The organism is Micromonospora sp. NPDC001898 (assembly GCF_042891255.1).
Classification (GTDB): domain Bacteria; phylum Actinomycetota; class Actinomycetes; order Mycobacteriales; family Micromonosporaceae; genus Micromonospora.
Map to the genome: position 1 here is coordinate 33,558 of NZ_JBIATC010000003.1, position 113,886 is coordinate 147,443.

A 113,886-nucleotide genomic window follows, 5' to 3' on the forward strand; every position below is an offset into this window, starting at 1 on the left:
CGACCGGGGCGACCGGGGCGACCGGGGCGACCGGGGCGACCGGGGCGACCGGGGCGACCGGGGCGACCGGGGCGACCGGGGCGACCGGGGCGACCGGGGCGACCGGGCGATCATGGAGCTACCCCGGTTGCCGCAGGCCGGTCCGCTGTACCGGCGTGCCCTGCTCGGGGCCCTGCCCGGGGCCGGCCGCCGGCGCGGCGACGTGCTGTCCGGGGTCGAGCTGACCGTTGCCGGGGTCTCCGTCGACCGGGCGCACCTGGCCGACTACGACCGGGTCTGCGGGTTCCGGCTGACCGACCGGCTGCCGGCGACGTACCCGCACGTCATGGGCTTCCCGCTGGCGCTGCGGCTGATGACCGCTCCGGAGTTCCCGATGCCGCTGGTCGGCCTGGTGCACGTGGCCAACCGGATCACCGTGCACCGGCCCGTCGGGTCCGGCGAGACGCTGGGCTTCCGGGCGTACGCCGAGGATCTGCGCCCGCACGACCGGGGCCGGCAGGTCGACGTGGTGCTCGTCGGGTCGGTCGGCGGGGAGGAGGTGTGGCGGGGCGTCTCGACGTACCTCGGCAGGGAGCGCACGGCCGGCGGCGGCGAGCGGCGCGACCGGGGCGAGCGGCCCCCGGCGCCGGCCGCCACCGCGCACTGGCGGGTGACGCCCCGGGTGGGCACCGACTACGCCCGGGTCTCCGGCGACCACAACCCGATCCACACCTCCCGGCTCGGGGCGCGGCTGTTCGGCTTCCCGCGCCCGATCGCGCACGGCATGTGGAGCAAGGCGCGCTGCCTGGCCGCCCTGGAGAGCCGGCTGCCGGACGCGTACACGGTCGACGTGGCGTTCAAGCTGCCGGTGCCGCTGCCGTCCACGGTGGCCCTCAGCGCCACCGCCGACGGCGCGGCCTGGGCGTTCGCGCTGCACGACGCGCGTACCGGCCGCCCGCACCTGGCGGGCGCCGTCCGCTGACCGTCCACCCCGGCCGAGCCGGGGGCTTGCTGTTCACTCTTTCGTGGGCTAGGTTGTTCTCACATCGAGTTATTCTCAGAATGAGAGAGAAGACGTGAACGAGCAGGAGTTCCTTGCCGCCTACGACCCGCGGGACCATCCGGCCGTCGCCGTGACCGTGGACGTGGTCGCGCTGACCATTCGCGAGGGCACGCTGCACCTGCTGCTCGTCCGCCGGGGCGCGCCGCCCTTCGAGGGCCACTGGGCGCTGCCCGGCGGCTTCGTCCAACCCGACGAGGACCTGACCGCCGGGGCCCGCCGCGAGCTGACCGAGGAGACCGGGCTCGGCGGCGAGCGGCTGCACCGGATCCACCTGGAGCAGCTCGCCAGCTACGGCGCCCCCGACCGGGACCCCCGGATGCGGGTCGTCTCGGTGGCCCACCTCGCGTTCGCCCCCGACCTGCCGAACCCGGCCGCCGGCAGCGACGTCGACGAGGCGCTCTGGCTGCCGGTCAGCGCGCTGGCCAGCCGGCAGCTCGCCTTCGACCACGCTCGGGTCATCGAGGACGGGCTGGAGCGGGCGCGGTCCAAGCTGGAGTACACCCCGCTGGCCACCCGCTTCCTGGACGCCGAGTTCACCGTCACCGAGCTGCGCGCCGTCTACGAAACGGTCTGGGGGCACCCGCTGCACCCGGGCAACTTCCACCGCAAGGTGCTCTCCGTGCCGGGCTTCGTGGAGAGCACCGGCGCCAGCACCGAGCGCGGCGGCACCCGCGGCGGCCCGCGCGCCAAGCTCTACCGCGCCGGCGACGCCCGGTTGCTGCACCCGGCGCTGCTGCGCCCGGCCCGGGAGGAGACGGTGCGATGAGGACCGACGAGGCCATCCGGCTGGTCGCGACGGCCCGCACCGACGCCGACCTGTTCGGCGCCGACGCGCCGGCACACCGGTACCGCGAACTGGTCGCGGCCCTGCACCCCGATCGGCTGGGCGCGCTCGACGAGGCGGTACGCGCCGAGGCCACCGACGCGTTCGTGCGGGTCACCACCCGCTGGCGGGCCAGCCAGGTGTTCGTCCTCGGGGCGTACCGGCTCGGCCCGCTCGCCCACACCGGCGACCTGGCCGACCTGTACGACGTCGCGGCGGACCAGCTGCTCAAGTTGCCCCGTAACCCCACCGACAACGACCTGATGGCCCGCGAGGCGCACGCGCTGCGCACCGTCGCGGAACGGGGCGACCCGCGCTACCTGCCGTACGTGCCCCGGCTCGTCGACTCCTTCCGGCACCGGGACGCGGCGACCGGCGCGCAGCGGCAGATCAGCGTGCTGGCCACCGCGCCCGGCCTGCACAGCCTGGACGAGGTGCGCCGGGCGTACCCGGACGGGCTGGACGCCCGGGACGCGGCCTGGATGTGGCGGCGGCTACTGGTCGCCCTCGGCCTGGCCCACCGGGCCGGCGTGGTGCACGGCGCGGTGCTGCCCCGGCACGTGCTGATCGATCCCGACGGGCACGGCGTGGTGCTCGTGGACTGGTGCTTCTCGGTGGTCGGCGAGGGCGCGGTCCCGGCGCTGGTGCCCGGCCACGAGGACTGGTACCCGCCCGAGGTCGCCGCGAAGCGGCCCTGCGGGCCGGGCACCGACCTGGCGATGGCCGCCCGCTGCATGACGTGGCTGATGGGCGACCGCGCCCCGCGCGAGCTGCGGGCCTTCGCCGACGGCTGCCGCCGCCCGGCCCTGAACTCCCGGCCCGACGACGCCTGGCGACTGCTCGGCGAGCTGGACGAGGTGCTGGAGCGGCTCTACGGGCCGCGCACCTTCCGACCCTTCACCCTCACCCCCTAAGGAGGCTGCCATGGGCAGTGGAATGTGGTCCACCGACGTGTACGACGCCGCCGACCGGTACCGCCGGACCACCGGCAAGAGCGCGTTCTCCTACAGCGACAGCGGGGCGCGCACCGTGCACCCCGCCCTCGACCCGCGCGGTGCGATGCGGGAGAGCCGCGACTCGGTCGAGCACCCGCAGTCGACGGCCATCTCGGTGCTGTTCGACGTGACCGGCTCGATGGGGCACGTCCCGCGCACCCTCCAGACCAAGCTGCCGCAGCTGCTCGGGCTGCTGCTGCGCCAGGGGTACGCCCGCGACCCGCAGATCATGTTCGGCGCGATCGGTGACGCCACCTGCGACCGGGTGCCGTTGCAGATCGGCCAGTTCGAGTCGGACAACCGGATGGACGACGACCTCGGCCGGATCGTGCTGGAGGGCGGCGGTGGCGGCCAGATGACGGAGTCGTACGAGTTGGCCATGTACTACATGGCCCGGCACACGGTGACCGACTGCTGGGAGAAGCGGGGCCGGCGCGGCTACCTGTTCGTCATCGGCGACGAGCTGGCCTACCCCAGAGTCGACCGGCGGCAGGTGAGCCGCCTGATCGGCGACGACCTGGGCGAGGATGTGCCGCTGCGGCAGATCGTCGACGAGGTGACCCGGTGCTGGGACACGTACTACCTGCTCCCCGCCGGCAGTCACTACGCCGGCAACGCCAAGGTGCTGGACTTCTGGCGCGACCTGCTGGGGCAGAACGCCGTCGTGCTGGACGACCTGGACGCCGTCTGCGAGACCATCGCGCTGACCGTCGGCCTCGGCGAGCAGGCCGTCGACCTGGACCAGGGCCTGGCTGACCTGAAGCGGGCCGGCTCGACGGCCACCGGCACGGTGTCCAAGGCGCTGGCCCGGCTCCGCGGCGGCGCGCGGGACCAGGTGTGCGCGTTGCCGGCCCCGTCGGCGCCGCCGTCGACCCGGGGGGTCACCCGGCTGTGAACCACGTGGCGGTGGTTGACCTCGGCTACGGCGACGCCGGCAAGGGCACCGTCGTGGACTGGCTGTGCGAGACGCGGCCGGTCCACACGGTGGTCCGCTTCAACGGGGGCGCGCAGGCGGCGCACAACGTCGTCCTGCGCGACGGCCGGCACCACACGTTCGCGCAGTTCGGGGCGGGAACGTTCCGCCCCGGGGTGCGGACCCACCTGGCGCGGCACGTGGTGGTGGACCCGCTGGCCCTGGCCGCCGAGGCCGACCACCTCGCCTCGGTGGGGGTGCCCGACGCGCTCGACCGGCTCACGGTCGACGGGGAGGCGCTGCTGGCGACCCCGTACCACCGGGCCGCGAACCGGGCCCGGGAGCTGGCCCGGGGAGCCGACCGGCACGGCTCCTGCGGGCTGGGGGTGGGCGAGACCGTCGCGTACGGCCTCGCCCACCCCGACTCCGCGCCACGGGTGGCGGACTGCCGCGCCCCGGCCGTGCTGCGCCGACGGCTCGCCGCGCTGCGGGACCGGCTGACCGCCGAACTCGGCCCGCTCGACGCCCCACCGGTGGAGGACTGCCTGCCCGCGTTCACCGGGTTCGCCGAACGGGTGGCGATCGTCGACCGGGCGTACCTGGCCGGGGTGCTGCGCGCCGGGACCTGCGTCTTCGAGGGGGCGCAGGGGGTGCTGCTCGACGAGTGGCACGGCTTCCACCCGTACACGACGTGGAGCACCACCACGTTCGCCAACGCCGACGCCCTGCTCGCCGAGGCGGGTCAGCCCGGCGGGGCCGAGCGGCTGGGCGTGCTGCGCATCGCCACCACCCGGCACGGCCCCGGTCCACTGGTCACCGAGGATCCGGCGCTGCCGCTGGCCGACCCGCGCAACCCGACCAACCCGTGGCAGGGTCGGTTCCGGTTCGGCCACTTCGACGCGGTCGCCCACCGGTACGCCCTGGCGGTGGCCGGCGGGGTCGACGGCCTCGCGCTCACCCACCTCGACCTGGCGGACCGGGGGCTGCGGATCTGCCGCCGCTACGACATCGCCGACCGGCTGGAGCCCGGCCCGCCCGGCGACCTGGACCGCCAGGCCGCGCTCACCGCCCGCCTGCTGGCGGCCCGCCCGGTGTACGACGACGGCCCGCCGGCCGACTGGCCCTCGGCGGTGCAGGAGGCGCTCGGCGTGCCGGTGGTGCTCACCTCCCACTCGCCCACCGCCGAGGGAAAGGCGGTAAGGAAGGGCACCTTGTTGACGCCTTTTGTATAGGAAGGGCCCCTTCCTGACGGTGCGGCGGCAGAGCATGAAGGGCATGCAGTCGGTGCTCGACCTGCTCCACGACACGGTCACCTCGCCGTGGGTCTATCTGGTGATCTTCCTGGTCACCGCAGTGGATGCCGTCTTCCCGGCGGTCCCCGGCGAGACGGTCGTGGTCACCGCCGGGGTCTTCGCGGCGAGCGGGCAACCCGACCTGACCGCCGTGATCGTGGTGGCGGCGGTCGGCGCGCTGGCCGGCGACAACCTGTCGTACGCCATCGGCCGGGGCGGCGGCGCGCACCGGCTGGCCCGGCTGCCTGCGGAGAGCCGCCGACGGAGCGGATCGGAGTGGGCCCGCCGGGCGGTGGACCGGCGCGGCGGCGTCATCCTCATGACCGCCCGGTACGTGCCCGGCGGGCGCACGGCCGTGACCCTGACGATGGGCGCCGTGCGGTACCCGCTGCGGTCGTTCCTGCTCTTCGACGCCCTGGCCGCCGGCTCCTGGGCGGTCTACTGCGGGCTGCTCGGCTACTTCGGCGGGCTGGCCTTCGAACGGAATCCCGTCGCGGGTGTGCTGGCGGGCGTCGGGCTGTCGTTCGCGATCACCGGGCTGCTGGAGGCGATCCGCCAGCTGCGGCGCCGCGCCCACCGCCGCGCCGCCGGCCGGAGTTGAACGACAACGGTGGCCCGGTGGTGACGGTCGGCTGACGTGGGTCAGCCGGCCGAGCACGGGTGGCGCCGTAACGGGCCGCAGCCACGAGCGCGCCGCCCGTCGCGGATCTGCGGCGGGCGGCGCGGTTCGCGCGTGACGTCAGGAGACAACCACGTTGCTGTAGTAGTAGTGCAGAATCGCCTGGTAGTTGTTGCCCGCGTTCGCGAGATCACGCGAGCCGTACTGCGACATCCAGTCCCCGGTCACCCAGCCACCGCACGCGGTCGTGGTCGCGCAGTAGTGCGCCCGCAGGATGTTGCCGCTCCGGGTCATCCGGGTCGACCAGGTGCTGTCCACCGCGGAGGACGTCGACGCCTGCGCCGACGACGGCCGGTAGACCTGGTCGGCGGTGTCGTCACGGACGTCGTAGCACTGTCCGCCGGGGGTCTTCCGGGTCGAGTGCAGCGCCCAGTACCAGCCGTAGCTCTTGACGGCTACGGCACCGGCCTGCAGCGAGGCGTTCGGCCAGCTCGTCACCCACTCGTTCGGGAGGACGTTCTTGACGTACGTCTTGAAGTCGACCCGGTCGACTCGCCCGAGACCCACCCGGTAGACGAGGATGGTGCTCGGCAGCGTGCTGTTGGTGCCGTCGGTGGTGCAGCCCGTCGGCCCGCCCGTGCCCAGCAGCTCGTGCGAGGCGTTGTTGTTCTTCAGCGTGGCGTTGAGGTTGCCCTCCGCCCCGGCCGCGAAGTCCTGGCTCGCACCGGCGAAGTTGCTGTTGAAGTAGACCCGCACCGTCTTGCCCGTACGGTTCCACACCGACGCGGCGTTGTTCTTCACGCACACGCCCTGCCCGTTGCCCGCACCCTTGAACTCGTAGCACGACGGCTGGGTCGTGCCGTAGTCCCCGAGCGAATCAGTGAAGTCCGAGATCGAACCAGCCTGGTCGCTGTTGTAGTAGTAGCAGAACTCGCCGCTGTCACAGGCCCCGTCGCGGCCGGCGGCGGACGCCGCGCCCGGTGCCACCGCGATGCCGGCGAGCACCACCACCAGGACGGCCAGAATGCCCGGAACTCTTCTCAGGATGGTCATTCGTCGCCGCCGATCAGACGTGGAGCATGTGCTGGAAGTTGGCCTGGGCGCTGCTCAGGTGCACGTGCGAGCGCATGCCGGGTCACCAGCCGCTCGGGACGTAGGCCCAGCCCAGGTAGTCCGACCGCGACCGGAACGAGTTGGTCTGGTAGACGCTCGGTCCGGTGCTGATGGCGCTGTTGCCGCCGATCGAGAGCATGACGTGCCCGGCATACGTGGTGGACGTGAAGAACACCGCCGCTCCGGCAGGCGGCACCGAGCCGGTGTGGATACGCCCGTTGCTCTTCTGCCAGTTGTAGTGCGTGAGCGCCGTGGCGAACCGGCCGCTGGTGCCGAACGCCCGCTCGACGAACAGCTCGCACTGGTTGTTCCAGTCGGTGTGCCCGAGCCGGGCCCTCGCGAACGCGACAGCCTCGGCCGCGCGCGGGTCGGCCGGGTAGGTGCCGCCGTCGGAGCCGCCGATGTCGTGCGAGGCGTTGTTGTTCTTCAGCGTGGCGTTGAGGTTGCCCTCCGCCCCGGCCGCGAAGTCCTGGCTCGCACCGGCGAAGTTGCTGTTGAAGTAGACCCGCACCGTCTTGCCCGTACGGTTCCACACCGACGCGGCGTTGTTCTTCACGCACACGCCCTGCCCGTTGCCCGCACCCTTGAACTCGTAGCACGACGGCTGGGTCGTGCCGTAGTCCCCGAGCGAATCAGTGAAGTCCGAGATCGAACCAGCCTGGTCGCTGTTGTAGTAGTAGCAGAACTCGCCGCTGTCACAGACCCCGTCCCGGGCCGCCGCCGACGCCGGCGAGGCGACGCTGAGGATGGAGGTGGTCATGGCGAGCGCGGCGCCGACGACGGCGAGACTCTTGCGGATGTTCATGGTGTCCTCTCCTGGACGGTGAGCGATGGTTGGTGGATCGGGTCGGATGCGGGTCACTGCCCGCGCTGGTACTGCTCCCAGGTTCTGATCGGGATCCGGGGGCCGTCGTCCGGGCCACGGTTGGCCAGGCCGTTCATGCCGAGGTAGTAGTCGCCGGCCTGGTGCTGCGCCTGGCTGGACAGGTCCGTGTCGTTGATCGCCACGGCGTGGATGTGCCACGGCCAGTCACCCTGACTCGGGTTACGGACCCAGGCTGCGAAGCCGACCTGGCGTAGAGCCCGGACGACGGCGGTGCGCGTGGCCGCGGTCATGCCGGTGACCGCGATGTCCACCACGCCCCCGCCGTCGTGCGTACCGGCCGAGGTCGGGTCGCCCCCGACGTTGTACGAGCCCTGCTCGAGCACCAGGGTGTGACCGAGCAGACGCTGCGCCTCGGCCAGCATCGCCTGGGTACGGGCGTCGACGACGTACCCGTCTCGCTGGACCCTCGTGCCCGGGCCGATCGTGTTGCCGACGGTGTACCGGTTCTGCCCGAGCTTCGTCAGCGACGTCGTGCCGGGCAGCCCGTTCGCGGCCAGGCCGGTGTAGCCGAGCGAGCGCTGGTAGGCCGCGTACGCCGAGATGGTCTCGGTGCCGAAGTAGCCGTCGACCCACTGCGCGTTCAGCAGGTTCTGGGCTTGGAGCGCCTTCTCGACGGCGAGCACGGAACTCTTCGCGCCCGGCGTCAGTGTGTCGTCGGCACGACGGGGGTCGATCTGGGCGGCCAGGACGGTGGCCTCCATGTCCACGACAGGCCGCCCGGCCGTGGTGACGGTCCGCTGCGCTGTGGCGCCGGATGTCGCGGCCCGCGCATGGGCCGGAACGCCGCTGGCCACGCAGAGGGCGGCGAGCCCGACGGCTAACCAGGGAAGGCGCATGGTCGATCCTCCTCGTAGGTAGTGAGTCGCGTTCGGAACGAACATCACTCTGCGAGAAGGAATCTGCTGTTCGGTACCCCCGCTGTCCTGTCAGATCCGCGGGTACGTCATCGACCTCGGCGAATTCAGTGTTGTCAGCTTGGGTGCCGCCAGGGACTTACATCGAACATGCGCACTCTGACACCGGTCGGGGCGAGCCGGAACGCAGGAAATCGACCGGGTCGGCGGCTCGGCGGGCCTGACCGCGGTTGCCGCCAGCCGCAGTCAGGCGGTGACGTTGACCATGAAGTAGATCGGCCGGCGGGTGGGAAAGTAGGCCTGCCCGTGCTCGTCTACTATCTTCCAGCCGACCCAGCACTTCCCGGGGCGGCTCGGGGCGGTGACCGGAACGCTGATCATCACCTGCTCGCCGGGCGGCGTGTCGCCGATCGCCACCCGATCCGGCACCTGGCAACCGTCATCGTCACCGGTGGGGTTCATCCGCGCCAGGAAGCGGTTGTGCCAAGCGACCGATCCCACGTTCGCGAGCGCCCACACCTTCACGAAGTGGGCGTTCACCTTCACCCGCGTACCGTCGGGAATGGTGACGTCGGCGACGAACTGGCTGGAGTCCCCGGGAATCAACGCGTCCGAGAACGCTGCCGATGACGGCGACGCCGCCACGGCGCCCGAGCCGTCCGGGGACGACAGGCTGCGGACGGTGACGCCCAGGACCGCGACCACCGCCACCGCCACGACGACGGCGAGCCACCGCAACCGGTGTCGTCGCGCGCCCGTGACCTCGTCCTCCGCCGCTGACGGATGCTCTGCGGCCCGCAGCGCGCGTTGGCCCACCGGCACGAGGTCCGAAGACGCGGCGACGCCGGGCACGGCGGGCCTACCGGCCGCCGGAATGTCCACGGCGTGGGACGTCTCGGCGGCCACGACGCCGGACGTCATCGTGTCCAGGGTGCCCCGAGTTTCGACCGCGGCCGAGGAATCGGTGCTGACCGGCATCAGGTCGCCGTCCGGGACGGAGTGTCCCGCCCCCGGGCTCTGCGCGTCCTCCCATCGGCGCCGCCACTGGACCTCGTCCGCCTCGCAAGCCCGGACGAACTCGCGCGTGGTCTCCCACGAGGGAAACCTGGTCCCGGCGGCAGCCTCGTGCAGCGTCGTGTGCGAGATGCGGCCCGACCGCCCAGCCATCTTCCGGAATGACGGGTTGCCCACGCCGGTTCGCAGTGTTCGCAACTGTTCGGCGAATCTCTCGGCGGCCATGCCGTCCTGAATCGACTCGGCGGCAGCACGCTGGTCTTCCATTCATCCCCCATGTCAGACGCCGTCGTCACGTGTTGTCAGAGCGATGCAAGAGGTACCGAACGGGCCTCGACGGCCATCATCATCATGGATGACGATACCGGGCGCGACGGTCCCGGTACATTGAAGGACGTCACGGCTCAATCGCCGCCCACCGAGCCTCGGTCAGGTCGTCCTCGCCGCCTGTCGATCACCGACACGCCGAGGCGGGATCAGACGATCTCCACTTTCTGAAACACGGCCCAGTTCCGTCGAATAACAAACTCGCACTCTGGACGGGCGGAACTCGGCCACCGAAAAGCCGCCCGCCGGGCTACTGCTGGGGCGGACGCCAGGTGCTGCCGCGCAGGAGTTGGTCGGCGCCGAGCCAGGCGACGTTCATCATCCGGGTGGCGGTCTTCTCCGGGTCGGCCTCCGGGTGGTCGGCGAGCCAGTCGGCGAGCGACTCGCTCGCGCCGACCAGGGCGTACGCGACGACCTCCAGGTCCGTTGCGCTCACCTCGCGCCCCCGGGCGCGCAGCGCGTGGTCGAGCATCCCGGCGACCACCTCCACGAGCCGGGCCCGCATGGCGGCCAGTTCCCCGGCGAACGGCTGCGAGCCCCGGGCCTGCCGGTAGAGCACCGCCCAGCCGTCCCGGTACGCCCCGACGAAGCCGAAGAACGCGCGCAGCCCGCGCCAGAGCCGCTCGTCGGCGTCCAGGTCAGGGGCGGCGGCACCGGCGATCGCCTCCGTCATCCGGGTGCCCTCGCGGTGCAGGCAGGCGACGAAGAGCTCCTCCTTGGTGCCGAGGTACGCGTAGACCATGGGCTTGGAGATGCCGGCGGCCTCGGCGATCTCGTCCATGCTGGCCGCGTGGAAGCCGCGCCGGGAGAAGACCCGGACGGCCGCGTCGAGCATCTGCTGCTCGCGTACGGCCCGGGGCAGGCGCTTGAACGTGGGGGTGCTGGACACCTTGCGAGCATACCTACTCGTGCGTAAGGTTACGCTTGAGTAACCATACTTCGGTAACCATCTTCGCCGTCCGAGAGGTGCATCTCCCATGACCGACTTCGACCCGGCCAACTTCGCCAACTACGGCCCGAAGGAGTTCGCCCAACTGGTCAAGTCCACCCCTGACGACAAGATCGCCGAGGTGATGTCCGGCGACCTGCGCGGCAAGGTCCTGAGCGAGGTCTTCGGCCGGATGCCCTCGCTGTTCCGCGCCGACCGGGCCGGCACCACCAACGCGGTGATCCACTGGAACATCACCGGCCGCCCCGACGGTGGCACCGACACGTACGAGATCGCCATCGCCGACGGCGCCTGCGTGGTCAACGAGACCCCGCAGCACGACCCGAAGCTGAGCCTCACCATGGGACCGGTCGAGTTCCTGAAGATCGTCTCCGGCGGGGCCAACCCCGTCATGATGTTCATGACGGGCAAGCTGAAGGCCAAGGGCGACCTGGGCCTGGCCGCCAACATCGCCAACCTGTTCGACATCCCCAAGGGCTGACATGGCCGAGTTCTCGCTCGACCTGAACGAGGAACAGCGGGACCTGCGGGACTGGGTGCACGGCTTCGCCGCCGAGGTCGTGCGCCCGGCCGCCGCCGAGTGGGACGAACGGGAAGAGACCCCCTGGCCCGTCATCCAGGAGGCGGCGAAAGTCGGCCTGTACGGCTTCGAGTTCCTCGCCACCTGCTGGGCCGACCCCACCGGCCTGTCCCTCCCGATCGCCAGCGAAGAGCTCTTCTGGGGCGACGCCGGCATCGGCCTGGGCATCTTCGGCACCTCCCTCGCGGTGGCCGCCATCTACGGCGCGGGCACCCCCGACCAGCTCGTCGAGTGGGTCCCGCAGTGCTTCGGCGACGTCGACTCACCCGCCGTCGCGGCGTTCTGCACCACCGAGCCGGAGGCCGGCTCCGACGTCGGCGCGATGCGCACCCGGGCCGTCTACGACGAGGCCACCGACGAATGGGTGCTGCGCGGGCAGAAGGCGTACGCCACCAACGGCGGGATCGCCGGGGTGCACGTCGTCACCGCCTCGATCGACCCGACGCTCGGCTCACGCGGCCAGGCCGCGTTCGTCGTACCGCCGGGCACCGCCGGGTTGAGCGCCACCCGGAAGCTGCGCAAGCTGGGGCTGCGCGCCTCGCACACGGCGGACGTCTTCCTCGACGACGTCCGGGTGCCGGGCCGCTGCCTGCTCGGCGGGCGGGAGGCCCTGCTGGAACGGCTCGACCGGGCCCGCTCCGGCCGGCGCGCCTCCGGCCAGGCCGCGATGCGCACCTTCGAGCTGTCCCGGCCAACCGTCGGCGCGCAGGCGCTCGGCGTGGCCCGGGCCGCCTACGAGTACGCCCTCGACTACGCGAAGAACCGGGTCCAGTTCGGTCGGCCGATCATCGAGAACCAGGCCGTCGCGTTCGCGCTGGCCGACATGAGGATGGAGATCGACGCGGCCCGGCTGCTGGTCTGGCGGGCGTCCTGGATGGGCCGCAACAACCGCCCGTTCACCGCCGGCGAGGGCTCGATGTCCAAGCTCAAGGCTGGAGAGGTGGCCGTGTCGGTCACCGAGAAGGCGGTCCAGTTGCTCGGCGGGGCCGGCTTCCTGCGGGACCACCCGGTCGAGCGCTGGTACCGGGACGCGAAGATCTACACCATCTTCGAGGGCACCTCGGAGATCCAGCGGCTGGTCATCTCCCGGGCCATCTCCGGCTTGCACATCCGCTGACCAGCCGCCGCAGCGGCCTCGCACCACCACGCGCGACCACCGCGCCGGTGCCCTCTCCGCCGAGGGCGCCGGCGCGGTGGGGACCGGTACCGGAGGGGCCCGCGTGCAGGGCGTGGCCGGCCCCCCAGCAACACCGGCGGCACAGGACCGACCAGACACGCCCGGCGAGGAGCCCCAGGCGGGGCCCCGCACCTCCGAAGGAGGCCGTGCATGGACCTGCCGTTCGTCGTCGCCACGCTGACCCGGCGCGGGCTGCTCACCCCGGGCCGGCCGACCCGGATCGCCTCCCAGCTCGGCGCGCTGCGCAGGTGGGGTTGGGGCCTCGCCGGCGAGCTGCGCCAGGCCGCCGCCCGGGAACCGGGCCGCACCGCCATCGTCGACGAGCTGGGCGCCGAACTGACGTACCGGAACCTGCTGGACCGGGCCGAGCGGCTGGCGAAGTCGCTACGCGGCGTGCTCGGCGTCCAGGCCGGGGACCGGATCGGGCTACTCTGCCGCAACCACCACGGGCTGATCGAGGCCATGGTCGCCACCACCCTGCTCGGCGCGGACGCGGTGCTGGTCAACTCCGGGCTCTCCGCCGCGCAGCTCGCCACCGTCGCCGAGGAGCAGTCGCTCAAGGTCCTGGTGCACGACGCCGAGTTCGCCGACCGGCTCCCCGGCCTCCCCGCCGAGCTGCACCGGGTCGACGAGGCCCGGCTGGAAGAGCTGGTCACGTGGGCGCAGCCCGGCGACCTCCGGCCGCCGCCGCGCGACGGCCGGACCATCGTGCTCACCTCCGGCACCACCGGCGCGCCCAAGGGGGCCCGCCGACCCACCCCGCACGGATTCGGCCCGCTGGTGTCCATCATCGACCGCATCCCGCTGCACGTCCGGCACACCGTGCTGATCGCCGCGCCGCTGTTCCACACCTGGGGGTACGCCGCCCTCCAGGTCTGCTTCGCCCTGCGGGCGACCATCGTGCTGCACCGCCGCTTCGACCCGGCCGCCACGCTGGACGCGCTGGCGGCGCAGCGCTGCGACGCCATGTTCGCGGTGCCGGTGATGGTGCAGCGGCTGATGGAGGTGCCCCCGCCCGGCCGGAAGCCGCCGCTGAAGGTGGTCGCGGTCAGCGGTTCCGCGCTGCCCGGCGGGCTCGCCACGAGTTTCATGGACGCCTACGGCGACGTCCTCTACAACCTGTACGGCTCCACCGAGGTCTCCTGGGCGGCCATCGCGGTCCCCGCCGACCTACGACGGGCCCCCACCACCGCCGGCCGGCCGCCGCACGGCACCCGGCTACGGATCCTCGACGAGCAGGGGCGGCAGGTCCCCGACGGCCAGGTCGGCCGGATCTTCGTGGGCAACGAGATGCTGTTCGAGGGCTACACCTCGGGGGCGGGGCGGGAGAGCCGGGACGGGCTGCTGGACACCGGGGACCTCGGCCGGGTCGGCGTCGACGGGCTCCTCTTCGTCGACGGGCGGGCCGACGACATGATCGTCTCCGGCGGGGAGAACGTCTTCCCGTCCGAGGTGGAGGACCTGATCGCCCGGCTCCCCCAGGTCCGGGAGGCTGCCGTGATCGGCGTGCCGGACCCGGAGTACGGCCAGCAACTGGCCGCGTTCCTCGCCCTGCACCCCGGCGAGACGCTGGACCCGGAGGCGGTCCGCGAGTACGTCCGGCACTACCTGGCCCGGTTCTCCGTGCCCCGGGACGTGGTCTTCGTGAAGTACCTGCCGCGCAACGCCACCGGCAAGGTGCTCGGCCGCGAGCTGCGCCGCTACTACGGCTGACGGGCTCTCCCCCGGCCGCGCCACCAGGGCGGCTCAGGGTCTCTCCCCCGGCCGTCGACCGGGCACACCAGGGGCTCAACCGAGTCGCTGGCCGGGGTGCGCCGGGGGACTGTCCCGGATGCCCCGGGCTCTCCCGGCGGGCAGGCTCGACAGCATGAAGATCACGAATCGCCGGACCGTCCTCGTCGCCACGGCGCTCGGCGCCCTGCTGGCCGTCACCGCCCCCGGCGCGGTCACCGCCGCCCCGCGCACCGCCGCCGCCCCCGGCTCCGGCTCCGCCGCCATGGCTGCCGGCTCCGTGGCCGCCAGCTCCACCGCCGTGACCCCCGCCGCCGTGGCGTCCGGCTCCGTGGCGTCCGGCTCCGTGGCGTCCGGCTCCGTGGCGTCCGGCTCCGTGGCGTCCGGCTCCGTGGCGTCCGGCTCCGTGGGCACCGGGACGGCGGCGCTCGGCCGGGGCGGCGCCGGCTGCCGGCCCGGCACCCTCGACCCCGGACCTCTCCGGGCGGCGATCGCCGGCCTACCGAGCGCCGACGCCACCAGCGCCCAGGTGCGGATCACCACCCCGGAGGGCTGCTGGACGGGCACCAACGGCGTACGGGACCTGCGGGCCCAGGCCCCGGTGCCGCCGCACGCGCGGTTCCGGGTGGGCAGCGCCACCAAGGTCTTCACCGCCGCCCTGGTGCTCCAGCTCGCCGCCGAGGGGCGGGTCGACCTCAACGGGCCGGTGCAGGGGTACCTGCCCGGCCTGCTACCCGCCGACTACCCGACCGTGACCGTCCGCCAGCTGCTCGACCACACCAGCGGCATCCCCAGCCCGACGATGCCGGGCGGCGTCGAGTGGCAGCTCGCCCACCGGTACGACCGGTGGACCCCGGAACAGATCGTCCGGCGTGGGCTGGACAACGGTCGTAGGTTCGAGCCCGGAGAGAAGCAGCACTACACCAACATGGGCTACATCGTCGCCGGCCTGCTGATCGAGAAGGTCACCGGCCACTCGTACGAGGCTGAGCTGGACCGGCGGATCGCCCGGCCGCTCGGCCTGCGGGACACGTACGCGCCGGGCGACGACCCGCGCATCCGCGGCCCGCACGCGCACGGCTACCAGGCCGTGGTGCGCGGCGGGGTGACCGAGCTGGTGGACGCGACCACCTGGAGCCAGACCTTCACCCCGGCCTCCGGGGACGTCATCTCCAGCCTCGCCGACCTGGACACCTTCATCACGGCGCTGTTCACCGGCCGGGTGGTGCCGGAGCCGCAGCTCACCGAGATGTTCACCCTCCCGCAGGTGGACGACGTCGAGGGCGGGCCGGCCCGGTACAGCGCCGGGCTGACCGCCATGCCGCTGCCGAACGGCGAGACCCTGTGGGCCAAGACCGGCTCCCGGTTCGGCTACCTGGCCGCCGTGGCCTCCACCCGGGACGGCCGGTTCCGGGTGGAGTACTCGATCACCGCGACGAACGCCAAGGGCGAGGAGCTGAGCGCCACCGCCCAGGCCGTCATCGGCGCCGCCCTCGGCATGTTCTGACCCACGCCCGCCGATCCGTCCCGACGGCCCCGGCCGACCCGACCCACGGTTCACGGGTACACGGTCAGGCCGGGTGCCCGGGCGATCGCGGCGAGCTGTTCCACGGTGAGCAGGAGCTCGTCGGCGGTCTTCGAGCTCTGCATCTGTTTGCCGACCACTTCATTCCGGAAGTTGTTGGTGACGGCGAGCACCGAGGTGCCGTCCGGCCGCAGCAGCATCACCCACAGCTGCCGCTGACCCGGCCCCTCGACCATGCTGCTGACCACGGCGGCCGAACCGTCCGGGTAGTCGATGACCTCGCAGTTGCCCCGAGCGAACGCGCGCCGGCAGTCCGGCACGGCCGACTCCGTGGCCGTCGGACTCACCTGGAGCAGGAACAAGCCGTGCTCCTTGCCCCGCCGGACCGTCCCGTCCACCGTGTACTGCCGGTAGCTGGGGTGGTACGTGAACTGCGGCTCGGAGCAGCCCTTCAGCGCCGGGGCGATCCGCACCCCGGAGGGCAGCAGGGCCGGCAGCGCGTCCCTGAGCGCCCCGGTCAGTCGGGCGACCCCGTCCCCGGGTGCCTCCGTCGGCCGGGCACGGACCGTGTCGTGCGACTGCAGGGGCGGCAGGGGCCCGCTGGCCTTCGGGGTCACCCCGGCGCACAGTAGCTCGGGGGCCGAAGGGGACGCGGTGGGTAGGCCGAACGCCGGCAGGGTGCTCGCGCGGGGCGGGCCCCCGGCCGCCAGCGCCGGTACCACCGCCACCGCGGCGACGGCAGCCGCGACGCCGATGCCGCTCCACGCCCACGAGCGGTGCCGGCGATGCCGCCGCTCGGCGCTGATCAGGTGCTCCACGTCGATCCGGGTCGCTGGCGCGTCAGCCACGGCGGCGTGCAGTTGGGCCGTGATCTCATCCATCGGCGCGTACCCCCTCGTGGGTGGCCGGCACGCCGACGAGGCGGCCCCGCAGCGCCTCGATGGCCCGCGCGGCCTGACTCTTCACAGTTCCGGTGGTGCAGCCCAGTTCCCGGGCCGTCTCCTCGACCGAGAGGTCGCAGAAATAGCGCAGCACCAGGACGGCCCGCCGGCGGGCCGGCAGCTCGGCCAGCAGGGCGAGGACGGTCAGCCGGTCGGCGGCCCCGTCGGTCGCCGACCGCGCCGCGCCGTCCGGCACGTCCGCCCAGGCGGCCTCCCGCCGCCACGGCCGACGCCGTTCGTCCAGCCAGACCCGCAGCAGGACACGCCGGACGTACGCGTCCGGGTTGTCCATCGCGGAGACCCGTCGCCAGTGTCGCAACAGCCGGACCAGCGCCATCGACACCAGGTCGTCCGCCGTGTGCCAGTCGCCGCAGAGCAGGTACGCCGTGCGGCGCAACGGCTCCAGCCTCGAAGCGACGTACTCGCGGTAGCCCTCGATGTCGGCAGGCAATCCGCCACCCCCTCACCTCACCCGTCAAACGGAGGTGAGAAGGGCGGGGGTTGCCCGGTCAGCGGGGAATTGTGATCCGACCGTCGACCGCCGCGGCGGCGATGTCGGTGCGGTGGTGCGAGCCGGCCAGCCCGATGCCGCCGACCAGCGCGTACGCGGCGTCCCGCGCGGCGGCGAGGGTGGGGCCGGTGGCCGTACCGCAGAGGACCCGGCCGCCCGCGGAGAGCAACGCGCCGTCGGCGGGCCGACGGGCGGTGCCCGCGTGGATCATGCCCGGACGGTCGGCGCCGGTGATCACGTCGCCGGTGCGCGGGGTGCCCGGGTAGTTGTCGGCGGCCACCACCACGGTCACCGCTGCGCCGTCGCGCCAGCGCAGCGGCGGATGGTCGGCCAGGGTGCCGGTGGCGGCGGCGTGCAGCAGGCCGCCGAGTGGTGTCTCCAGCAGAGCGAGGACGACCTGGGTCTCCGGGTCACCGAAACGGGCGTTGAACTCGATCACCCGAGGGCCGGCGGCGGTCATCGCCAGGCCCACGTAGAGCAGCCCGGCGAACGGGGTGCCCCGGCGGCGCATCTCGGCCAGGGTGGGGTGGACGACGTCGGCCATCACCTCGTCGACCAGGCCGGACGGCGTCCAGGGCAGCGGTGCGTACGCCCCCATGCCGCCGGTGTTCGGGCCGGCGTCGCCGTCGCCGACCCGCTTGAAGTCCTGCGCCGGCAACAGCGGCACCGCCGCCTCGCCGTCGGTGACCACGAAGAGGGAGACCTCGGGGCCGGCCAGGTACTCCTCGACGACGACCCGGCCGCACTCGGCGGCGTGCGCCAGCGCGGCGGCCCGGTCGTCGGTGACGACGACCCCCTTGCCTGCGGCCAGCCTGTCGTTCTTCACCACGTACGGCGGGCCGAACTCGTCCAGCGCGGCGGCGGTGGACGCCTCGTCCGCGCAGGTGTACGCCCGGGCGGTCGGCACGCCTGCGGCGGTCATCACGTCCTTGGCGAACGTCTTCGAGCCCTCCAGCCGGGCGGCCTCGGCGGACGGCCCGAACGCGGCGATGCCCTTGGCACGCACGGCGTCGGCAACCCCGGCCACCAGCGGTGCCTCGGGCCCGATCACCACCAGGTCGACGCCGGTCTCCACGGCCAGCGCGGCGACTGCGGCGGGATCGGCGACATCCACCGCCCGCAGCTCGGCAACCCCGGCCACCCCGGCGATCCCGGGATTACCGGGCGCGGCGATCAGCCCTTCGACGGACGGATCCGCGCAAAGTCCGACCGCGAGCGCATGCTCCCGCCCCCCACCACCCAAAAGAAGTACCCGCACGACCCGGAATCCTACCCACCCCCTCTCCCCCTCCCGTTGATCATGAAGTTGTTGTCGGCCGCCCGGCGTGTCGCGGGCGACAACTTCATGATCACCGGAGGGGGGCGCCCCTGAGCGCCTGGCGGACGGCCCAGGGGATGTAGTCGGGACGCAGGGTGTCCGACCAGGTGAAACGCAGGACCCGCCAGCCCGCGTTGATCAGTCGGTTCTGGCGTCGACGGTCGGCGTAGACCGCCTGAGGACCGCTGTGCGGCTCCCGCCCGTCGGCCTCGGCGATCAGACGCCCGGCACGCCAGCCGAGGTCACCGATCCCGAGCAGGTAACCGTCGGCGTCACGCACCTCCAACTGGAGCACCTCGGGCGGCACCCCGCCGTCGACGCAGCGCAGCCTCGTCCGGGTCTCCAGCGGCGACTGCGCCCGACCGTCCGCCTCGGTGAGGTGGAGTCGGGCCGAGACCGCTCCCCGCCTCCCCCGGATCATGGGCGGGATCAGGCGCAACTCCTCGGGCCCGAGGAGTCCTCGGTTCAGCGCGGAGTCGAGCAGGGACACGGCGGCGTAGCGGTCCTCACGGAGGATGAGGTCGGAGACGGTACGCAGGGGCCCGGTCGCCGCGATCCCCCCGACCGAGCCGAGCTGACCCGGCGCGATCACCAACTGGTGGACGACCACCTCGGGATGCGCGGCGCGGGCCGGCCTGGCGACCGCCCCGGGCACGGACAGGTGTATCGCGTCGGACCGGGGCAGCCCCGCGATCCGGTGCAGCTCGGCGGCGGTCCCGAGGACGGCGGCTGCGCCTGGGCCGAAGGACGCCACCGCCGCCCTGATCCGGGCCGCCCGGGGGACGCCGTCGTACAGGTCGGCGTCCACGAGGTAACCGCCTCGCGCGATCGCCCGCCACCGCCCCGAGCGGCACAACCGTTGCACCTCGTGCACGGTGAGACCGGCGGCACGCGCCTGCGCCAACGTCACGACGCCGTCCTGCGCAGCGGCAACCCGCCGCACCACCCCCACCGCATCCACGAAACCAGATTCCCGCCCCGCCCCGGACCCCGAAACCCCCTGTGGAAAACCACCCACCCCGCTGTGGAAAACCCCGCCACCCGCCTGCGTTGATCATGAAGTTATTGCCGCGACACGCCGAGATGTCGGGCAATAACTTCATGATCAACGGGGGTGGTTGGGGGGTGGGGAGGGGGCGGGTGGGGGTTAGGGGAGGAGGGGGTGGCGGGTTACGTTTTCCTCGCGGCCGGGGCCTACGCCTACGACGCTGACTCGGGTGCCGCAGATCTCCTCGATGCGGGCGATGTAGCGTCTCGCGTTCTCCGGGAGGTCGGCCTCGGTCCTCGCCTTGGTGATGTCCTCCCACCAGCCGTCGTGCTCCTCGTAGATCGGCGTGGCGTGGTGGAACTCGGTCTGCGTCATCGGCATGTCGTCGAAGCGCTCGCCGTTGATCTCGTACCCGACGCAGAGCGGGACCTTCGGCAGGCCGGTGAGCACGTCCAGCTTGGTGATCACCAGGTCGGTGACGCCGTTGAGGCGGCAGGCGTATCGGGCAACGACGGCGTCGAACCAGCCGCAGCGGCGCTCCCGGCCGGTGGTCGTGCCGTACTCGTGGCCGACCTTGCGCAGGTGCTGACCGTTGTCGTCGAACAGCTCGGTCGGGAACGGGCCGGAACCCACCCGGGTGGTGTACGCCTTGCTCACCGCGATGACCTTGTTGATCGCGGTCGGCGGGATGCCGGCGCCCACGCACGCCCCGCCCGCCGTCGGGTTCGACGAGGTCACGAAGGGATACGTGCCGTGGTCCATGTCGAGCATGGTGGCCTGGGCGCCCTCCAGCAGGACCGTCTCGCCCCGGTCGAGGGCGTCCCAGAGCATCACCCGGGTCTCGGCGATGTACGGCTTGAGCCGCTCGGCGTACTCCAGGTACTCCTCGACGGTCGCCTCGACGTCGATCGCCTTGCGGTTGTACACCTTGAACAGGATCTGGTTCTTCTCGCGCAGTGCGAGTTCCAGCTTCTTGCGCAGGATGCCCGGGTCGAGCAGGTCCTGAAGCCGGATACCCATCCGGGCGACCTTGTCCCCGTACGCCGGGCCGATGCCCCGGCCGGTGGTGCCGATCCGGGAGCTGCCGAGGTAGCGCTCCACCACCAGGTCCAAGGCCCGGTGGTGCGGCATGATCAGGTGCGCGTCGCCGGAGATCCGAAGCCGGGACACGTCCACCCCGCGCTCGGCGAGGCCGTCGATCTCGGTCAGCAACACCTTCGGGTCGACCACCACACCGTTGCCGATGATGATCATCGCGCTCGGTGAGAGCGCGCCGGACGGCATCAGGTGCAGCGCGTACTTCTGCCCGTCAGGGGTGATCACCGTATGGCCGGCGTTGTTGCCGCCGGAGTAGCGCACTACGTAGTCGACCCGCTCACCCAGCAGGTCGGTAACCTTGCCCTTGCCCTCATCGCCCCATTGAGCACCGAGGAGCACGATCGCTGGCATCTTTTCCGCCTCCAGAAGGCTCGGGTGCCAGGTGGCGACCGGTCGGCGAGCCCGGGGTGTCAGGCTAACAAGAGGTCACGTCGGGTCCGGCAGGGGTTCGTCGAGAGTCAGGAGAATCTTTCGTGTACGACGTGGTGCTGCTCACCCTCGGCTCGGAGCGGGACGCTCCCGGCGGGGGCTGCGGCGGCGGCGGGGCCTGCTGCGGTGACACCACCGGGGACGCCCCCGAGCGGGCCGGGGAACGGTGCGAAACCCCCCGCGTACCGGTGCTGGCCTGCGCGGACGCGCTGACCGCCCGGGGTGCCCGGGTGGAGACAGTCACCGCATGCTCGGACGCGGAGATCGACGAGGTGCTGGCGCGGCTCGACGGCCCACCCCGCCCCGACGGGCTCACCTGGCCGGATCCCGACTCGAAGACCCGGCTGGTCGTCGCCACGGCGAGCGACAGCCAGTTGCGGGCCGTCGTGCGCCGGCTCGTCCGGCGGTACGCCCCACCGCCCAGCCGCCGCCCCGCCGACCTGCCCGGGAACCGTACGGTGCCGGACCTGCCGCCGGTGGGCGTACTCCCGCTCGACCCGGCCAGGGGCGGCGGGCAGCGTGACCTGGCGGCGCAGCTCGGGCTGCCGCGCGACCCGGTGGCCGTGGCCGCCGCGATCCTGGACGGCACCCCCCGCCGGCTCGACCTGCTGCGAAACGACGGCGGCTCGGTGACGCTGGACGGGGCGCTGCTCGGCGCCGCCGACGAGGCCGGCCGGCCGCTGCACTGGCGGGGCCGGATCGAGGTCGACGACGTCGTGCTCTCGGCGGGCGACGACCCCCTCCTGGCCTGCGCCATCGGCAACGCGGGCGGATACGCCCAGCTCGACGGCCTTCCCCTGCTCACCGCCGGGGACCCGACGGACGGCGTGGTCGAGGTGGCGGTGGCCGTTCCCGTGGTGACCCGCTCGACGTTGGGCAGGAAGCGGATGCGGTTCGAGGTACGCCGGGCGCGAGGGCGCGCGGTGGCCGTCATCCCACGCGACGAGCGGGTGCCCTACCTCGACGACGGGGTCGAGGGAGAACTGAGCCGGAAGCGGTCGTGGTGGACCGAGCCGGGCGCCTGGGCGGTCTGGACGGCCTGAAGAGCCGGTGCGGCGTTCCGGCGGCGCCCGCACCGGGTACGGCCACCATGCCGGGTACGGCCACCATGCCGGACGATTCACCGGCACGCTGGGGTGTCCGGGGGGAGTGCCTCCGGGGCGCGGACCGGTGGAGATCCGCGTCGATGGCCGACGGCTCGGTCCCGGGGCCTATCCTCGGCAGGAGGAATGGGGAGGAACCGTCGTGGACGACAACGCCGACCGGGTCCACGTACCCGGCCAGCAGCCAGCTCCGGAGCGGGACATCGAACCGCTCTGGCCGCCGGACCCAACCGATCCCGGGCCGGCCGACTCCGGCCCGACGTGGGCCGTGAGTACACCCCAGCAGCCGACACCCCTTCCACCGGTCCCCGGGCCGGGGTCTGACGCGCAGAGCGCGTACCCGTCGTTGGCTGCCTCGCCGGCCGCGCGGCCCGGGACGGGGCAGCAGGACGCGTACCCGCCCGCCGTCGCGCCACAGGCCGGGTATCCCGAGGCCGGAACGCAGGGCGGGTACCCGGCGACCGCCGGGCCGCAGGGCGGGTACCCGGCGACCGCCGGGCCGCAGGGCGGGTACCCCGTGGTCGGACCGCAGGGCGGGCAGGCCGGGGGTGGCCACGGCCAGGGCCACGGGCACGGGTACGGGCAGAGCGCATCGGGGCCCGACGAGTGGTCAGCGAACGGACCGGACGGGTGGGCGCCGGTGCCGTCAGAGACCGCGTGGGCACCGCCCTCCGTAGGCGGTGTGCCGGCCCCCCGGGCCGGGCAGCCGGTGCCCGGGCCGGTGGATCTCCACCTGCCCTTCACCCTGGACCAGGCGGCCACCGCGCACCCGGCCCCGACCCCGGCCCGTCCGCCGGTGGGCCCGGCCGACCCGTCGACGCCGCCGACGCCCGTGCCCCCGATGCCCGCGACGGTCGGCCCGGCCTTCCCCGAGGTGACCGGCCCGACGGCGGTGCCCGATCCGGGCACGAGCGGTGGAGCAGTGCCCGACCCGGGCCCGAGCGGTGGAGCACCCGACCCGGGCGCGAGCGGTGGATCGGCCGCGAGCGGGGCTGCCGGAAGCGGCGACGGGCGGAACGGAACGGCCGACGGATCGGTGCCGAGCTCGAACGGCGGAGCGCGGGGAACGGCCGAGTCCCCGTGGGCCCTGCCACCGAGGCGCCCCGGCCCGAGCGGACCGGGACAAGAAAGCCCGGGTCCGGACGGGACAGCTCCGGACGGGACAGCTCCGGACGGGACAGCTCCGGACGGGACGACTGCGGACAGGACGGCTCCGGACGGCTGGCCGGGCGGACGGCCCGGCGGGACGGAGCTGAGCGGGACGGAGCCGGAGGGGCCGGAGCCGCATGTCAGTTGGCGTGCGGCCCCCGGTCCGGCGGGAAGCGCAGCGCACCCGCCGGGGCCGTTCCCGCCGGTGATGAACCCGCCCGGGCCGCTGCCCCCGACCCCCTATCCGCCCGCCACCGGCGGCACCCCGGCCGACCCGTACGCGGCCGGCCCCCCGGCGCTCGACCCGTACGCGGCCCCCACCCCGGCGGCCGACCCGAACGCGGCCGGGGGACCGGCGGCCGTGACGGGCCCACCGGCGGGGTGGGGGCCGGAACAGCAGCCCGCCCCGGGGCCCCGCGTCGCGGGGCAGCCGAGCTGGTATCCCCCGGGCTGGCCGCAGCACGGCCAGCAGCCGGCGGCCCCGGTGACGCACCCGCCCTACCAGGAGGCGGACGGGGTGACCCGGGTGCCGCCCGGATACCCGGACGTGGGCTGGACGCCCGACCACGGGACCGCGCCGACCGCCGAGGACTTCACCCGCCGCCGGCAGGTCCGCCCGGCCGACCCGGTGGCCACGATGGGCGTACGGGCCGTGGTGAACAAGACGGGGCTGATCAAGCTCCCGCCGGGGCGGCACGAGCAGGAGTTGCGCCACGACATCGAGATGGTTCGCCGCAACTTCGGCGGGCTGCGCCAGGTGACCGTGGTCAACCCGAAGGGCGGCGCGGGCAAGACCGTGGCGATCCTGCTGCTCGCCATGACGTTCGGGCAGAAGCGCGGCGGGTACGTGTTGGCCTGGGACAACAACGAGACCCAGGGCACCCTCGGGATGCGCGCCCAGCAGGACTTCCACTCCCGCACGGTGCGCGACATGCTGCGCGACCTGGGCCAGTTCCAGGGTGCCCACGGGCGGGTCGGCGACCTGTCGCAGTACGTCCGCTCGCAGGGCGAGGGGATGTTCGACGTGCTCGCCTCGGACGAGTCGGCCACCGGTGGGGAGATGCTCACCGCGTCGGCGTTCGCCGAGATCCGGGAGGTGGTCAGCCGGTTCTACAAGCTGATCTTCGTGGACACCGGCAACAACGTCCGGGCGCAGAACTGGCAGGCCGCAATGGACGCCACCGACCAGCTCGTGGTGACCATGTCGGCGCGCAACGACTCGGCGGAGACCGCCGCCCGGATGCTCGACCACCTGGAGCAGAGCGGCCGGCAGCGACTGGTCCGGCAGGCGGTGACGGTGGTGTCCATGCCGCCGTCACGCAAGGAGATCGACCTGCCGGCCATCCAGGAACACTTCGCGGCCCGGACCCGGGCGGTGCTGCTGGCCCCGTACGAGCGGTTGATCGACACCGGCGAGCCGATCCGGTACGGAGGGCTCTCCTCGGCAACCCGGGACGCCTGGCTGAAGATCGCCGCATCGGTCGCCGAAGGGCTCTGAGCAGCGCGACGGCCGGTCCGGCAGGTGCCGGACCGGCCGTCGCACCGGCTCGCAGGGATCAGGCGCCGGCCAGGGCGTCCCCGGCGGCGGGATCGCAGTCGCGCAGGAACTGGGCGCAGCGGGCCGCCTCGTCGGCCTCGCCGATCTCGCCGGCGGCCCGGGAGAGCACGTACAGGCAGCGCAGGAAGCCCTGGTTCGGCGCGTGCGACCAGGGCACCGGGCCGTGCCCCTTCCAGCCGCTGCGGCGCAGTTGGTCCAGGCCCCGGTGGTACCCGGTCCGGGCGTACGCGTACGCCGAGACGACCTGGCCGGCGGCCAGGGCGCGGCCCGCTAGCGCCGCCCAGCCGGCGCTGTAGGTCGGGAAACGGGCCGCGACTTCGGCGTACGCCTCGTCGGTGCCGGCCTCGGTGGCGGCGGCGAGCGTGGCGTCGGCCTCGTCGTGGACCGGCAGGAGGGTGGCCGGCGGCTCAGGCAACAGGTTCTGCATCGTCCCATTCAACCCGCTTCGCTCTACGCCGCGCGAGCGGGTCGGCAGACCGGGCTGGCTGAACGGTTGAGGCATTGGTCACGCCTGCGGCCCCACGCCTGGGGACCTGCGGCCCATGCCGCCGGGAGATGTTCTCCACTACAACTATTGGTCCGGAGCCTCCCCAGGAACCGGTCACGCAGGAGCCCGGTGGCCTCGCCACCGGGCTCCTGTCGTCCGGAGCCCGGCGAACCGCCGGACCGGCGGGTCGGGCGGGTCAGCGGTGCGTCCCGGCGGCGGGTTTGGCGGGTTGCCCCGGGTGGGCAGGATGGGCTGGTGCCGACCCCACCTCCAGCGGATGTCATCTCCCCGCACGACACCAGCGCCACCGAGATCGAGACCCGCAGCATCTTCGAACAGCGGTTGACCACCGGCACCCTGGCCGGGCTGACCGTCCAGGGCCTACGTCTGGACCTCGACCCGGTCCCCGACCTCACCGGGACGGAGGTGACCGGCACCCTCTTCGTCGGCTGCCGCTTCGCCTCCCGCGAGGTGGGCGCCGACCTGGTCCGGCGCGGTGCGAACGTGGTGCCGCCCTTCTCCGGGCTGCCGTACCCGACCCAGCCGTCGCACCTCTACACCCCCGACGAACTGGCCGCCGGCTTCGCCGAAGGCGGCTTCGCGAACATGTACGACACCCGGGTGTACGAGCACTTCCGGGCGCACGGCGGCGCGCTGCCCGAGGTCAAGGAGGCGCTCGGCCAGCGGCTGCACGATCACGGCGTGGACAACGCGCTGGTCGACGCCACCCGCGCCTGGCTCGCCACGCACGGCCCGCAGTCGGTGGTCGGTGTGATGGGTGGGCACGCCGTCCGGCGGGGCAGCGTGCCGTACCGGATGGCGGCGGTGCTGGGCTGGGAGCTGGCCCGGGCCGACCGGCTGGTGGTGACCGGCGGCGGCCCCGGCGTGATGGAGGCGGCCAACCTGGGCGCCTACCTGTCGAGCCGGCCGGCCGAGGAGCTGACCGCGGCGATCGACCTGCTGACGACCGCGCCGGACTTCACCGACCACGAGCGCTACACCGCCGCCGCGCTGGAGGTCCGGGCCCGGTACGGGGCACCACCGGCCGTGCCGCGGCAGCGCGGCACCGACCTGGACTGGGCGCGCGCCGGCGGGCTCGCCATCCCCACCTGGCTGTACGGGCACGAGCCGGCGAACCTGTTCGCCGGGCGGATCGCCAAGTACTTCTCCAACGCCATCCGGGAGGACACCATCCTGCGGCTGGCCCGGGGCGGGATCGTCTTCGCGCCCGGCCGGGCCGGCACGGTGCAGGAGGTGTTCCAGGCGGCGACGAAGACGTACTACGGCACGGACGGCTCCAGCGGCGCGTACGTCTTCCTGGACCGGAACTACTGGACGACGGAGCTGCCGGTCGAGGCGCTGCTGCGCCCGCTGCTGACCGCATCGCCGTTCGGTGACCTCTCCGGCACCGTGCACCTCACCGACGACGTGCGGGAGGCGGTCCGGGTGCTGACCGCCGGCTGAACCCCGTGACGACGACGGCCGGCCCCTCCCGGGTGCCGGCCGCCGTGTCGTACGGGTGGTGTTACTTCATCCTGGTGCCGGTGGAGCGCAGGTGCTCGCAGGCCTCGACGACGCGGGTGGAGAGCCCGGCCTCGGCGAGCTTGCCCCAGGCCCGCGGGTCGTACAGCTTCTTGTTGCCGACCTCGCCGTCGATCTTCAGCACGCCGTCGTAGTTGCGGAGCATGTGGTCGGCGACGGGCCGGGTGAAGGCGTACTGGGTGTCGGTGTCGATGTTCATCTTCACCACGCCGTAGTCCAGCGCCTCGCGGATCTCCTCCAGCAGCGAGCCGGAGCCGCCGTGGAAGACCAGGCTGAGCGGCTTGTCCTTGCCGTACTTGGCGCCGACCGCCTCCTGGATCTGGTTGAGGATCTCCGGGCGGAGCTTGACGTTGCCCGGCTTGTAGACGCCGTGCACGTTGCCGAAGGTCAGCGCCGCCATGTAGCGGCCCTTCTCGCCCAGGCCGAGGGCCTCGACCATGGCCAGGCCGTCCTCGACGGTGGTGTAGAGCTTGTCGTTGATGGCGTTCTCGACACCGTCCTCCTCGCCACCGACGACGCCGACCTCGATCTCCAGGACGATCTTGGCCTCGGCGGCCCGGTCCAGCAGCTCGGACGCGATCTGCAGGTTCTCCGCCACCGGCACGGCCGAGCCGTCCCACATGTGCGACTGGAACAGCGGCTCCTGGCCGGCGGCGACCCGCTCCTTGGAGATCTGCATCAGGGGCCGGACGAACTTGTCCAGCTTGTCCTTCGGGCAGTGGTCGGTGTGCAGGGCGATGTTGACCGGGTACTTCTTGGCGACCTCGTGGGCGTACGCGGCGAACGCCACGGCACCGGTGACCATGTCCTTCACGGACGGGCCGGACAGGTACTCCGCGCCGCCGGTGGAGACCTGGATGATGCCGTCGCTCTCCGCGTCGGCGAAGCCCTTCAGGGCCGCGTTCAGCGTCTGGGAGGAGGTCACGTTGATCGCGGGGTACGCGTACCGGCCCGCCTTGGCACGGTCCAGCATCTCCGCGTAGGCCTCGGGGGAAGCGATGGGCATATCGAACGCTCCTTACTTACCGCTGTCGGCCTGTACTGGCCGCTGTCTTCCGTGGGTGCGCCGGACCGCGCTGTCCTCCGCCGGAAGTATCCCGTAGAGGGTGACCACGGGCGTAACCGACCCTTGACCCGCCCGAGGTGTGGGCCGGTGACCGGGACACCGGGCACCCCCCTGCGGCACTCACCGACCCTCCCACCGGTCCGGCACGGCGACGCTGATCAGCCAGCTCACCACGGCCATCACGATGGCCCCCCAGAAGGCGGCCCAGAAGCCGTCCACCCGGAACGGCAGGTCCAGCTGGCGGGCGATCCAGTCGGTCAGCAGGAACAGCAGCGCGTTGACCACCAGCGCGAACAGCCCCAGGGTCAGCAGGTAGAAGACGCAGCCCACCACCTTGATCACCGGCTTCAGCACGGCGTTGACCACGCCGAAGATCAGCGCCACCACCACGAGGGTGAGCGCCGTGTTGCCGCCGTGCCGGCCGCCCACTTCGACGCCGGGCACGACCAGGGTGGCGATCCACAACGCGATCGCCGTGATCACCAGCCGGATCAGGAAGCCCACGACACCATCCTGGCACCGCCGGCCGGGCCCGGAGGACCGATTCCGGCGACTCGGCTTTCTCCTCGGCTCCGAGCGCGCACCCGGGTCAGCCCGTACGGTGTGGGTAGCTTTCCACCGGAATCAGGGAGGGACGATGGGTCAGCCCGACGAGGACTTCACTCCGAGCGACCACCTCGCTCCGGAGGAGCGGGACCCGGAGGCGTCCCCGGCCGACGCCGTGGAGCAGGCCACCTCGACCGACCCGGCCGACGGCGAGCAGGAGCCGAGCCGGGGCCTGGAGGTCGACGACTGGGACGCCATCGAGCAGGCCCGGGTCGTCGCGCCCGACGAGGACGACTACCGCTGAGCCCGATCGACGGGCGGTCAGCCGCGAATCGGCGAGCTCCTCGTACGTCACTGCGCCTCCCGGTGTCCTGTTCTGATGACGGGACCGGGCCGGCGGAACGTTGCGGCGGTGGCCAAGCGCGCCGGACCCGCTTCGTCGCCTGATCCACCCGTACCGCCGGCGCCCCGTCGACCTGCCCGGGTCGGCGGGGCGCCGCCGTTGCCAACCGAAAACGGGACGACGCAAGATCGAAGCCCCTGACACCATGGGCGCGTGCTGCTCACCCTGACCACCACCCACCGGCCGGCGACCGACCTCGGGTACCTGCTGGTCAAGCACCCCGACCGGGTGCACTCCTTCGAGCTGCCCGTCGGCACCGCGCACGTGGTCTACCCCGAGGCCGACGAGGGGCGCTGCACCGTGGCCCTGCTGGTCGACGTGGACCCGCTGCGGCTGGCCGGCGGGCGCGGCAAGAGCCGGGGCCAGCCGACCGCCCCGGACGGCTTCACCCTCGGCCAGTACGTCAACGACCGGCCGTACGCCGCGTCGAGCCTGCTCGCCTCGGCGCTGGCCAGGGTGTTCCGGTCCGCCCTGCGCGGCGAGTCCCGGGACCGGCCGGAGCTGGCCGCCGCAGAGATCCCGCTGGATATCCGGGTGCCCGTGCTGCGCTGCCGGGGCGGCGCCGACCTGGCCGCCCGGATGTTCGCGCCGCTGGGCTGGACGGTGACGGCCGGCCCGATCCCGCTCGACGAGACGTACCCGGAGTGGGGCGACAGCCGGTACGTCGACCTGACGCTGACCGGCACGCTGCGGCTCGCCGACGCGCTGAACCACCTGTACGTGCTGCTGCCGGTGCTCGACGACGCGAAGCACTACTGGGTTGCGCCCGACGAGATCGACAAGCTGCTCCGGGCGGGTGCCGGCTGGCTGGCCGGCCACCCGGAGCGGTCCACCATCACCCGCCGCTACCTGGCCCACCGCCGTGCCCTGGCCGGGGAGGCCATGGCCCGCCTCGCCGAGCAGCGGCTGGCCGAGGAGCCGCCCGCCGACAGCGTGGCCGAGGCCGACGGCGGGGAGGCCGCGCGCCGGCCGTCGCTGGCGGTGCGCCGCCGGGAGGCGGTGCTCGCCGCCCTCGCGGCCAGCGGAGCGACCCGGGTGGTGGATCTCGGCTGCGGCGGCGGGGCGCTGCTGTCCGCCCTGGTGGGCGACCGCCGGTACACCGAGATCGTCGGCACCGACGTTTCCGCCCAAGCGCTGACGCTGGCCGAGCGCCGGCTGCGGCTGGACCGGCTACCGGAGCGGCAGCGCGACCGGATCCGGCTGTGGCAGTCCGCCCTGACCTACCGGGACGACCGGCTGCGCGGGTTCGACGCGGCGGTGCTCATGGAGGTCGTGGAACATCTCGACCCGCCTCGCCTGCCGGCGCTGGAGGACGCCGTGTTCGGTCACGCCCGGCCCGCCACGGTCGTGGTGACCACGCCGAACGCCGAGCACAACGTCCGCTACGAGGGGCTGGGCGCGGGGCGGTTCCGGCACCCGGACCACCGCTTCGAGTGGACCCGCGCGGAGTTCGCCGCCTGGGTCGACCGGGTCACCGCCACGCACGGCTACACCGCGACGATCGGCGGGATCGGCGACGACGATCCTGAGGTCGGCGCCCCCACCCAGCTCGCCGTGTTCACCACGACGCCGACGAATGCCACGGCGCAGTCGAATGCCACGGCGCAGTCGAATGCCAGGACACAGACGACCGCGCCGAAGGAGGCAGGCCGATGATCGACATCCCCGAGCTGGCCCTGGTGGCGCTGGTCGGCGTCTCCGGTTCCGGCAAGTCCACCTTCGCCCGGCAGCACTTCGCCCCGAGCCAGGTGCTCTCCTCCGACGCGTTCCGGGCGCTGGTCGCCGACGACGAGAACGACCAGTCGGCGTCGGCGGACGCGTTCGACGCGCTGCACCACGTCGCCGGGATCCGGCTGCGGCGCGGCCGGCTCACCGTCGTGGACGCCACCAACCTCCAGCCACACGCCCGCGCCGGGCTGGTCCGGGTGGCCCGGGAGCACGACGTGCTCCCGGTGGCGATCGTGCTGGACGTGCCGGAGGCGCTGGCCTGGGAGCGGACGCAGGCCCGCACGGACCGCACCTTCGGCCGGCCGGTGCTGGCCAGGATGCAGCGGGACCTGCGCCGGTCGTACGGGCAGCTGGCCCGGGAGGGCTTCCGCAAGGTGCACGTGCTGCGCGGCGTCGAGGAGATCGACGCGGCGGAGATCCGGTACGAGAAGCTGTTCAACGACCGGCGGGACCTGACCGGGCCGTTCGACATCGTCGGCGACGTGCACGGCTGCCGCGAGGAGTTGGAGGCGCTGCTGCTCCGGCTCGGCTACGGCCTGCGCCGCGACGACGCGGGCCGCCCGGTGGACGCGGCGCATCCAGCTGGTCGTACCGCCGTCTTCGTGGGTGACCTGGTGGACCGCGGCCCGGACTCCCCCGGGGTGCTCCGCCTGGTGATGGGCATGGTGGCGGCCGGGCATGCGATCTGCGTGCCGGGCAACCACGAGCAGAAGCTGCTGCGCAAGCTGCGCGGCGGGAACGTGCGGCTCACCCACGGCCTGCCGGAGACGCTGGCCCAGCTGGCGGCGGAGCCGGACAGCTTCGTGGCCGAGACGGCGGCCTTCATCGACGGCCTGGTCAGTCACTTCGTGCTGGACGGGGGCCGGCTGGTGGTCGCGCACGCCGGGCTGAAGGAGGAGTACCACGGCCGCGCGTCGGGCCGGGTCCGCGCGTTCGCGCTGTACGGGGAGACCACCGGAGAGGTCGACGAGTACGGCCTGCCGGTGCGCTACCCGTGGGCGCGCGACTACCGGGGCTCGGCCATGGTCGTGTACGGGCACACGCCCACGCCGGAGCCGGAATGGGTGAACAACACGATCTGCGTCGACACCGGCTGCGTCTTCGGCGGGAAGTTGACCGCGCTGCGCTACCCGGAGCGGGAGTTGGTCTCCGTCGACGCGGTGCAGGAGTGGTACGCCCCGGCCCGGCCGCTGGTCGCGCCGGCCCCGGCCCGCCCGGACACGGTGCTGGACCTGCGCGACGTCGCCGGCCGACGGCACGTCGAGCACCCGTACGGGACGCTGACCGTGCCGGCGGAGAACGCCGCCGCCGCGCTGGAGGTGATGAGCCGGTTCGCGGTAGACCCGAGCTGGCTGACCTGGCTGCCGCCGACGATGGCGCCGTGCTCGACGTCGACGGTCGAGGGATTCCTGGAGCACCCGGCGCAGGCGTTCGCCGACTACCGGTCGGCCGGCGTCGACCGGGTGGTCTGCGAGGAGAAGCACATGGGCTCGCGTGCCGTGGTGCTGGTCTGCCGCGACCCCGACGGCGGCCCGTTCGGGCCGGGCGGCGGCGTGGTGCACACCCGCACCGGCCGGCCGTTCTTCGGCCCGCCGCTGGACGGCGAGCTGCTGGACCGGGTCCGGGCGGCGGTGACCACGGCGGGGCTGTGGGCGGAGCTGGGCACCGACTGGCTGCTGCTGGACTGCGAGTTGCTGCCCTGGTCGGCGAAGGCGGGCGGGCTGATCCGCGAGCAGTACGCGAGCGTGGGGGCGGCCGGTCGGGCCGCCCTGCCGGCGGTGCTGGCCACTCTGGACGCGGCGGCCGGTCGGGGCCTGCCGGTCGGGGAGCTGCGGGAGCGGATGACCGTCCGGTCCGGGGAGGTCGAGGCGTACTCGGCGGCGTACCGGGCGTACGTGGCGCCCACCGACGGGCTGCGCGGGGTGACCCTCGCCCCGTTCGTGGTGCTCGCCTCCGCCGGGGCCAGCCACGCCGACCGGGACCACGGCTGGCACCTCGACCTGGCCGACCGGCTGTGCGCCGCCGACCCGGGGTTGTTCACCCTCACCCGGCGGCGGGTCGTCGACCTGGCCGACGCCTCGGCCGAGGCCGACGCCACCGACTGGTGGCTGGCGCTGACCGCCGGCGGCGGGGAGGGCATGGTGGTCAAGCCGTACGCCGGGCCGGCCGCCCGGTCCGCGCGGGGGTCGCTGCTCCAGCCGGGGATCAAGTGCCGGGGCCGGGAGTACCTGCGGATCATCTACGGCCCCGGGTACACCGGACCGGAGCAGCTCGCCGCGCTGCGCCGACGGTCGCTGGGCCGCAAGCGAGGGCTGGCCCTGCGGGAGCACGCCCTCGGGCTCGCCGCCCTGGACGCGCTGGCGGCGGGCGCCCCGCTCTGGCGCCGCCACGAGTTGGTCTTCGCCATCCTGGCCTGCGAGTCCGAGCCGGTCGACCCCCGCCTGTGACGGTGGTCGAAGGCTGGCCGAGTGTGTGGCCCGGCACCGTCCCGGGCTGGACCGGGACGGTGCCGGTCGGGAGCGGAACCGGGGTTCGGTACCCTCTGTGGCCGTGGACACAGCAGAGAAGGCACGGGCGGTCGTCGAGACCGTCGCCCTGAATCCGCTCGACCCGAAGGATCTGCTCCACACCTTCGGGCTGATCGGTGTCTGGGTGATCCTGTTCGCCGAGACTGGCCTGCTCGTCGGCTTCTTCTTCCCGGGCGACTCGCTGCTGTTCCTGGCCGGCGTCGCCGCATCGCCGGTTGCGGACGCGATCTTCGGCGACGGCACCCGGCTCTCCCTGGTCGGGCTGTTGATCGGCGGGCCGATCTGCGCGATCGTCGGCGCCCAGCTCGGGCACTGGCTCGGCGCGCGGTACGGCCGGCGGATGTTCGAGCGCCCCAACTCCCGGCTGTTCAAACGGGAGTACGTGGAGAAGGCGGAGTACTACTTCCAGAAGTTCGGCCCGGCCAAGGCCGTGGTGCTGGCCCGGTTCATCCCGATCGTCCGCACGTTCCTCAACCCGGTGGCCGGGACGCTCGGCATGCCGGCCAGGCAGTTCCTACTCTGGAACGTCGTCGGCGCGATCCTCTGGGTGGACGGCATCCTGCTGATCGGGTACCTGCTCGCCGAACAGATCTACGACGCGATCGGTGACAAGATCGACCGGTACATCCTGCCGGTGGTCGCGCTGATCATCCTGATCTCGGTGTTGCCGATCTTCTTCGAGTTCCTCCGTGACCGGCGGGCCCGCAAGCGCGGCGAGGTGATGAGCGTGGTGGCGGCGGCGAGCGCCGCCGGCGCGGTGGAGGCCGTCCGGGAGGCCGTCGAGCACCACCGTCACCACCCCCACGACCGGTCGCCGCAGCAGCCAAACGCGCAGCAGCAGCATCCCCAGTACGGGCAGCAGGAGCCGCACGATGGCGGGCGGTGGCCGGAGCAGGGCAGGGGCCGCTGACGGCGCGATCCGTCACGGCGTACGCCAATGGCCGGCCCCATGCTGCGGGACCGGCCATTGGTCGAGGCCATTACGGATCGACGGCGGACGAATCAACAAGGCAACTGCCGGTGACACGGCCACGCGTCACCGCCCGGTGGTGGCGCCACCCCTGACACGCCACCCGATGCCGACCCGAGGCGGGACGGCCCGGAACAGAGCCTTGTCGTCAGCGAGCCTTCTTGGTGGCCCGCTTACGCGGCGGGGTGAGCAGATCCGCGATCGTCGCGATCGCGGACGGCACCAGCCGGTAGTACGCCCAGACACCGCGCTTCTCCCGCTCCAGCAAGCCGGCCTCGGTGAGGATACGCAGGTGGTGACTGACCGTCGGCTGGGAGAGGCCGAGCGGTGCGGTCAGGTCGCACACGCACGCCTCGCCCTCGGGCGCCGACTGGATCAGGCTGAGCAGCCGCAGCCGAGCGGGGTCCGCGAGGGCCTTGAGGACCCCCGCAAGCCGCTCGGCGTCGGCACGTTCGATCGGCTCGCCGGCAAGCGGCGAGATCTGAGGCATGGTCATTTCAGCCAACGCAGTTCCCACGAATTCCATCCTTCCACCAGCAGCATCGATCCGCCTGCATATCAGCAGATCCGAATCGGCAAACTTTTAGGCCACAAGGCCGAGGTCAGCCAACGTATAGGCCGCCCGATACGGCAGTCCGGCGGCTCGCACCGCGTCGCCGGCGCCACGATCAACAATAACCGCAACACCCACCACTTCGGCCCCGGCCTCGCGCAACGCTTCCACCGCGGTCAGCACGCTGCCACCGGTGGTCGACGTGTCCTCGACCGCCAACACCCGCCGTCCGGCCACGTCCGGTCCCTCGATGCGGCGTTGCAGACCATGAGCCTTACCCGCTTTACGGACGACGAAAGCATCGAGCGACCGGTCGGTCGTCGACGCGGCGTGCAGCATTGCGAGGGCGACAGGGTCGGCGCCCAGGGTCAGGCCGCCGACGGCGTCGTACCCCCAGTCGGAGGTCAGGTCGAGCAGCACTCGACCGACCAGCGGTGCGGCCTGGTGATGGAGCGTGACACGCCGCAGATCGACGTACCAGTCCGCCTCCTGGCCCGAGGAGAGCACCACCCGCCCGTGGACCACGGCTAGGTCGTTGATGAATTTGCGCAGGTCGTCGTGGTCCCCCATGGCGATAGAGGTTACTGCGCAAGTCTGGGAGCCGTGTGTCGGGTCCACCCCGGTCAGCCCTGCGGGCGACCGATGGTTGGCGATGTTCGGCTACTCTGTGCGACCGCTGCCGCCGGGCAGGGCCGGACGCCTGCCGCCGGGCCCGACGGATGGCACTGTGCCGCAGGTCAGCCGGCGCGGCGGTCGTCGCGACCGCGCGTGTCCCGGGCGAACCGGCGCAGCAGGCTCCGCGGCGCGTGCCGGACCCCGGCGACGGCCAGCTTGTAACGCCGCGACGGAACGCTCACGGAGCGGCCTTTCCGCAGGTCACGAAGGGCTTCGTCGACCACCTGTCCGGCCTGGAGCCACATGAAACGGGGGGTCCCGGACATGTCGATCCCGAGCCGTTCGTGCGCGCCGGTGCGGGTGTAGCCGGGACACAGGGCCATCACGCGCACCCCGGACGCGGCGGTGGTCAGGTCGACGGACTCGCTGAACGCGGTGACCCACGCCTTGCTGGCCGGGTACGTCGAGCCGGGCATGACCGGCCCGAAGCCCGCAACCGAAGAGACATTTATCACTGCCCCGTGTCCCCGGCGGGTCATCGGGCCGACCGCGGCGAGGGTCAGCCGCAGCACGGCGTGCACGTTCAGCCGCAGCAAGCGGGACTCGTCGGCGACCGAGGAGCTCAGGAAGGGCTGGTTGAGGCTGATCCCGGCGTTGTTGACCAGCAGCTCGACCGGGCTGCCCTCGGCCAGCCGCAGTTCCACGGCGGCGCAACCGTCGTCGGTGGACAGGTCCGCCGCGATCACCTCGGCCGGGTGGCCGTACCGGCCGGTCAGTTCCGCGGCGACCGCCGCCAGCCGGGCGGCATCGCGGGCCACCAGCACGAGGGCCCAACCGTCGGCGGCAAGCCGGCGCGCGAACTCCGCGCCGATACCGGCGGTCGCGCCGGTGACCAGCGCGCGGCGCTCGGCGGGAACCTGCTCTGCCGTCACGGGTGTCCTCAGCGACTCGGGTACAGGGGCTCGGCCGGCGGGGGACCGGCCGGGGCCGGCACGGGACGGCCTCGGCGGAACCACGCGTTGACGGCCGGCAGGGCCAGCAACGCGGTTACCACAAGGTAACCGAGTATCTGTCCGGCGGAAAGGGCCGCGTTGACCGGAATCCACCAGGACGGGTAGGCGTCGCCGAGCAGCCCGAGCAGCTCGGTGGTGGTGGCCTGGTCCCTTCCGGACAGCCGCAGCGGAACGGCCCGCTGGCCGATCAGCACCGCGAGCCCACAACAGCCGAAGGCCAGGCCCAGCCCGCAGAGCACCCAGGTCGCCATCCGGGCCCCGGACCGGCCGGAGAGCAGGCCGAACGCCAGCCCGACGAGTACGACGCCGACCAGCACGGTCAGCGTCGCCGACACCCCCACCGTCAGCCGCAGCAGAGTGACCAGGCCGCCGGTCTCCCCGGGAACAGCGGTGGTGCCGGCCGCCGCCGCCCGGAACCGGTCGACGGTGCCGCCGAGGGCGACCAGGCCGGCGACCGCGTAGGCAAACGCGCCGACGGCCATCAGCACCAGCACCGCCGCCGCCAGACCCACCGCCGCTGGGCGACGCGGCGGCGCCTGATCGGGGTACGACACGACAGATCCCTCCGGTAGGCGTCCGTGTGGAACCTACTCGGAGGGATCGTCGATGTCGCCGTTATCCGACGCGCCCCGCCCGCCGCGCGGGCTGCGCCGACCGGCGGGCGGGGCGGTGGCCGGTGCTCAGTCCGACGACGACGAACCGCCGCCGGAGGACGATCCGGAGTCGCCGCCGCCACTGGAGGACGGCCCGGAGTCGCCGCCGCCGCTCGTGGACGGTCCCGAGTCGCCCCACTGGCCCGGCCCGGACGGGTCCGGCCGGTCGGACGAGGACGGCCCCGGGGTCGGCTGGTCCGGGTAGGGGGTCGGCTGGTCCGGGGAGGACGTGCCGGGGGCCGCGTGCGGGTAGGTCGACTGGCCGGGCTGGCCCGGGCCGTGCGGGTAGCCGGGGGCCGCCGGGTAGCCGGGGGCCTGCGGGTGGCCCGGGGTCTGCGGGTAGGCCGGGGCACCCGGGTAGCCCGGGTTCTGCGGGTAGGCCGGGTAGGCGGCACCCGGAACCGGGGGCTCCCAGCCCTGCTGCGGCTTACGGAAGAACTCGTTCGCCGCCGGCAGGGCCAGCAGGATCAGGGCGGTCAGCAGGGCCAGCAGGGCGACGACGGCGAGCAGGGTGGTGACCGGGGTCAGCCACGAGGGCAGTTCCTGCTCCAGCCGGCGCTGGATCTCCTCCGGACTCGGCGCGTCGCCGGAGGTCTGGCCGCTGCCGGCGAAGCCGCCGGCGAGTCCGCTGATCAGGCTGCTGCCGGTGCAGCAGACCATGATGCCGCCGACCACCCAGGTGGTGATCCGGGCGCCGTTGCGGCCCCGGTTGTTGAGCATGGCCAGCACCACCAGCCCGATCCCGATGAGCAGGACCAGGATGGCCCCACCGATGCCGACCGCGACGGTGAAGTCCGCCAGCGCGTCGGCGCCGTTGGCGTCAGTGCCCGAGTACGCGTCGTGCAGCACGTCGCGGGTGGTACCGATGGTGATCAGCGTCAGGATCAGCTGGATCACCTGGATCGCGGCGACGAGGATCAGCAGGTAGCTGGAAATGGTGACGACGGCCGGACGTGTCCGGGCCGGCGGTGGGCTGTGGGGGTCGACCACGGCGCTCCTTCCCTGGAGTCGGGTTCACACCGTATCCAGTACGGGCCACCCCGGCACGTCAGACCGTGCGGGGCGCGCCGGACGCGGACGCATGCCGCTCGGCCTCGCGGCGCAACTGCCGGTGCTCGGCGGTCACCACGGCGAGCAGGAACAGGTCGGCACCCACCGCGGTGACCGCGCCGAACTGGTTGACCGTGAAGTTGAAGATCTGCCCGAACAGCAGGTCGACCAGGATCGCCAGCTTGAACAGCCGGAACGCGTCGACCGGGTCCCGGCGCAGCCGGAACGCCGCCGTGACGCTGAGCACGGCGGTGACCAGCGCGGACGCCGAGACGCCGAGCACCGCGCCCCACTCCCGCTCCTGGTCCAGCGCGCCGGTCACCCCGTCCAGCAGCACGCCGATCAGGGTCAGGGCCGGCGCCGCCACCAGGTAGACCACCACGAGGCTGACCAGCCAGCGCTGGGCGGTCAGCCCGATGACGAACCGGCGGAGCCGGGCCAGCCAGGGCTGCCAGAACCGGGGCGGCGGCGGCTCCCGGCGGGGCACCGCGTCGAGCAGCCCGGCCACGGCGGCCTCGGTCAGCGCCCCGGAGCCCCGGGCCAGCCGGAGCACCTCGGCCCGACGCCGGTCGGTGAGACCGTTGATCAGGCCGCCGAGCACGGCGTCGAGGGCGTTCGCGGTGCGCTCGGCGGGGAGCAGCCGGGTACGGCCGCGCACCGCCTGGGTGATGACCACGAGCAGGGCGAAGACGCCGTAGATGATGCCGGCTGCCGGGGCGTAGAAGTAGTCCGTGCCGGTGGTGACGAACTTCCCCACCTCGTCGATGAACAGGCCGAATCCGATGCCGCCGAGGATCGCTCCGGTCATCCGGGCCGCGCCGCCGAGGAAGACCAGCGCCACGCCGAGGCCGGCGGCCATCAGCAGGCCGCCCCAGAGCACGTGCGCGATGTGCAGGCCGCCGCCGCCGAGCTGCGGGTAGTCGGTGGCCTGGAGGTACGCCCGGATGAGCAGCACGGAGGCCACCCCGGACAGGACGAACGCCTGGAGGTACGCCGCAGCAGCCTCCGCCCGGGGCGGCATCCACCGGCGACGCGACGGTCCGCGCACCATGGCAACGACCCTAGTAGCCCCGCCACTCGGCGCGGGCGTACTCCAGCACGCGTGGCCGCAACAGGGTCGAGGCGGGCAGGTCGATCCGGCTCCGGTCGGCGGGGAAGTTCGCGGCCGACGCCAGCGTCCCGGCGGTGAGGAAACGTAGCCCCGACGCGTCGGCCGGCAGCGCCAGCCCCGGCGGAGTGCCCCCCGGCGCGGCAAGCACGAACCCCCAGTCGCCGAAGCTCGGCACGTCGACGTGGTAGGGCACGGTGGCGAAGCCGGCCTCCCGCACCGACGCCTCGATCGACCAGTACGACCGGGGCGCGAAGTACGGCGAGCCGGACTGCACGACCAGCCGCCCGCGCTCGGCGAGCACCGCCCGGACCAGCTCGTAGAACTCGACGGTGTACAGCTTGGCGGTGGCCGTCTCGTCCGGGTCGGGCAGGTCGGCGACCACCACGTCGAACCGCTCGGTGGCGGCACGCAGCCAACCGAACGCGTCGACGTTGACCACCCGCACCCGGGGATCGGCGAACGCGTCGCCGTTGAGCCGGCGTAGCTGCGGCTCGCTGCGGGCGAGCGCCACCACGGCCGGGTCGAGGTCGACCACGGTCACCCGGCGCACGTCGGGGTAGCGCAGGATCTCCCGGACCGCGAGCCCGTCCCCGGCGCCGAGCACCAGCACCTCGCCGCGGGAGCCGTTCAACGCGGGGTGCACCAGCGCCTCGTGGTAGCGGTACTCGTCGATCGAACTGAACTGGAGGTCGCCGTTGAGGAACAGCCGCAGGTCGGTGTCGGCGTGGCCGACCTCCCGCACCGAGCGGGTGAGCACGATCTCCTGGTACCGGCTGCGCTCGGCGTGCACCACCGGGTCCCGGTAGAGCTGCTGCCGGGCGGTCACCTCGAAGTCGTGGGCGGTGATCCACGCGTACCCGAGGCAGAGGGCGACCACGACGGAGCCGGCGCCGACCGCGATCCGCGCCCGGCGGCTCAGCTCGGCGCGGAACACCGTGCAGACCAGCGCGACGCCGGCCACCGCGTTCACCGCGCCGACCACCAGGGCACCCTTGAGCTGGCCGAAGACCGGCATCAGCAGGAACGGGAAGGCGAGCCCGCCGAGCAGCGCGCCGACGTAGTCGGCGGCGAACAGGTCGGCCACCGCGCTGCCGGCGGACTGTTCCCGGATGCGTTGCAGCATGACCATCAGCAGCGGGATCTCCGCACCGATCAGCAGGCCGAGCACGAACGCGGTGCCGACCAGCGCCGGGCCGTACAGGTCCAGCCAGGCGAAGGCGGCGTACAGGCCGAGCACCGACAGCCCGCCGAGCAGGGCCAGGGCCAGCTCGACCAACGCGAACGCGGCGGCGGCCCGGGACTGCAACGGCTTGGCGGCGAGCGCGCCGATGCCCATCGCGAAGACCATCACGCCGAGCACGATCGACGCCTGGCCGACGGTGTCGCCGATCAGGTAGCTGCCGAGCGCGACGAGGGCCAGCTCGTACACCAGGCCGCAGGCGGCACAGACGAAGACCGCGACCAGCACCGCCGCGCGGGACAGCCGCCAGCGCGGCCGGGCGGTGGGGCCGCCGTCGGCCGCCGCCGACGCCTCGGTGGTCATGCCTTCCGCCGGGTACGCCCGGCGGGCGCCTGGGCGCGCTGCCGACTGCGCCCCACGAACCCGACGGTGAACAGCAGCGCGGCGACCAGCAGCAGCCCGGCGGTGGCGAGCAGCCAGCCCCACCGGTCCCGCCAGAAGTCGCTGCCCGCGGCCGGCAGCGGCGACGCCGAGGAGCCCGGCGCGGCGGCCGGGGTGGCGGCGGGCTCGGCCACGCCGGCCTCGGCGACCAGCAGGGGCAACGCCACGGCCGCCCGGCAGACCGCCCAGCCGGGGTCGTCGACGAAGGCGTCGTCGTCCAGCCCGAACCGTTGCAGCCCGTTCTCCACGGCGTACAGGTCGGAGCGGTCGATGTCGGTCGAGCCCGTCACGTCGACGGTCGCCGAGTCACTGCTCTCGCTGCTCTCCGAGGTGTACCTGACCTCGGCGGTCACCTCGACCCAGCGCGGGCAGGCCGGGTTGTCGACCACGGCCACCCCGTCGCCGAGGTTGGAGCCGACGCTGACCGCGGAGCCGTAGTAGCTCTCCAGCCGCCAGCCGTAGCAGATGCCCTGGCTGGTGGCGGCCTGCGCGAGGATCGGCACGGTGTCGGCGCGCTCGTCGGCCGCCGGGGCGGGAACGGTGGTGCCGCCGGAGTCGCCGTTGAGGATGCCGATGCCGATGCAGCCACCGACCACGACGACGGTGACCAGGCCGACGATCCAGCCGGAGGCGGCCGAGGACGACGCCTTCGCCGTCGGCTTGCCCGGCCGGCCGCCGCCCGGGTGGGCTGCGGAGGCCATCAGCTGATCGCGGCGGCGATGATCGCGCCGGTGGCGAGGTGCACCACGGCCGACACCCACACGGCGGGGTGCGGCTCCGGGTCGACGAGCAGCTCGCCGAGCCGGCCCGGGGTCACCGCGTCGAGCAGCAGGAACGCGGCGGCCATGATGACCAGGCCCACGATCCCGTACGCCGCCGCGCCGACCAGGCCGAGGACGAAGTCGTCCTCGCTGGCCACGATCGCCGCGACCACGATGGTGCCGACGCCGAGCAGGTTGGAGGAGAGCAACAGCGCGGCGTTGCGGTTGCGCTCGGTCCAGATCAGCTCGTGGAGCTTGCCGGGGGTGGCCACGTCGACCAGCCCGTAGCCGATGCCCATCAGGACGACGCCGACCACGCCGTAGGCGAGGGTGACCAGCAAATCGATGACGAGGTTCTGCACAGGAGGGCTCCAGGGTGAGGGGGGCGGTCGTCGGGCTACTTGCCGGTGCCGGGGCCGCCGCCCCGGACGGTGCTGCCGCGTCCCCAGCCCCAGTGCGACCCGACGGTCGAGTGGTAGCGGGGGTAGGCGGTGGTCATACGTTCGAGCAGGATCACCGAGCCGGCGGCGATCGGCAGGATCACCACCGAGTCGTCGTCGTAGCGCAGATAGACGCCGCTGCCGTCGAGGTACTGGTCGGCCGGCTTCCAGGCGTCGGTCATCTCGTCGGCGACCTGGCTGGGCGGCTTCGACGAGGTGTACGCGACGGCGTTCCCGCCGATGTCCCGGCTCGCCGCCCGGGTGTACCTGTCCTCCACGTAGCCGCGCGGGGAGAAGTTGCCGTAGAAGATCGCGAAGGCGGCGACCAGCGCACCGACCACAGCGACCGCCGCTCCCACCACGAACCAGGGTCGGTACGTCTTCACAGTGCCACCTCCGTTCGCGACTGCGGGGCTCGCAAACCCCGCTCACTCCTCGCACTCACAAGTGCCACCACCGTCTCGGTCAGGACCAGCTCGTTGGTCTGGGGGTACGCGTGCCAGGTGCGCCAGGAGACCGTCCCGTCCGGTGGATCCGACCGGACCGCGAGGGCGGTCACCGCGTCCGCGTCGCCCGGGAAGACCCCGACCAGGGCGTACGGGTCGCCGGCCAGTTCGGCGCGGAGCGCGGCGACCCGGTCGCTCAGCTCCGTTCCGGCCGGCCGCAGCACCGTGGCGGTGAACCGGTAGCCGTTCGCCTCGTCCAGCCTCGTGGCGGGCAGCTCGGGCGGGCTGCCGGGTAGGCAGGCCACGGTCTCGGTCAGCTCGACGCCCGCCGCGCGGAGCACCACCTGGTGGGAGGCGCCGAGCAGGCGCAGCCGCAGCCGGACACCGGCGGGCAGGTCGAGGTCGAGCACGTGCAGCGCGGGGCGCTCCGCGTCGCCGAGGGCGAGGCTGAGGTCGGCGGCGCTGGTGTCGACGTACGGGGTGTCGAGGGTGACCAGCACGGTCAGCTCACCTTCCCGGTGCCGGCCTGCGGGTAGATCATCACTTCGGAGCGGTGCAGCACCTCGCCCCGCGCCACCTCCCACGCGGCGTTGCCGTACGCCTCGAAGGAGAGCCGGAGGGCACCCGGGCCCCGGTAGTCGTGGTAGCGCATGGCACCGGACGGGTCGAGGCCGGTGGTCCCGGTGCCGGTGAAGAGCGCGTGCCCGGACTCGTTGCTGGTGTACCGGTGGCCGTCGAGGTCGACGGTCGGCGCGCCCGGGGTGAGGGTGAGCGCCGGGTCGGTCGTCCAGAACACCAGCTCCAGGTCCGGGTCCTCCTCGACGGAGAGCCAGAGCTGGCCGCCGCCGGCGTCGTCGAGCAGGTGCTCCGACCAGGTCCAGCTGCCCTCCTTGAGCAGCACCGAGCCGCGCACCGCGTACGACGTCCCGCGGATCTCGACGATGTCGCCGGGGCTCAGCCGGCGCGGGTCGCCCCGCAACGCGTCGGCGTCCCGGTCGCGGAACGGGTCGGTCGGGCCGGGGTGCCGGGGCGGCTTGGTCCGGGTCCGCCGAATCGCCACCACGGCGATGACGATCCCGGCCACCCCGATGAGGCAGCCCGCCGCCGTCACCAGATATGCCACCGATCCGTTCAATCCGATCGCCTCCCCAGTTGCGTCGGCGGAGACGGTAACAACCCCGCGCACGTCAGGGAACCTCGCGATCGCTGAGTAGGGGCTCAGCTACCTGGTGCTGCGGGCGGATCCGTGGCCGGCGGCCCGGCCGGCGCGGGGGCCGAACCGGGCGGCACTGACGCCGGACCGGCCGGGCCGGACGACGTCGGAGGGTGGGCGAGGTGCAGGGCCGGGTCGGGGCAGATCAGGTACCCCGACGGGACCGGGTACCCGGCCGGCACCCAGGCTCCCGCCGGCGCGACCGGCGGGAGCGGGGCGGTGGGCCAGCCGACGTACGGCACCGGACCGGCCTGCGGCCGCGCGGCCCGGGGACGGAAGTACCGGTTGGCGGGCGGCAGGGAGAGCAGCAGGACCACGGTCGCGGTGAGCAGCAGCACGGTCAGCACGCTGACCCCGACGACCGGGAAGATCACCGCCTCGTGGGGCCCCTGCCGGTCGTACAGGGTCTCCATGAATGTCGACTCCTGCCAGAGGTCCTCGTCGGGGAACGGCTCCCCCTCGACGTCCGTCCCGGCGGAGAACCCGAGCGCAAAGATGATCGGAAGCATCAGTGCGCCGGAGCACGCCTGACCGCAACTGAGCAGCAGTTGCCCGCCACCGGAGACGAAGATCAGGATGCGTGCGACATTCCGACCCCGGAGCATCGGCAGCGCGGTGCCGGCGAGCCAGCCGGCGAGCAGCAGGATGGGCACGCCCATGAAGAGGGAGCCGAAGACGTTCCCCTCCCGCTCGCCCCGTACCTCGGTCGGGTCGGCGTCCGACACCAGCCGGGCCACCCGGCTGATCTCGCCGTCGTAGCGCACTGCCTCGAACACGACCAGGGCGATCAGTCCGAGCAGGATCAGCACGGTGGCGATCTGGAGCCAGAAGGCGACGGTGACCGAGGTCGGTCGGGGCGGACGGACCGGGGCGGCCACGGGTGCGGTCATGGCAGGACCGTACGGCCGGCGGCCGGTGGGTGGCAGCCCCGATCGGTCAGCGTCGGGCCGGCTGGTCGATCAACCCTCGGCGAGCCGGGCGGCGGCATACTCGCCGAGCGCGGTCCGGCCCATGACGCAGCCGCCGAAGGTGGTGAACTCGGCCGGCTCGCCGCGCAGTGCCTCCCACGCCGCCCGCCCGCCCGCCGGATCGACCCGGCCGAGCAGCGTCGCCGCGTACGCCCGGCCGGCTGGCGAGCCGTGTTCCAGCAGCCAGTCGACCTTCCGCCGGGCCTGCTCCGGGTGCGCGTCGAGCTGCCGCTCGACCTCCTGGTACGCCTCGGTCACCGGCAACAGCGTGCCGGCGATGCCCACCCCGCCGAATGCGAGGGTGTCGGCCTTCGCCAGTTCCCGCACCGCCGCGTCGAGTTCCTTGTTTCCGCGTCCGAACATGCCCACCTCCATACCCGATCGAGCGGGAAGGCCCCCTGTCAACGCCGAAACGTTGCACAGGGGGCCCCTTGCGACACCTGGGCGGCGGCGTCAGGCGGTGACGGTCAGGCCGTCCCCGCCGTCGGCCAGGTCGACGCTCACCGTGTCGCCGTCGCGGACCGTGCCGGAGAGCAGTGCCCGGGCGAGCTGGTCGCCGATGGCGGACTGCACCAGCCGGCGCAGCGGGCGGGCCCCGTAGATCGGGTCGTACCCGTGCTCGGCGAGCCAGCCGCGGGCCGCCTCGGTGATCTCCAGGCCGAGCCGGCGGTCGGCCAGCCGCCGACGCATCCGCTCAAGCTGGATGTCCACGATGGCCCGCAGGTCGTCCCCGTGCAGCGTGGCGAAGACCACGATGTCGTCGAGCCGGTTGAGGAACTCCGGCTTGAAGTGCGACCGGACCATCGCGAGAACGCCCTCCCGGCGCTGTTCCTCGGCCATCGTCAGGTCGCTGATCACCGACGACCCGAGGTTGGAGGTGAGGATCAGGATCGCGTTGCGGAAGTCCACCGTGCGGCCCTGGCCGTCGGTGAGCCGACCGTCGTCGAGCACCTGGAGCAGCACGTCGAACACGTCGGGGTGGGCCTTCTCCACCTCGTCCAACAGGATCACCGAGTACGGCCGGCGGCGCACCGCCTCGGTGAGCTGGCCGCCCTCCTCGTAGCCCACGTACCCGGGTGGGGCGCCGACGAGGCGGGCGACGGAGTGCTTCTCGCCGTACTCGCTCATGTCGATGCGGACCATGGCCCGCTCGTCGTCGAAGAGGAACTCCGCGAGCGCCTTCGCCAGCTCGGTCTTGCCGACCCCGGTCGGGCCGAGGAAGAGGAAGCTGCCGGTCGGGCGGTCCGGGTCGGCGACTCCGGCCCGGGCCCGGCGGACCGCGTCGGAGACCGCGGCGACGCCCTCGGCCTGGCCGACGACCCGCGAGCCCAGCGACTCCTCCATCCGGAGCAGCTTGGCGGTCTCGCCCTCCAGCAGCCGGCCGGCGGGAATGCCGGTCCAGGAGGCGACCACGGCGGCGATGTCGTCCGCGCCGACCTCCTCCTTGAGCATCGCGCCCTCAGCCTGGAGCCGGGCCAGCTCCTCCTCGGCCTTCGCCAGGTCGGCCTTGAGCTCGGGAATCCGGCCGTAACGCAGCTCGGCGGCGCGCTCCAGCTCGCCGTCGCGCTCGGCCCGCTCGGCCTCGCCGCCGAGCCGCTCCAACTCCTCCTTGGCCGTGGAGAGCCGGGTGATGTGATCCTTCTCCAACTGCCAGCGCTCGGACAGCGCGGTGAGCTGCTCGCGTTTGTCGGCCAACTCCTTGCGCAGCCGCTCCAACCGGTCCGCGGAGGCGGCGTCCGGCTCCTTGGCCAGCGCCATCTCCTCGATCTCCAGCCGGCGCACCGCCCGCTCGATCTCGTCCACCTCGACCGGCCGGGAGTCGATCTCCATGCGCAACCGGGACGCGGACTCGTCGACCAGGTCGATGGCCTTGTCCGGCAGGAACCGTTCGGTGATGTACCGGTCGGACAGGGACGCGGCGGCGACCAGGGCGGCGTCGGTGATCCGTACGCCGTGGTGCACCTCGTAGCGCTCCTTGAGGCCGCGCAGGATGCCGATGGTGTCCTCGATGGTCGGCTCGCCGACGAGCACCGGCTGGAAGCGGCGCTCCAGGGCCGCGTCCTTCTCGATGTGCTCGCGGTACTCGTCGAGGGTGGTCGCGCCGACCATCCGAAGCTCGCCGCGCGCCAGCATCGGCTTGAGCATGTTGCCGGCGTCCATCGAGCCCTCGCCCTTGCCGGCGCCGACGACGGTGTGCAGCTCGTCGAGGAAGGTGATGACCTGCCCGTTGGAGTTCTTGATCTCCTCCAGCACGGACTTCAGCCGCTCCTCGAACTGCCCCCGGTACTGCGCGCCGGCCACCATCGCGCCGAGGTCGAGCGAGATCAGCTTCTTGCCCCGCAGCGACTCGGGCACGTCGCCGGCCACGATCCGCTGGGCCAGGCCCTCGACGATCGCCGTCTTGCCGACGCCGGGCTCGCCGATCAGCACCGGGTTGTTCTTGGTACGCCGGGACAGCACCTGGATCACCCGGCGGATCTCGGAGTCCCGGCCGATCACCGGGTCGATCTTGCCGTCCCGCGCGCTGGCGGTCAGGTCGACGCCGTACTTGGTCAGGGCCTGATAGGTCTGCTCCGGATCGGCGGTGGTGACCCGCCGGTCCCCGCCCCGGACGGTCGGGAAGGCGGCGACCAGGTTCTCCTCGGTCGCGCCGGCGTTCTTCAGCGCGCCGGCGACCGCGCCGCCGACCCGGGCCAGGCCGGCCAGCAGGTGCTCGGTCGAGGTGTACTCGTCGCCCAGCGGCCGGGCGATCTGCTCGCCGGCGCCGATGGCGTTGACGAACTCGCGGGCCAGGGTGGGCTCGGCGAGGCTGGAGCCCCGGGCTGCCGGCAGGCCGTCGACCGCGCGTTGGGCGGCCCGGCGCAGCTCGGCGGGGTCGGCGCCGGCGGCGCGTAGCAGGCCCGCCGCGGTCGATCCCTCGGTGTCCAGCAGCGACAGCAGCAGGTGCCAGGGCTCCACGGTGGCGTGGCCGCGCTGGTTCGCCAGCGCGACAGCACCGGTAATGGTTTCGCGGCTCTTGGTGGTGAGACGTTCCGTGTTCATGGGCTCCCCCGGATTCGGCGTGTCCACTAGGAAGGACACAACCAGAGTTGAGCCTATTCCGCTCAACCCTGGGGCTGTGAGCTGGGTCACGTTGCGGCGCGCATCCGGGCGCACCGGACCGGGCGGATCGAGGAGCGGGCGCAGCCCCGATCAGCGGGGTACGCGCGCGGCGCAGGGCGTCTCGTGGTCGGCACGCAGCACGCAGCGCCGCCCGCCGTCGAGCCGGCGGTCGCAGAACACGCGGTGGCGCACCCCCTGGTCGTCCTCGGTCGAGACGGTGGTCTCGCCGGGATCGACCGGGGCGACGATGGCCAGCGAGCGGACGGCGGTGCGGGCCAGGATCTTGGCGCGGGCCAGGTCGGCCGCCGTCACCGGCAGAAGGATGACGTACCGGCGGCCCACGGACGCCGCCGGGCCAGGTCACGCGCGGCGGGTGCCTGGCGGGACTGCCACTCCCGCAGCGCCGCCTTGATCCGGGCGACCTCCTCGCGGCTGCGCGCCAGCGCCGCGTAGGCGGCGGCCAGGTCGGCGGCGACCCGGTCGAGGAACTCGGCCACCTCCACCGGGTCCGCGCCGCGCCGGCGCGGCGTGAAGGTCCGGCTCCGCACCTGCCAGGGCCGCAGGGGAAGGTACGAGCGGTACGCGCCGGCCGGCGGCCGGTTGCGCGGACCGTGCCCGACGGGCCGGGCAGCACCGGCGGGCCGGTGGGCTGCCGAGTACGGCCCGGCGTGCCGGCGGATGAGCAGGGATCGCAGAAGTGCATACACCACAGGCTGTCCTTTCCTCGACGACTCGGTGTGCGATGCCGGGAGGGGCGGGGGGGGGGGGGGGGGGGGGCCCCCCCCCCCCCCCCCCGCCCCCAACCCCCCCCCCCCCCCCCCGCCCGCCGCCCCCCCCCCCCCCCCCCCCCCCCCCCCGCCCCCCCGGCCCCCCCCCCCCGGGGGGCCGCCCCTTCCGTCGTGTCGGTCGGTCAGGCCCCGTCGTACGCGGCGGCCAGGGTGCCCGGGACCAGAGCCAGGAACCCAGAGCCCTCGCCCGGGCGTCCCGACCGCTGCGGCAGGATGGAGGCGTGGCGAAGAGATCCGCCCGTGGCGGCGCACCCCGGAACGCGAACGGACCCTGCCCGTGCGGGAACAGCCAGCCCTACCCGGAGTGCTGCGGACGGCTGCACCGGGGCGAGGCGGACGCGGCCAACGCCGAGGCGCTCATGCGGTCCCGATTCAGCGCGTTCGCCGTCGGCGACGCCGCCTACCTGCTGCGCAGCTGGCACTCCTCCACCCGACCCGAGCGGCTACGCCTCGACCCCGGGCAGCGGTGGACCCGGTTGGAGATCCTCGGAACCGAGCACGGTGGCCTCTTCGACAGCACCGGCACAGTCGCGTTCCGGGCCCACTACCGCGAGGACGGACGGCCCGGAACCCTCACCGAGCACAGCCGCTTCACCCGCGAGGACGGCCGCTGGGTCTACCTCGACGCGCTGCCCGACTGACCGCCCCTGAGCTCCACGACCGCCGCGTCGTCGCTCACCCGAACGCGACCCGGTCCAGCCAGAAACGCAGCAGGTCCACGTCCCCGAGCACCTCGACCGCGCCCGCCTCGACAGGCCGCCGCCGATACACCATGAGCAACAGCTCCGTCAGCGGGCCACGGACCGCGACGGCCGCCTTCTCGTGGGACCGCCGCCACACGATCGCCTCGCCGGTCAGGTCGACCAGCCACTCCGCCGCCACCTCCGGCGCGGTGTCGGTGGCGTGCAGGTGCACCGTGCGCCCCGGCCCGAGCAGCTCCCGCTGCGCCGGATGGAAGTCGAGCATCTCCGGCAGCGACCCCAGCTCCATCCACTCGTCCACGGCGTCGAGCGCCACCCGCGCGTCGACGGCGAACTCCACGCCGAGGGCCAGTGCCGCGTCGGCGCGGTGCAGCAGTGTCTCGTGGGTGAACCGGCGCGCCCAGAACGTGCTGCCCACGCCCACCGTGGCCGACGGCGTCGGTATCCAGATCGGCGCGTCCGGGCCTGCGGCGACGAGTGCGGCGGCAAGCCCCCGCGCCCCGGCCGCCAGCCAGGGCCCGAGCACCGCGGGGTCCTCGTTGCGGTAGGGGGTCAGATCCCGGAATGAGTCGTCGGGCGGCGGCCCGACGGGCCGCTCCCGGACGATCGACTCCGCCCACCGCTGCCCGCCGCCCAGGTGCCGGCCGAGCTGCCCCACGTTCCACCCCGGACAGGAGGGCACCGGCGTGGTCAGGTCGACGCCGGCCACATGCGCGGCCAACAAATCGGTCTGCTCGACGAGCTGCCCACACAGCTCGTCGTACTTCAAGCGGCTCATCCCGCCAGGCTAGACCGGAGCACCGACAACCCGGCGGCATCCGCAGGGGTGTCACGCCCGGCGGGTCGACACCAGCGCCCGCCACAATTCTGGTGTCGGCAAAATCCACCTCGCCAGATGCTGGCCGACCCGGCCGGGGTCAAGCGCGAGGTGACCACGGCCACCCCGACCAGACGCGGGGTGGACGGTCCGGCGGATCCGGTCATCCACCCCGCGTCTCGGCGTCAGCGAGCGGAGGTCTCCCCGTCCGGCCGGGGAATGACCACCGTGGCGTCGCCCGGCAACCGGTCGTGGTCGCCGTCGCGCTGCGGGTACGGCGGGGTGAGCTCCGACCCGGCATACGGGGCCACCGGCTGGGTGGGCTCGGCAGGGTCGCCGGCCAGCCGGGGCACCACCTGCGTCCGGTCAGGATCGCCGCCGGACGGGACCACCTGCGTCCGGTCCGGGTCGTAGACGGACTCCCTCGCCACCACCTGCGTCCGGTCGGCGTCGTCGGCTGCCGGCGGGACGACCGACTCGGCACGCTTGGCCACCGGTCCCGTCGCCACCAGCCGGGCCGCCACGTCCCGCCGCCCCGCCTGGTACGCCCGCGCATGCGTCGCGATGAGCTGCGACTCCCGCTCGGCCCGGCTCAGCCACGACTCCCACCGGCTCTGCATCGGCCGGACCAGCCCACCGCCCACGCCGACCACGAGGATGCCGCCGATCGTCGCCAGCACCGCGACCAGCACCGGCGTGGTCACCGCCGTCGCCACGCCGATCTGGTTGAGCGCCGCGATGACGCCCAGCCCGAGGATGAACACCGACGCGATCGTCGCCAGCACCCGCCCGTACGACAGGCCGCCCAGCGCGCTGCTGATGATGTCCTTCACCGCGTGCGCGATCGCCGCCGCGACCACCACGATCACGATCGCCACGAACGCCCGGGGCAGCCACGCGATCACCCCGGCGATCAGGTCCGAGATCGGGTTCGGACCCCAGATGCCGAAGGCGAGCTGCAACGTCACCAGCAGCACCCCGTAGTAGGCGAGCTTCGCCACGATGTCGCTCGCGTCGTACCTGGACCGGGCCAGCGCGGCCTTCACCCCGCCGCGCTCGACCGCCCGGTCGAAGCCGACCCGTTCCAGCACCTTGTCCACGACCTTCAGCACGGCCTTCGCGACCAGCCAACCAGCCACCAGGATCGCCACAAAACCGAGGGCCTTGGGCAGGAACAGCAGCACCGCGCGTAGGGCATCCCCCACCGCGTCACCGAAGTTTTCTCTCATCGAAGGGTCCTTCACACCAGAGGTCGCAACAGATCCGCCCGCTCTACCCCGACCGCCCCGCGCGCAAACGCCGCCACGCCCCGACGAGGACCGCTGTCAGCGCCGTCGGCAGACGTACCGGACCTCGGTGCCGGCCTGCACCGGCGACGGCTCGACGATGTTGACCGTCGCCGTCTCCCGCGTCGCGCCCACCCCGCTGAAGGACCACCGCAGGGACAGCGTCACCGTCCGCTGCCCCCGTCCGACCCGCTCGCCGACCAGCGCCCCCGGCGCCGACCCGGAACGCAGCCACTGGTAGCGGATCGTGCCGGCGTTGCCGTTGGTCCGCACCGTCGCGACCACCTCCACCGTCACATCGCACCGGTTGCCGGCGGGCTCGGTCACCGCCACGGTGACCCCTTCGATCGCCAACGGGCTCAGCCGCTGCCAGACGAACAGCCCGACCGCCACCACCAACGCCACGGTGACCAGGGTGGACAGCACCGAGACGACACGCCGCCACGGCGACCGGGGCCGCCCGGCCGGGCCCGGCTGCCGCCAGGCGGGGGCAGCCGGCGCGACGCCCGGCACCCCCGGCCCGAACCGCACCTCGCCCGCCGACCCACCGACGGTCGGCCCGGCCGCCGTGGCCGGCGCGGTCCCGCCGGCCGCGATCGTGGGATCGGTGAAGCCCTCGGCGGTACGCGCAAAGCCGCCCCCGCCCCACACCGGCCCGCCCTGCCCCGGTGGCCACGCCCCGTCCCCGGCGACGGTGCCGCCCGCAGGGACCGTGCCACCCAGCCCGACCGTCCGGCCCAGGTCCACCGTCCGGCCCAGGTCTGCGGTCGGCTCCCCGGGGGCCGGCGGCCGGAAGCCGGACGGCGTCCCGGGGCGCGCGCCACCGAGGGGCAGCGCCGTCGTCGGCTCGTTCGGATCGCTCATCGCCAGCCTCCCGGCATCGTCGTCGGCCGCCCCGGTCAGCCCGGCGTGCAGAACGACTGCAGGCTCACGTACGCCGGCCCATCCGACCCGGCTGAGTTGCCCGCGGCGTCCACGGCAGTGACCTGCACCGAGATACGCACGCCGTCGGCGGGGCGGTCGAACGGGCCGAGGGTGCCCTCGAACACGCCCTTACCGACCGACGACATGACCACCGTGCCCGACTGCGCGCCCGACGTGTAGCGGAACGACACCCGCAGCCCGTCGGCGTCCGACCGGTCATCCCTGACCGTCACCGTGACCGGGGTCGACGTCGCCCCGTACGGGCAGCCCCTCGGATCCAGGGTGGTCCACCGGGTGCTCGGCGCCCCCACCGTGGGGGCGGTGACGTCCGGCGCGGGCGAGGTGCTGCCGGCCGACCTGGTGGGTGTCGGCTTCGCCGTCCGGGTGGGCCGGGCCGTCGGCGTCGGGGGCCGGGTCGTCGGGGCGGCGGTCGTCGGCCCGACGGTGGTCGGGGCGACGGCCGAGGGCGTCGGCGTGGCCGCTGTCGGCGTCGGCGTGACCGGCGGCGGCGTGGCGGATCCGGAGACCGGGTCGGCCGGCGCCGGTGCGGCGACCGGGGCGGCGTCCCCCGACACGGCCACCACGTCGGGTTCAGCGCCGGAGGCGTACCGGTAGCCGATGCCGCCGGTCAGCACGACCGCGACCAGGGCGCCACCGATCAGGGCCGGGCGAGCCCGCCCGGTGCGCATCCGTCGACCGGTGCGGATCTCCCGACCCATGCCGGGGCTGCCGTCCGACACGAGGACCGTACTGGCCAGGCTGGTGCTGCCGCCCGAGGAGTCGGTGAACGGGAAGAACGCGGCCAGCAGGGCGGCCCGGCGGGCCAGCTCGCGGACCCCGCGCTCCTCCCAGTCCGCCCCGTAGCCCTCGGTGGCGATCTGCTCCAGGATGCCGAGGAAGACGTGCGCCGGTTGGGGACGCTCGGCGGGCGCTTTGGCCATCCCCCAGCGCAGCAACTCGTGCACCGGCGGCGGGGCCGGGTCGGTGGGGACCGGCGCGTACGCGTGCTGCTCGCGCAGGGCCAGCAGGCTACGGCCGTCGTACGGGGGGTGACCGGTCAGGCACTCGAAGAAGGTGGCCGTGGCGGCGTAGATGTCGCAGGCCGGGGAGGCCGCCGCGCCCGTCCACTGCTCCGGGGCCATGTAACGGGGCGTGCCGGTGACCATGGTGGCCGACTCCCGGCCCACCGGCATGGCGATGCCGAAGTCCGCGAGCTTGCTCTCCCCCTCGGCGGTGACCAGCACGTTCTCGGGCTTGTAGTCACGGTGCACCACGCCCCGCGCGTGCGCGGCGGCGAGCCCGGCGAGGGACCCCTTGAGGACGAGGAGCGCGGCCTCCGGCCCGGTGGGCCCGTTGGCGCGCAGCATCTGCCGCAGCGAGACCCCGTCGACCAACTCCATCACGATCGCCGCGCCGGTAGGCGACTCGACGTACTCGTATAGCCGGGAGACGTGCTGATCGTCGATCTCGGCCAGCAGCCGGGCCTCGGCCCGGAAGGAGTCGCGGAAGGCCGGGTCCGCGCCGAGGACGCCGACGAGGTACTTCACGGCGACCGGGGTGCCGGACGCGTCGTGGGTGGCGAGCACCACCCGCCCGGACGCGCCCGCGCCCAGCTCGCGTACCTCGGTATAGCCGGACACCCGCCAGCTGTTCCCACTCATTGGACGGTCTCCACGGCTCTTCCGGATTGACGCCCGGCACACAGGGACGCCGCTCATTGTGGCGGGCGCTGTCCAGTCCGCCATCGGCGCAACGGTTGCATTGTCGGCACCGGAGGCCGGCCCCCAGCCTGTTGCCTTTCGGCTCGACTGTGGACGGTGCCACTCCCCCTAACGCATCCTAGGAGGCTAGGTAAACGGGGAGGGCGTCGGGCACCCGTTCGGACGCCGACTCACCGCCGGTCACCTCTGGTGTTGCGCGTCGGTTGGAAATATCCTCCACCTCACGCGTTGTCCCTGAAGCTCCTTTACACCCCCGTCGTCGTCGGCCACAGAGGAGATGCCATGCACTTCGACCACCCCGAGCTGGACCGCCGCACCCTGTTGCGGGCCGGTCTCGGCGCGGCGGCCGTCGCCGTCGTCGGCACGGAACTCGCGATCCCCGCCACCGCGCAGGCCGCGTCCGGATCGGACGTCGACTGGATCATCAGCTGCGACGAGTGGGGAGCCAGACCGCCGTCCGGTTCCCTGCCGCTCAGCGCCATCGCCACCAACAAGATCATCGTGCACCACATGGCGTTCCCGAACGTCACCGACTACTCGCGGGACCAGGCCGTGAAGCTGGCCCGGGACTGTCAGAACCTGCACATGGACGGCAACGGCTGGTCCGACACCGGCCAGCACTTCACCGTCAGCCGGGGCGGACACGTGCTGGAGGGCCGGCGCGGCAGCCTCGAGCGGCTGGCCGCCGGCGACCGGCAGGTGATCTCGGCGCACTGCCCCGGGGAGAACGGCCGGGCCATCGGCATCGAGAACGAGGGCACGTACGTCACCGAGACGCCGCCGCAGGAGCTGCTGGACTCGCTGGTCCAGCTCTGCGCCACGATCGGCCGCCGGTACGGCCTGCACGCCCACGACATCTTCGGGCACTGGGACTTCCGCGCCACCGCGTGCCCGGGAGCCGCGTTCTACCGGCAGTTCCCGGAACTGCGCCGGCGGGTCTTCCGCGAGCTGGGCACCGACATCGGCGACGTGCCGGCCCGCCGCTGGCCGGACCTGTGGCGGTTCGTCGGCTCCCCGACCGTGCGGGTGGTGAAGTACCTGCTCACCCATCACGGCTACGTCGTGCCGGTGAACAACACGTTCGACGCCGCGACCGTCGTCGCCGTGCAGGACTGGCAGGCCCGCAACGGCATCCCGGTCGACGTCGACGCCACCCTCACGGGGCCGACCTGGGAGACCCTCGCACCCGAGCTGGACAAGAACGCCACCGGCGCCCCGGTCAGCGCCGTCCAGTTCATCCTGAACTCCAAGGGCTACGCCGACGTCACGGTGACCGGCGAGTTCGACCACGCCACCAAGAAGGCCGTCCAGGACCTCCAGCGGCTGCACGGCCTGCACCCGAACGGCAAGGTCGGCACGAGCACCTGGTGCGCGCTCGTCGGCGGCGTGGTCCGCCAGTCGTTCCAGGCGGGCTGACCGGCCCCGGTCGTGGTGGGGCGGGTCCGGTAGTGGGTCCGCCCCACCACGCACGCCCGGCACCCCTGGGGAGCCCGGGGTTGATACCGGTGGGAGCGCCTATTCCACTGTCGCGAGTTCGTCCTCCATGGGGCTGCCCTCATCACCTCCGGTAATGGTTGGTGGGCCCTGACTCAGCCCCGGGTCTGCTCGGAGTGGCCAGCCATGGCAGAGCCGGCGTTGGCGTCACCCGTGGCTTGGCGTAACCCGTGGCGGAGCGTGCGCAGATGAGCCTCGGCCCGGCCGATCGTGACGAGTCCGTTCGCGCCCGTGGTCAGGACATGAGCGCTATGGTCGACTGGTTCCACACCGGACGCCACGTCGCCGACACCGCCCACCAGGCCGAGGTCTTCGGCCCGGCGCCAGCCGCCGAGGACCCCATAGCCCGGTTCGCCGCGAGCCTCGGCCACACGCTCCGCCGCTGATCAACGATCATGGCCAGGAGGTGCAGGGTCTTGGGGATGCGCCCGTGCCCGCCAAGGCCTGCCCCAGCGGCGTCGGGGTGCCGTCGCGGCTGAGCATGCGCAGCAGGTCGCAGGCGCGCACTATCAGTGGTGATCATCTCTGGGCGGGGTCCGGCAACGCTCGGCACCGGCCCCGCACGGGAGGCTGCATCCCGGGTGAGGGCGATGTCCGACGTGCCGGCCGGAGCACTTACTCAGGGTGAGCGTGGTCATAACGACTGGACGCCCGGCCCGGTGCCGCTGCTAGGCTCCTCACCAGGTCATGAGCGCCAGCGTCAAGCCCCGGCTCGCTGGCCGGCAACCCTCCTCCGCGGTGGGGTGCCCCGGGTGAAGACCAGGCACCGGAGTTTCCCCGGTGCAAGCGTGGCCTGGTCCCCAGGTCAACACCGACCTTGGAGAACCATGTCTGCTTGTCCTTGCGCCCCGGCCGCGTCACCATCCCGCCCCGCGCTGATCAGGCGTCGGCACGTGGGCCTGATGCGGGTGTGCAGCGACGGCTGTCGCCGTCACGCGGCGCGCTGAGCGCCTCCCCCTTCCGTAGTAGCCCCTTCCGCGGCAGCCCACCGGCGTGCCGCGTCCGGCGGCGTGCCGTCCGCGCGCCGCCCTCATCCCAGGAGACACCTGTGCGATTCCTCCCTGCCCTGACCAGGTTCGCCGCGCTGGGCGTCGCGGCCGTCGTCGGCGCTGCCACCCTCACCGCCTGCGGCGACGACACCTCGGCCGCCGCCGACAACCCGTACGGCCTGGTCCAGCCCGGCGTGCTGCGGGCCGGCACCCTCACCGACGCGCCGCCGAACGTGTACCTGAAGGACGGAAAGTTCACCGGCTTCGACAACGACCTGCTCACCGCGGTCGCGGACAAGATCGGCCTGCGGGTGGAGTTCGTCGGCACCGACTTCTCCGCGCTGCTGTCACAGGTCAACAACCGCAAGTTCGACGTGGGCAGCTCCTCGATCACCATCACCGAGGCGCGGAAGAAGACCGTCGACTTCGGCAACGGCTACGACTTCGGCTACTTCGGGCTGGACGTCCCGGCCGGATCCCCGATCACCGGGTTCGACCAGCTCGCCGGCAAGCGGGTGGTGGTCGTGCAGGGCACCGTGCAGGACGACTACGCCACCGGCCAGAAGCTGGACCCGGTGCGGGTGCCGGACTACAACGGCGCGCTCAACCAGCTCAAGGCGGGCACCGCCGACGCCTGGATCGCCCCGGCCGAGATCGGCGACAAGTCCGCCGCCGACAGCGGCGGGAAGATCACGGTGGCCGCGAAGCAGCTCAGTTCCACACCGACCGCGTACGCGGTGGCCAAGGGCAACGACGCGCTGCGCGCGGCGCTGGACAAGGGCCTCGACGAGGTCATCGCCGACGGCACGTGGAGCCGGTTGCAGGAGCAGTACTACCCGGGCCGGCCGATCCCGGCGGACTTCAAGCCGGGCAGCGGCTCGGTGCCGGTGCCCGGCGCGTCGGCGGCGGCCCCGTCCGGGTCGGCCGCGCCGTCGGCGTCGTCCTGAGCACGCGGGCGTGACGGCACGGGCGACGCCGGGCCGACGGTACGGATGACCAGCGAGCGGGGCGGACGGGAAGACGACTGATGGATCCACTGAGCACCCTGTGGGAGACCTTCTTCGACTGGGACTCCATGCGTGCGGCGCTGCCCGAGATGCTGACCGTCGGGCTGCCCAACACGCTGATCCTGGCGATCTCGGCCGCCCTGCTCGGCTCGCTGCTGGGCATGCTGCTGGCGGTCGCGGGCATCTCGCGTACCCGGTGGTTGCGCTGGCCGGCGCGGGTGTACACGGACGTCTTCCGCGGCCTGCCGGCGGCGGCGACGATCCTGCTCATCGGCGTCGGCCTGGCGCCGCTGGGCATGCAGGTGTGGGGGCCGAACCCGTACCCGCTGGGCATCCTGGCGCTGTCGCTGATCGCGTCGGCGTACATCGGGGAGATCTTCCGGGCCGGCATCCAGAGCGTGGAGGCCGCCCAGCTGGAGGGGGCCCGGGCGCTGGGGTTCTCCTGGGGCGAGGCGATGCGGCTGGTGATCATCCCGCAGGGGGTCCGCCGGGTGCTGCCGGCCTGGGTGAACCAGCTCATCGCCCTGATCAAGGACTCCAGCCTGGTCTACTTCCTCGGCCTGGTGGCCAGCCAGCGAGAGCTGTTCCGGATCGGGCAGGACCACGCGGCGACCACCGGCAACGAGTCGGCGCTCCTGCTGGCGGGCCTGCTCTACCTGACGCTGACCGTGCCGCTGACCCACGCGGTGAACTGGATCGACCGGCGGCTGCGGCAGGGCCGGCCGGCCACGGCGGCCGAGGACGACAGCGCACTGGCGCTCGCCGGGCAGAACGCGCTGCCCGGCGACGCCGCCGCCCGCGCGAGCACGGGAAAGGACGAGCGATGAGCACCGCGACCGGCACGACGACCCCGGTGAGCCTGAGCGTGCGGGACGTGCACCTCGCCTTCGGCGCCAACCGGGTGCTGCGCGGCGCGAGCCTGGACGTCGGCCGGGGCGGCACGGTCTGCGTCATCGGGCCGTCCGGGTCGGGCAAGTCCACCCTGCTGCGCACGATCAACCGGCTCATCGAGCCGGACCGCGGGGACGTGCTGCTGGACGGGCGCAGCGTGCTGGGCGACGACCCGGACGCGCTGCGCCAGCGGGTCGGCATGGTGTTCCAGCAGTTCAACCTCTTCCCGCACATGACGGTCCTGCGCAACATCACCCTGGCGCTGCGCCGGCTCAAGCGGCTGGGCGAGGACGAGGCCGCGCAGGTGGCCCGCGCCCAGCTGGAGCGGGTCGGGCTGGCCGGCCGAGCCGACGCCCGCCCGGCGCACCTGTCCGGCGGGCAGCAGCAGCGGGTGGCGATCGCCCGGGCGCTGGCGCTGCAGCCGCAGGTGATGCTCTTCGACGAGGCGACCTCGGCCCTGGATCCGGAGCTGGTCAAGGGGGTGCTGGGCATCATGGCGGAACTGTCGGCGGGCGGCATGACCATGGTGGTGGTGACCCACGAGATGGGCTTCGCCCGCGAGGTCGCCGACACCGTGGCGTTCATGGACGGCGGGGTGGTCCTGGAGGCCGGCGAGCCGGCGGCGATCTTCGAGCGTCCCGAGCACCCCCGGCTGCGCCGCTTCCTGTCCCAGGTGCTCTGACCGGGCCGCCCCACCGGCCAGGTTCCGAAACTTTCGGCCTCGCTGGCGGGCGCATGACCGGCGAATGTCGGGCTAGAGCTTTCCGAAACTTCTCGATAGCATGTATCGAAAGTCGCTGATGTCGTCGGCCGCGCGACGACTTCGATCCCCCGGAGGGCAGTCAGGCATGAGCAGCTCAGCAGCACGCGACCGCGGAAGCGCCAGGGTTCGACCGGGCCGACGCGCGGCGCTGGTCTCCGCCGCCGTCGGCACCGTGGCCGCCGGCATGGTGCTGGCGCTGGCCACCGCGGCCAGCGCCGGCACCACCCTCGCCACCTCGGCGGCCGAGAAGGGCCGCTACTTCGGCACCGCGGTGGCGGCGAACAAGCTGTCGGATTCCACGTACGTCGGGATCCTGAACCGCGAGTTCAACATGGTCACTCCCGAGAACGAGATGAAGTGGGACGCGACCGAGCCGTCCCAGGGCCAGTTCAGCTACGCCAACGCCGACCGCATCGTCAACCACGCCCGCGCCAACGGGATGCAGGTGCGGGGCCACGCGCTGGCCTGGCACTCCCAGCAGCCCGGCTGGGCGCAGAACCTCAGCGGCAGCGCGCTGCGCTCGGCGATGGTCAACCACGTCACCCAGGTCGCCACCTACTACCGGGGCAAGATCCACTCCTGGGACGTGGTCAACGAGGCGTTCGCCGACGGCGGCAGCGGCGCCCGGCGCGACTCGAACCTCCAGCGCACCGGCAACGACTGGATCGAGGTGGCGTTCCGCGCCGCCCGCGCCGCCGACCCCGGCGCGAAGCTCTGCTACAACGACTACAACACCGACGGGCAGAACGCGAAGTCCAACGCGGTGTACGCGATGGTCTCCGACTTCAAGGCCCGGGGCGTGCCGATCGACTGCGTCGGATTCCAGTCGCACTTCAACAGCGCCTCGCCGGTGCCGGGCGACTACCAGGCCAACCTGCAGCGGTTCGCCAACCTCGGCCTCGACGTGCAGATCACCGAGCTGGACATCGAGGGCTCCGGCACGGCGCAGGCCACCTCGTACGCCAACGTCACCAAGGCCTGCCTGGCGGTGTCCCGCTGCACCGGCATCTCGGTGTGGGGCATCCGGGACACCGACTCCTGGCGGGCCAGCGGCACCCCGCTGCTGTTCGACGGCAACGGCAACAAGAAGGCCGCGTACACCGCCACCCTGGACGCGCTGAACAGCGGCACGTCCATTCCCACCACGCCCCCGCCCACCACTCCTCCCCCGACCACCCCGCCGCCCGGCGCGGGCTGCACGGCCTCGTTGTCCCTGCAGACCTGGACCGGGGGCTTCGTGGCGACGGTGCGGGTGACCGCCGGCTCGTCCGGCACCAACGGCTGGGCCGCCACCGTCACGCTGCCGGCGGGCACGGCGGTCACCAACGCGTGGAGCGCGCAGGGCAGCGGCACCACCGGAACGGTCCGGTTCAGCAACGTGGCCTACAACGGTCAGCTCACCGCCGGGCAGTCGACCGAGTTCGGCTTCCAGGGCGCCGGCACCCCGCCGTCGGGTACCCCGTCCTGCACCGCGAGCTGACCCCGCGCCCGATTACGGCGACCCGCCGGCACCCGGTGACCCCGGTGCCGGCGGGTCGCCGTGCCGTGCGGTCAGCGCTCCACCGGGTACGCGCGGGTCTCGGCGGCCTTGACCGCCGCCCACACCGCCAGCCCCGGGACCAGCCGCAGCTGCGCGGCGGCGGCCGGGGTGACGTCGGCGGCGACGGACAGCGGCCCGTCGAGCTGGACGCGCAGGTTGTCGCCGTGCCGCTGCACCCCGGCGACGGTGGCTGACCAGGTGTTGCGGGGGCTGCCCTCGGGCCGGGCGGGGTGCAGCGCGACGGCGGCCGGCGGGAACGCCACGAACGCCTCGCCGGCCACGCTGTCGGCGGCGGTGAGGGTCAGCCCGCCGACCCGGACCCGGTGGCCGTCGGCGTGGCCCCGGTGCAGGTTGAGCCCGACCAGGCGGGCGACGTAGTCGGTGCGGGGGCGGGCGGTGACGGTGGCCGCGTCGCCGGTCTGGACGACCCGCCCGTCCTCCACGATGACCAGCCGGTCGGCGAGCACCAGCGCGTCGAGGGGATCGTGGGTGACCAGCACGGTCGCGCCCGGATGGGCGGCGAGGTGACGGTGCAGCTCGGCGCGGGTGTCCAGGCGGGTGCGGGCGTCGAGGGCGGCGAGCGGCTCGTCGAGCAGCAGCAGGGTGGGATCGACGGCGAGGGCCCGGGCCAGCGCGACCCGCTGCGCCTGCCCGCCGGAGAGCTGCCGGGGCCGGCGCCGGGCGTGCTCGGCGAGGCCGACCCGGGCCAGCCAGGCGTCGGCGACGGCCCGGGCGGCCCGCCGGTCGGCGCCGCGCCGGCGCGGGCCGAAGGCGACGTTGTCCCGGGCGCTCAGGTGCGGGAAGAGCAGGTAGTCCTGGAAGACGACGCCGACCGGGCGGCGCTCCGGCGGGATCCACGCCCGGCGGTCGGGGCGGTCGAGGTCGGCCCCGCCGAGGGTGAGGTGGCCGGCGGTCAGCGGGTGCAGGCCGGCCAGGACGCGCAGGGCGGTGGTCTTGCCGGCACCGTTGGGGCCGAGCAGCGCCACCACCTCCCCGGCGCGTACCCGCAGGGCGACGTCGAGGTGGAAGCCGCCCCGGTCGGCGACGAGGTGGGCGTCCAGCAGCGGCGGCGGGCCGGGGTCGCCAGGCGGCGCGGCGACGGTCACGGGCCGGCCGTCCACTTGTCGCGCAGCCCGGCGAGGATGGCCACGGAGACGGTGAGCAGGACGAGGCTGAGCACGATCGCGGCCTCCAGGTCGGTCTCCAGGGCCAGGTACACGGCCAGGGGCATGGTCTGGGTGCGGCCCGGGAAGTTGCCGGCGAAGGTGATGGTGGCGCCGAACTCGCCGAGGGCGCGGGCCCAGCACAGCACCGCCCCGGCGGCCACCCCGGGGGCGACCAGCGGCAGGCTGACGTGCGTGAAGGTGGTCCACCGGCCGGCACCGAGGGTGGCGGCGGCCTCCTCGTACCGGACGTCGGCGCCGCGCAGCGCGCCCTCGACGGCGATGACCAAGAACGGCATGGCCACGAACGCCTCGGCGAGGACGACCCCGGCGGTGGTGAACGGCAGGGTGATCCCGAAGGTGGCGTCGAGCCAGCCGCCGAGCAGGCCCCGCCGCCCGAAGACCAGCAGCAGGGCGACGCCGCCGACCACCGGCGGCAGCACCAGCGGCACGGTGACCAGCGCCCGGACCAGCCGCCGGCCGGGGAACTCCACCCGGGCCAGCAGCCATGCCAGGGGTACGCCGAGGACGACGCAGGCCAGCGTGGCGACCGTGGCGGTGAGCAGGGACAGCCGCAGCGCGGTGAGCACCCCCGGCGCGGCCAGCCGTTGCGGCAGGGTGGCCCACGGAACGCGGGCGAGCAGCCCGACGAGGGGCAGCACGAGGAAGATCAGCCCGAGCCCCGCCGGGGCGAACAGGGCGACGGGCATCCGCCGGCCGGGGACGCGGCGGCGCGGTGTCGCCGAGTGGGCTCGTACCACCGCAGGTCAGGCCCGTGGGGGCTGGAACCCGGCGGCGGTCAGCGCGGCGCGGCCCCGCTCGGACCGCACGTACGCGACGAACTCCCGCGCGGCGGCCGGGTTGCCGGCCTGCCGGAGCACGACGATCGGGTAGTCGTTGACGGCCCCGGCGGACTCGGGGAACTCCACGGCGTCCACCTCGGACGCGGCGGCGGCGTCGGTGCGGTAGACCAGCGCGGCGTCGACCTCGCCGAGGCGCAGCTTGGACAGCGCGCCCTTGACGTCCTGTTCGAGGGTGACCGGGGTGAGCGGCACACCGGCGGCGTCGAGGGCGGTGCGGGCCGCCGCGCCGCAGGGCACCTGCGGGGCGCACAGCGCGACCTTCGTCCCGGGCCGGGTCAGGTCGGCCAGCCCGGCCACCGACCGCGGGTTGCCCTCCGGCACGGCGATGACGAGCTGGTTACGGGCGAAGGTGACCGGGGGTCCGTCGGCGTTGCCGGCGTCGCTGACCGTACGCATGGTGGCCGGGGACGCGGCGGCGAACACGTCGGCGGGTGCGCCCTGGTTGACCTGGGTGGCCAGGGCGGAGCTGCCGGCGAAGCTGAAGGTGACCGTCGTGCCCGGGTGGGCGGCCTCGAACTCGGTGCCCAGCCGGGTGAACGACTCGGTCAGCGACGCCGCCGCGAAGACGGCGACCGGGCCACGCACCCCGTCGCCGCCCGCGGCCGGGTCGGACCCGCCGGCGCAGCCGGTGACGGCGAGGGCCAGGGCGACCGCCCCGGTCAGGGCGGCGCGGGTCCGACGGGTCCCCGGGTTCCCGCGTGCGGTCACGGGCCGGTCCTTCCTCGCGGGGGGTGCGGGGCCGGCCGTTCCACCACGACCGTGGTCGACTTGATCACCGCGACGGCGACCGAGCCGACCTGGAGGCCCAGGTCGTCGACCGCCTCGCGGCTCATCAGCGACACGATCCGGAACGGCCCGGCCTGGATGTCGACCTGGGCCATCACGGCGTCCTTGACCACGGCGGTGACGATGCCGCGCAGCCGGTTGCGGGCCGACGACAGCTCGGCGTGCTCCTCGGGCGCGGCAGCCACGGCGCGGACGAACGCGGCCAGGTCGACACCGTCGAGCACCCGGTGGCCGTGCTCGTCGCGGGTGGCGGCGAGGCGGCCGGCGTCGACCCAGCGCCGCACCGTGTCCGTGCTGACGCCGAGAAGTTCGGCCGCCTCGCCGATCCGGAACACCGTCACGGAGGGCACTCTACCGTGCCGCCGATACGGCCCGAAAGCTCACCAGATCCCCGCATCTGCGGCGTCCGTACCGGCAGAGTGCTCGCAGATGCGTCGCCACGCCGAGGCCGGGCCGCCGGGTCGGCAGGCAGCCCAGGCGGACGGGACTCGCCTGCCGTGCGAAACCCGGCGACCCCGGGGAGACTGACGCCATGAGATGGGTCCGTCGAACCGTACCCGCCGTCGCCGCCGCAGTCGCGGCGCTGGCCGCCCGTGACGTCCTCCAGCGTGACCACGCGCTGCTGCGCAACTTCCCGGTGATCGGTCGGGCCCGGTACCTGCTGGAGTCGATCGGGCCGGAGTTGCGGCAGTACATCGTGGCCGGCAACAACGAGGAGCGGCCGTTCACCCGCGACCAGCGGCGCTGGGTGTACGCCTCGGCGAAGCAGGAGAACAACTACTTCGGGTTCGGCACCGACAACGACATCGAGTACACCGCCGGGTACCCGATCATCAAGCACCGCACGTTCGGCCGGACGGTGCCGCCGTCGTCGCCGACGGCCGGGCACGACGTACGGCTGCCGTGCGCCAAGGTGCTCGGGGCGGCCCGGGGACGGGCGCGGGCGTTCCGGCCGGAGTCGGTGGTCAACGTCTCCGGGATGAGCTTCGGATCGCTGTCCGGCAACGCCGTGGCGGCACTCAACCGGGGGGCGGCCCTGGCCGGGTGCCTACAGAACACCGGCGAGGGGGGCCTGTCCCCGTACCACCGACGGGGTGGGGAGTTGGTGTTCCAGCTCGGCACCGCGTACTTCGGCTGCCGCGACGAGCGCGGCCGGTTCGACCTCGCCCGGCTCAGGGACCTGGTCGCCGGCGCGCCGGTACGGGCGCTGGAGGTCAAGCTCAGCCAGGGCGCCAAACCGACCCTGGGCGGGCTGTTGCCGGCGGCGAAGGTGTCGGCGGAGATCGCCGCGACCCGGGGCATCCCGCAGGGCCGGGACTGCGTCAGCCCGTCCCGGCACGCCGAGTTCTCCGACTGCGACAGCCTGCTGGACTGGGTGGAACTGCTGGCCACCGAGACCGGCCTGCCGGTGGGGATCAAGTCCGCCGTCGGCGACCTCGGTTTCTGGGAAGAACTGACCACCCTGATGCGCGACACCGGCCGCGGGGTCGACTTCGTCACCGTCGACGGCGGCGAGGGCGGCACCGGCGCCGCCCCGCTGATCTTCACCGACTCGGTGTCGCTGCCGTTCCAGCAGGGCTTCTCCCGGGTGTACAAGGTCTTCGCCGAGCAGGGGCTGCACGATCAGGTCGTCTTCGTCGGCGCCGGCAAGCTGGGCCTGCCGGACAACGCGGTGGTGGCGTTCGCGCTCGGCTGTGACATGGTCAACGTCGGCCGGGAGGCGATGCTGGCAATCGGCTGCATCCAGGCGCAGAAGTGCCACACCGACACCTGCCCGACCGGGGTCGCCACCCAGAACCCGTGGCTGGCCCGGGGCCTGGACCCGGCGTCGAAGTCGGTGCGAGCGGCGAACTACCTGCGGACGCTGCGGCGGGACCTGGTCAAGGTCGCAGAGGCGTGCGGGGTGGAGCACCCCGGGCTGATCGACGCCGACGCGGTGGAGATCCTCGGCGGCCGGACCTCCTCCACGCCGCTGCGGGAGGTCTACGGCTACCGCCCGGACTGGGGCCTGCCGTCGGCCGCCGACCGGGAGGCGATCGTCCGCCTGATGACCCCCGAGGCGCCGAGGGGCGGCACCGCGACGCCCTCCCCCACCGCCATACCCTGACGGCGGCGACGCGTCGGGCGTCGTACGCCCGGGCACCGGGACAGTGACCGGCGGCGGCACCGCCCCGGTCCGGACGCAGGCGCCCGGGGGCCCTCCCACCAGCGACGGTGGGAGAGCCCCGCGACGCGAGGCGTCACAGGTAGAGGGTGTTGGGCTCCAGCCCGCACAGCACCCGGCCGTACAGTTCGGTGTTGACGTCCGGGACGACGAGGCCGTGCAGCGCGGCAGAGGTGACATCCCGCACGATGCGCTGGATCGGCACGTCGCTGTAGATGGAGGTGCCGCCGCTGGCCATCTGGAAGATGTCGGCGACCTCCTTCGCCAGGCGGGCCGCCTCGCCCTGGTCGGCGCGCGCCCGGACCCGCTCCTCGACGGTCCACGCCTCGCCGCTGAACGCCTTGTGGTCGACGACCTCGGCGATGCGCCGGGCGTGGAACAACGCCTGATCGATCTTGTGGGCGGCGGAGCCGACCCGCAGGTGGGTCAGCGGGGCCTCGGCCTGGCTCGGGTACTCGGTGTAGATGATCTTCCGGTCGGGCAGCCGCTCGAAGAAGCTGTCCCACGCCGCCTTGGCCAGGCCGGCGAGCATGCCGGCGCCGGAGACGGCGGCAACCAGGGTGGCCGGGGTGGAGTAGATGGGGATGTTCCGGTTGGTCTCGGACAGGGTGTCCGGACCGAGCGCGGCCCCCAGCGGGATGACCCGCTCGGCGGGGAGAAAGACGTCCGTGGCCACCGTGGTGATGCTGCCGGAGCCGCGCAGCCCGGTGGTGTGCCAGTCGTCGACCAACTCCATGTCCGACATCGGGACCATGGTCATGACCGGCTCCGGCTCGGCGCCGTCGCGCAGGATGACGGCCGCGGCCTCCATCCAGTGCGCGTGGTGCGCTCCGCTGACGAACGGCCACCGGCCGTTGAGGATGTAGCCGCCCTCGACCGGGACCATGGTGCCCTTGGGGGCGTTGGTGCCGCAGACCCGCACGTCCGGGGTCGAGAACACCTCGTCCTGCACCGCGTCCGGGAACATGCAGACCAGGTACGTGGGGATCCAGTTCACCATCGCCACCCAGGCCACGGAGCCGTCGATGCGGCCCAGCGCCGCGCCGACCTCGACCAGGGTGGCGCCGTCGCACTCGTAGCCGCCGTACCGCTTGGGCACCCGCATCCGGAAGATGCCCGCCTCGGCCATCGCCTCGACCGTCGCCTCGTGCAGCCGCCGGTTCTCCTCCGACCACGCGACGTGCTCCCGGAGCACCGGCTCGGCCTTGGCGACCCGGCGGAGGATCTCCTCGCGCGTGGGGGTCTCAGTGATCGTCACCATTTCCTCCTTGAAGGCTCTCCGGTCCGTGGACCTTGTCCCCCTCACGGTCGCACCGGCCGCCGCGCGGACACTTCTTCCGTATTGCGGGGGTGCCCCGGAGCCGGTTCCTGGGGACGCCACCGCGCTCGGCTCAGGAGGGCATCCGCATGGTCCGCAGGAAGACGGGCAGCAACCAGGGCCTCCGCCCGCCGACGGACAGCTTGCGGGCGAGCACCGCACGCATCCGGTGCACCCGCCCGAACAGCATCAGGGTGAAGGTGGCCGGGTCGAAGGAGAGCCGGACGTCCGGGCGCGGGTCCGACGGTTCCACCGACACCCGTCCGTCGACCAGGGCCAGGGTCACCTCCGGACCGAAACGGTGCCGGAAGTTCACCGAGATCCGTCCCGGGCGCGCCGGGGCGTCGCGGTCCAGCAGCCGGCCGTAGCTGCGCCGGGTCAGGTCGACCAGGAACAGGTCGACGAAGAGCGCGGCGTCGGCGGGGTCGATGACCCAGCGCCTCCCGAGCGCCCCGGCTATGTCCCAGGAGTGGATGTTCAGCTCGTTGAGCAGGTGGGCCAGCAGCCCGGTGACCGGCAGCCGCGCGCCACCCAGCCAGGACACCTCGTGCTCCGGCCCGGTCTCCCCGACCACCCGCAGCACCTCCTCGACGTCGGCGCGCAGCCGGTCGGCCAGGACCGGCAGGCGGCGCTCGGTGAAATGCCGCAGCACCTCGGCGTTCATCACCGAGATGGTGTCGACCGTGGTACGGCGGCGCAGGTCGAGCAGGCCGGGCACCGGAAGGTCGGGCGGGGTCTCCCGGACGAGGGACAGGCCCATCGCGGCGACGCCGCACAGGTGGGCCATGGTGTCGGCCACCGTCCAGTGCGCGGTGGCGGCCCGGTCGGGCGGGGCCTCCTCGACGAGGTCGAGCAGCCGCCCCAGGACGACGGGCACGGAGGTTCGGACGCGGCGCCACTGATGCGGGGTGACCGACATACGTCCACGATGGACGAAGCGGCAGGTGGAACGCTTGTTCGAGGTTGCCGTTCTATCGCCACGGCTGCCGTCGGGCCCGGCGCGGATTCGGCAATATCGAAGAAGCCAATCGGCGGACCCGTCCCCACAATCCATCCATGAGTGTCACCGGAAGCGCAGGCGCGGTCCACGCCGCCGCGCACACCCACCCGCAGGCGCGCGGGCGGATCGTCCTGGGCGGTGTCGCGGCGGGAGTCCTGCTCGCGGTGCTGTGGTCGTACGAGTTCGTCGACCACGTGATCGGTGACAACGTCGCCAACGCCCTGCTGGGCCACGACGCGAAAGCCACCGCCATCGGCGGCACCGTCGCGGGCCTGGTGTTCGCGTTCGTCTCCGGCCTGGCCGGCACGTTCACGGCGTGCAACATCGCCATGGCCGCCGCGGTCGGCCCGATGAGCCAGGCCGGCGGCGCCGGGGCCACCCGGGCCGGGCTGCGCGGGCTGCTGCGGCCGGTCGGTTGGCTCACCGTCGGGATGGTGGCGGTCTCCGCGGTGTACGGCTTCGTCGGCGTGCTGCTCGGCGACCGGCTGCCGCAGCTGTCCACCGACACGGTCGGTGGGCTGCCGGTACGCCTGATCCAGTCGATGGTCGTCTTCGGCGTGATCGGGCTCGCCTTCGTCTACCTCGGGCTGGCCGCGCTCGGGACGCTGCCCGACCCGTTCGCGCACCGCCCGGTCGCTCGGGTCGTGGTGCTCGGCGCGCTGGTCGGCGGGTTCCTCATCGGCCGGCCGTACCCGCTGTTCAACAAGCTGTTCCACTGGGCGGTGGACACCGGGAACCCGCTCTACGGCGCGGGCGCGTTCGTGCTCCAGTCGCTGGGCAACATCGCCATCGTCGCCGCGCTGTTCGCGCTGATCATCGTGGCCACCCGGGGCCGGTTCATCCAGTGGCTGGCCGCCAGCCCCACCCGCACCGCCGCGGTGACCGGGGCGCTGCTGATCGCGCTGGGCGTGTTCATGGTCGTCTACTGGGACGTGCGGCTGCCCGCGATGTTCGACTACGGCTGGTTCCCCACCATGCCGTATAACGCGCGGTAGCGCCCCGCCGTGCCGGCGGGCGCGTCCCCGCGCCCGCCGGTGTCCGCGCCGGTCAGGCCGAGCCGACGTACCCGCCGGTCTTGATCCGCTGCGCGGTCTCCTCGTAGGCGACCGGATCCTCCGGCAGCCGGGTGCCGAGCCCGTCGACGTAGCGGTTGAACATGCAGAACGAGGCGGCGATCAGCACCGCGTCGTGGATCTCCAGATCGGTGGCGCCCTCGGCGCGGGCCGCGTCGACCAGCTCCGCGCTCACCTTCCGCCCGCTCTCCTGCACCGCCGCCGCGATCCGCAGCAGGCCGCGCAGCTTCGCCGACACCTCGGCCGCGTCCAGGTCCGCCCGGACCTGCTGCACCAGCGGCATACCGCCGTCGAGCTGGGCGGCGGCGAACGCGGAGTGCGACGAGCAGCAGAACGTGCAGTCGTTGAGCCCGGAGACGTACGCCGCGATCAGCTCGCGCTCCCCGGCCGTGAGGGTCGGGTGCGGCGCGTGCAGCAGCGCCTCGGCCAGCGCGTTGAGCGCGACGGCGGTCTCCGGCCGGTAGCGCATGAGCCCGGTGATCCCCGGGTGTTCCGCCTCGTCCAGGCCCAGATCGATGTGTGCCACATGCTCTCCTTGGCGTGACAGGCCGCGGCCGGCGGCAACGCGGTCCTGCTGCGCATGGTGCCGCCCCGGCGGCCCGTCCGCTTCTTCCTGCGTGCCCCGTTCGGGCCGGCGACACGGACCGCGATCTCTCCCAGCGTGCCGTCCCCAGGGCCGGCACCTGGGCCGACACGGAGCGCCACGAGCAGGGCACGGACGCGTATTGCCGCTGCGTACGGGGCACTGCCACGATCGGCCACATGGTCGACACAATGGACATACGGCAGGGGGCCCTGGCACAGGCCGGGGCCCTGGTGGACCGACTTCGCGAACTCGTGCACCAGGAATCCCCGCCCGGGGAGGTACGTCAGCTGCACGCCTGCGCCGACCTGTTGGAGAGCTGGATCAGCCCGGTGCTGGGCCGCCCCGCCGTGCGGGTGATGCGCGACGGTCTGCCGCACCTGCTCTGGCCGGCCGACGACCAGCGGGTGCTGCTGCTCGGGCACTACGACACGGTGTGGCCGGAGGGGACGGTGCGGGACTGGCCCTTCGCGCTCGCCGACGGCATCGCCACCGGCCCCGGGGTGTGCGACATGAAGGCCGGCATCGTCCAGATGGTCACCGCCCTGTCGCTGCTGCCCGACACCTCCCGGGTGGGGGTGCTGCTGACCTGCGACGAGGAGAGCGGATCGCCGACGTCCCGGCCGCTGATCGAGCAGCAGGCCCGGCGCTCCCGGGCGGTGCTGGTGGGCGAGCCGTCCACGGAGACGGGCGCGGTCAAGGTCGCCCGCAAGGGCGGCTCGAAGTACGAGATCACCATACGTGGGCGGGCCGCGCACGCGGGCGTGGAGCCGCACCGGGGGGTGAACGCGGCGGTGGAGCTGGCCCACCAGGTCCTGGCCGTGCGGGCGTTCGCCGCCGAGGGCACCAGCGTCACGCCGACGGTGCTCAGCGCGGGCACCATCAGCAACCAGGTGCCCGAGTCGGCGACGTTCTGCGTCGACGTGCGCGCCTGGACCCGGGAGGAGCTCGACCGGGTGGACCGGTTGATCCACGCGATGACCCCCTGGCTGACCGACGCCGCGCTGGTGGTGGGCGGCGGGATCAACCGGTACCCGCTGCAGGAGGCGGTGGCGACGCCGCTGCTGGAGATCGCCCGGCGGGCGGGCCGGGAGCTGGGCCTGCCGCCGCTGGAGGCCGCCCACGCCGCCGGGGCGTCCGACGCGAACTTCACCGGGTCGCTGGGCGTGGCCACCCTGGACGGCCTGGGCGGGGTGGGCGGTGGGTCACACGCCCGCACCGAGTGGGTGGACGTCACCCAGATGCCCGACCGCGCTGCCCTGCTCGCCGCGACGGTCGCCGGAGTGCTCGCGCAGCCGCGTCGGGGCCGCGTCGCCGCGGACCGGGGCGTCCCCGCCCGCCTCTGAAAGCCACGGCGGGCCGGAGACCGCCGTCGCCTCCACCAAGACGCGCGCCGCTGCTCCCCAAGCGCCGGCTCGCCCTCCATAATGGTGCGTCGAGACGGCGCGCCGCCCGGTCCCCGCGCCGCTGCCCATCCGCCGGCGGTCCACGTTCGTGGCCGCCGGCTCAGCGAGCGGGAGGACGACCGCCCCATGACCCTCACCACGCGTCAGACCACGCCGCCACGCTTCGGGGTGGAGGAGGAGTTCCTGGTCGTCGACGCCGTCACCCGGGCCCCGGCGCCCCGGGCCGCCGAGATCGTCGGGGCGGCGTCCGCGCTGCTCGGGGAGCGGGTCTCCGGGGAGATCACCACCCTGCAACTGGAGACCCGCACCGACGCCTGCGAGACCCTCGGCGAGCTGGCCGCCCAGCTCGCCGAGGCCCGCAAGGTCGTCGCGGACTGCGCGCGGACGGCCGGGCTGCGGGTGGTGGCCACCGGCACCGCCCCCGTCGCCGGGGTGGTGCCGCCGCCGATGACCGTCGGCCCGCGCCAGAGCAGGGGCAACGAGACGTACCGGGGCCTGCACGACGAGCTGGCGCTGTGCGCGCTGCACGTGCACGTGGAGATGCCGAGCCGGCAGCGGGCGGTGCTGGTCGGCAACCACCTGCGGCCGTACCTGCCGCTGCTGCTCACCCTCACCGCGAACTCGCCGTACTGGGACGACCGCGACTCCGGGTACGCGAGCTGGCGGACCACCGTCTGGGGGCGGTGGCCGGTGGCCGGCCCGCCGCCGGTGTTCGACTCGGCGGAGCACTACGACGAGGTGGTGCAACGGCTGACGGACGTCGGCGCCCTCGTCGACCGGGCCACCATCTTCTGGGACGTGCGCCCCTCGGAGCGGCACCCGACCCTGGAGGTCCGGGTCGCCGACTCCGCCGTCACCGCCGAGGACTCGGCGCGGTACGCGGCGCTGGTGCGGGCGCTGGTGGTGCACCTGTCGGCGGCCGTGGAGGCCGGCGAGCCGGCCCCGGACGTCGCCGGCGAGCTGCTGCGGGCAGCCTACTGGCGGGCGGCCCGCGACGGCCTGGACGGCGAGGGTGTGGACCCGCGCACGGGCCGGCTGCGGCCCGCGACCGCGCTGGCCCGCGACCTGCTGGACATGGTGGAGCCGGTGCTGCGCGCCCACGGCGAGCACGACGTCGTCGCGGGATGGTTGGAGCGGCTGGGAGCCGACGGCACCGGGGCGCGGCACCAGCGGTCGGTGGCCCGCCGGGGTGGGACGCTCGCCGACGTCGTCGACCACCTTGCGGAGCAGACCGCGGGCTGACCCTGGCCGCGGTGCCATCATCACCCGCGCCGTCCACGGCTCGGCGATCAGGGCAATTCCGCGCAACCAGCGGCGGGTGCCGTGGGTAATGCTGGAGAAGCCCCCGACCTGCCGATGGAGGCTATTCCGTGAACCAGATCGAGACCACCCCGTTCCACCTGGACAGGCTGGAACCCACGCTGATGAACCGCACCGCCCGGGCGTTCGCCGACCAGATGGCGGCCCGCCGGTCGGTACGACACTTCTCGGCCGAACCCGTGCCGTTGGACGTCGTCGAGGAGGCCGTTCGGGCCGCCGCGACGGCGCCCAGCGGCGCCAACCTGCAACCCTGGCGCTTCGTGATGATCACCGACGCGGAGCGCAAGCGCCAACTGCGGGAGGCCGCCGAGGCCGAGGAGATCGAGTTCTACACCCGACGCGCCTCGGCCGAGTGGCTCAATGCGGTGGCCCCGATGGGCACCGACTGGCAGAAGCCGTTCCTGGAGACCGCCCCGGTGGTCATCGTCGTGTTCGAGGTCCACCAGGGCCCGCAGACCCCGAGGCCCTACTACGTCAAGGAGTCGGTCGGCATCGCCATCGGCATGCTGATCACCGCCCTGCACCTGTCCGGGCTGGCCACCCTCACCCACACCCCCAGCCCGATGCGGTTCCTCAACCAGATCTGCGAGCGTCCGGCCGAGGAGCGCGCCTGCGTGGTGATGCCGGTCGGTTACCCGGCCGAGGGGGTCACCGTCCCGGACCTGACCCGCAAGCCGCTGTCGGAGGTCATGGTCCGCCGGTAGGCGTCACCGCCCCAGATCCGCGGCGAAGAAGTCGAGCAGGGGCTGCACGTGCCGGTCCGGCCGGCGCCACTCGGCCAGCAGGTCCTCCAGCAGGTGCAGCTCCTCGACAAGTTCCCCGCCCCGGTACCGGCGCAGCACCGGGTGGATGAAGGCGCTCTCGGCGGCCCGGTCGGGCTGCGGGTGCCGCTCGATGGCGAACACGTCGGAGTACGCGTCGCGGCCCCAGCGCAGCGAGAACGTGTAGTAGTGGCTCTCGCCGCCGAACCGCTCCACCGCGTGGTCCTCGGGCAGGTCCTGGTAGTGGCAGGCCCCGCCGACGGGATCGACGACGATGACGTCGCAGAGGAACTCGAACTGGGTCCACAGCGCCGAGCTCCAGTTGACCCGGTCCAGCACCAGCCCGGTGAGTGCCTCGGCGTCGGCGTCCACCTTCTCGTACGGCAGCGGCGCGCCCTCGTACCGCTCGCGCAGCAGGGCGGTGAGCGTCCGCAGGTTGTAGCGGAACCCGTCGATGAAGGCCGAGGACGCCTTCTTGAAGTCGCGGTCCTGGGCGAGCGTGCCGGCGAAGTACAGCCCGTCGACGTCGACCGACTGCCAGTCGGTCCGGGTGGCCGGCAGCCGCCCGCTGGGCACCCTCGCCGGGCGGCAGTTCTCGGCGAACATCGAGGTGTCCATGGCGAAGCCGGTGCAGCGCAGCACGGTCTCGTACTCCATGACGGCCGTCTCGCCGTCGGCGTGGGTGTAGGTCAGGTGCACCTCGTACTTGTCGCCCACCGGGCGGATCTCGTCGATGACGCAGTCGAGCACCGAGTGCAGGGTCTTGAACTGGTAGCTGTCCAGAACGGCGCCGTGGTGGCCCCGTACGTCGCCGGGGTGCTTGGTGTTCCAGGCCAGCCGCATCGGCCGGGGGCTGGCCAGGTGGATCATGGCGGCGTGCCCGAGGATCGCCGAGGCGGTCTCGAAGGCGGAGTTGCCCTTGCCGAGAATGAGCACCCGCTGGCCGGCGTAGTCGGCCGCGTCGGTGCTCATGTCCTCGTATCCGACCGCGTGCTCGATGCCGCGCACGTCGGGGACGTTCGGGGGGCCCCAGCCGGCGGCCACCACGACGCAGTCGGCGTGCAGCAACCGGCCGCCGGCCCGCACGAGGAAGCCGTCGTCGGTCTTCTCGACCCGTTCGACGGTGGTGTCGTAGCGGATGGCCAACTGGTGGTGCCGGGCGAAGTCGCCCAGGTAGCGGACCAGGTCGTCCGCGTTGGGGAAATACTCGCGGCTGTAGTCGGAGAACGGCAGGTCGGCCGGCTCGTGCAGCAGCGAGTTCCAGTCCCAGCGCAGCCGGATCTCCGGGTCGGTGCTGGTCGTGTGCACCTTGTTCAGGGAGATCAGCCGGCGGTGCCGGGGGAACCGGCGGAAGAACTCGCCGGGGCTGGTCGCGCGTTCCAGCGTCAGGTAGTCGCTGCCGGCCTGCTGGAGGTAGTAGCTCAGCTGTAGGCCGGCCGGGCCTGCGCCGATGATCAGGTAACGGTGGTGCTCGGTGCCTTCTGGCAGTTCGGTCATGGGTGCTCCCGCGTCGAGTACCCAAGACCATTGATGATAAATGCACTTAAGTCAATACATATCCGGGTTGGAGCGTGGCCCCGAAGGGCCGAGGCGCGTCCCCCAACGGGTTCCGCTCCGGTGCCGACCGCCCCCGACGGGTGGACCCCGGGGGCGGTCGGGCGACGTGGGCGCCGGCTCAGGCCGGCTGGGCGGCCGGCTCGCGGTGGCCGCTGACCTTCGCGGCCGGCATCGGGCCGCCGCGGGCGGTGCCGGTCATCTCGTCGCCGTCGATCGTCACGTCGAAGGCCAGGTCCATCCGCATCGGCCTCTTGATGGACTGGTACCACGACAGGCGGTTGCCCTCCAGTTGGAGGTCGTTCAGGGTGAGCGTTTCCTTCTCACCACGCGAAATTCCCTGGAGGACACCGTCCTCGCTGAACAGCTCGAGCTCGGTACGGCGGGTGCCGAACGGGGTGGCCACGGCCACCTTCCAGAATCCCTCGACAGACACGACGGCTTCCTCTCTTCCCGGTCCCGGGCGGGGTGATCCCCGAAGACAGCGCGCCCGGGCAGCGCCGTAACCCACGCTAGCCACCGCGCGGTCCACAGTTAGTCGCCATATTGCCGTCTTCGGCCCCCCGGGTGGACACAGCGGGTCAAGACGACGAGATTGACCTAAAGGGATCCGGAGCGTCAAACCGTCCGTTAAACGCGAACCAAACGGCGGCAGGCTGGGAGAACGTCGGGAGCAATGTGAAAGAAGCGCACTCCGGGGCCACCGTCGCACGATGAAGTCGCACGATGAACCTGGGCCCGATCCGGTCGCCCTAATCCAATTTCCCCGCCCGTAGCAGGAGGAAACCAGGCACCCCAGGAATCAGATTCGCCACGTCGGCTGAAAAGGCCGGAGGAACCCCTCCACCGGCCGGGTCCGACGCGCCTGCGGACCTATCCCGCCAGGCGACAATTCCCCATCCCCCACCCGCGCGCCGCCACGAAACCGATCCGTGGAACACCGCCGCGGCGGCGCCGTCTGCCCTGTTCACGCCATCGGCTTTGGCAGAAGTCGATGGCACTGTCGTAAGGAGACCTTACCGTGCTGGGTCAACGCACACGCTCGCTCAGTCCCGGAATAGTCGCGATTCTACTCGCGGCCTCGCTCTTTTTCATCATCGACAGCCGCGTGTCCGTCGCCGGAGCCGAGGAGGCCGCCACACGATACCGCTTCACCGAGCAGCCCATCGCCTACCCGGACGGCTACGACAAGCTGCCCAAGAGAACGATCCGGGACGTCAACCCGACGTACCACAAGATCCGGGCCTGGATCTCGTCGGTCGGCGCGAGCATCGCGCTCAACGACCTCACCGACCACGGCCGGGCCAACAGCATGTGCTTCGTGGACGTCCGCACCAACCACGTGGTGGTCACCTACGCGCCCACCGCGCCGAAGGAGGACCAGTTCACGCCGTTCATCCTCGACGCGGCGCCGCTGCCGATCGACGACACCATGGCGCCGATGGCCTGCGTCCCGGGCGACTACAACCTCGACGGCCGGATGGACCTGATGGTCACCTACTGGGGCCGGGTGCCGATCATGTTCCTGCGCAAGGCCGGCGCCACCACGGTGTCCAACGCCACGTACCAGCGCCAGGAGCTGCTGCCGCAGAGCTCGCCGGACGGCCGTTACCACGGTCCCAAGTGGCACACCAACGCCTCCCTGGTCAGTGACCTCGACGGCGACGGCAAGCCGGACGTGGTGATCGGCAACTACTTCCCCGAGTCCGACGTGCTCAACACCCGGGGCCAGGACAACGTCGAGATGAACGACACCCTGTCCAGCGCCACCAACGGCGGCGGCCTGCACGTGCTGCGCTGGCACTCGGCGACCACCGGGGACAACCCGTCGGTGAACTTCGTGGCGGAGCGCGGGGCGGTGCCGTTCAAGAAGTCCACCGGCTGGACGCTGGGCCTGGGCGCGGCCGACCTGACCGCGCGGGGGCTGCCGGACGTCTACGTCGCCAACGACTTCGGGCACAACCACCTGCTGCACAACATCTCCTCCCCCGGCCGGATCAAGTTCAAGGCGGCGATCGGGGAGCGCACCCCCACCACCCCCAAGTCGTTCGTGCTCGGCAACGGCTCGTTCAAGGGCATGGGCATCGACTTCGGCGACCTGGACCGCAACGGCAACTTCGACATGGTCGTCTCCAACATCACCACGGCCTGGGGCCTGGAGGAGAGCAACTTCGTCTGGATCAACCGGGCCCGCGACGAGCGCGACATGCTCGCCAAGCTGGGCAAGGGCGTCGCACCGTTCACCCAGGAGGCCCGGCCGCTGGGCATGGCCTGGAGCGGCTGGGGCTGGGACATCAAGTTCGGCGACTTCCTCAACAGCGGCGACCTGGAGGTCGTCCAGTCGCTCGGCTTCGTCAAGGGCAAGATCAACCGGTGGCCGTGGCTGCAGGAGATGGCCATGATGAACGACGACCTGCTGTCCAACCCGGCCATGTGGCCGAACCTGCAACCCGGTGACGACATCGCCGGCAGCCAGCCGCTGGCGTTCTTCGCCCGCACGGCCAGCGGCGAGTTCGCCAACATCACCAAGGAGGTCGGGCTCGACGTCCCGATCCCCACCCGCGGCGTCGCCACCGCCGACACCCGGGGCACCGGCGCGCTGGACCTCGCGGTCGCCCGGCAGTGGGGCCCGCCGGCGTTCTACGTCAACGAGGCGCCCAGCAAGGGCAACTTCCTGAACCTGCGGCTGTACCGGCCGGCGATCGGCGCCCCTGAGGGCCAGATGCTCTGCACCCCGGCGTACGGCGCCACCGTCACGGTGACCACGCCGGACGGCCGCAAGCAGATCTCCCAACTCGACGGCGGCAGCGGCCACGCCGGCAAGCGGAGCTTCGAGGTCCACTTCGGCCTCGGCAACAACAGTGGCCCGGTCACCGTCGACCTGCGCTGGCGCGACCTGGGCGGCCAGCAGCACAGCACCAGCCAGCAGCTCACCGCCGGAACGCACACCCTCGTGCTGACCGACCGCGTCGAGGAGGTTCCGAACCGATGACCACGATCGCCCCGCCCCCCAGCATCAACACCGCCCCCGCGGCCCGCGTCGCCCCCGCCCCGGCCAAACCGGAGCCCGACCGCCGCTACCTGGCCCTGCGCAACTTCGCCCTCTCCATCAGCATCTTCAACATCTTCGGCTACACCCTGCTCGGCTTCGAGCAGCCGTGGCTGTGGCCCATCTTCGCGGTGCTCACCGCCTACGCCGCCGAGATCACCTTCGAGCTGATCCGGGCCTGGGCCAAGAAGGAGACACCCCGGTTCCTCGGCGGCGGTGGCCGCCGGGTGTACGAGTTCCTGCTGCCCTCGCACATCACCGCGCTGGCCTGCAACATGCTCCTCTACGCCAACGACATGTTCCTGCCGATCGCGTTCGCCGTGATCGTCGGCGTCACCGGCAAGTACGTCCTGCAGGCCCCGGTCTACGGCCGGATGCGGCACTACATGAACCCGTCGAACTTCGGCATCACCATGGCGCTGGTCTGCTTCGGCTCCTGGATCTCCATCGCCCCGCCGTACGAGTTCACGGAGAACGCCAACACCTACTTCCGGGTGATGATCCCGATCATCATCGTCACCGCCGGCACCGTGATCAACGCGCTGCTGACCCGCAAGGTGCCGCTGATCGTGGGCTGGCTCGGCGGCTTCGCCATCCAGGCGTTCATCCGGCACTGGATCTGGGACGTCGCGCTGTTCTCCGCGCTCGGCGTGATGACCGGTGTGGCGTTCGTGCTGTTCACCAACTACATGATCACCGACCCGGGCACCACCCCGGCCAAGCCGATGAACCAGTTCATGTTCGGCTCCTCGGTGGCCATGGTCTACGGCGTGCTGATGCTGTTCAACGTCGTCTACACGCTCTTCTTCGCGGTGGTCGTGGTCTGCGGCATCCGCGGACTGGGCTGGTGGCTGGCACACCTGCGCAAGAAGTCCCGGGAGCGGGGCGCCGCGCCCGCCGGGCTGTCCCTCGGCACCCCCAGGCGCATCGCGTGATCCGGCGGGACAGGACGCGCCGCGCCGGCTGGCGCGCCGCGCCGGCCGACCAGGTCGACCCCGTCAGGGCGGTCGACGGACGAAGCGAGGAGCAGGAATGAGCGAACGCATCGCGGTCGTCGGGATCGCCTGCCGATATCCCGACGCCGAGAACCCCAACCAACTGTGGGAGAACGTGCTCACCGGCCGCCGGGCGTTCCGTCGGCTGCCCGACGAGCGGATGAACTCCGAGGACTACTACTCCCCCGACCCGACCGCGCCCGACCGGTTCTACTCGGCCAAGGCCGCCGTGATCGAGGGCTTCGAGTTCGACCGGGTCCGGTACAAGATCGCCGGCAGCACCTTCCGGTCCACCGACATGACGCACTGGCTGGCCCTGGACACGGTCGCCCGGGCGCTGGAGGACGCTGGCTTCCCCGACGGCGAGGGGCTGCCGCTGGCCACCACCGGAGTGGTCATCGGCAACACCCTCACCGGTGAGTTCAGCCGGGCCAACCTGCTGCGGCTGCGCTGGCCGTACGTGCGGCGCACGGTCGGGGCGGCGCTGCGCGAACAGGGCTGGGGCGACGCCGAGGTCGGCACGTTCCTCGACGAGCTGGAGCCGCGCTACAAGGCGCCCTTCCCGCCGATCGACGAGGACACCCTGGCCGGCGGCCTGGCCAACACCATCGCCGGGCGGGTGTGCAACCACTTCGACTTCAAGGGCGGCGGCTACACCGTCGACGGCGCCTGCTCGTCGTCGCTGCTGTCGGTCTCCACCGCCTGCAACGCCCTGGCCAACGGCGATCTCGACGCCGCCGTGGCCGGCGGGGTGGACCTGAGCATCGACCCGTTCGAGGTGATCGGCTTCGCCAAGACCGGGGCGCTGGCCACCGGGGAGATGCGGGTGTACGACCGCAACTCCAACGGGTTCTGGCCGGGCGAGGGCTGCGGCATGCTGGTGCTGATGCGCGACGAGGACGCCGTGGCGCGCGGGCTGCGGCGGCACGCCGTCATCGCCGGCTGGGGCTACTCCTCCGACGGCAAGGGCGGCATCACCCGGCCCGAGGCCAGCGGGCACCGGCTGGCCATCCGCCGGGCGTACGAGCGCGCCGGCTACGGCATCGACTCGGTCGCTTACCTGGAGGGTCACGGCACCGGCACCGCCGTCGGCGACGCCACCGAGCTGACGGCGTTCACCGAGGCCCGGCAGGAGGCCGACCCGGCGGGCGCGCCCGCCGCGATCAGCACCGTGAAGGGCAACTTCGGCCACACCAAGGCCGCCGCCGGGGTCGCCGGGCTGCTCAAGGCGATCCTCGCGGTACGCCAGCAGGTCATCCCGCCGGCCACCGGGCACGTTGACCCGCACCCGGTGCTCGACGTGGAGCGTCCCGCCGTGCGGGTGCCCGCGACGGCGGAGCTGTGGCCGGCGGACAAGCCGGTCCGGGCGGCGGTGTCCTCGATGGGCTTCGGCGGCATCAACGCCCACGTGGTGGTCGAGAGCGCGGAGAACGGCCGGCGGACCCGGATCGGGGCGTCGACGGCCGCGCTGGTGCGCTCCCGGCAGGACACCGAGCTGCTGATGTTCGACGCGCGCACCCCGGAGGAACTGGGCTCCCGGCTGTCGGACCTGGCACCGTGGGTCGGCCGGCTGTCGTACGCGGAACTGGGCGACCTGGCCGCGACCCTGGCCGGGAAGCTGGCCGACCGGCCGGTGCGGGCGGCGGTGGTCGTCGCGTCGCCCGAGCAGGCGCGGCAGCGCCTGGAGCGGCTGGTCGAGCTGGTCGACTCCGGCGAGCAGCGGGTGATCGACGCGACCGGGGGCGTCTTCCTCGGCTCGACGGGTTCCGCCCCGCGGATCGGGTTCCTGTTCCCCGGGCAGGGCGCGGGTCGGCGGGCCGACGGCGGCGCGCTGCGCCGCCGGTTCGAGGAGGTCGACACCCTGTACCAGGACCACCAGCCGCCACCCGGCGCGGACCTGGTGGCCACGGCGGTGGCGCAGCCGCGGATCGTGACCGCGTCGGTCGCCGGCCTGCGGGTGCTGTCGATGCTCGGGGTGCGGGCGGTCGGGGCCACCGGGCACAGCCTCGGCGAGCTGACCGCGCTGCACTGGGCCGGCGCCATGGACGAGGCGACGCTGATCGCGACCGCCGGCGCACGTGGCCGGATCATGGCAGACGCCAGCGCCGGCGACGGCACGATGGCCAGCATCTCCGCCGCCCCCGAGGTGGTCGAGCCGCTGCTGGTCGGTACGCCGGTGGTCATCGCCGGCTACAACAGCCCGCAGCAGACCGTGGTCTCCGGTCCGGTCGCGGCGGTGGAACAGGTCGGCGCGCTGGCCGAGCGGTCCGGGCTGTTCTGGACCCGGATCGCGGTGTCGCACGCCTTCCACTCGGAGGCAGTCGCCCCGGCCGCGGTCGCGTTCGCCGAGCACCTGGGCGGCCTGCCCTTCGCCCCGCTGTCCGGTGGGATGGTCTCCACGGTCACCGGGGACGTGCTGCCGGCCGACACCGACGTACCCGACCTGCTGCGCCGGCAGGTGCTGGACCCGGTGCGGTTCACCCAGGCGGTGCGCCGCCTGGCCGACGACGCCGACCTGCTGCTGGAGGTCGGTCCGGGTCGGGTGCTGCGCGGCCTGGCCGCGGACATCGCCCCGGAGGTGCCGACGATCTCGCTGGAGACCGACAGCCTGTCGCTGGCGGGCCTGCTCAACGCGGTCGGCGCCGCGTACGCGGCTGGCGCGGCGGTGAACCACTCGGTGCTGTTCCAGGACCGGTTCACCCGGCCGTTGGAGCCGGGCCGGCCGCTGCGGTTCTTCGCCAGCCCCGCCGAGTCGGCACCGGCCGGGGACTTCGCGGTGGCCCGTGCGGGGGCCGAGCCGGCCGCCGTCGCGGTGTCGCCGGCCGGCGCGTCGGTCGCGGCCTCCGGGCCCGGCGCGACGGTCGACACCCTGGAACTACTGCGCCGGCTCGCCGCCGAGCGGGCGGAGCTGCCGCTGGAGGCCGTACGGCCGGACAGCCGGCCGCTGGACGAGCTGCACCTCAGCTCGATCACCGTCGGGCAGATCGTCAACCAGGCCGCCCGGGAACTCAACGTGACCGCCCCGACGCTGACCTCCAGCTACGCCACCGCCACGGTGGCGGAGATCGCGCAGATCCTGGACGAGGCCGGCGGTGGTGGCGACGCGGAGGAAGCGGAACGGTCGATCGCCGGGGTGGCCCCGTGGGTCCGGGCGTTCGCCGTGGACCTGGTGCCCACCGAGGCCGGTCCGCGGGTCGGTGCCCCGGTCGAGGGCGGCTGGCAGGCGTTCACCGCCGGGCACAGCCCTCTCGCCGAGCCGTTGCGCGCGGCGCTGCAACAGGCCCGGGTCGGCGGTGGGGTGCTGCTGTGCCTGCCGCGCGACTGTCAGCCCGAGCACATTCCGGTGATGCTGCGGGCCGCCCGGGCCGCCGTGTCGCAGGGTGGCCCCGTCCGGTTCGTGGCGCTGGGCGACCGGCGCAACGCGGCCGGCCTGGCCAAGACGCTGCACCAGGAGCACCCGGAGATCACCACCACGGTGATCACGCTGCCGCTGGCCGGCGACCCGTCCGCCGACGACATCGCGGCCACGGTGTCCCGGCTCGTCGCCGACGTGGCGGCGACCGCCGAATTCAGCGAGGTCAACTACGACGCCGACGGCAACCGGTACGTGCCGGTGCTGCGGCCGGCGTCCCTGCCGCCCAACGGCGGGCCCGGCCTCGGGGTGGAGGACGTGCTGCTGGTCACCGGGGGCGGCAAGGGCATCACCGCCGAGTGCGCCCTGGCGCTGGGGCGGGACACCCTGACGGCGGTCGGCCTGATCGGCCGCTCCGACCCGGCGGCCGACGCGGAACTGGCGGCCAACCTGGAACGGCTCACCGCCGCCGGGGTGCGCTTCCACTACGCCCGGGCGGACATCACCGCCCTGGACGAGGTGAAGGCGGCCGTCAACGACATCGAGCGGGTGCTCGGCCCGGTCACCGGTGTGCTGCACGGCGCCGGCCGCAACGAGCCGACCACGGTGGTCAGCCTCGACGAGGCGACGTTCCGGCGGACCATCGCGCCGAAGATCGACGGGCTGGAGGCCGTGCTCGCCGCGACCGACCCGCACACGCTGCGGCTGCTGGTCACCTTCGGCAGCATCATCGGCCGGGCGGGGCTGCGCGGCGAGGCGCACTACGCCACGGCCAACGACTGGATGACCGACCTGACCCGCCGGGTCGGCGAGGACTACCCGCACATCCGGTGCCTGGCGCTGGAGTGGTCGGTGTGGTCCGGCGCCGGCATGGGCGAGCGGCTCGGGGTGCTGGAGGCCCTCACCCGCGACGGCATCGCGCCGATCCCGGTGGAGGCCGGCATCGCCACCCTGAAGGAGGTGCTGGCCAGCCCGTCCGCGCCGCAGGCGCTGGTGGTGATGGGCCGCGCCGACGGCCTGTCCACGGTCACGCTGGAGCGGCGCGAGTTGCCGCTGCTGCGCTTCGTCGACCGGCAGCAGGTGCACTACCCGGGCGTGGAGCTGGTCGTGGACGCCGACCTGACCGCCGACGACGACCTCTACCTGCCCGACCATCTGCTCGACGGGGACCTGCTCTTCCCCGCCGTGCTGGGCATGGAGGCGATGGCGCAGGCGGCGGCGGCGCTCACCGGGCGCACCGAGGCCCCGGTGCTGGAGGACGTCGAGCTGCTGCGCCCGATCGTGGTGCCGCCCTCGGGCAGCAACACGATCCGGATCGCGGTGCTCGCCGCGGCCGACGGCTCGGTCGAGGCGGTGGTGCGCAGCAGCGACACCAACTTCCAGGCCGACCACTTCCGGGCCCGGCTGCGCTGGGACCAGCCGCTGCGGGTGGAAGCCCGGCCGGGGACCGCCGCCGCGCGGCTGTTGCCGATCGACCCGGCCCGCGACCTGTACGGCCCGGTGCTGTTCCAGGGACGGCGGTTCCAGCGCCTGCTGGGCTACCTGGACCTGGCGGCGACGAGCTGCACGGCGCGGGTGTCCAACCGGCCGGTCGACGCGTGGTTCGCCCGGTACCGGCCCGGCGACCTGGTGCTCGGCGACCCGGGCACCAGGGACACGGTGATGCACGCGTTGCAGTGCTGCGTGCCGGACGCGACCCTGCTGCCGGGGGCTATCGAGCGGCTGTACCTGGCCGACCCGAAGGTCGCCGCCACCCTGGACACCGTCACCATCCACGCGGTGGAGCGGCTGCGCCAGGGCGACACCTACCACTACGACGTGGACGTCTGCGACGGCGACGGCAACCTCGTCGAGCGGTGGGTGGGGCTGCGCCTGCACGCCGTACGCAAGCAGGACGGCACCGGGCCGTGGCTGCCGGCGCTGGTCGGCCCGTACCTGGAGCGGCGGGCCGGCGCGTTCCTGCCCGACGAGCTGCGCTGCGTCGTACGGCCCGACGACCCGGACGCCACCGGCACGCCGGCCCGGCGCCGGCAGACCGCCCGGGCGGTGAGCTGGGCGTTGGGCGCGGAGACGACGGTGCGCTACCGGCCCGACGGCAAGCCGGAGGTCGACGGGGACGTCCGGATCTCCGCCTCGCACAGCGCCGGGGTCACCTTCGCCGTCGCCGGCGCCTCGGCGGCGGTGGGCTGCGACGTGGAGCTGGCCGCGGCCCGTTCCGCCGAGGAGTGGGAGGGCCTGATCGGCCCGGACGGGGTCGCCCTGTCCACGCTGCTGGCCCGGGAGCAGGGCGAGGACCTGTCGGTCGCCGCCACCCGGGTCTGGGGCGCGGTGGAGTGCCTGCGCAAGAACGGCCACACCCGGGTCGACCTGGTGGCCGAGCCGAACGGAACGGCCGGCTGGGTCGCTCTGCGGTCGGGGGCGGCGCGGGTCGCCACCTTCGTCACCGCGCTCAACGGCATCGGCGACCCGGTGGTGTTCACGATGCTGGCGGAAGGAGTCAGGTGAGATGGAGTCCTACTACGAGTACCGGCACCTGGTGGGTTTCGAGGAGACCAACCTCGTCGGAAACGTCTATTACGTCAACTACATGCGCTGGCAGGGCCGGTGCCGGGAGATGTTCCTGCGGGACGAGGCGCCGGAGGTCCTGGCGGACATCCGCGACGACCTGAAGCTGTTCACGCTCAAGTGCGAGTGCGAGTTCTTCACCGAGATCACCGCGTTCGACGAGTTGTCGATCCGGATGCGGCTGGAGGACCTCACGCAGACCCAGATCGGCTTCGCGTTCGACTACGTGCGGCTGCGCGACGGCTTCGAGGAGCTGGTGGCCCGGGGCCGGCAGCGGATCGCGTGCATGCGCGGCCCGAACACCGACACCCGGCCGACCCGGGTGCCGGACACGCTGCGCACGGCCCTGTCGCGCTACGCGGTGCCCCTCGCCGCGGGCGGCCGGCGGGTGTCCGAAGGCGTCGGGGAGGGCTGAGCCGTGACCAGAGCGGACCAGCGACCGACCGCCGGACCGGCGACGATGCCGGCGCCCGCGGCCGACCACGCCGAACTGCGGGCGGTGATGGGGATGTTCGCCACCGGCGTGACGGTGGTGACGTCGGGCCGGGACCTGCCGCACGGCATGACCGCGAACGCGTTCACCTCCGTGTCGCTGGACCCGGCGATGGTCCTGGTGTGCGTGAAGCGCAGCGCCGTCATGCACGACACCGTCCTGGCCCAGGGCACCTTCGCGGTGTCCATCCTGGCCGCCGACCAGGAGGGGCTGGCCCGGTACTTCGCCAGCTCCAGCAGGCCCCGCGACGAGCGGGAGTTCGAGACGGTGCGGTGCGAACCGGGCCCGCACACCGGCGCGCCGATCGTGACCGGGAACGTGGCCTGGGTGGAGTGCAAGCTGGCGGCGGTGTACGACGGCGGCGACCACTCCATCTTCCTCGGCTCGGTCCTCAGCACCGGCCGTGGTGACAGCAGTGACGCGCTGCTGTTCCATGGCGGCCGGTTCCGCGAGGTCAGCAAGGGCTGACCGGGTCGGCCGGGCGCCCACCGGGCCGACCACCGACGGCCGGGTCGGCCACGCACCCCGCGTGGTCGACCCGGCCGTCGGTGTCCGCCGCCTGTCCAGAAGTCCGTGGACGGGGTCAGCCGGCGTCGACCAGGGCTCGCCGGTACTCCGTCGTCCACTCCGCGTCACGCTGGTCGTCCGGCAGGCCGTCGAGGCCGGTGCGCAGGTTGTCCACGGCGGTGCGCTTGTCGCCGGGGACCAGGTACGCCAGCCCGAGGCCGAGCCGGGAGAAGGTGTGCGTCAGCCAGTACGCCGACGGCGGCGGCTCGGACCCGGCCCGTTCGGTGAGGTCACTCGCCTCACCGAGGAGGCGCTCGGCGGCGGCCCGGTCGCCGAGCAGCGCGTACCCGTGGGCGGCCTGCACGGCGTCGCCACCGCGGTGCGGGCCGGATGCCCCGGGGGTGTGGTAGGCGGCGAGGAGGTGTCGCACGATGCCCCGCAACGGTACGCCTCCGGACCGGCAGCGGAGCCAGCCGTGATGTGGGCGCCGCGCGGCTGTCGAGGTCGGGCGGCCCGACCCCCGGGCGGACACGACCCAGGCGCAACCGGCGGGAAGCACCGGTTGCGCCTGGGTCGACGGATCTGACGGGTCAGGCCTCGTGGACGTGCATCGGCAGGCCGCCCCGCACCCGCAGGGTCAGCATCGGCTCCGGCACCACCTGGTAACCGGGGCTCAGCGACAGGCGTAGCTGACGGGCCACACAGGCGAGAACGAACACCGCCTCCATCAGCCCGAGGTTGTTGCCGACGCAGAAGCGCGGGCCGGCGCCGAACGGGATGTAGGCATACCGCGGTCGGTCGGTGCGCCGGTCCGGGTCGAACCGGTCCGGGTCGAAGCGGTCCGGGTCGGGCCAGAACTCCGGGTGCCGGTGCAGGGTGTACGGGCACAGCACCAGGTCGGCGCCGGCGGGCACGTGCCACCCGCCCACGTTGTCGTCGGCCTGGGCGATGCGCGGCAGCAGCCACACCGGCGGGTACAGCCGCATCACCTCGTCGACCACCATGGCGGTGTACCGCAGCCGGTGCAGGTCCTCGTACACCGGGTTCCGGTCGCCGAGCACCTCGACGGCCTCGGCGTGCATCCGCTCCCACACCTCGTGGTGCTGGTCGAGCAGGTAGAAGGTCCAGGTGAGGGTGCTGGCGGTGGTCTCGTGCCCGGCCAGCAGCAGGGTGACCAGCTCGTCACGCATCCGCTGCCGGGCCACCCCAGGGTCGGTCTCCCGGCTGGTCGACTCGATGAGGCGGGACACCACGTCGTCGCGGCCCTCGGTCCCGCCGGGCTCCGCCCGCCGGTGCGCCACCAGCCGGTCGACGATCTCCTGGAGTTCGGCGCGGGCCCGGCGGAAGCGCAGCTGCCGGGGCAACGGCACCCAGGTCGGCACGGCACTCAGCGACATCATCTCGAAGATCGCCTGGTCCTGGACCGCCTCGAACGCCTCACCGATCCCGCCGAACTCGCTGAGGTCGGCGTCGAGCAGCGTCCGGCCCAGCACGCCGAGGGTCAGCTCGGTCATCTCGTGCCGGATGTCGACCGGGTCGCCGCCGGCCATGCGTTGCAGCCGGGCGGCCATCCGCACCGCCTCCTCGGCGACCGCGTCGGCCTGACGGGCGATGCGGCGCGCCTGGAACACCGGCTGGATCACCTTGCGCTGCTTGGTCCACAGCTCGCCCTCGCTGGTCAGCAGGCCGTCGCCGAGGGTACGGCGGGCATGCACCAGCCCGATGCCCTTGTGGTAGTTGCCGGGGTTCTCGGCCAGCACGTGCTTGGCGTGGTCGGGGTGGTTGAAGAAGTAGAGCGTCTTCGGCCCCAGCGGCAGCCGGACCGCGTCGCCGTGCCGGGCGGAGACCGCCCGCATGACGTCCAGCCGGTTGCGGGCCATCCGCCCGAGCAGCACCGGCGCCGTCCAGGGCGACGGCCCCGGCGGGCGCAGCCGGCCCCGGTCGGCGATGGCGGTCACGGCTGCACCCTCGCGCCGACCCGGAACCGCTCGGCCACGGCCCGCCGCCACACCTCGTAGGCGGGCAGGCCGTCGGCCGCCGGCCCGGCGGGGATCAGCTCGTCGGTGATCCGGCCCGCTTCGGCGGCGGAGGTCCGGCAGAACACCCGAGCCGCTAGCTCCGTGTGCGGCACCAGCAGCCCGGCCCTGATCCGGGCCTGCGCCGCGAACGCCGAGGCCTGGGCGACGAACGGGGCGTGCTCGCCCGCCCGGGTCAGGAACAGCCGCAGCTCGTCCTCGGTGCAACCGCCCGCGTACGTCGCCGCGAGCCCGGCGCCGCTGTAGAGGTCCTGGTGCCGGGCCGGCGCGAACCGGTCGATGAGGTCGGCCGCGAGCGTCGGATCGCACCCGGCGACGAACCAGGTGGCCCGGCCGATGCCCTGGTCGATGGCGCGGGCGGCGTACGAGGTCGGGCCCTCGGCCGGCCACGGGAAGTCGGTCAACGCGCGCCGGCCGTGCACGTACTCGTCGGTGTGGAAGTACGCCTGGTGGAAGCCGTAGCCGTCGTGCACGAGCCAGCGCAGCAGCGGGTCGGTGGCGGCCGCGAGAGCCCGCCGCCACAGGAACTTCGGCAGCCGGGCGAGCGCCCAGCCGATCCCGACGTACGCCATGTAGACGTGCCGGTCGCCGGTGCCGGCGAGGAACTCGGCGCTGCGCCGAGGTGTGCCCGGCATCAGCGCGTCGACCAGCGCGAAGCCCATGGCCGCGCCCTCGTAGGCGAACCCCTGGAACCGGGTGGGCAGCTTGGCGAGGTCGGTGTCGACGTCGGTCACCCGGCGGGCGCCGGCGGCCGAGGAGAGCCCGGTCAGGAACGACGAACCGACCGTTTCCAGGATGGTGCGGGCCTCCGGCCCCTTGTCGTGGAACCCCCGGGTGGAGACGAGGGTCTCCGAGACGTCGGGGGTGAGGACGCGGCGCCTGAGCGCCCTGATGGTGCCGGCCACCTGCTGCTCCAATACATCCAGGATTGACGATCCAACTGCCCCATCCTCCGGGCCGACCGGCGCCCGCCGCCACTTCCCGATTGCCCTCTGACCTGCGGCGTAATGGCCGGGACGACGGCACGCTGGGAGTAGTTCGCCGTCGCCGGACGGGGCACGATCGAGCCGCCCGCCAGGCCCGGCAGCCGCGACGCGCCGCGCGTCCCACGCCGGTCGCGGGCGGAGAGGAACTCGCGATGTTGGTACTTGTGACGGGCGGTACGGGCTTCGTCGGCGCGCACACGGTGGCGGCGCTCGCCGCGGCCGGACACCGGGTGCGGGTGCTGGCCCGCGACCCCGACCGGGTCGCCCCGGCCCTGTCGCCGCTGTCGGTGCCGAGCGACGCGGTGCAGGTCGCGGACGGCGACGTCACCGACGAGACGGCGGTGGCCAGGGCCGTCCGCGGCGTCGACGCGCTGGTGCACGCCGCCTCGGTCTACTCGTTCGACAGCCGATGGCACGAGGCCACCCGACGCACCAACGTGCGCGGCACGGAGGTGGTGCTGGCGGCGGCCCGCCGGCACGGGGTGGGGCGCTCGGTGCACGTGTCGACGTTCGGCGCGCTGCTGCCGTCCCCGGCCGGGACGGTGGGCCCGCAGTCGCCGCCGACCACGGCCCGGGAGACGTACCTGGCGAGCAAGGCCGCCGCGGAGCGGGTCGCCCGGCAGCACCAGGCGCACGGCGATCCGGTGGTGATCGCCTACCCGCCCGCCCTGCTGGGCCCGGCCGACCCGAAGCTCGGCGACCAGAACGCCCGGCTGCGCAACGTGTTGCGCGGCCTGATGCCGATGTGGCCCACCGGCGGCTTCCCGGTCGGCGACGTGCGGGATACGGCCGTGCTGCTCGCGGAGCTGGCCGCCGGGCCCGCCGGGGCCGGCGACCGGCACCTCGGCCCGGGCCGCTACCTGCGTACCCGCGACTACGTGGCGGCCGTGCGCGAGGTGACCGGCCGTCGGCTGCCCACGCTGTTCCTGCCGGCCCGGGCAATGCTGCCCTTCGCCTACGCCACCGACGTGGTGCAGCGGGTGTGGCCGTGGCACATCCCGGCCGAGTACGGCGCCTGCTATGTCTGCGCCTGCGACGCCCGCCCGGAGGATGCGGCGCGGTCGGCGGGGCCCGAGCCCCGGCCGTTCGCCGAGACGCTCGCCGACACCGTGCGCTGGCTGCACGGTACGGGGCGGCTCACGGCGGCGCAGGCCGGCCGGGCCGCCGCACCTGCCGACCCCGCCGCACCCGCGGCGGGATCCATCCGAGCCGCGGCAGCGCCGCGGAAGGAGGCACGATCATGACCGTCGTAGAACCGCACCCCGCCCGCTCGTCCGAGGCCCGCGCCGTCGCGGCCTACCGTCAGGTCCGGGACACCACGGCGGCCCTGCTGGCCCAGGCGCCCCCGGAGGCCGGCGCGCTGCCGGTGGCGAACTGTCCGGGGTGGACGGTCCGGGACCTCGTCGCGCACCTGGTGGAGGTCTGCGCGCGGGTGCACGGCCGGGCCACCGGGTCCACTCCCGGGCCGGTGCCCGCCGGCGGGCTGCCGGAGCTGCTCGACGAGTGGGAGCGGTTGAGCGGGCCGGTGGAGGAGTTCCTCGCCGGTCCGGGTTCGATGGACCGGCACATCCCGGTGATGGACGCGTTCACCCACGAGCTGGACCTGCGTCAGGCGCTGGGGGTGCCGCCACCGGTCGACCACCCGGCGCTGCCGGTGGCCTCGGGTGTCCTGCTGACGGGGCTCTCCGCCTCGCTCGACGGCCACGGCCTGCCGCCGCTGGCGGTCGAGACCGAGCACGGGCGGCGCGTGGCGGGAACGGGCGAGCCGGCGGTCACGATGTCCGGCCCGTGGTACGAGGTCTATCTGTCGCTGGCCGGTCGCCGCACCACGGCGCAGATCCGGTCGCTGCGGTGGAGCGCGGATCCGGGGCGCTGGCTGCCTGCGTTCACCTGGGGGCCGTTCCGGGTGCCGGAGTCGTCGGGCGCCGAAACCGTACGCTGAACGTCGGTTTGCGACGCGTGCGCCGGTCGGCGTCCCGGCCGACCGGTGCCCCCGTCCCACCGGCCTGCTCCCCTCCCCCTGGGAGGTCTTTCAGGGCTCGTTGCCGGGTCCCGCGCGGCCCGCGCCCTCATCCCCCGGTGGCGACGCCGCCGCCCGGTCCGTGGCTCCGGCGCGACCCCGGGCCCGGGGTGCGGGGTCGCCACCGCCCGGTGGCTGCGGTCACGACTTGGCCCCGTGCAGCATCCGCGACGACCGGTTGGTGCGCCGGTCGTTGCGGGCGAAGCCGTGCCGGGTCCGGCTGCCGGGGGTGCTGCTGTCCAGTTCGGGCAGCGCGATCAGGATGGGCAGGTCGAACACCCCGGTGTGGTGCAGCTCCAGGTCCACCGTGAGTTCCTCGCCGACGGCGACGGTGAGCGCGTCGTGGGAGCCGACCGCCAGGGGCCGGCGCATGGACGGCCGGGCCGCGATGTCGTCGAGCGCGATCGCCGCGGCGCGCAGGTACCACTCCCCCTCCGGCACGTCACGCAGCATGTACTCGCCGGAGGCCTCCAGGATGTCGCAGGAGGCCGGCAGGCCCTGCACGATGGGGCTGTCGAAGATGCCGACATACACCTTGACCGGCACGTCGACCTGGGGCAGGACGAGGCGCCCGCCGATGCTGGCGCGACGGCGCGGGCCGGCCGTGCGGGTGCGGGCCAACTGTGGGATGCCGTGCTCGGCCAGCCACCGGTACCGGGCCGGCGAGATGCCCACGCTGCGGGTGAACCGGCTGATGAAGGTGCCCAGGCTGTTGTAGCCGACCGCGTAGGCGATGTCGGTGACGCTCATGTCCGTCTCGAGCAGCAGGTTCTTGGCCTTGTAGAGCCGGATCGCGGTCAGGAAACGACCTGGCGAAGTGCCCGTCTTGGACCGGAAGAGCCGGGAGAAGTAAAAGCGGCTGAGAAAGGCTGAATCGGCCATTGCGTCGAGCGACAGCGGTTCGTGGTAACGATCCCACATGATCGAGATGGCTCTTTCGACGGCGTTGTGCACGGCGAATCAACTCCATTCGGTGAACACGTTGGAGACACTCCGGCCGCACCCTGGCACGATGTGCCCGTGCGCCGGGCGCCGGCCGCGGGGGCGTCCCCACGACCGGCGACGTGGTCCTGCCCAAGGGTCGCCACGACTTCGTCGTCGCACCGTATCGGAACAGGTGTTCGATCATCCGGTGAAAACTGCGAAGAATCGCCAGTTCACCGGCCTGGTCGGGCAGTGTAAGTGCGGACCGAAACCTCTCGAGTCGCCCTTACTGTGAGTGTCCTAAGCGGTCCGGATGGGTTAGGACGATACCACGCATGGAGATCAATAAATACGGTAGTTTTCAACGTTCTTACTCGCAGCGACGTGACTTAATCTGACAGTCGCAGCGATTATCCGAATTGTTCGACGATGCGCGCCGTGTCCGGACATGATCAGTGCGGGACCGGGAGCTGGCCACCCAGCCACCGGGCCGCCGCCATCGCCGCCCAGGAGCAGATCTCGACCAGCGTCCGATCGTCCGCGCCGACCTGCCGGCAGCTACGCACGACCCCCGGGTCCACCTGGTACGAGGCGAAGGCCACCAGCAGGGCCAGCCGACCCACGGGGCGCTGGTTCTCGGGCAGTCCCCCGACGAGCTCCTCCACCCAGTCCCGGCTGATCCCCCGCGGACCGCCGCGCCAGCCGACCAGGTTGACCAGCACCAGGTCGCGGACCGCCTCGGGCACCGAGCGGCGCCCCGCCGCGTCGATCGCGGCGCAGGCCCGGCCGAACGCCTCCGCGATCGCCGGGTTGCCGGCCGCCCAGGACAGGTCCGCCGGCAGCGGCGCGGCCGGCAGCAGCTCCAGGGACCGGCCCGGCTCGTGCGGACGCCGCGACGCGCTCATCATGGCCCAGCCGAGCACCCGCAGCACCATGGGCAGGGCGACCTCCGGCACCCCGGGTGGCAACGGCACGTCGCGCAGGAACACGTTCACCACCCGGTTGAGGTAGTGCAGCAGCACCGCCACCCCGGCCAGCTCCGGCATCTGGGCCGAGGGGAACGGCGGCCGGTCCGGCCGGGTCCGCCCGTCGGCGGGCATCGCCCAGGCGACGATCTCCTCCAGCGCCACCTCGCCGACGCCCGGTTCCAGGTCCGATCGGGTGGGCCCATCGGGGCCGGCGCCGCCGAGCAGGTCCAGCGCGTTGTTGTGGATGGTCGCGCAGTACGGGCAGGCGTTGCCCAGCGAGACCGCGGTGGCCACCGCCTCCTTGGCCGCCCGCGGGGCGGCGCCGGGGACGACCAGCGCCTCCCGGAGCAGCATCCACGCGGCGGCCAGCGCCTCGGGGGCCGGGGCATGCAGGGCCACCGGCGGCGCGAGCACGCCGAAGTCCCTTTCCACCTGCTTGTACACCTCGGCCACCAGGCCGCTCGCCCGACCCCGACGCACCGCGCCGACGTATCGGATCTGCGTCAACCCGAGCGCGCCCAGCACCGGTCGCAGCACACTTGCCGGCATCACGCACCTCATCCATCTCTGTGAATTGAATACAGGCTATCGGCGAAAAGTACCTTCATCCAGTACTCGGTACGGTCGAGCCGCGCCGTCGGTCGGCCGCCGGACGGTTGCAGTAGGCAACCTGGGAGAGCATCGGACCTGCGAATACGTGCCATCATGGGCCAGCGGAATCGCTGCCCGACCGCCGTCGTCGGCGTTTCCGTGTCGCCCCGCAGCCCCGTCGGAGATCGCTGCGGCCAGCGCCGACAGCACTCCGGTTTCGCCCCGGAGCGTAATGTCGCACGGCTGGCCCGGCGTCGCCCGAGCACCGAGGAGAAGGCTCATGGAAACGACGACGAAACAGCCGGGAGTCAGAGTCCCGATGATAGACGAGGATAAGGCGGAGGGACGCACCGCCGAACTCTACGAAGAAATCAAGGCGGTCACCGGGCTGCCATTCGTGCCGGACATGTTCCGGCTCACCTCCACCAATCCGCGGCTGCTCGCGGTGGTGCTCGCCGGATACGGCGGCGTCTTCGGCGGTGACACGCTCCCCCGGCACATTAAGGAACTGATCTCGGCCTGGACGTCCAAGCTCAACGGCTGCCCGTACTGCGTCGGGACGCACAGCTGGTTCCTGAGCCAGTTCGGCGGCAGCGACGAACTGCTGGAGGCGGTGTCGGACGCGAACACCGCGGAGGAACTGCCGGTCGACGAGCGCACCCTGCCGCTCATGCAGCTGGTGACGAAGGTGAGCACCGGCGCGTACAAGATCACCGACGCGGACTGGGAAAAGGCCGCCGCGGCCGGCTGGAGCGACGCCGAGATGTTGGAGGCGGTCTTCTGCGCCTGCCTGTTCGCGTTCATCAACCGATTGGTCGACGCCACCGGCCTGGGCTCCTCCGTCGACCGCAGCCGCATCGCGCGGCTGTCCGACGAGTGAATCCCGGCCGGGAAGGGACGCCATCATGACCCAGTCACGCGCAATCCTGCTGACCGGTGCCTCGTCGGGCACCGGCATGTCCTCGGGCAGCGGCAAGGCAACCGCACTGCGGCTGCACCGGGCCGGCTGGCCGGTCTACGCCACGGGGCGCAACGTGGAGGCCCTGGCCGACCTGGCCGACGAGGGAATCACGGTGCTCTACCTCGACGTCAACGACGAGGAGTCGATGGCCGCGGCGGTCAAGCGGATCACCGACGAGCACGGTGCGGTCGGCACCCTCATCAACAACGCCGCGTACAGCCTCAACGGCACCATCGGCGAGACCCCGATGGACCAGGTCCGCGCCCAGTTCGAGACGAACGTCTTCGGGCTGTGCCGGCTCACCCAGATGGTCCTGCCCGGCATGCGCGAGCAGGGCGGCGGGCGGGTGATCATGATGTCGTCGATCTTCGGCATGTTCGCCACCCCGGGCCGGGGCTACTACCAGGCCACCAAGCACGCGCTGGAGGCCATCAGCGACTCGCTGCGCCTCGAGGTGGCTCCCTTCGGCATCAAGGTGGTGGTGCTCCAACCGGCGCCCATCCTGGGCGGCTTCGTTCCCGACAGCGTCGCCGACCTGGGCATGGACTCGCACGAGAACCCCGCGCTGTACCGGGACTTCTGGGAGCACTTCGTCGACTGGCACCAGGCGTACCGGCTCAGCGACAACCCGCCGCTGCGCGGCAAGATCGCGGTCCGGGCGGAGAACGTCGCCAAGGTACTCGAGACGGCGGTCTCCACCCCGAACCCGCGCATCCGCTACCGGCTCGGCATGCCGCCACGACTGCTGCCGAAGATGCGGGCGATGATCGGTGAACGCGGGTGGGAGAAGTTCGTGCGGGCGTTCTTCCCCGTACCCTGACCGCGGGCACGAGCGGCGCCGACGGATCTCGTCGGCGCCGCTTTCCGTTGCCCAGGGTGCCGTCACGTCGTGCCCGCCCGTCAGGTCCGCGGGTCGAGGCGCAGGGACTCGGCCCGCCCGCCGCGCGGACGCAGCCACAGCAGGGCGAGGGCCACGGCCAGCACCGCGCCGTCGATGACCAGCAGGAAGGCGCTGAATCCGTCGATGCCGTGCCCGTGCTCGACCACCACGTCCACGCCGGCCTGGCGGGCCGCGTCGTCCAGCGGGGCCGGCGCGACGCCGGTGCCCACGCTGAACCGGTGCGCCCCGGTGACGGTCGACCCGTCGGTGAAGGTGACGTGGTACGCGATCGTGTAGTCGCCGGCGGCGCCGATGCTCACCGGCAGCCGCAGCCGCGTGGAACCGGCCTTGGTCGGCTCGCCGTCGGTGACCGTCCGGTTCTCGACGTCGAGCACCGCGACGTGTGACCCTCCCTCGTCGACGCCGGCATCGAAGTCCAGGGTCACCTCGGCCGGCGCGGCGGTGAGCACCGCGCCTGCCGGAGGGTCGGCGGAGACCAGGCCGCCGTCGGCCCGGGCCGCGCCGGGGGTGAGCGCAAGCAGCCCGGCGACCGCTGCGACCACGGCGACGACGGCCGCCCGTCGACGGCCGCCGGACAGGAGGCTCAGCTCACGCGGCATGGGGCACGACGGACTGGCTGGAGACGCGGTGCCCGATGCAGCTGCACGTCATCAGCTCCTGCTCGCGCCGGTTCGGGCGCAGGTGCAGGTACATCGCGACCACCATCGGGATGAACACGATCGAGTTGTAGAACAGGTGCAGCTCGACCCGCGGCAGCACCAGCTGAAGGATGCTGGTCGGCACCTTCTGGCCGAAGAACATGGTGCCGCTCTGCACCTGCCACAGCAGCATGAAGTGCTCGATGTGGTGCCAGAACTGGATGGCCAGCGCCACCACCCACCAGGTGTGGGCGCGGCCGACGAAGCCGCGGCGCAGCGCGAAGAGGAAGACCAGCATCACGATGGCGTAGCCGTAGTGCAGCCACTCGGAGGAGACCAGCCAGGGATAGAACTGGCCGAGCACGCCGCGCGCCTGCGGCCGTGGCGTGCCGAGCACCCAGATCTGGTACGCCTGGACCAGGTGCTCGGCCCAGTGCGCCAGCACGATGATGAGGAAGCCGTTCAGGGCCGCCTTGTGATGGGCTCCGTTGAGCCGCGCGAGCAGCCCGGACGACGGAGCGGCGGTAAGGGGTTGGGTCATCTTCAGGCACCTTCCGTGGGAACGCGAGGGAGTCCGCCGTACGACCCGTGGGAACGGGGACAGCGGCTTGCCGCGAAGCTAACCGCCCGTCCTGTTCCACGGTTCCTTCAAATTGCCCAGTTGCTGTCGGCAATCTGCCTCTTCCCGGCGCCACCCGGGTGGCGGCTCAGGACACGAGCCAGTTGGCGTGGAACCCGCTGGGCACCCGGCCCGGCAGGTGCACGACGGCGACCGGCGGGCCGGCGAAGTCGCCCGCGTCGAGCACGACGAGGTCGCTGCGGTCGGTCCGACCGTCGTAGACGTAGGTCAGCAGCCAGCCGTCGTCCTCGGCGGACAGCGGCCCGCGCGGGACGAACACCGCCTCACCCGCCTCGCGGTACGGCCCGAAGTCGTGCACCGCGACCTCGCGGCGCACCATGTCGTGGCGCAGCAGCGCCGAGCCGCCCAGCACCCCGGCCCCGGACTGCATGGCCACGGTGTAGGCGTACCGGTGCGGCATCGTCTTGCAACGGTCGTCGATGCGCGGGAACTCCTGCGGGATGTCGTCGAGCTGCTCGGCGCCGACGGTGCCGCGGGTCAGGTCCAGCGTCCACCGCCACAGCGTCGGGGCGGACTCGCCCGGGGCGTGCAGGTCGCGGTCGAAGACCCGGTCGTAGCGCACCACGTCGACCACGCACCGGTCGTCGACCTCGTAGGCGTTGACGGGGTGGAAGACGTAGCAGGGGTCGACGTCGAACCAGCGCACGTCGGCGCCGCGCCCCTCACGCGGGAGCAGCCCGAGCCGGGCCGGCCGCTGCGGAGACCACGCGTACGGGAAGCGTGAGCCCGCCCGGGCCAGCGCCGGGTTGAAGGTGACCGGAAGGTCGAACAGCACCGAGTGCCGGTCGGTCAGCGCCAGCGAGTGCATCAGGGGCGGGCCGGACACCTCGATCCGCTCGCTGCGGCGCACCCGCCCCTCGGGGGTCAGCACGAGGTGCTCGACGTACGGCAGCTCGTGGTAGTAGGCGACGGCGAACAGCTCTCCGGTGACCGGGTCGCACTCGGCGTGCGCCGCGAAGCCGTGCGGCAGGGTGGCGTCGAAGTCGATCCGGGCCACGGACTCCAGCTCGTCGTCGAGCTCGACGGGCAGCACCCCCGCCTCGCCGAGCGCCAGGGTGCGCCCGCCGTGCCGGATGATGTTGGCGTTGGCGTTGTCGGACAGCCCGTGCCGCGGGCCGGGCAGGGCGAGCTCGCCCAGGGCACGGGTGGTGCGGTCGGTGCGGATCCACCGGTTGCGGTACCACAGCGCACGGCCCTCGCGCAGGCGCACCCCGTGCGCCATGCCGTCGCCGACCAGGGCGTGGCCGGACTGGCCGCCGCCCATCGGGTTCGGCCCGATCCGGACGAAGCAGCCGTTCAACTCGGCGGGCAGCCGGCCGGTGACCACCAGGTCGAGCTCGGTCGCCTCGGCGGCGACGGGACGCCGGCTGTCGTGCTGGGGCAGGGTCTGGGGGGCGAGGGCGACGACGCTCATTGGGACCTCCACGAGCTGGCGCGATCTTTTGGTGTATCGCAGTTACGTAACAGCGTTACTTCAACGAACGTACGCCGGGCGTGAGATCATGTCAATGTGAGTCCGCGCCGGATCGACCCGAAGTTGGCGACCACCCTGCTGGAGGCCGCAGCCCGGCTGCTGGCCGAGGAGGGTGCCGCCGGCCTCACCACGCGCCGCCTCGCCGCCGCGGTGGGCGCCTCGACCACGGCCGTGTACACGCACTTCGGCGGCATGGACAACCTGGTCCGGGCGATGGTGCACGAGGGCTTCGCACGGCTGCACCGGCGGATGTCCACGGTGCGGGCCACCCCCGACGCGGTCGCCGACGTGATGGCCCTCGGGTACGCGTACCGGGCCAACTCGCTCGACCACCCGCAGCTCTACCAGGTCATGTTCGGCAGCGCGGCGCTCGGCGGGTTCGCCCTCGCCGACGGCGACCGGCAGCACGGCAAGTACACCCTCCAGCCGCTGGTCGACGCGGTGGCCCGGGCCACCGAGCAGGGCCGGTTCCGCGCCGGCGACCCGCTGCTGGTCGCGCAGAACATGTGGATCGCCCTGCACGGGCTGGTCAGCCTCGAACTCGGCGGCTACCTGATCGACCCGTACGACGCCGACGTGTGCTTCGAGGCGCAACTGCGCTCGCTGATGGTCGGCGCCGGCGACGAGTACGAGGCGACGGCCACCTCCCTCGCCCGGGCCCGGCGGCGGCGCTCCCCGCGCACCTGAGACGCCCGCACCGCCGGCCCTGACGGCACGGCGGCGGCCTCCTGATGGAACGCGCCCCGGGGAACGCCCGGGGGCGGTGAGCAACGGCGGAGAAGCGACGGGCGGAGCCCGGTGTGATGCTCGTGGCGGGTCCCGAGCACGTCCGCAATGGAAGCGCATCCACTCCTGTGGGTCAGTCCGACAGGATCGCCAACCCTCCACGTACCGAAGGACGCCGATGATGAACGGAATCGATTATCTCGTGGTCGGGTCCGGCTCCGCCGGAGCCGCGCTGGCCGCCCGGCTGAGCGAGGATCCCCACCGTAAGGTCCTGCTGCTGGAGGCGGGCCCCGACTTCGCCACGGTCGCCGACACGCCATCCGACCTGCTCAACGGCAGCGCGATGTCGATGGACATCCACGACTGGCACTTCCAGGCCGAGATCACCGACCGGCGGCGGATCATCTACCCGCGCGGGAAGGTCACCGGCGGGTCGTCCGCGGTCGGCGCGACCATCGCGCTGCGCGGCAATCCGGTGAACTTCAACGAGTGGGCCGAGATGGGCAACCCGGCCTGGGCCTGGGACGAGGTGCTGCCGTTCTACAAGCGACTCGAGGACGACCTGGACTTCGACAACGAGTACCACGGCAAGGGCGGCCCCATCCCGATCCGGCGGTTCAAGGGCGACGAGCTGGCCCCGGTGCAGCAGGTGTTCCAGGACGCCTGCCTCAAGGCCGGCTTCCCCGCCATCGAGGACCACAACCACCCGGAGGCCAGCGGCGTCGGCCCGATGCCGTCGAACCGCCGCGACACCCACACCCGGTTCTCCACCGCCATGGGGTACCTGGGCGAGGCCCGCGGCCGGGAGAACCTGGAGATCCGGTCCGGGGTCCAGGTCAACCGGGTGCTGTTCGCCGGCAACCGGGCGCGCGGCGTCGAGGTGGCCAAGCCCGGCGGCGGCACCGAGGTGATCGAGGCCGGCGCCGTCGTGCTGGCCGCCGGCGCGGTCAACTCCCCGGCCATCCTCATGCGCTCCGGCATCGGACCCGGCGGCGACCTGCGGCGGCTGGGCATCGACGTGCTGCTGGACCGCCCCGGGGTGGGCGCCGACCTGATCGACCACCCGCGCACCGGCGCGTTCATGGTGCCCGAGCCGGGCACGTTCAACCCCGACGACGCCTTCCTCCAGATGCTGCTGCGCACCACCGCACCGGGGTCCACGGAGTTCAACGACCTCCAGTACTACATGATCAACCACTTCGACCTGACGCTCTTCCCCGAGCTGCAGATGCTGGCCGCGGCGAAGACGATCTTCGGGGTGATGGTCGTGCACCAGCGGCCGGAGTCCCGGGGGCGGCTCACCCTCACCTCGGCCGACCCCACCGCACCGCCGGACGTCCTGCTCAACTTCCTCGACACCGAGAACGACGTCCAGACCCTCATCGCCGCCGTGCGCCAGTGCTGGCAGTTCATGCAGACGGCGGGCATCCAGGACAAGGGCCAACGGTTCGTGGTGCTCGGCGAGGAGATGGCCGAGGACGACGAGCTGATGCGCCACTACGTCCGGCTCAGCCTGGACAGCGGCTACCACCCCGTCGGCACCGCCCGGATGGGCGCGGCCGGCGACGAGGGCGCGGTGGTCGACGAGCGGCTGCGGGTGCACGGCATCGAGGGCCTGTACGTCTGCGACGCCTCCGTCATGCCGTCGATCGTCAACTGCAACACCAACCTCACCTCGATCATGATCGGTGAGCGCCTCGCCGACTGGCTCAGGCAGTCCTGACCGGTCGTACCGGACACGGGCGTCCCGCGGTGTGAGTCCCGCGGGGCGCCCGTCGTGCTGACCTGCCCCGCCGCAGGCAGGGCCTGAGCGCCCCTCCCGGAGACGGACCCCGCACCGCAGCCGCCGCAGGCGTGAACCCGCGCGTTCCCGGTCCCGCTGCTGCGACGTCGACGGCCGGACGCCGAACGGGCCGCCCGCCGGGTGGCGGACGGCCCGCGGAGGCGGACGTGCGGCGCACAGAGCCCTCAGCGGGCCGGAGAGGGCGGGTGAGACCGCCCCCGGGCGGATCAGCGCACGGCCGGATCCGGGGACGCCCCGTGGGCGGGGGCGTTGACCTCGGCCGGCGGCGGGAACCGGGTGATGAAGTCGCACACGGTCACGTGGGTCGGCACGATCGTGACCAGGGCCATCTCACTGGTGTGCTCGCGCTTGCTGCGCTCCCACTCCGGCACGTTGTGCTCACCGATCATCCGGCGGGACGCGTCGATGTGCACCTGGGGCAGCCCTTGCACGACCTCGATCGAGGCCGTACCGCGGACCAGCATCATCAGCGGCGTGTAGTCGGCGACCGGCGCACCGAGCGCCGCCGCGACCTTCGCGCGGGGCTCAGCCGCCATGGTGTCCACGGTGAAGGACACCTGCGGATGCGCCGCGATCGCCCTGACCTTGTACGCCGTGGTCGGGCTGGCGAAGACGAAGGCCCTGCCGTTCCACACGTAGGCGACCGGGATCGAGCGTGGATGGCCGTCCAGCCCCACGTACCCGAGCCGCATCAGGATCGGCGCCTCCAACAGGATCTGCACCACCGGGTCGGTGTTCACCAGGCGCGCCAGCTCCGGATAGTCCATGGGTGCCCCTTCCGTACGAGCGGAGCGACGACGGCGGAGACCACGCCCACTCCGTCACGGTGCGCACCCTCCGCCGCGGTCCGATCTCCGGCGCTCGGGGTGCGCTTGTCCACACTGACCAAGTTTGACAAGGGGTGGAATGCGCTCCTTCTCTGAGCGTGCCTACCCGAGCGAATCCCCGTCCGCCCGCCATGGCGGCAACGCCGCCCGTCCCGGCAGTCGCGGCGACAGCGGCGAGGCCCCCGGCGGGCGGTCATCGTCGATGAACCATCCGCCGAGGGCCTCGCCGGTCAACAGTCTCGGCACCCGGCCGAGCGAGGTGGATCAGCCGCCACGGCGGCCCCTGGTACCGGCCCTAGACCGGGTTCTCGCTGACGGTGCGCGGCACCGGCACCGGCGCGGGCTGCTGCGCCTCGGGGGTAAGCTCCGGCTCCTGCCGCCCGGTGGCCGACGGCCCGGCGGTGGTGCCCCGGTCGCGCAGGCCGAACCAGATCAGCGCCACGGACACCAGGATCACGACGATCTGCACCTGCATGGCGAGGTGGACGCCGTCGAGCACGTCGGTGCGGGCGGCGACGATCGCCCCGAAGATCGGAATACCGATGGTGACCGCGATCTGCTGGGCCAGGGTGGCCAGGCCGGTCGCCAGGCCCTGCTGCGAGTCGTCCAGCCCGGAGGTGGCGGTCACCGTGTAGGCGACGACGGCCGTGACGTGCCCGAAGTACATCAGGAACAGCGACGGGACGATCAGCAGGATGCTCGAGGTGCTCGAGGTGCCGATCAGCAGCAGCGGGACGGTGGTCAACCCCTGCACCAGCAGGCCCACGGCGAGCACGTTGCGGTAGCCGTAGCGGCCGATCATCCGCCCGGCGATGACGCCGGCGATGACGGCCACCAGGCCCGGCACGCCGAACACCAGGCCGGTGGTGAACGGCTCCATCTTGAGCACGTCCTGCATGTAGAGGGTGAGGCCGAAGTTGATGCCGCTGGCCATCACGAAGGCGACCATGCCGCCGAAGTTGCCCCACTTGATGTTCGGCCGGTTGAGCAGGGTCAGCGACACCAGGGGCGCCTTGGCCTTCAGCTCGACGAACCAGAAGGCGGCGATGAGCACCGCGCCGATGGCGAGCGCGATCCAGTTCTGCATGCTCACGCCGTACACCAGGGCGAGCAGGCCGGCGGTGACCGTGACGGCACCCGGCACGTCCAGCTTGACGCCGGCCGGACGGACGCTCTCCTTGATCACCAGCGGGGTCAGCACCATGATGGCGACCGCCACCGGCACGTTGATCCAGAACGCCCAGCGCCAGTCCAGGGCACTGACCAGGCTGCCACCGACCAGGGCGCCGACGGTGAAGCCACCGGAGAGCAGCGCGCCGTTGAGGCCGAGCACCCGGGCGCGGGCCCGCTCGTCGGACACGGTCGTGATCAGCAGTGCCATCGCGGCGGGGATGGCGATCGCGTTGGCGAAGCCCTGCAGCACCCGGGCGCTCAGCAGCATCGTGGCGTTGGTCGCGAAACCGCCGAGCAGCGAGGCCACGGTGAGCAGCGCGATGCCGGTCAGGAACAGCCGCCGCCGGCCGAACAGGTCGGCGATCCGGCCGAACAGGAGCGTGAAGCCGGCCGCGGGCAGCGCGTACGCGCTGGCGACCCAGGGAAGGTCGGCCAGGCTGAGCCCGACGCCCTCACCCATCCGCGGCAGGGCCACGTTGAGGATGGAGAAGTCGACCGACAACATGAACTGCGCGCCGAGCAGTACGAAAAGGGCAAGTTTTTGCGCGGAGCTGAGCTGCTCCGACGTGCTCTGATTCTCCGCCATGATTACAAACACTAGGTAGCCATGGTCGGGGTACCCATCTCCCTGCCGTGCGTACCACTGGCAGTGGCACCCTGAGCACGCGCCGTGGGGCCCCACCCAACGCTACCCCGCCCCGGCCCTCTTCGAGCTTGCTCTATTTCTCACATGGCGAGGAAAGCCCGCTCACATGGCGAGGAAAGCCGGCCGCCCGGGTGCGAGGTCACACCCGGGCGGCCGTTCCGTCAGTCAGTCGACGAGGACTCCACACCCGACGGTGGTGATCGATCCGGTGAGCCCGCTGGACAGGTCCGAGGCGAGGTACACCGCGGTGCCGGCGACGTCGGCCAGGGTCACCGCCCGGCCCAGCAGCGGGTCGGGCATGCCGGGCTTGGCGGCCAGCATGTCCTCCAGCGTCGCCCCGTTCGCCTCGGCCGCGCGCCGCCATGTGTCGCGGACGTACGAGCCGTGCTGCACGCTCTCCGGGACGGCGTCAGGCCGCAGGCAGACCACCCGCACCCCGAACTGGCCCACCTCCCCGGCCAGTTCCCGGGAGAGCGACTCGATGCCGGCGCAGGCCACGCCGAACCCGCCCGAGGGCATCGGCGCCCGGGCCGCCGACGTGGACAGGATGACGATGGACCCGGAACGCTGCTCGACCATCCGCCGCGCCGCCGCCGTGGAGGTGAGGAACTGGGTGCGGACGAAGGTGTTCATCGGCATCAGGAAGTCGTCCAGGTCCAGCTCACGCAGCGGGACGCCCTGCACGTGGTCCAGGCCGACGGCGTTGAACGAGACGTCGAGGCTCCCGGCCTGCTCGGCGACCAGCGCCGCGTGCTCGTCGACCGACTCCTGGTCGAGCGCGTCGACCTGGTGGGCGTACGCCCGGCCGCCCTCGGCGGTGATCTCCTTGGCGACCATCTCGACCCGGTCGAGGTGGCGTCCGGCCAGGTAGACGGTGGCGCCCTCGCGGGCGAAGGCGCGCGACACCGCGCCGCCCAGCGCGCCCGCCGCGCCGTAGACGATCGCGGTCCTGCTCTCCAGCAACATGTCTGAATCCCCTCGTCGTTGGCCGGGCCGGCGGTACCGGACCGGGTTCGTCAGACCGACGGGCAGCTCTTGGGGAAATATACATTTTCTGGTGCTTTATTTTGCTTGGTCCCGGGGCAGGCCGGTCACCTCCGCCAACCGCCCCCGCAGGTACCGGCGCTCGGCGTCGTTGCCGGCCAGGTCGAGCGCCCGCCGGTACGCCCCGGCCGCCTCGCCGCGCCGGTCCAGCCGGCGCAGCAGATCCGCGCGGACGGCCGGGACGAGGTGATTCCCGGCCAGTTCGCCCGAGCGCTCCACCTGCTCCAGCAGCGCCAGGCCCCGCTGCGGGCCGTGCGCCATCCCGACCGCCACCGCCCGGTTGAGCTGGACCACGGCCGACGGCGCCAGCTCCGCCAGCTCGGCGTAGAGCCCTGCGATCTGGGCCCAGTCGGTGCGCGCGGCGTCCGGGGCGGTGGCGTGGCAGGCCACGATCGCCGCCTGGACCTGGTACGGGCCGGGCCGGCCGCGGCGCAGGGCCCGGTCCAGCAGGCCCACCCCCTCGGCCACCCGGTCCCGGTCCCACCGCCGGCGGTCCTGCCGTTCCAGCGGCACCAGGTCGCCGTGGGCGTCGGTCCGGGCGTCGCGCCGGGCCTCGTGCAACAGCAGCAGCGCGAGCAGGCCGAGCGTCTCCGGGTCGTCGGGCAGCAGCCGGGCCAGCAGCCGGGCCAGCCGGACCGCCTCCGCGCACAGCCCGCGCCGCACCAGGTCCGCGCCGGCCGTGGCCGCGTACCCCTCGGTGAACAGCAGGTACAGCACCGCGCGCACCGCCGTGGCCCGCCCGGGCAGCTCGGCGGCCGGTGGCAGCTCGCAGCGCAGGCCGGCCTCGCGGAGGCTGCGCCGGGCCCGCACCAGCCGCTGGGCCAGGGTTCCCGGCGGGACCAGCAGGGCGCGGGCGATCTCCGCCGGGCCGAGCCCCACGACGGTACGCAGGGTCAGCGCGACCTGCGACGGCAACGACAGCGCGGGGTGGCAGCAGGTGAAGATCAGGCGTAGCTGGACGTCCCGGATCAGGGACGGCGCCGGCGGCAGCTCGTCGTACGCCGGGAGGACGGCCGCCGCCTCGCGCAGCCGGGCGGCCCGTACGGTCTCGTGGCGCAGCCGGTCGACGGCCCGGTTGCGCGCCACGGTGGTCAGCCACGCGCCGGGCCGGCGCGGCACGCCCTCGCACCGCCAACGCTCCAGCGCGGCGGCGAACGCCTCCTGCACGCAGTCCTCGGCCAGGCTCCGGTCCCGGGTGAGGCCGACGAGGCCGCCGACGAGCTGGTGGTACTCCCGACGGAACGTGCCGGCCACGGCGGCGTCGACGGTGAAGGTCACCAGGTCCAGACCGGCCTCACCTCGATGGCACCCAGCTCGGCGAACGGGTGCAGGGCGGCGAGTTCGGTCGCCTCGTCGAGGTCCGCGCAGTTCAGCACGACGAACCCGCCCACCTGCTCCCGGGCCTCGATGAACGGCCCGTCGGTGACCAGCGTGCCCTCGGCCCGGGTGCGGACGGTCCGGCCGGCGCGGCCGGGGCGCAGCCGCTGCCCGCCCGCGAACGCCCCCCGCCGGCGCACCTCGTCCAACCAGGCCCGGTGCCGGGGATGCTCGTCGATCTCCGCCGGGCTCAGCTCGCCGGCCTCGTCGTGAAAGATCACCAGTGCGTACTCCACGGTCCCCCCTCCCAGGTCCGCGCAATACAACGACGGGGAGACCGGGACAGACGCGACCACCCGGTCTTTCACCGGATCAGGGGACATCCCGGTCGATGCCGCACGAGGGGCGTCGAGTCGTGGTAGGGGCAGCACGCACGGAGAAGCGGGGCACCGTCGGCTCGGCCAGTCTTGGATCAATCCATGCCCGCCGAGGAGGCACCCCATGCGTCAATCACAGGTCACCGTCAACGGTGTCGACATCGCATACCGTGAGCTGGGCGAGGGGCCGCTGGCCCTGCTGGTGCACGGCTTCCCGTTCACTCCCAACTCGTTCCGGCACCTGATGCCGGTGCTGGCCGACGCCGGCTACCGGGCCGTGGCCCCGTGGACCCGCGGCTTCGCCCCCAGCTCGGTCCCGCCGCCGGGCGGCGAACACATCCGCGACATGGTGGCCGACGTCAACGCCCTGCACGAGGCATTGGGCGGGGACGAGCGGGCGGTGCTGATCGGGCACGACTTCGGGGCCGCCGTCGCGTGGAGCGCGGTGGTGCAGGAGCCGCAGCGGTGGTCGCGGCTGGTCGCCTGCGACGTGCCACCGTTCCAGTTCTTCGGCGAGTACCTGCTCGACCCCCGGGGCATCAACGTCCAGGCCCACTTCTGGTTCTTCCAGATGGCCGCCGCCAACGAGCTGGTCGCCGCCAACGACCTGGCCTTCCTGGAGTTCATGCTGCACAAGTACTCAAGGGACGGCTACGACGTCACCCAGGACCTGGCCGACATCCGGGCCGCCCTCGGCACCCCGGAGAACCTGAACGCCGCACTCGGCATGTACCGCACCAACTTCCCCGCCGCGACGTTCGGCGGCCCCGAGTGGGCGGCCGAGCAGGCCGCGCTGTGGGGGGCCCTGCCGAGCCAGCCGACGCTGAACATCTTCGGCGTCCAGGACGTCGCCTTCGCGATGAACGAGGAGAAGCTCGCCCGGATCGTCGAGGCGCTGCCGAAGGGCTCGGCCGGCGCGCTGGTCCCCGACTCGCGGCACGTCCCGCTCACCGAACAGCCGGACATCACCAACGACCACATCATGCGCTTCCTGGCCGAGACGGCCTGACCGGTCCGGACGGCTGCCCCCGGCCGGGCGCGGCGGATTCCCCTCCCCGCCCGGTCGGAAACCGTTGGTACTTCCACGGTGGGTACCACTGACAGTGTCATGGTGGTCCGTCATACTGAGTCGCATGAATCCGCTCGGCGAGTTCCTCCGATCGCGACGCGGTGTCATCCGGCCGCAGGACGCCGGCCTGGCCCGCTACGGCGAGCGCCGGCGAGTCTCCGGGCTGCGCCGCGAGGAGCTGGCCCAGCTCGCCGGGGTCAGCGTCTCTTACTACACCCGGCTTGAGCAGGGCCAGGCGCACAACGTGTCCGACGAGGTGCTCGACGCGGTCGCCCGAGCGTTGCAGCTCGGCGGCAACGAGCGGGCGCACCTGTTCACGCTGGCCCGCCCCGGCCGGACGGCGCCCGAGCGGGCGGTCCGGGCCAGCTCGGCGCCGCCGGCCCTGCGCCAGATGCTCGCGATGATGCCCGACGTGCCGGCGATGGTGCTCAGCGCCGCGACCGACGTGCACACCTGGAACCCGCTGGGCCACGCCCTGCTCGCCTGGCACCTCGACGAGGCGCCCAACATGAGCCGGTCGGTCTTCCTCGACCCCCGGATGCGCGAGCTGTACGCCGACTGGCCGGGCAAGGCCCGCTCCGTGGTGGCCTACCTGCGGATGGCCGTGGGCCGCTACCGCGACGACCGCCGGGTCGTCGGGCTGGTCGAGGAGCTGCTGTCGCGCAGCCCGGAGTTCGCCGGGATGTGGGCCGAGCACCCGGTCAGCACCTGCGAGACGATGACCTACGACATGGCCCACCCGGTGGTCGGCGCGCTGACGGTCAACCAGCACACGCTGCGGCTGGAGGAGGCCCCGAACCTGATGCTGGTGACCTTCACCGTGGAGGCCGGCTCCCCGTCGGCGGCGGCGCTGCGGATGCTCGGCGGTGTCCCCCGGCGCGCCGCAGCCCCGGTGCCGGCCCAGCGGCACAGCGTCGCCGTCCCCTCCTGATCCCGCGCGCCGCCCCGGCGCGACCCGAGCGGACCGCGACCCGAGCGGACCGCGACCCGAACGACGCACGGCTGGAAACGACGCACGAGCCGAACGGCGCAGGGCCCAGGCGCCGCGCCGTCGCGGCGACCGGGGCCCGGGCGTCCTGCCTCACGCACGACGGCGGCCGGCTCCCCGCGACGGCCGAAGCCGCCGGCCGGGAACCGGCCGCCGCGGACGGTAAGGTGCCGCCGCACCCCACCGCGCCGCCGTCACTGCGTCGCGGTCTCCGTCGACTGCTGCTCGGCCGGGCTGTCGTGGCGCACCTGGAACTTGTTCAGCCCGGTCCACCAGTTCTCGCCCGGGTTGGCGGCCTGCTCGGCGTCGTAGCGGTCGTGGTGCCGCCACCAGTCCCACGGATGCGCCAACCCCTCCTCCTGCCGGCCCAGCGGGGTGACGTCGAGGTAGTTGTAGGTGTTGATGAACACCTCGCCGCCCCGGTCGAACACCGAGCTGGCGTGGAAGATCTTCTCGCCCTCGCGGATGAAGGAGCTGACCGCCGGCAGCTCGCCCTTCTCCATGGTGACGTTGAAGTCGTAGTTGAAGTCGCTGCCGTACGAGGACACCCACGGGATGTGGGCCCAGCCCATCCGGGCCTTGAACTTCTCGATCTTCTCCAGCGGAGCCCGGGCGATCATCACGAACGAGGTGTCCCGAGCGTGCATGTGCGACAGGTCCCCGACGTTGTCGGCCTGCATCGAGCAGCCGACGCAGCCCTCCTCCGCGTTCGGGGCGAACATGAAGTGCCGGACGAGCAACTGGCGGCGCCCCTGGAACAGTTCGAGCAGCGTCACCTCACCGGTGGGCGAGGCGAACACGTACTCCTTCTCCACCGGAACCACGGGCATGGCCCGGCGCGCGGCGCTGAGCTGGTCGCGGGCACGGGTCAGCGCCTTCTCCTCCTCCAGCAGCCTTTCCCGGGCAGTGGTCCATTCTTCACGCGAGACGATCTGCGGAAAACTCATCGTTCCTCCCTCGACGGTCGCTGCCGGCCCACACGAAGACCGGGCGACACCTGCGACCTTGACACGGCCACGGAGGGGCCGACTTCTCCGCTCGTGCCCTTTCCACCGGCCGAACCAGCATTGGCAACGAGCAATCCGGAAGAGGCCGCGGCAGCCGGGATGTGACAGCGTCGATGGCGCTTGGCAGACAGGATTCCGATCGATCCGGTCGCCCGTTGAGGAGGACATGTGCCCACGATCACCGAAGCACCCAGCCGCGAGGAACTCGTCCAGCGCGCCGCGGATCTCGTCCCGCTGATCCGCAAACACGCGGCGTGGCAGGAGGAGAACCGTCGCCTCCACGACGAGACGGTGGCCGCGATCGAGGAGGCCGGGCTGTTCAAGCTCCGCACGCCCCGCCGCTACGGCGGGTACGAGGTGGACACCCGCACGCTCGTGGCGGTCGCCACCGAGCTGGGCCGGGGCGACGCCAGCACCGCCTGGGTCACCTCCGTGCTGTGGATTCCCACCTGGCTCGCCGGCCTGTTCCCCGACGAGGCCCAGGACGACGTGTTCGCCACCCCCAACGCGCGGGTGTGCGGCACCAACAGCGTCGGCGGCACGGCCGTCCCCACCGACGGGGGCGTCGTCGTCAACGGCAGCTGGCACTTCATCAGCGGGGCGCACCACGCGCAGTGGCAGGAGATCGCCGCGGTCCTGCTGCGCCCGGACGCCGAGCCGGAGCCGATCATGGCGCTGATCCCGATCGGCAGCATGGAGATCGTCGACGACTGGTACACCACCGGCCTGACCGCCACCGGCAGCGTCACCACGGTGGCCCGCGACGTGTTCGTGCCGAGCAGCCACATCATCCCGATGAGCGCGGCCATGATCCCGCAGGGCCTGTCGCAGGGCAACGCCGACTCTTCCGTCTGGCGCACCCCGGCCGCGCTGAACGCGGCGGCGTCCGGCGTGGGCGCGGCGGTCGGCGTGGCCAAGTCCGCGCGCGACGAGTTCCTCGACCGGCTCCCCGGCCGGGGGATCACCTACACCAACTACGAGAACCAGAGCGAGGCGCCGGTCACCCACCTGAAGATCGGCACCGCGCTCATGAAGATCGACCAGGCCGAGTTCCACGCGTACCACGCCGCCGACCTGGTCGACAGCAAGGCGGCCAGCGGCGCGGAGTGGACGCTGGAGGAGCGGGCCCGGGTCCGCGCCGACCACGGCTGGGCCACCCGGCTGGCCAAGGAGGCGGTGGACATCTTCGCCTCCGCCAGCGGCGGCTCGTCCATCTACCGTGACGTGCCGATCCAACGGATCGCCCGGGACATCAACGCGATGAGCCTGCACGGGCTCATCAACGCCGACACCAACACCGAGCTGTACGGCCGGGTCGTCTGCGGACTGGGCCCGAACACGCTCTTCCTCTGAGCTTTCCCCGACGTGACGAGCCGCCCGGCGCAACCCCCCGCCGGGCGGCTCGTCACACTTTCGGCGTCAGCCCAGCGCCGCGACCCGGGGCCGGAACTCGTCGATCAGCTCCGGCGGCGCGGCGAGCACCCTGCTGCCGTTCACCTCGACGGCCGCGCCGGCCTCGGTGGCGATCACCAGGCCGGCGGCCCAGTCCCAGCGGAAGGCACGGTCCTCGACGTACGCGTCGCAGCGCCCGGCGGCCACCCAGCACAGGGCCAGCGCGGTGGAGCCGAGCATCCGCACCCCGCGTACGTCCCCGGCGAGGTCGGCCACGACGGCCGCCTGCACCCGACGGTGGGCGACGTCGTAGGCGTACCCGCTGGCGAGGATGACCTCGTCGAGGGCGGCGCCGGCGGGCCGGGCCAGCGGGGTGTCGCCCAGGTACGCGCCCCGGCCCCGGACGGCGTGGAACAGCTCGTCGTGCACCGGGTCGAGAATCACCCCGACGACCGGTTGCCAGCCGTCGGCCGTCTCCTCCTCGCAGGCCACGCTGACGCACCAGAACGGTATCCCGGACACGTAGTTCACGGTGCCGTCCAGCGGGTCCAGCACCCAGCGCAGCCCTGACCTGCCAACCCGGTCGCTGCCCTCCTCGGCCAGGATGCCGTCGTCTGGCCGGCGGGCGCGCAGCAGCTCGACGATCCGCGCCTCGCTGGCCCGGTCCGCGTCGCTCACCGGGTCGGTGGAGGCCGTCTTGTAGTCGACCCGGCCGTGGTCGCCGAAGCGCCGCAGCAGCTCCCGCCCGCCGAGGCGCGCCGCCTCCTCGGCGACCCGCCGGCAGTCGTCCAGCTCAGCGTCACTGATCATCGCGCTCTCCTCGCCACGTTCGGGGACGATCATGATCGTCGCACCGGGGCGGGCCGGGCACCATTCGCCCCCGTGAACCCGGTCCCCAGCGGCGCAGGCGGCGGGCACAGGGGCCGTCGTGGTCGGCGTGCGGCAGGCACCGCCGGGCATCCGCCGGTCGCGGAAGACCGGCGGCGTACGTGCTGGTCGTCCCCGGGAGACACGGTGGTCTCCCCCGGGTCGGCCCGAGCTACCCACCGTCTCTATTCGCGTCCTGCCTCTGGCTGCCGGGGCGCAGTACGGCGCGCTGAGGTCGTACCACGAGAAAGAGCGCGCCCGGCGAAGCCGCCGGGCGCGCTCTTCGGTCCACGCTCTCAATCGATCGTGCCGGCGGGGGCCGGGATCACACCCGGCTCGCGGTCGCCGACAGGTCGCCGGTCGGGGCCGTGGCCCGCACGCGGCGGGAGACGATGATGCCGAAGACAGCGGCGGTGAAGAACATGACGAAGCCGTACGTCACCGACGGCATCGCCATCGTGGAGTTGTCGAGCAGCGTCGGACTCATCCCGATGGTGATGGCCAGGCTGGCGTTGTGCAGGCCGATCTCGAACGCCGAGGCGATCGACTCCCGCTCGCCGACCTTGAGCAGGCGCGGGCCGAAGTAGCCGATCGCCATGCTGATCAGGTTGAACGCCAGCACCGCGAGGATGATCTCCCCGAGGATGTCGAACACCTCCGCGCCGATGCCGGCGATCACGCCGGAGATCATCACGATCAGCGCCACCACCGACAGGATCTTGACGGTGCGTTCCAAGCGCTGGGCGGCGGCGGTGAACTTCGCGCGGATGGCCATGCCGATGGCGATCGGGATCAGGACCAGGGCGAAGACCTGGATCACCTTGTCGAACTGGAGGCCGAGCGAGCTGTCCGATCCGACGAAGGCCGACACCGACAGGTTCACGATGATCGGCAGCGTGAACAGCGCCAGCACCGAGTTCACCGCGGTCAGCGAGATGTTGAGCGCCAGATCACCCTTGAACAGGTGGCTGTAGAGGCTGGCCGTGCTGCCGCCGGGCGAGGCGGCGAGCAGCATCATGCCGACCGCCAGCTCGGGGCGCAGGTTGAACGCGACCACCAGGCCCAGGCAGATCGCCGGCAGGATCAGCATCTGGGAGACCAGGCAGACCACCATCGCCTTGGGATATCTCACCACTCGGCGGAAGTCCTCAAGGGTCAGGGTAAGGCCGAGCCCGAGCATGATGATGCCCACGATGATGGGGAAAAGTATGAGGACCGCACCGCTACTCATAATCACTCTGCCTTCTGCTCGTAAGAGATCCATGAGTTTCACATCGGCGATCGACACCATGCTTCTCGAAACTTGCCCTGTGCGAGGCCGGTATCCACGCTAGGTGCACAGTGGACCAAGACCACGCAAAACGGCAGGTGGGGCGGCCGAGACCCTGGACGGACAGCGATCGGGAGCTGCGCCAGCTCCTCCGGGAAGCACTCGACGAGGCGAGAATTCGGGACGTCTGCGTCCATGCCGGCCTCACCTTCAACGACATGGACAAGATGCCGGTCCTCCACTAAAATGCCGGCGCTCGGAAACAAGGACTGCTGTACCGAAATCTGCTGGCGACCGGACCGCAAGCGACTTGTCGAGCGCCTCGACGGAACTCAGCAGGTGCCCAACCGCGTCTTGCAGTTCAACAAAGACCCCGTCAGAGCGGGTGACGTTGATATGCGCCAAGCGACGTACGCGACCATTAAGTCGAGATCGTCGACGTGCGGTGGCCGGTGAAGCAGGTGTTCGGCCTGATCCGGCCGTCGGAACGCGACACGCGCCTCGGCGGCCCGTCTGCGCTCCGACACCGGCAGGGCCCTGCCCCACCCCCGGACTCCGCCGATCTTGCACTTCGGGCCCGAACAAAAGATGCAAAAGCCTCACCACGGGGGCCGAAAGTGCAAGATCGCGGGGGTGGGGTGGGGTGGGGGCTTGTCCCCCGCGCGAGCTACCCGCAAGTGTCCACCGCGTGGTGACGATTCCTGACCGACGACTCCATAGCGTTCGACGTGGCCGCTGCGCTCCGGCCGGACCTCGTTGAAGGAGTCATCATGCGTTTCTTGAAGCAGTTCCTGGCCGTTGTAGCGGTCGCCTTCGTCGGTAGCCAGGCCGTCGCCGCGGTGGCGGGGAGCGCCTGGCTCGCCCTGCCCCTGGGTGTGTTGACGGCGGTGGCCGCGATCTTCGTCTACGCGTGGGTGGTGCGGCGCACCGAGCGCCGCGAGGTCACGGAGGTGGCCCGGGCCGGGGCCCGCGCCCGGATCATCCGGGGGGTGCTGATCGGGGTCGGGATGTTCGCGGCAGTCATCCTCAACATCGCCTTCATCGGCGGCTACCACGTCCACGGCCTGGGCTCGGTGTCGGGTGCGGTGGCGCTGCTCGGGTTCATGGCCGCCGCCGCCACGACCGAGGAGCTGCTCTTCCGGGGCGTCCTGTTCCGCATCGTCGAGGAACGCACAGGCACCTGGATCGCGCTGTTGCTGACCGGCGTGGTGTTCGGCCTGATGCACCTGCTCAACCCGGACGCCAGCCTGTGGGGCGCGGTCGCCATCGCGATCGAGGCCGGCTTCATGCTCGCCGCCTGCTACGCCGCCACCCGAAACCTGTGGGTGCCGATCGGCCTGCACTTCGGCTGGAACTTCGCCGCGGGCGGCATCTTCAGCGTCGTGGTCTCCGGCAACGGCGAGTCGAAGGGGCTGCTGGACGCCACGACGTCGGGCCCGGCCGTACTCACCGGCGGCGACTTCGGGCCTGAGGGAAGCCTGTACACGGTGGCGGCGGGTGTGGCGCTGACCCTGGTGTTCATGTGGCTGGCCCACCGCCGCGGTCACCTCGTCCCGCGTCGCCGCCGCGCGGTCGGCGTCAAGCCGGCAACCGCTACGGTTTCCTGATGATCGGCC

At 72.8% G+C, this 113,886-nt stretch carries 102 protein-coding genes, 3 pseudogenes and 1 riboswitch (1 of these 106 cut by a window edge); of the genes and pseudogenes, 46 read left to right on the forward strand and 59 right to left on the reverse strand.

Annotated features, from left to right (window positions below; genetic code table 11):
• Window positions 1-112: 112 nt before the first annotated feature.
• The 6 genes from ACFYZF_RS08145 to ACFYZF_RS08170 all read left to right on the forward strand — a co-directional run bounded on the left by ACFYZF_RS08145 (window position 113) and on the right by ACFYZF_RS08170 (window position 5,666).
• Window positions 113-961: a MaoC/PaaZ C-terminal domain-containing protein gene (locus ACFYZF_RS08145; RefSeq protein WP_387018346.1), complete on the forward strand. Its 849-nt coding sequence runs from the start codon at window positions 113-115 to the stop codon at window positions 959-961.
• A 94-nt stretch (window positions 962-1,055) separates the two neighbouring features.
• A complete protein-coding gene (locus ACFYZF_RS08150) occupies window positions 1,056-1,808 on the forward strand; it encodes an NUDIX domain-containing protein (protein ID WP_387017193.1) in 753 nt (250 codons plus the stop codon).
• Window positions 1,805-2,779 (forward strand): serine/threonine protein kinase, encoded by a 975-nt coding sequence (locus ACFYZF_RS08155; RefSeq protein WP_387017195.1) that lies wholly within the window; start codon window positions 1,805-1,807, stop codon window positions 2,777-2,779. The genes ACFYZF_RS08150 and ACFYZF_RS08155 overlap by 4 nt, the downstream gene beginning before the upstream one ends.
• 10 nt (window positions 2,780-2,789) lie before the next feature.
• On the forward strand, window positions 2,790-3,755 hold the full coding sequence (locus ACFYZF_RS08160; RefSeq protein WP_387017197.1) for a hypothetical protein: 966 nt from the start codon (window positions 2,790-2,792) through the stop codon (window positions 3,753-3,755).
• On the forward strand, window positions 3,752-5,005 hold the full coding sequence (locus ACFYZF_RS08165; protein ID WP_387017199.1) for an adenylosuccinate synthetase: 1,254 nt from the start codon (window positions 3,752-3,754) through the stop codon (window positions 5,003-5,005). Before ACFYZF_RS08160 ends, ACFYZF_RS08165 begins: the two co-directional genes overlap by 4 nt.
• 43 nt (window positions 5,006-5,048) lie before the next feature.
• Window positions 5,049-5,666 (forward strand): DedA family protein, encoded by a 618-nt coding sequence (locus ACFYZF_RS08170; protein ID WP_350880531.1) that lies wholly within the window; start codon window positions 5,049-5,051, stop codon window positions 5,664-5,666.
• A 138-nt stretch (window positions 5,667-5,804) separates the two neighbouring features.
• Here ACFYZF_RS08170 and ACFYZF_RS08175 read toward each other — a convergent pair whose 3' ends face one another.
• From ACFYZF_RS08175 to ACFYZF_RS08195, 5 genes are all read right to left on the reverse strand, one after another.
• Window positions 5,805-6,737, reverse strand: a complete 933-nt coding sequence (locus ACFYZF_RS08175; protein WP_387017201.1) for a SpoIID/LytB domain-containing protein — start codon at window positions 6,735-6,737, stop codon at window positions 5,805-5,807.
• 82 nt (window positions 6,738-6,819) lie between these two features.
• Entirely contained in the window at window positions 6,820-7,602 is a 783-nt protein-coding gene (locus ACFYZF_RS08180; RefSeq protein WP_387017203.1) for a peptidase inhibitor family I36 protein, read from the reverse strand.
• 53 nt (window positions 7,603-7,655) lie between these two features.
• Window positions 7,656-8,519 carry a peptidoglycan-binding protein gene (locus ACFYZF_RS08185; protein ID WP_387017204.1) on the reverse strand — a complete coding sequence of 288 codons (864 nt, stop codon included), beginning with the start codon at window positions 8,517-8,519 and terminating at the stop codon, window positions 7,656-7,658.
• 264 nt (window positions 8,520-8,783) lie between these two features.
• Window positions 8,784-9,818: an NBR1-Ig-like domain-containing protein gene (locus ACFYZF_RS08190; protein ID WP_387017206.1), complete on the reverse strand. Its 1,035-nt coding sequence runs from the start codon at window positions 9,816-9,818 to the stop codon at window positions 8,784-8,786.
• A gap of 310 nt (window positions 9,819-10,128) precedes the next feature.
• The gene (locus ACFYZF_RS08195; protein ID WP_387017208.1) at window positions 10,129-10,767 is read right to left on the reverse strand and encodes a TetR/AcrR family transcriptional regulator; all 639 of its coding nucleotides are present in this window, start codon (window positions 10,765-10,767) and stop codon (window positions 10,129-10,131) included.
• An 88-nt stretch (window positions 10,768-10,855) separates the two neighbouring features.
• Here ACFYZF_RS08195 and ACFYZF_RS08200 point away from each other — a divergent pair, with 88 nt between their 5' ends.
• From ACFYZF_RS08200 to ACFYZF_RS08220, 5 genes and pseudogenes are all read left to right on the forward strand, one after another.
• On the forward strand, window positions 10,856-11,308 hold the full coding sequence (locus ACFYZF_RS08200) for an SCP2 sterol-binding domain-containing protein (RefSeq protein ID WP_387017210.1): 453 nt from the start codon (window positions 10,856-10,858) through the stop codon (window positions 11,306-11,308).
• Window position 11,309: 1 nt separating this feature from the next.
• Window positions 11,310-12,524, forward strand: a complete 1,215-nt coding sequence (locus ACFYZF_RS08205) for an acyl-CoA dehydrogenase family protein (protein ID WP_387017211.1) — start codon at window positions 11,310-11,312, stop codon at window positions 12,522-12,524.
• Window positions 12,525-12,734: 210 nt separating this feature from the next.
• Window positions 12,735-14,297 carry an AMP-binding protein gene (locus ACFYZF_RS08210; RefSeq protein WP_387017213.1) on the forward strand — a complete coding sequence of 521 codons (1,563 nt, stop codon included), beginning with the start codon at window positions 12,735-12,737 and terminating at the stop codon, window positions 14,295-14,297.
• 96 nt (window positions 14,298-14,393) lie between these two features.
• Window positions 14,394-14,684: pseudogene (locus ACFYZF_RS08215) on the forward strand (hypothetical protein); the annotation flags it as partial.
• Window positions 14,581-15,822 (forward strand): serine hydrolase, encoded by a 1,242-nt coding sequence (locus ACFYZF_RS08220; RefSeq protein ID WP_387018349.1) that lies wholly within the window; start codon window positions 14,581-14,583, stop codon window positions 15,820-15,822. The pseudogene ACFYZF_RS08215 and the gene ACFYZF_RS08220, both read left to right, overlap by 104 nt.
• Before the next feature lie 50 nt (window positions 15,823-15,872).
• Here ACFYZF_RS08220 and ACFYZF_RS08225 read toward each other — a convergent pair whose 3' ends face one another.
• The 5 genes from ACFYZF_RS08225 to ACFYZF_RS08245 all read right to left on the reverse strand — a co-directional run bounded on the left by ACFYZF_RS08225 (window position 15,873) and on the right by ACFYZF_RS08245 (window position 21,047).
• Window positions 15,873-16,721 (reverse strand): hypothetical protein, encoded by an 849-nt coding sequence (locus ACFYZF_RS08225; RefSeq protein ID WP_387017214.1) that lies wholly within the window; start codon window positions 16,719-16,721, stop codon window positions 15,873-15,875.
• A complete protein-coding gene (locus ACFYZF_RS08230) occupies window positions 16,714-17,232 on the reverse strand; it encodes a SigE family RNA polymerase sigma factor (RefSeq protein ID WP_387017216.1) in 519 nt (172 codons plus the stop codon). Before ACFYZF_RS08230 ends, ACFYZF_RS08225 begins: the two co-directional genes overlap by 8 nt.
• Window positions 17,233-17,290: 58 nt before the next feature.
• Window positions 17,291-18,550: a phosphoribosylamine--glycine ligase gene (purD, locus tag ACFYZF_RS08235; protein WP_387017218.1), complete on the reverse strand. Its 1,260-nt coding sequence runs from the start codon at window positions 18,548-18,550 to the stop codon at window positions 17,291-17,293.
• A gap of 91 nt (window positions 18,551-18,641) precedes the next feature.
• Window positions 18,642-19,628, reverse strand: a complete 987-nt coding sequence (locus ACFYZF_RS08240; protein ID WP_387017220.1) for a type IV toxin-antitoxin system AbiEi family antitoxin domain-containing protein — start codon at window positions 19,626-19,628, stop codon at window positions 18,642-18,644.
• A gap of 129 nt (window positions 19,629-19,757) precedes the next feature.
• Entirely contained in the window at window positions 19,758-21,047 is a 1,290-nt protein-coding gene (locus tag ACFYZF_RS08245; RefSeq protein ID WP_387017222.1) for an adenylosuccinate synthase, read from the reverse strand.
• Window positions 21,048-21,169: 122 nt separating this feature from the next.
• Between ACFYZF_RS08245 and ACFYZF_RS08250 the strand changes: the two genes are divergently transcribed.
• Window positions 21,170-22,168: a hypothetical protein gene (locus tag ACFYZF_RS08250; protein WP_387017223.1), complete on the forward strand. Its 999-nt coding sequence runs from the start codon at window positions 21,170-21,172 to the stop codon at window positions 22,166-22,168.
• A gap of 901 nt (window positions 22,169-23,069) precedes the next feature.
• On the forward strand, window positions 23,070-24,875 hold the full coding sequence (locus ACFYZF_RS08255) for a chromosome partitioning protein (protein WP_387018351.1): 1,806 nt from the start codon (window positions 23,070-23,072) through the stop codon (window positions 24,873-24,875).
• Between the two features lie 58 nt (window positions 24,876-24,933).
• Here the strand turns inward: ACFYZF_RS08255 and ACFYZF_RS08260 are convergent, their stop codons facing one another.
• Complete coding sequence (locus tag ACFYZF_RS08260; protein ID WP_387017225.1) at window positions 24,934-25,362, reverse strand: DUF3151 domain-containing protein; 429 nt, start codon at window positions 25,360-25,362, stop codon at window positions 24,934-24,936.
• 315 nt (window positions 25,363-25,677) lie between these two features.
• On the opposite strand from ACFYZF_RS08260, the gene ACFYZF_RS08265 reads away from it, so the two are divergent.
• Window positions 25,678-26,886 carry an LOG family protein gene (locus tag ACFYZF_RS08265; protein ID WP_387017227.1) on the forward strand — a complete coding sequence of 403 codons (1,209 nt, stop codon included), beginning with the start codon at window positions 25,678-25,680 and terminating at the stop codon, window positions 26,884-26,886.
• Between the two features lie 61 nt (window positions 26,887-26,947).
• Here ACFYZF_RS08265 and fbaA read toward each other — a convergent pair whose 3' ends face one another.
• A complete protein-coding gene (fbaA, locus tag ACFYZF_RS08270) occupies window positions 26,948-27,970 on the reverse strand; it encodes a class II fructose-bisphosphate aldolase (RefSeq protein ID WP_387017229.1) in 1,023 nt (340 codons plus the stop codon).
• A 180-nt stretch (window positions 27,971-28,150) separates the two neighbouring features.
• Window positions 28,151-28,534, reverse strand: a complete 384-nt coding sequence (locus ACFYZF_RS08275) for a phage holin family protein (RefSeq protein WP_350880498.1) — start codon at window positions 28,532-28,534, stop codon at window positions 28,151-28,153.
• Between the two features lie 133 nt (window positions 28,535-28,667).
• On the opposite strand from ACFYZF_RS08275, the gene ACFYZF_RS08280 reads away from it, so the two are divergent.
• The 4 genes from ACFYZF_RS08280 (at window position 28,668) to ACFYZF_RS08295 (ending at window position 34,145) form a co-directional block, all read left to right on the forward strand.
• The gene (locus tag ACFYZF_RS08280) at window positions 28,668-28,880 is read left to right on the forward strand and encodes a hypothetical protein (RefSeq protein ID WP_350880496.1); all 213 of its coding nucleotides are present in this window, start codon (window positions 28,668-28,670) and stop codon (window positions 28,878-28,880) included.
• 252 nt (window positions 28,881-29,132) lie between these two features.
• Window positions 29,133-30,635, forward strand: coding sequence for a 3' terminal RNA ribose 2'-O-methyltransferase Hen1 (locus tag ACFYZF_RS08285; RefSeq protein ID WP_387017231.1), 1,503 nt, complete (start codon window positions 29,133-29,135; stop codon window positions 30,633-30,635).
• A complete protein-coding gene (locus ACFYZF_RS08290; protein WP_387017232.1) occupies window positions 30,632-33,154 on the forward strand; it encodes a polynucleotide kinase-phosphatase in 2,523 nt (840 codons plus the stop codon). The genes ACFYZF_RS08285 and ACFYZF_RS08290 overlap by 4 nt, the downstream gene beginning before the upstream one ends.
• A 97-nt stretch (window positions 33,155-33,251) precedes the next feature.
• A complete protein-coding gene (locus tag ACFYZF_RS08295; protein ID WP_387017234.1) occupies window positions 33,252-34,145 on the forward strand; it encodes a DedA family protein in 894 nt (297 codons plus the stop codon).
• 208 nt (window positions 34,146-34,353) lie between these two features.
• Here ACFYZF_RS08295 and ACFYZF_RS08300 read toward each other — a convergent pair whose 3' ends face one another.
• The 17 genes from ACFYZF_RS08300 to ACFYZF_RS08380 all read right to left on the reverse strand — a co-directional run bounded on the left by ACFYZF_RS08300 (window position 34,354) and on the right by ACFYZF_RS08380 (window position 48,458).
• The gene (locus tag ACFYZF_RS08300) at window positions 34,354-34,731 is read right to left on the reverse strand and encodes a helix-turn-helix transcriptional regulator (RefSeq protein WP_088969178.1); all 378 of its coding nucleotides are present in this window, start codon (window positions 34,729-34,731) and stop codon (window positions 34,354-34,356) included.
• Between the two features lie 57 nt (window positions 34,732-34,788).
• The gene (gene pyrE / locus ACFYZF_RS08305) at window positions 34,789-35,328 is read right to left on the reverse strand and encodes an orotate phosphoribosyltransferase (RefSeq protein ID WP_387017236.1); all 540 of its coding nucleotides are present in this window, start codon (window positions 35,326-35,328) and stop codon (window positions 34,789-34,791) included.
• Between the two features lie 167 nt (window positions 35,329-35,495).
• Window positions 35,496-36,305: an SDR family NAD(P)-dependent oxidoreductase gene (locus ACFYZF_RS08310; protein WP_387017237.1), complete on the reverse strand. Its 810-nt coding sequence runs from the start codon at window positions 36,303-36,305 to the stop codon at window positions 35,496-35,498.
• A gap of 8 nt (window positions 36,306-36,313) precedes the next feature.
• On the reverse strand, window positions 36,314-36,940 hold the full coding sequence (locus tag ACFYZF_RS08315) for a hypothetical protein (protein ID WP_387017238.1): 627 nt from the start codon (window positions 36,938-36,940) through the stop codon (window positions 36,314-36,316).
• A gap of 126 nt (window positions 36,941-37,066) precedes the next feature.
• Window positions 37,067-38,029 carry a hypothetical protein gene (locus tag ACFYZF_RS08320; protein ID WP_387017240.1) on the reverse strand — a complete coding sequence of 321 codons (963 nt, stop codon included), beginning with the start codon at window positions 38,027-38,029 and terminating at the stop codon, window positions 37,067-37,069.
• Window positions 38,030-38,087: 58 nt separating this feature from the next.
• Window positions 38,088-39,110 carry a hypothetical protein gene (locus tag ACFYZF_RS08325; RefSeq protein WP_350880626.1) on the reverse strand — a complete coding sequence of 341 codons (1,023 nt, stop codon included), beginning with the start codon at window positions 39,108-39,110 and terminating at the stop codon, window positions 38,088-38,090.
• A gap of 40 nt (window positions 39,111-39,150) precedes the next feature.
• Window positions 39,151-40,743 (reverse strand): polyamine aminopropyltransferase, encoded by a 1,593-nt coding sequence (locus ACFYZF_RS08330; protein WP_387017242.1) that lies wholly within the window; start codon window positions 40,741-40,743, stop codon window positions 39,151-39,153.
• Window positions 40,740-41,522 (reverse strand): hypothetical protein, encoded by a 783-nt coding sequence (locus ACFYZF_RS08335; RefSeq protein ID WP_387017243.1) that lies wholly within the window; start codon window positions 41,520-41,522, stop codon window positions 40,740-40,742. The genes ACFYZF_RS08330 and ACFYZF_RS08335 overlap by 4 nt, the downstream gene beginning before the upstream one ends.
• Complete coding sequence (locus ACFYZF_RS08340; RefSeq protein ID WP_387017245.1) at window positions 41,522-41,944, reverse strand: DUF350 domain-containing protein; 423 nt, start codon at window positions 41,942-41,944, stop codon at window positions 41,522-41,524. The genes ACFYZF_RS08335 and ACFYZF_RS08340 overlap by 1 nt, the downstream gene beginning before the upstream one ends.
• A 35-nt stretch (window positions 41,945-41,979) precedes the next feature.
• On the reverse strand, window positions 41,980-42,408 hold the full coding sequence (locus ACFYZF_RS08345; RefSeq protein WP_387017246.1) for a DUF4247 domain-containing protein: 429 nt from the start codon (window positions 42,406-42,408) through the stop codon (window positions 41,980-41,982).
• Window positions 42,405-42,968, reverse strand: coding sequence for a DUF2617 family protein (locus tag ACFYZF_RS08350; RefSeq protein WP_387017248.1), 564 nt, complete (start codon window positions 42,966-42,968; stop codon window positions 42,405-42,407). Before ACFYZF_RS08350 ends, ACFYZF_RS08345 begins: the two co-directional genes overlap by 4 nt.
• A 2-nt stretch (window positions 42,969-42,970) precedes the next feature.
• Entirely contained in the window at window positions 42,971-43,603 is a 633-nt protein-coding gene (locus ACFYZF_RS08355) for a DUF4178 domain-containing protein (protein ID WP_387018354.1), read from the reverse strand.
• A gap of 83 nt (window positions 43,604-43,686) precedes the next feature.
• Window positions 43,687-44,571, reverse strand: coding sequence for a hypothetical protein (locus tag ACFYZF_RS08360; RefSeq protein WP_387017249.1), 885 nt, complete (start codon window positions 44,569-44,571; stop codon window positions 43,687-43,689).
• A gap of 69 nt (window positions 44,572-44,640) precedes the next feature.
• The gene (locus ACFYZF_RS08365) at window positions 44,641-45,012 is read right to left on the reverse strand and encodes a hypothetical protein (RefSeq protein ID WP_387017251.1); all 372 of its coding nucleotides are present in this window, start codon (window positions 45,010-45,012) and stop codon (window positions 44,641-44,643) included.
• A 90-nt stretch (window positions 45,013-45,102) separates the two neighbouring features.
• Window positions 45,103-47,691, reverse strand: a complete 2,589-nt coding sequence (gene clpB, locus ACFYZF_RS08370; protein ID WP_387017253.1) for an ATP-dependent chaperone ClpB — start codon at window positions 47,689-47,691, stop codon at window positions 45,103-45,105.
• Between the two features lie 150 nt (window positions 47,692-47,841).
• Complete coding sequence (locus ACFYZF_RS08375; protein WP_387017254.1) at window positions 47,842-48,063, reverse strand: hypothetical protein; 222 nt, start codon at window positions 48,061-48,063, stop codon at window positions 47,842-47,844.
• Complete coding sequence (locus ACFYZF_RS08380; protein WP_387017256.1) at window positions 48,060-48,458, reverse strand: DivIVA domain-containing protein; 399 nt, start codon at window positions 48,456-48,458, stop codon at window positions 48,060-48,062. The genes ACFYZF_RS08375 and ACFYZF_RS08380 overlap by 4 nt, the downstream gene beginning before the upstream one ends.
• 302 nt (window positions 48,459-48,760) lie before the next feature.
• On the opposite strand from ACFYZF_RS08380, the gene ACFYZF_RS08385 reads away from it, so the two are divergent.
• A complete protein-coding gene (locus ACFYZF_RS08385; RefSeq protein WP_387017258.1) occupies window positions 48,761-49,180 on the forward strand; it encodes a YchJ family protein in 420 nt (139 codons plus the stop codon).
• 34 nt (window positions 49,181-49,214) lie between these two features.
• On the opposite strand, the gene ACFYZF_RS08390 is transcribed toward ACFYZF_RS08385, so the two are convergent.
• From ACFYZF_RS08390 to ACFYZF_RS08405, 4 genes and pseudogenes are all read right to left on the reverse strand, one after another.
• Entirely contained in the window at window positions 49,215-50,018 is an 804-nt protein-coding gene (locus ACFYZF_RS08390; RefSeq protein WP_387017259.1) for a maleylpyruvate isomerase family mycothiol-dependent enzyme, read from the reverse strand.
• 559 nt (window positions 50,019-50,577) lie between these two features.
• Window positions 50,578-51,286, reverse strand: a pseudogene (locus ACFYZF_RS08395) (hypothetical protein); the annotation flags it as partial.
• 96 nt (window positions 51,287-51,382) lie between these two features.
• Window positions 51,383-52,207 carry a hypothetical protein gene (locus tag ACFYZF_RS08400; protein WP_387017261.1) on the reverse strand — a complete coding sequence of 275 codons (825 nt, stop codon included), beginning with the start codon at window positions 52,205-52,207 and terminating at the stop codon, window positions 51,383-51,385.
• Between the two features lie 35 nt (window positions 52,208-52,242).
• Window positions 52,243-53,928 (reverse strand): serine/threonine-protein kinase, encoded by a 1,686-nt coding sequence (locus ACFYZF_RS08405; RefSeq protein WP_387017262.1) that lies wholly within the window; start codon window positions 53,926-53,928, stop codon window positions 52,243-52,245.
• 342 nt (window positions 53,929-54,270) lie between these two features.
• On the opposite strand from ACFYZF_RS08405, the gene ACFYZF_RS08410 reads away from it, so the two are divergent.
• From ACFYZF_RS08410 to ACFYZF_RS08435, 6 genes are all read left to right on the forward strand, one after another.
• Window positions 54,271-55,404, forward strand: coding sequence for a peptidoglycan-binding protein (locus tag ACFYZF_RS08410; protein ID WP_387017263.1), 1,134 nt, complete (start codon window positions 54,271-54,273; stop codon window positions 55,402-55,404).
• A gap of 320 nt (window positions 55,405-55,724) precedes the next feature.
• Window positions 55,725-55,868: a hypothetical protein gene (locus tag ACFYZF_RS08415; protein ID WP_387017264.1), complete on the forward strand. Its 144-nt coding sequence runs from the start codon at window positions 55,725-55,727 to the stop codon at window positions 55,866-55,868.
• 297 nt (window positions 55,869-56,165) lie between these two features.
• Window positions 56,166-56,277, forward strand: a riboswitch (SAM riboswitch).
• Window positions 56,278-56,530: 253 nt separating this feature from the next.
• On the forward strand, window positions 56,531-57,418 hold the full coding sequence (locus ACFYZF_RS08420) for an ABC transporter substrate-binding protein (RefSeq protein ID WP_387017266.1): 888 nt from the start codon (window positions 56,531-56,533) through the stop codon (window positions 57,416-57,418).
• Between the two features lie 80 nt (window positions 57,419-57,498).
• Complete coding sequence (locus ACFYZF_RS08425) at window positions 57,499-58,305, forward strand: amino acid ABC transporter permease (RefSeq protein ID WP_350889650.1); 807 nt, start codon at window positions 57,499-57,501, stop codon at window positions 58,303-58,305.
• Window positions 58,302-59,051: an amino acid ABC transporter ATP-binding protein gene (locus tag ACFYZF_RS08430; protein WP_387017268.1), complete on the forward strand. Its 750-nt coding sequence runs from the start codon at window positions 58,302-58,304 to the stop codon at window positions 59,049-59,051. Before ACFYZF_RS08425 ends, ACFYZF_RS08430 begins: the two co-directional genes overlap by 4 nt.
• Window positions 59,052-59,217: 166 nt before the next feature.
• Entirely contained in the window at window positions 59,218-60,612 is a 1,395-nt protein-coding gene (locus ACFYZF_RS08435) for an endo-1,4-beta-xylanase (RefSeq protein ID WP_387017270.1), read from the forward strand.
• A gap of 71 nt (window positions 60,613-60,683) precedes the next feature.
• Here the strand turns inward: ACFYZF_RS08435 and ACFYZF_RS08440 are convergent, their stop codons facing one another.
• The 4 genes from ACFYZF_RS08440 to ACFYZF_RS08455 are packed head-to-tail and all read right to left on the reverse strand — an operon-like array spanning window position 60,684 to window position 63,825.
• Complete coding sequence (locus ACFYZF_RS08440) at window positions 60,684-61,778, reverse strand: ABC transporter ATP-binding protein (protein ID WP_387017272.1); 1,095 nt, start codon at window positions 61,776-61,778, stop codon at window positions 60,684-60,686.
• The gene (locus tag ACFYZF_RS08445) at window positions 61,775-62,545 is read right to left on the reverse strand and encodes an ABC transporter permease (RefSeq protein ID WP_387017274.1); all 771 of its coding nucleotides are present in this window, start codon (window positions 62,543-62,545) and stop codon (window positions 61,775-61,777) included. The genes ACFYZF_RS08440 and ACFYZF_RS08445 overlap by 4 nt, the downstream gene beginning before the upstream one ends.
• Window positions 62,546-62,602: 57 nt before the next feature.
• Entirely contained in the window at window positions 62,603-63,406 is an 804-nt protein-coding gene (gene modA / locus ACFYZF_RS08450) for a molybdate ABC transporter substrate-binding protein (RefSeq protein WP_387017276.1), read from the reverse strand.
• The gene (locus ACFYZF_RS08455) at window positions 63,403-63,825 is read right to left on the reverse strand and encodes a molybdopterin-binding protein (RefSeq protein WP_387017278.1); all 423 of its coding nucleotides are present in this window, start codon (window positions 63,823-63,825) and stop codon (window positions 63,403-63,405) included. The genes modA and ACFYZF_RS08455 overlap by 4 nt, the downstream gene beginning before the upstream one ends.
• 191 nt (window positions 63,826-64,016) lie before the next feature.
• Here ACFYZF_RS08455 and ACFYZF_RS08460 point away from each other — a divergent pair, with 191 nt between their 5' ends.
• A complete protein-coding gene (locus ACFYZF_RS08460; protein ID WP_387017280.1) occupies window positions 64,017-65,591 on the forward strand; it encodes a glutamate synthase-related protein in 1,575 nt (524 codons plus the stop codon).
• A gap of 133 nt (window positions 65,592-65,724) precedes the next feature.
• Here ACFYZF_RS08460 and ACFYZF_RS08465 read toward each other — a convergent pair whose 3' ends face one another.
• Both ACFYZF_RS08465 and ACFYZF_RS08470 read right to left on the reverse strand, forming a co-directional pair.
• Window positions 65,725-66,909, reverse strand: a complete 1,185-nt coding sequence (locus ACFYZF_RS08465) for an acyl-CoA dehydrogenase family protein (protein WP_387017282.1) — start codon at window positions 66,907-66,909, stop codon at window positions 65,725-65,727.
• Window positions 66,910-67,039: 130 nt separating this feature from the next.
• Window positions 67,040-67,843 (reverse strand): maleylpyruvate isomerase N-terminal domain-containing protein, encoded by an 804-nt coding sequence (locus ACFYZF_RS08470; RefSeq protein WP_387017284.1) that lies wholly within the window; start codon window positions 67,841-67,843, stop codon window positions 67,040-67,042.
• 179 nt (window positions 67,844-68,022) lie between these two features.
• On the opposite strand from ACFYZF_RS08470, the gene ACFYZF_RS08475 reads away from it, so the two are divergent.
• Window positions 68,023-68,961, forward strand: coding sequence for a hypothetical protein (locus ACFYZF_RS08475; protein WP_387017286.1), 939 nt, complete (start codon window positions 68,023-68,025; stop codon window positions 68,959-68,961).
• Between the two features lie 52 nt (window positions 68,962-69,013).
• Here ACFYZF_RS08475 and ACFYZF_RS08480 read toward each other — a convergent pair whose 3' ends face one another.
• Window positions 69,014-69,565 carry a peroxidase-related enzyme gene (locus ACFYZF_RS08480; protein WP_350889695.1) on the reverse strand — a complete coding sequence of 184 codons (552 nt, stop codon included), beginning with the start codon at window positions 69,563-69,565 and terminating at the stop codon, window positions 69,014-69,016.
• Window positions 69,566-69,813: 248 nt separating this feature from the next.
• On the opposite strand from ACFYZF_RS08480, the gene ACFYZF_RS08485 reads away from it, so the two are divergent.
• From ACFYZF_RS08485 to ACFYZF_RS08495, 3 genes are all read left to right on the forward strand, one after another.
• Window positions 69,814-70,968, forward strand: coding sequence for a M20/M25/M40 family metallo-hydrolase (locus tag ACFYZF_RS08485; protein WP_387017288.1), 1,155 nt, complete (start codon window positions 69,814-69,816; stop codon window positions 70,966-70,968).
• 186 nt (window positions 70,969-71,154) lie between these two features.
• Window positions 71,155-72,270, forward strand: coding sequence for a glutamate--cysteine ligase (locus ACFYZF_RS08490; RefSeq protein ID WP_387017290.1), 1,116 nt, complete (start codon window positions 71,155-71,157; stop codon window positions 72,268-72,270).
• Between the two features lie 182 nt (window positions 72,271-72,452).
• A complete protein-coding gene (locus tag ACFYZF_RS08495; protein ID WP_387018357.1) occupies window positions 72,453-73,052 on the forward strand; it encodes a nitroreductase family protein in 600 nt (199 codons plus the stop codon).
• 3 nt (window positions 73,053-73,055) lie between these two features.
• On the opposite strand, the gene ACFYZF_RS08500 is transcribed toward ACFYZF_RS08495, so the two are convergent.
• Window positions 73,056-74,606 carry an NAD(P)-binding domain-containing protein gene (locus tag ACFYZF_RS08500; protein ID WP_387017292.1) on the reverse strand — a complete coding sequence of 517 codons (1,551 nt, stop codon included), beginning with the start codon at window positions 74,604-74,606 and terminating at the stop codon, window positions 73,056-73,058.
• 178 nt (window positions 74,607-74,784) lie between these two features.
• Complete coding sequence (locus tag ACFYZF_RS08505; protein ID WP_350889219.1) at window positions 74,785-75,099, reverse strand: hypothetical protein; 315 nt, start codon at window positions 75,097-75,099, stop codon at window positions 74,785-74,787.
• 585 nt (window positions 75,100-75,684) lie between these two features.
• Here ACFYZF_RS08505 and ACFYZF_RS08510 point away from each other — a divergent pair.
• The 5 genes from ACFYZF_RS08510 to ACFYZF_RS08530 all read left to right on the forward strand — a co-directional run bounded on the left by ACFYZF_RS08510 (window position 75,685) and on the right by ACFYZF_RS08530 (window position 85,585).
• Window positions 75,685-77,655 (forward strand): CRTAC1 family protein, encoded by a 1,971-nt coding sequence (locus tag ACFYZF_RS08510; RefSeq protein ID WP_387017294.1) that lies wholly within the window; start codon window positions 75,685-75,687, stop codon window positions 77,653-77,655.
• Window positions 77,652-78,647 (forward strand): enediyne biosynthesis protein, encoded by a 996-nt coding sequence (locus ACFYZF_RS08515; RefSeq protein ID WP_387017296.1) that lies wholly within the window; start codon window positions 77,652-77,654, stop codon window positions 78,645-78,647. The genes ACFYZF_RS08510 and ACFYZF_RS08515 overlap by 4 nt, the downstream gene beginning before the upstream one ends.
• A gap of 97 nt (window positions 78,648-78,744) precedes the next feature.
• Window positions 78,745-84,564, forward strand: a complete 5,820-nt coding sequence (locus ACFYZF_RS08520) for an SDR family NAD(P)-dependent oxidoreductase (RefSeq protein ID WP_387017298.1) — start codon at window positions 78,745-78,747, stop codon at window positions 84,562-84,564.
• A 1-nt stretch (window position 84,565) separates the two neighbouring features.
• Window positions 84,566-85,039, forward strand: a complete 474-nt coding sequence (locus tag ACFYZF_RS08525) for an acyl-CoA thioesterase (RefSeq protein ID WP_387017300.1) — start codon at window positions 84,566-84,568, stop codon at window positions 85,037-85,039.
• A 45-nt stretch (window positions 85,040-85,084) separates the two neighbouring features.
• The gene (locus ACFYZF_RS08530; RefSeq protein WP_387018360.1) at window positions 85,085-85,585 is read left to right on the forward strand and encodes a flavin reductase family protein; all 501 of its coding nucleotides are present in this window, start codon (window positions 85,085-85,087) and stop codon (window positions 85,583-85,585) included.
• Window positions 85,586-85,700: 115 nt separating this feature from the next.
• Here the strand turns inward: ACFYZF_RS08530 and ACFYZF_RS08535 are convergent.
• The 3 genes and pseudogenes from ACFYZF_RS08535 to ACFYZF_RS08545 all read right to left on the reverse strand — a co-directional run.
• Window positions 85,701-86,084, reverse strand: a pseudogene (locus ACFYZF_RS08535) (hypothetical protein); the annotation flags it as partial.
• A 130-nt stretch (window positions 86,085-86,214) separates the two neighbouring features.
• Window positions 86,215-87,582, reverse strand: coding sequence for a cytochrome P450 (locus ACFYZF_RS08540; RefSeq protein ID WP_387017302.1), 1,368 nt, complete (start codon window positions 87,580-87,582; stop codon window positions 86,215-86,217).
• A complete protein-coding gene (locus tag ACFYZF_RS08545; RefSeq protein WP_387018363.1) occupies window positions 87,579-88,565 on the reverse strand; it encodes a DUF1702 family protein in 987 nt (328 codons plus the stop codon). The genes ACFYZF_RS08540 and ACFYZF_RS08545 overlap by 4 nt, the downstream gene beginning before the upstream one ends.
• Window positions 88,566-88,798: 233 nt before the next feature.
• Here ACFYZF_RS08545 and ACFYZF_RS08550 point away from each other — a divergent pair, with 233 nt between their 5' ends.
• The gene (locus ACFYZF_RS08550; RefSeq protein ID WP_387017303.1) at window positions 88,799-89,890 is read left to right on the forward strand and encodes an SDR family NAD(P)-dependent oxidoreductase; all 1,092 of its coding nucleotides are present in this window, start codon (window positions 88,799-88,801) and stop codon (window positions 89,888-89,890) included.
• Window positions 89,887-90,588 (forward strand): maleylpyruvate isomerase family mycothiol-dependent enzyme, encoded by a 702-nt coding sequence (locus tag ACFYZF_RS08555; protein ID WP_387017305.1) that lies wholly within the window; start codon window positions 89,887-89,889, stop codon window positions 90,586-90,588. Before ACFYZF_RS08550 ends, ACFYZF_RS08555 begins: the two co-directional genes overlap by 4 nt.
• 219 nt (window positions 90,589-90,807) lie before the next feature.
• On the opposite strand, the gene ACFYZF_RS08560 is transcribed toward ACFYZF_RS08555, so the two are convergent.
• Both ACFYZF_RS08560 and ACFYZF_RS08565 read right to left on the reverse strand, forming a co-directional pair.
• Complete coding sequence (locus ACFYZF_RS08560; RefSeq protein WP_387017307.1) at window positions 90,808-91,620, reverse strand: helix-turn-helix transcriptional regulator; 813 nt, start codon at window positions 91,618-91,620, stop codon at window positions 90,808-90,810.
• Between the two features lie 422 nt (window positions 91,621-92,042).
• On the reverse strand, window positions 92,043-93,107 hold the full coding sequence (locus tag ACFYZF_RS08565) for a carboxymuconolactone decarboxylase family protein (RefSeq protein WP_387017309.1): 1,065 nt from the start codon (window positions 93,105-93,107) through the stop codon (window positions 92,043-92,045).
• A gap of 322 nt (window positions 93,108-93,429) precedes the next feature.
• Between ACFYZF_RS08565 and ACFYZF_RS08570 the strand changes: the two genes are divergently transcribed.
• Together ACFYZF_RS08570 and ACFYZF_RS08575 are read left to right on the forward strand one after the other, a co-directional pair.
• Window positions 93,430-94,029, forward strand: a complete 600-nt coding sequence (locus ACFYZF_RS08570) for a carboxymuconolactone decarboxylase family protein (RefSeq protein WP_387017311.1) — start codon at window positions 93,430-93,432, stop codon at window positions 94,027-94,029.
• Window positions 94,030-94,054: 25 nt separating this feature from the next.
• Window positions 94,055-94,930 (forward strand): SDR family NAD(P)-dependent oxidoreductase, encoded by an 876-nt coding sequence (locus ACFYZF_RS08575; protein WP_387017313.1) that lies wholly within the window; start codon window positions 94,055-94,057, stop codon window positions 94,928-94,930.
• A gap of 80 nt (window positions 94,931-95,010) precedes the next feature.
• Here ACFYZF_RS08575 and ACFYZF_RS08580 read toward each other — a convergent pair whose 3' ends face one another.
• The 3 genes from ACFYZF_RS08580 to ACFYZF_RS08590 all read right to left on the reverse strand — a co-directional run bounded on the left by ACFYZF_RS08580 (window position 95,011) and on the right by ACFYZF_RS08590 (window position 97,703).
• Window positions 95,011-95,610 (reverse strand): copper resistance protein CopC, encoded by a 600-nt coding sequence (locus tag ACFYZF_RS08580; RefSeq protein ID WP_387017314.1) that lies wholly within the window; start codon window positions 95,608-95,610, stop codon window positions 95,011-95,013.
• Window positions 95,600-96,190, reverse strand: coding sequence for a hypothetical protein (locus ACFYZF_RS08585; protein WP_350888372.1), 591 nt, complete (start codon window positions 96,188-96,190; stop codon window positions 95,600-95,602). Before ACFYZF_RS08585 ends, ACFYZF_RS08580 begins: the two co-directional genes overlap by 11 nt.
• Window positions 96,191-96,356: 166 nt before the next feature.
• On the reverse strand, window positions 96,357-97,703 hold the full coding sequence (locus ACFYZF_RS08590) for a carotenoid oxygenase family protein (protein ID WP_387017316.1): 1,347 nt from the start codon (window positions 97,701-97,703) through the stop codon (window positions 96,357-96,359).
• Window positions 97,704-97,799: 96 nt separating this feature from the next.
• On the opposite strand from ACFYZF_RS08590, the gene ACFYZF_RS08595 reads away from it, so the two are divergent.
• Window positions 97,800-98,450, forward strand: coding sequence for a TetR-like C-terminal domain-containing protein (locus tag ACFYZF_RS08595; RefSeq protein WP_387017318.1), 651 nt, complete (start codon window positions 97,800-97,802; stop codon window positions 98,448-98,450).
• 220 nt (window positions 98,451-98,670) lie between these two features.
• The gene (locus ACFYZF_RS08600; RefSeq protein ID WP_387017320.1) at window positions 98,671-100,212 is read left to right on the forward strand and encodes a GMC family oxidoreductase; all 1,542 of its coding nucleotides are present in this window, start codon (window positions 98,671-98,673) and stop codon (window positions 100,210-100,212) included.
• Window positions 100,213-100,499: 287 nt separating this feature from the next.
• Here ACFYZF_RS08600 and ACFYZF_RS08605 read toward each other — a convergent pair whose 3' ends face one another.
• The 5 genes from ACFYZF_RS08605 to ACFYZF_RS08625 form a co-directional block, all read right to left on the reverse strand.
• Window positions 100,500-101,060 carry a pyridoxamine 5'-phosphate oxidase family protein gene (locus tag ACFYZF_RS08605; RefSeq protein WP_387017322.1) on the reverse strand — a complete coding sequence of 187 codons (561 nt, stop codon included), beginning with the start codon at window positions 101,058-101,060 and terminating at the stop codon, window positions 100,500-100,502.
• Window positions 101,061-101,415: 355 nt separating this feature from the next.
• Window positions 101,416-102,879, reverse strand: coding sequence for an MFS transporter (locus tag ACFYZF_RS08610; protein WP_387017323.1), 1,464 nt, complete (start codon window positions 102,877-102,879; stop codon window positions 101,416-101,418).
• Window positions 102,880-103,104: 225 nt separating this feature from the next.
• Window positions 103,105-103,905: an SDR family NAD(P)-dependent oxidoreductase gene (locus tag ACFYZF_RS08615; protein ID WP_387017324.1), complete on the reverse strand. Its 801-nt coding sequence runs from the start codon at window positions 103,903-103,905 to the stop codon at window positions 103,105-103,107.
• A 96-nt stretch (window positions 103,906-104,001) separates the two neighbouring features.
• Window positions 104,002-105,261: an RNA polymerase sigma factor gene (locus ACFYZF_RS08620; RefSeq protein WP_387017325.1), complete on the reverse strand. Its 1,260-nt coding sequence runs from the start codon at window positions 105,259-105,261 to the stop codon at window positions 104,002-104,004.
• Complete coding sequence (locus ACFYZF_RS08625) at window positions 105,258-105,596, reverse strand: YciI family protein (protein WP_387017326.1); 339 nt, start codon at window positions 105,594-105,596, stop codon at window positions 105,258-105,260. Before ACFYZF_RS08625 ends, ACFYZF_RS08620 begins: the two co-directional genes overlap by 4 nt.
• A 205-nt stretch (window positions 105,597-105,801) precedes the next feature.
• Here ACFYZF_RS08625 and ACFYZF_RS08630 point away from each other — a divergent pair, with 205 nt between their 5' ends.
• Together ACFYZF_RS08630 and ACFYZF_RS08635 are read left to right on the forward strand one after the other, a co-directional pair.
• Complete coding sequence (locus ACFYZF_RS08630; RefSeq protein ID WP_387017328.1) at window positions 105,802-106,686, forward strand: alpha/beta fold hydrolase; 885 nt, start codon at window positions 105,802-105,804, stop codon at window positions 106,684-106,686.
• 124 nt (window positions 106,687-106,810) lie between these two features.
• Entirely contained in the window at window positions 106,811-107,677 is an 867-nt protein-coding gene (locus ACFYZF_RS08635) for a helix-turn-helix transcriptional regulator (RefSeq protein ID WP_387017329.1), read from the forward strand.
• A gap of 251 nt (window positions 107,678-107,928) precedes the next feature.
• Here ACFYZF_RS08635 and ACFYZF_RS08640 read toward each other — a convergent pair whose 3' ends face one another.
• Window positions 107,929-108,681 (reverse strand): DUF899 domain-containing protein, encoded by a 753-nt coding sequence (locus ACFYZF_RS08640; protein ID WP_387017330.1) that lies wholly within the window; start codon window positions 108,679-108,681, stop codon window positions 107,929-107,931.
• A gap of 228 nt (window positions 108,682-108,909) precedes the next feature.
• Here ACFYZF_RS08640 and ACFYZF_RS08645 point away from each other — a divergent pair, with 228 nt between their 5' ends.
• On the forward strand, window positions 108,910-110,094 hold the full coding sequence (locus ACFYZF_RS08645; protein WP_387017332.1) for an acyl-CoA dehydrogenase family protein: 1,185 nt from the start codon (window positions 108,910-108,912) through the stop codon (window positions 110,092-110,094).
• 66 nt (window positions 110,095-110,160) lie between these two features.
• On the opposite strand, the gene ACFYZF_RS08650 is transcribed toward ACFYZF_RS08645, so the two are convergent.
• Both ACFYZF_RS08650 and ACFYZF_RS08655 read right to left on the reverse strand, forming a co-directional pair.
• Window positions 110,161-110,943, reverse strand: a complete 783-nt coding sequence (locus tag ACFYZF_RS08650; RefSeq protein ID WP_387017333.1) for an inositol monophosphatase family protein — start codon at window positions 110,941-110,943, stop codon at window positions 110,161-110,163.
• Window positions 110,944-111,325: 382 nt separating this feature from the next.
• Complete coding sequence (locus tag ACFYZF_RS08655; protein WP_387018365.1) at window positions 111,326-112,231, reverse strand: bile acid:sodium symporter family protein; 906 nt, start codon at window positions 112,229-112,231, stop codon at window positions 111,326-111,328.
• Between the two features lie 809 nt (window positions 112,232-113,040).
• Here ACFYZF_RS08655 and ACFYZF_RS08660 point away from each other — a divergent pair.
• On the forward strand, window positions 113,041-113,877 hold the full coding sequence (locus ACFYZF_RS08660) for a CPBP family intramembrane glutamic endopeptidase (protein ID WP_387017335.1): 837 nt from the start codon (window positions 113,041-113,043) through the stop codon (window positions 113,875-113,877).
• A protein-coding gene (locus tag ACFYZF_RS08665) for a sensor histidine kinase (protein ID WP_387017337.1) crosses the window boundary here: on the forward strand, window positions 113,877-113,886 show its 5' end (the start). 1,145 nt of this gene lie beyond the right edge of the window; only the first 10 of its 1,155 coding nucleotides appear in the window; its start codon is at window positions 113,877-113,879; its stop codon lies off the right edge, out of view. Before ACFYZF_RS08660 ends, ACFYZF_RS08665 begins: the two co-directional genes overlap by 1 nt.

Bases quoted from the DNA above. Each gene is read 5' to 3' on its own strand.
- ACFYZF_RS08490 (WP_387017290.1), top strand. From the start codon at position 71,155: ATGACCCTCACCACGCGTCAGACCACGCCGCCACGCTTCGGGGTGGAG.
- ACFYZF_RS08515 (WP_387017296.1), top strand. From the start codon at position 77,652: ATGACCACGATCGCCCCGCCCCCCAGCATCAACACCGCCCCCGCGGCC.
- ACFYZF_RS08460 (WP_387017280.1), top strand. From the start codon at position 64,017: ATGAGATGGGTCCGTCGAACCGTACCCGCCGTCGCCGCCGCAGTCGCG.
- ACFYZF_RS08485 (WP_387017288.1), top strand. From the start codon at position 69,814: ATGGACATACGGCAGGGGGCCCTGGCACAGGCCGGGGCCCTGGTGGAC.
- ACFYZF_RS08245 (WP_387017222.1), bottom strand. From the start codon at position 21,047: ATGCCAGCGATCGTGCTCCTCGGTGCTCAATGGGGCGATGAGGGCAAG.
- ACFYZF_RS08190 (WP_387017206.1), bottom strand. From the start codon at position 9,818: ATGGAAGACCAGCGTGCTGCCGCCGAGTCGATTCAGGACGGCATGGCC.
- ACFYZF_RS08530 (WP_387018360.1), top strand. From the start codon at position 85,085: ATGCCGGCGCCCGCGGCCGACCACGCCGAACTGCGGGCGGTGATGGGG.
- ACFYZF_RS08400 (WP_387017261.1), bottom strand. From the start codon at position 52,207: ATGAGCGATCCGAACGAGCCGACGACGGCGCTGCCCCTCGGTGGCGCG.
- ACFYZF_RS08600 (WP_387017320.1), top strand. From the start codon at position 98,671: ATGAACGGAATCGATTATCTCGTGGTCGGGTCCGGCTCCGCCGGAGCC.
- ACFYZF_RS08390 (WP_387017259.1), bottom strand. From the start codon at position 50,018: ATGAGCCGCTTGAAGTACGACGAGCTGTGTGGGCAGCTCGTCGAGCAG.
- ACFYZF_RS08550 (WP_387017303.1), top strand. From the start codon at position 88,799: ATGTTGGTACTTGTGACGGGCGGTACGGGCTTCGTCGGCGCGCACACG.
- ACFYZF_RS08660 (WP_387017335.1), top strand. From the start codon at position 113,041: ATGCGTTTCTTGAAGCAGTTCCTGGCCGTTGTAGCGGTCGCCTTCGTC.
- ACFYZF_RS08640 (WP_387017330.1), bottom strand. From the start codon at position 108,681: ATGAGTTTTCCGCAGATCGTCTCGCGTGAAGAATGGACCACTGCCCGG.
- clpB (WP_387017253.1), bottom strand. From the start codon at position 47,691: ATGAACACGGAACGTCTCACCACCAAGAGCCGCGAAACCATTACCGGT.
- ACFYZF_RS08290 (WP_387017232.1), top strand. From the start codon at position 30,632: ATGATCGACATCCCCGAGCTGGCCCTGGTGGCGCTGGTCGGCGTCTCC.
- ACFYZF_RS08360 (WP_387017249.1), bottom strand. From the start codon at position 44,571: ATGACCGCACCCGTGGCCGCCCCGGTCCGTCCGCCCCGACCGACCTCG.
- ACFYZF_RS08145 (WP_387018346.1), top strand. From the start codon at position 113: ATGGAGCTACCCCGGTTGCCGCAGGCCGGTCCGCTGTACCGGCGTGCC.
- ACFYZF_RS08590 (WP_387017316.1), bottom strand. From the start codon at position 97,703: ATGAGCGTCGTCGCCCTCGCCCCCCAGACCCTGCCCCAGCACGACAGC.
- ACFYZF_RS08445 (WP_387017274.1), bottom strand. From the start codon at position 62,545: ATGCCCGTCGCCCTGTTCGCCCCGGCGGGGCTCGGGCTGATCTTCCTC.
- ACFYZF_RS08475 (WP_387017286.1), top strand. From the start codon at position 68,023: ATGAGTGTCACCGGAAGCGCAGGCGCGGTCCACGCCGCCGCGCACACC.
- ACFYZF_RS08650 (WP_387017333.1), bottom strand. From the start codon at position 110,943: ATGATCAGTGACGCTGAGCTGGACGACTGCCGGCGGGTCGCCGAGGAG.
- ACFYZF_RS08605 (WP_387017322.1), bottom strand. From the start codon at position 101,060: ATGGACTATCCGGAGCTGGCGCGCCTGGTGAACACCGACCCGGTGGTG.
- ACFYZF_RS08365 (WP_387017251.1), bottom strand. From the start codon at position 45,012: ATGTTCGGACGCGGAAACAAGGAACTCGACGCGGCGGTGCGGGAACTG.
- ACFYZF_RS08555 (WP_387017305.1), top strand. From the start codon at position 89,887: ATGACCGTCGTAGAACCGCACCCCGCCCGCTCGTCCGAGGCCCGCGCC.
- ACFYZF_RS08575 (WP_387017313.1), top strand. From the start codon at position 94,055: ATGACCCAGTCACGCGCAATCCTGCTGACCGGTGCCTCGTCGGGCACC.
- ACFYZF_RS08170 (WP_350880531.1), top strand. From the start codon at position 5,049: ATGCAGTCGGTGCTCGACCTGCTCCACGACACGGTCACCTCGCCGTGG.
- ACFYZF_RS08175 (WP_387017201.1), bottom strand. From the start codon at position 6,737: ATGACCATCCTGAGAAGAGTTCCGGGCATTCTGGCCGTCCTGGTGGTG.
- ACFYZF_RS08335 (WP_387017243.1), bottom strand. From the start codon at position 41,522: ATGGCCTCCGCAGCCCACCCGGGCGGCGGCCGGCCGGGCAAGCCGACG.
- ACFYZF_RS08430 (WP_387017268.1), top strand. From the start codon at position 58,302: ATGAGCACCGCGACCGGCACGACGACCCCGGTGAGCCTGAGCGTGCGG.
- ACFYZF_RS08160 (WP_387017197.1), top strand. From the start codon at position 2,790: ATGGGCAGTGGAATGTGGTCCACCGACGTGTACGACGCCGCCGACCGG.
- ACFYZF_RS08435 (WP_387017270.1), top strand. From the start codon at position 59,218: ATGAGCAGCTCAGCAGCACGCGACCGCGGAAGCGCCAGGGTTCGACCG.
- ACFYZF_RS08525 (WP_387017300.1), top strand. From the start codon at position 84,566: ATGGAGTCCTACTACGAGTACCGGCACCTGGTGGGTTTCGAGGAGACC.
- ACFYZF_RS08255 (WP_387018351.1), top strand. From the start codon at position 23,070: ATGCCCGCGACGGTCGGCCCGGCCTTCCCCGAGGTGACCGGCCCGACG.
- ACFYZF_RS08465 (WP_387017282.1), bottom strand. From the start codon at position 66,909: ATGGTGACGATCACTGAGACCCCCACGCGCGAGGAGATCCTCCGCCGG.
- ACFYZF_RS08260 (WP_387017225.1), bottom strand. From the start codon at position 25,362: ATGCAGAACCTGTTGCCTGAGCCGCCGGCCACCCTCCTGCCGGTCCAC.
- ACFYZF_RS08635 (WP_387017329.1), top strand. From the start codon at position 106,811: ATGAATCCGCTCGGCGAGTTCCTCCGATCGCGACGCGGTGTCATCCGG.
- ACFYZF_RS08580 (WP_387017314.1), bottom strand. From the start codon at position 95,610: ATGCCGCGTGAGCTGAGCCTCCTGTCCGGCGGCCGTCGACGGGCGGCC.
- ACFYZF_RS08220 (WP_387018349.1), top strand. From the start codon at position 14,581: ATGGCTGCCGGCTCCGTGGCCGCCAGCTCCACCGCCGTGACCCCCGCC.
- ACFYZF_RS08610 (WP_387017323.1), bottom strand. From the start codon at position 102,879: ATGGCGGAGAATCAGAGCACGTCGGAGCAGCTCAGCTCCGCGCAAAAA.
- ACFYZF_RS08520 (WP_387017298.1), top strand. From the start codon at position 78,745: ATGAGCGAACGCATCGCGGTCGTCGGGATCGCCTGCCGATATCCCGAC.
- ACFYZF_RS08495 (WP_387018357.1), top strand. From the start codon at position 72,453: ATGAACCGCACCGCCCGGGCGTTCGCCGACCAGATGGCGGCCCGCCGG.
- fbaA (WP_387017229.1), bottom strand. From the start codon at position 27,970: ATGCCCATCGCTTCCCCCGAGGCCTACGCGGAGATGCTGGACCGTGCC.
- ACFYZF_RS08155 (WP_387017195.1), top strand. From the start codon at position 1,805: ATGAGGACCGACGAGGCCATCCGGCTGGTCGCGACGGCCCGCACCGAC.
- ACFYZF_RS08500 (WP_387017292.1), bottom strand. From the start codon at position 74,606: ATGACCGAACTGCCAGAAGGCACCGAGCACCACCGTTACCTGATCATC.
- ACFYZF_RS08615 (WP_387017324.1), bottom strand. From the start codon at position 103,905: ATGTTGCTGGAGAGCAGGACCGCGATCGTCTACGGCGCGGCGGGCGCG.
- ACFYZF_RS08570 (WP_387017311.1), top strand. From the start codon at position 93,430: ATGGAAACGACGACGAAACAGCCGGGAGTCAGAGTCCCGATGATAGAC.
- ACFYZF_RS08655 (WP_387018365.1), bottom strand. From the start codon at position 112,231: ATGAGTAGCGGTGCGGTCCTCATACTTTTCCCCATCATCGTGGGCATC.
- ACFYZF_RS08205 (WP_387017211.1), top strand. From the start codon at position 11,310: ATGGCCGAGTTCTCGCTCGACCTGAACGAGGAACAGCGGGACCTGCGG.
- ACFYZF_RS08225 (WP_387017214.1), bottom strand. From the start codon at position 16,721: ATGGATGAGATCACGGCCCAACTGCACGCCGCCGTGGCTGACGCGCCA.
- ACFYZF_RS08410 (WP_387017263.1), top strand. From the start codon at position 54,271: ATGCACTTCGACCACCCCGAGCTGGACCGCCGCACCCTGTTGCGGGCC.
- ACFYZF_RS08630 (WP_387017328.1), top strand. From the start codon at position 105,802: ATGCGTCAATCACAGGTCACCGTCAACGGTGTCGACATCGCATACCGT.
- ACFYZF_RS08585 (WP_350888372.1), bottom strand. From the start codon at position 96,190: ATGACCCAACCCCTTACCGCCGCTCCGTCGTCCGGGCTGCTCGCGCGG.
- pyrE (WP_387017236.1), bottom strand. From the start codon at position 35,328: ATGGGGGACCACGACGACCTGCGCAAATTCATCAACGACCTAGCCGTG.
- ACFYZF_RS08280 (WP_350880496.1), top strand. From the start codon at position 28,668: ATGGGTCAGCCCGACGAGGACTTCACTCCGAGCGACCACCTCGCTCCG.
- ACFYZF_RS08185 (WP_387017204.1), bottom strand. From the start codon at position 8,519: ATGCGCCTTCCCTGGTTAGCCGTCGGGCTCGCCGCCCTCTGCGTGGCC.
- ACFYZF_RS08200 (WP_387017210.1), top strand. From the start codon at position 10,856: ATGACCGACTTCGACCCGGCCAACTTCGCCAACTACGGCCCGAAGGAG.
- ACFYZF_RS08405 (WP_387017262.1), bottom strand. From the start codon at position 53,928: ATGAGTGGGAACAGCTGGCGGGTGTCCGGCTATACCGAGGTACGCGAG.
- ACFYZF_RS08425 (WP_350889650.1), top strand. From the start codon at position 57,499: ATGGATCCACTGAGCACCCTGTGGGAGACCTTCTTCGACTGGGACTCC.
- ACFYZF_RS08180 (WP_387017203.1), bottom strand. From the start codon at position 7,602: ATGAACATCCGCAAGAGTCTCGCCGTCGTCGGCGCCGCGCTCGCCATG.
- ACFYZF_RS08210 (WP_387017213.1), top strand. From the start codon at position 12,735: ATGGACCTGCCGTTCGTCGTCGCCACGCTGACCCGGCGCGGGCTGCTC.
- ACFYZF_RS08300 (WP_088969178.1), bottom strand. From the start codon at position 34,731: ATGGAATTCGTGGGAACTGCGTTGGCTGAAATGACCATGCCTCAGATC.
- ACFYZF_RS08325 (WP_350880626.1), bottom strand. From the start codon at position 39,110: ATGCCGCCCCGGGCGGAGGCTGCTGCGGCGTACCTCCAGGCGTTCGTC.
- ACFYZF_RS08565 (WP_387017309.1), bottom strand. From the start codon at position 93,107: ATGCCGGCAAGTGTGCTGCGACCGGTGCTGGGCGCGCTCGGGTTGACG.
- ACFYZF_RS08415 (WP_387017264.1), top strand. From the start codon at position 55,725: ATGAGCGCTATGGTCGACTGGTTCCACACCGGACGCCACGTCGCCGAC.
- ACFYZF_RS08330 (WP_387017242.1), bottom strand. From the start codon at position 40,743: ATGACCACCGAGGCGTCGGCGGCGGCCGACGGCGGCCCCACCGCCCGG.